Source organism: Bradyrhizobium sp. AUGA SZCCT0105 (assembly GCF_018129565.1).
Classification (GTDB): Bacteria; Pseudomonadota; Alphaproteobacteria; order Rhizobiales; family Xanthobacteraceae; genus Bradyrhizobium.
Window position 1 is genome coordinate 57,520 of sequence record NZ_JAFCMK010000004.1, and the last position, 115,343, is coordinate 172,862.

Below are 115,343 nucleotides of genomic sequence, written 5' to 3' on the forward strand. Positions count from 1 at the left end.
AACTGCACCTTGTCGGTGTCGCCATGGACGATTGAGACCTGGCTGATCGGCACGCCGAGCCGCTCCGCGATGATCTGGCAGAATGTCGTCTCGTGGCCCTGGCCGTGGCTGTGCGAGCCGGTGAGCACCTCGATGGTGCCGACCGGATTGACGCGGATCTCCGCCGATTCCCACAGACCGACGCCGGCCCCGAGACTGCCGACGGCCTTCGACGGCGCGATGCCGCAGGCCTCGATGTAGCAGGAGACGCCGATGCCGCGCAGCTTGCCACTGGCTTTCGCCTTGGCCTTGCGGGCCGGGAAGCCGGCATAGTCGATCGCCTTCATCGCCGCATCGATCGAGGCGTGGAAGTCGCCGACATCATACGCCATGATCACAGGCGTCTGATACGGGAACGCGTTGATGAAGTTCTTTTTGCGCAGCTCGGTCGGATCGACTTTCAATTGCCGCGCCGCGGTCTCCATCATCCGCTCGAGCAGATAGCTCGCCTCGGGACGGCCGGCGCCTCGATAGGCGTCGACCGGTGTGGTGTTGGTGTAGACGCCGATCACCTCGGCGTAGATCGCCGGGATCACATACTGGCCCGACAGCAGGGTCGCGTAGAGATATGTCGGCACCGCCGAGGAGAACAGCGACATATAGGCGCCGAAATTGGCGTGGGTCTTCACCCGCAGGCCAAGGATCTTGTTGTCCTTGTCGAACGCCATCTCCGCCTTCGAGACATGGTCGCGGCCATGCGCGTCGGTCAGGAAGGCCTCCGAACGGTCGCCGGTCCACTTCACCGGGCGATTGACCTTCTTCGACGCCCACAGCGCCACCATCTCTTCCGGATAGATGTAGATCTTGGAGCCGAAGCCGCCGCCGACATCGGGTGCGATCACGCGGAGCTTGTGCTCGGGCGCGATGTTGTAGAACGCCGACAGCACGAGGCGGGCGACGTGCGGATTCTGCGAGGTCGTGTAGAGCGTGTAGTGCTCTTCGGCCTGGTCATATTGTGCGATCGCCGCGCGCGGCTCCATCGCGTTCGGCACCAGGCGGTTGTTGGTGAGCTCGAGCGTCACCACATTGGCGGCCTTGCTGAAGGCGTCGCCGACCGCGGCTTCGTCACCGATGTGCCAGTCATAGACGATGTTGCCGGGGGCTTCGGGATGCAGTTGCGGCGCGCCCGACTTGATCGCGGCCCTGACGTCGGCAACCGCGGGAAGCTCTTCGTAGTCGACGACGACGGCTTCGGCCGCGTCCTTGGCCTGGTTCTTGGTCTCGGCGATCACGACCGCGACCGCCTGTCCGACAAAGCGCACGGTTTCCGGCGCCATCGCCGGCCACGCGCCCATTTTCATAGGCGAGCCGTCTTTCGAGGTGATGGCCCAGCCGCAGATCAGATTGCCGACCTTGTCGTCGACGATCTGCTGTCCGGTCAGCACCGCGATCACGCCGGGCATCTTCATGGCCTCGGCGGAGTTGATGCCCTTGACCTTGGCATGTGCGTGCGGGCTGCGGATGAAGTGAGCGTAGCTCATGCCCACCATTTTGACGTCGTCGACGTAACGTCCCTGGCCGGTAATGAACCGGCGATCTTCCTTGCGCACGACGCGTGCGCCAATTCCTTCAACACCCATAGTCTAGTCCTCCCGACGGAGATTCGATTTGCCGCCGTTTCCATCGAGACCGGCGGTGATGAGCTTGATTCGTGTGTACTGCGTGGGCCGGCTATTCGGCGGCCTGCGCGACCTTCATGCGGCCGGCTGCGTCGAGCACCGCCTTGACGATGTTGTGGTAGCCGGTGCAGCGGCAGATGTTGCCTTCGAGCTCGTGGCGGACCGTTTCCTCGTCGAGCTTGCCGCCATGGCGGTGCACGATATCGACCGCGGACATGATCATGCCGGGGGTGCAATAGCCGCACTGCAGGCCGTGATTGTCGCGGAACGCCGCCTGCATCGGGTGCAGCTCGTCGCCCTTGGCGAGGCCTTCGATCGTGGTGACGTTGGAGCCGGCCGCCTGGCCGGCCAGCATGGTGCAGGATTTGACCGCCCGTCCGTCGACATGGACGACGCAGGCGCCGCACTGGCTGGTATCGCAGCCGACATGGGTGCCGGTGAGGTTGAGGTTTTCGCGCAAGAGATGCACGAGGAGGGTTCGGTCCTCGACGTCGACCGAAACCGCCCTGCCGTTTACCGTCAGTTTGACTGTAGACACGCGTTTCTCCCAATAGCTTCGTTATAGGCCCAGTAGACCACGCTTCATATGGGACGTAACCGCGATCAAAGTCGTAGGTGCGGCCCCGTCATGAAGGCGCCGGGCAGTGCCTGCAATCCTAGCAGGCAGCCGTTCAATGAGCAATTTGCAAGCTGCCGGGAGCATGCTCCGGCGCGGTGAAATCACCCCGCAGTGCAAGCGGTTTTCGGGCGGATCAATGCTGCCTGCGGCGCGCCAAAATCGCCGCCGCGATTGCTACTACCTTCCGCCTATAACGACGCAATAGCGTTGCTGTCATTTTCATCGCCGACGCAGCGACAGAAGATCGCTGGTTCATGAAATTGGGTATCGATCCGCGCACGCGATGCATCCATCGCGGCAACGAAACCATATTGGAGGAAGCCAATGAAGCTGAGGAGCGGGATTTTCTTTGCCGGTGTGTCGCTGGTCGCCATGGTGATGGCAAGCATTGGCGCGTCGAAAGCCAATGATTCCGTGGTGAAGGCGGCGTCCGATCCGAACGGATGGGCAATCGCCGGCCACGACTACGGCAATACACGCTTCAGCCCCCTGAAGCAGATCAATTCCGAGAACGCCGGCAAGCTGCAGCTGGTCTACTCGCTGTCGCTGGCCTCGCTGCGCTCCAATGAGTCGTCGCCGGTCGTGATCGGCAAGACGATGTATGTGTCGACGTCGTGGGGTCCGAAATACGTCTATGCCATCGATGCCGCGACCGGCGCGCGCAAATGGACCTGGCAGCCCGATATTCCGGATGATGTGCTTCAATACGCCTGCTGCGACGTCAACAGCCGCGGCGTGTCCTACGCCGACGGCAAGATCTTCGTCGGCCGGCTCGACGGCAAGCTGACCGCGCTCGACGCCGAGACCGGCAAGGAGCTCTGGACCTCGAAGGTGGTCGACTACAAGCAGGGCTCGGTCATCACCTCCCCGCCGCTCATCGTCCGCGACAAGGTCATCACCGGCTTCGGTGGCGGCGAATATGGCGTCCGCGGCTCGTTGCAGGCCTTCTCGGTCAATGACGGCAAGCTGCTCTGGCAGACCTACACGGTGCCGGCGCCCGGCGAACCCGGCAGCGACACCTGGAAGGGCGACACCGGGCTGCATGGCGGCGGCGCCGCCTGGCTGGTCGGCTCCTACGACGCCAAGTCCGACACGGTCTATTGGGGTACCAGCAATCCGGGACCGTGGAATACCGGCGTGCGCTCCACCGGCGACGGCAATTTCGGCAAGCTGACCAACCTCTACACGGCCTCGACGCTGGCGATCGATCCCAACACCGGCAAGATCAAGTGGCACATCCAGGGCACGCCGGCCGACGCCTGGGATTATGACGGCGTCAACGAACTGTTGCTCACCGACCTCAAGATCAAGGGCACCGAGACGCCGGTTCTGATGAAGGCGGATCGCAACGGCTTCTTCTTCGTGGCAAACCGCGAGACCGGCAAGATGATCTCGGCCGAGAAGTATGTCTTCGCCAACTGGGCCAAGAAGTGGGACATCAACACGATGCGGGCGGAGGAGGATCCGGACAAGCGCCCGGGCCCCGGCCACCCCGCCAAGGACATCTGCCCGAACCTGATCGGCGGCAAGAACTGGCAGCCGATGTCGTTCAACCCGCAGACCGGCCTCGTCTACATCCCGAGCAACAACGTCTGCATGGACTGGTCGGTCTCTGACGTGAACTACAAGCGCGGCGTGTTCTATCTCGGCGCCGAATTCCCGACCAAGGCGGGCCCCGGCGGCTTCCTCGGCGAGCTCGTGGCCTGGGATCCGATCGCCAACAAGAAGGTGTGGAGCATCAAGGAAGACCTGCCCTTCAACGGCGGCACGCTGACGACGGGCGGCAATTTGGTGTTCTCCGGCAATCTGCACGGCGACTTCCGCGCCATCGATGCCAAGAACGGCAAGGTGCTGTGGAGTAAGAACCTCGGCAGTGGCATCGGCGCCGGTCCGGTGACCTACTCGGTCGACGGCAAGCAGTATGTCGCGATCGTGGTCGGACGTACCGCGGCGCTGCCGGCCTTCCTCGGCGATATCGGCAAGAAGATGGTCGCCGCAGCGCCCGAAGGCGGCTCGCTGTTCGTGTTCGCCCTGCAGTAAACGATCGTCTAGGAGGCAGCATTGTCCATGTCCTGCATCGCCCGAAACGAACTGCGCACCCCCTCGCGCAACACGCGGTTGGAACATGCAATCCGGACCGTGCTGCTCTCCGCCCTGCTGATGGTGCCGGCCCTGGCGGCCGGCGCCGACGAGACAAAACCGCCGCTGCGGCTCTGCGCCGACCCGACCAACCTGCCGTTCTCGAGCGACGACGCGGGCAAGCCCGGCCTCTATCTCGAGATCGGCCAGGCGGTGGCGCAAAAGCTCGGCCGTACGGTGAGCACCAATTGGTACAAGTCCTATTTCGGCAAGCGCACCGTGCGGGAGACGCTGCTCAGCAAGCAGTGCGACGCCATGGTCGGCCTGCCGCTGATCGACGATTTCATGGGCCCGGCGGTGATCTTCTCGAAGCCGATCGCCCACGAAGGCTACGCGATGGTCGGCGCCAGGGATCGCAAACTGGCCGGCATCGACGACCTCAAGGGATTGCGGGTTGCGGTGCAGTATCAATCGACGCCGCAGAATCTGCTGGCGCTGCGTGACGACATCGTGAAGGTCACCGTGCTCAGCCCGGAGGAGGGCATGGCGGCCCTCGAACAGGGCAAAGTTGATATCGCCTTCATCTGGGCGCCGGTGGCGGGTTGGCTCAACAAGACCAGCTACGGCGACAAGTACCAGATCGTGTCGACCGAGGGTGACGGCCTGCTCTGGCCGACCGCGATCGGCTTCGCCAAGGCGTCCGGCGCGTTGCGCGATGAAGTCGACGGCGTGCTGCCGTCGCTGCAGCCGGAGATTTCCGCCCTGTTTGCCAAGTATGGCGTGCCCAACGGCGCGCCGGTGAAGTTCGGCCAGGCAACCCCGGCGGCGACGTCGTCCATTGGGGCCAGCGAACCCGTCACGGTCGGGCAGGCGGCTGCGGCCGAGAAACCGGTCCAGACCGCCGCGACCGCCGGAGATGCCAAAGGCGACGCCACCGCGGGGCGGGAGGTCTTCAACGGCACCTGCGCCCATTGCCATGGTCCGGACGCGGTGCAGGCCGAGCGAAAGATCGATCTCAGGCTGCTGAAGCAGCGCTATGCTGACGACATGGAATCGACATTCTGGAAGACGGTCCATGACGGGCGGCCAGCCAAGGGCATGCCGTCCTGGAAGGACGTCTTCAGCGACGACGAGCTCAGAAACGTGTATGTCTATCTGCAGAGTGTGCAGGATACCGGCGGGTCGAACTAGCCGCCGCCATTGGCGAATAGCAGTGCGAGGGTCCTCATGATGGGGTTCCTGATCATCGACGATCACCCCCTGTTTGGCGAGGCGCTTGGCAACGCCATCCGCATCTCGCATCCCGATGCCCGGATCTACGAGGCCACCTCGATCAAGGGGGCCCTCGGCATCCTCGCCAGCGAACCGAATATCGATCTCGCGCTGCTCGATCTGCTGCTGCCCGACGTGGTCGGCTTCTCCGGCTTCCAGAAGATCAGAGATCGCTATCCCAGGCTGCCGATCGCCATCGTTTCCAGTGAAGAGGACAAGCATACGATCCGCGAGGCGCTGGAGATGGGTGCGGTCGGCTATCTGCCGAAATCGACCTCGCTCGGCGAGCTGTCGCAGGCGATCGCGCGCGTGCTGAGCGGATCGGTCTCGGCGCCGCGAGATTTCGTCGCGGTCGGCGCGCTGGAGCAGTCCGAGACGGCGCGGACGCTGCGCGAGCGGATCCAGAAGCTGACGCCGCAGCAGATCCGCGTGCTTCACCTGATCATCCGCGGTCTGCAGAACCGCGAAATTGCCACTGAGCTCAAGCTCGCGGAATCCACCGTGAAGGCGCATGTGACCGAGATCCTGCGCAAGCTGAAGCTGTTCAGCCGCAACAAGGCGATCATCGAGCTCGGCAAGATTCCGCTTCCCGTCCTCGAAGCCAGCTCGGGTGCGAAGGCAGAGAAGGCGCCCTAGGTTTGCTGCGCTGCAAGGCGAGGGCATCCGGGGTGCTACCTATAGGCTGCCGGTCGGCTTTGAGATAATGTCCTGCGCACAATGGCTGTCATGAGCGATCCGAGGGAGGACGGCGCAGCATTGACCACGACCGCGCCCCTGGCGGACGAGCCGCCGGTCGATCGAGCGGGTGCGCCTCGACTGCTGATCGTCGAGGACCACCCGCTGTTCCGTGCTGCCCTGATCGGTGTGATCAGGGCAGAGTTTCCCGACGCCGAGGTGCTGCAGGCGACCTCGATCGATGGCGCGCTCGACGTGATCGCCGCGCGCGACGGCCTCGATCTGATCCTGCTCGATCTGTCGATGCCGGGAACCACGGGCCTGCTCGGTGCCTACCGGGTGCGGGCCGCCGCGCCGCGCAGCGCGCTCGTGATCGTGTCGGCGCATGACGATTCCCGGATCATCGGCGGCGCGATCGCGCTCGGCATTTCCGGATTCATTCCGAAGTCGACGCCGAAGCTCGAGCTGGCGCGCCTGCTGCGCGGCATTCTCGAAGGCGAGGTGTGCCTGCCGACGCGCTTTCGCGATTCGGCTGCCGCACGGAAGGGCCAGGCGGACACCAAGCAACTGGTGCAGCAGCTCGGCCAGTTCACCGCGCAGCAGCTTCGCGTGCTCGACATGATCTGCCACGGCCTGCAGAACAAGCACATCGCCTATCAGCTCGATATCTCGGTCACCACCGTCAAGGTGCATGTCTCCGAGATCCTGCGGAAGCTCGGTGTGCGCAGCCGGACCGAGGCCATCATCGCGCTGTCGAAACTGGATTTCGGCAAGCACGACCATGCGCCGGTGACGGCCTCGCCGCCGTCGCACGGCGCCTAGAGCCCCGTTCCGATGGAATCGGAACGGGGCTCTAGGTTCTTATCTTGACGCGTTTTCTTCACGCGAACCGGTATCCACTTCGCTCGAAAACGCTCTGGTCATAACCGCGCATTCGATTCGGCCGCCAAGAGGAACGACAGCAGCGAGCGCATCTCGGCGGGCTTGATCGGCTTCTTCAGCAATTCGTGGCCAAAGGCCGAGACGTCGGAGGCGGCCTTGGCCGAGTAGTCGGCGGTCACGATGATCGCCGGAACCTTGGCATTGATTTCGCCGCGGATCACGTCGACGGCCTGGATGCCGGTCTCGCCATTGTCGAGGTGCAGGTCGGCGATGATGGCGTCGGGGATGCCGTCCAGCGCGTGGATGCGCTCGAGCGCCTCGGTCTTGGAGATCGTCACTGCGACGTCGCAGCCCCATTTCTCCAGCAGATGGGCAAGGCCCTCGGCGCTCGAGAGGTCGTTCTCGATCAGCAGGATCTTGGCGCCCTCCATGCCGCCATAGCGGTAGTCGACGCTGGCCTGCTCGCGTACTGGGATCGCAACCGGATCGAAGGTGCGGGGTACGGTGACCGAGAACACCGAGCCCTTGCCGGCGCGCGAACTCAGTCTGATGTTATGGCCGAGCAAATCGGCAAACCGGCGCACGATCGAAAGGCCGAGCCCGATGCCCGCCTTGTCGCCGGCGCCCGCGTCGCCGCGCTGAAACTCGACGAAGATGGCCTCGCGCTGGGCTTCGGGGATGCCCGGCCCGGTGTCATGCACCTCGATGCAGATGTCGTCGCCCTTGAGACGGCATCCCATCAGCACGGTGCCGCGCTGGGTGTAGCGCAGCGCATTGGCCACGAGGTTTTGCAGAATCCGGCGCAGCATCAGCGGATCGGAGCGGACCACCGCCGACGACGGCATGATCTTGAAGCTGAGGTTGCGCTTGGCCGCGGTCGCCACAAATTCCTGCTCGAGCTGCTCGAACAGCGAGGCGATTGCGACCGGACCGAATTCCGGCCTGAGCACGCCGGCATCGAGCTTCGAGATGTCGAGCAGCGTCCGCAGCATGTCTTCCAGCGTGGCCAGCGAACGGTCGATCTGGTCGGTCAGCGCGCCGTTCTTCGGCTCGCTGGCCATCTCGGTCAGCGCGGACAGCGTCAGCCGCGCCGCATTGAGCGGCTGCAACAGGTCGTGCGTCACCGAAACCAGCACCGATGATTTCAGCGAGCTTGCCGCCTCGGCCTGCTGCTTGGCCTGCAGCAGGCGTCCGTTGGTCTTTTCCAGCGATTGCAGCGCCTGCTTGAGCTGCTGGGTGCGGTCGCGCACCTGCTGATCGAGCGCGATCGCGGTCTCGAACAGGGAAAAGGCATTGAGCTGCTGGTCGGTCGAACGTTCGACGCGCGACATCAGCGCCGCGTTGATCTTGCGCAGCTTCTCGGCTTCGCGTTCGAGGGCCGCAATGCGCGTGGTCTTGCTGTCGGTCATTGCGGCGCGACAGCCCGCTTGCCGATGGCGATGCCGGTCAGCGTCTGGTTGACATGCATGGAGCGATACTGCTCGCCATAGGTCTGAAAGCCAATCACTTTGTTGCGGCGATAGAGCTCCGACATCTCCCGCGACAGCTGGCGTTGCTCGACATCGAGCCGGCGCAGCACGCATTCGAAGCCGATGAACATCGAAACCTCGCCGAGCTCCTCGGTCAACTCCTGGAGCAGGCGGCTCGTCACGTCGATCGGGTCGCGCTCGCGCGCCACTGTCAGCACCATGCCCTCGTCGATCGCGCAGAAGAACTGCAGCGACCCGTCGGGATTGGTTCGCTGGATCGACCGCGCGTAATAGGCGCCGCCGACGCGGACCAGGACCGGATGCGCGGCAAAGGAGAACAGTTCGAGCTTGCTGTCGCTGAGGCCGACGGCGCGCGAATATTCGAGCGCGGCGGGCTCGGCATTCAATTCCTTGACGATACGGTGCTCGATGTCGGCCTCGGTCACCACCATCTTGGTCGAGGTCGGCTCGAAATGGTCGCATTTGAAGGTGCGGAACGGCAGCCGGGTCCGGATCAGGATCAGGACGGCAGCGTCGGTAAAGGCTTCGCCGCCGTAGAAGATCCACGACTTCTCGAAGCGCAGGCCGTCGCCGGCGGAGCCGCCGACCACCGGAATGTCGCCGAGCGATGCGTAGATCGCCGACATGATGGTTTCCTCACGCTGGCACATGCCATCGATGAAGAGCAGCCCGAAGGAATCGTCGGTGTGATCGCAATGCTCGGTGCGTTGCGCGAATTCGCTCTGCAACTCGGTGCACATCGAGCGGCCATGATCGACCCGGAACGTCGCGAGATCGAACAGCGGCCGGGCCGCGATGACGAAATCGGCCGCGTTGAAGCCCATCGCGACGACGCTGTCCTCATCCCAGCCGCCGGGCGACAATTCGCCCGCGGTGGTGCAGCCGAAGATCGGAACGTCGCCCACCTGCCTCGACAGCTCGGCAATGAATTCCTTCGGGTCATAGAACGGCGACACGAACACCACGAGCATGGCGAGATCAGCCGCCGCCAACTGGCGCGCGATCTCGTCGGCGGCTTCCTGCGGTCCGCCGGTCTTTGCCTGCACCACGACAATACTGTCGGTGGCGCTGCCGTTCTGCTTCGCCAAAGGCGTTCTCCCTGACCAGAATTTTTTGTTTTTCTTGGCGCGGCCCGTCGTGACAGCGCGGGTCGTAAGGGCATACGGGCCATGCCGCGATTGGTTGCGGTCAGGCCCGGCGGCATCTTCTAGGTCGTGAGGGGAAATGTCATTGGCCGGGCCACTTCGCCGGCAGCTGCGCCCGCCGCAAGCGCCAACGGCGCCGCTCGACGCGATGACATGGGACACCTCCCGATGTGTTCTCCCGGCCCGGGCAGGGACAGGTTTGACCGGTTCTAAAGTATCTAGCCGGACCCGCGCGTCAATCGCCTTGCCCACCCCCCGAGCCCGACCAAGGTAGTAGCGCGCCGAATTGGCTGACCTGTTGCCCATTTACCGGGCCTTATTGATTCTGCCTTAGTTTTGCCCTCCGGGGGCTGGGGCGGGTTGCTGCCGGACCCCGCGTGGTTTTCAGAATGAAGACGGGGGTTGGAATGCCGGGACTCAAGCGATCGCTGTCGATCAGGTTCCCAACCCTCAGATTTCAAGCCAAGATCATGCTCGGCTTTGCCGTGACGCTGGCGCTGTCGGCAGCCACCATGGGCTTTGCCTATATGGGCTTCGAGCGGGTCTCCGCCGGAGTCGGCTCCTACCGCCAGAGCGTCGCGGAAGCCGACCTTGCCCGCAACATCGATCGCGAATTGATCTCCTACCGTTCGCAGGCGCGCTACTACGTCGCCACCGGCAAGGAGGACGACGCCAAGGCCGCGCTCGCCGCCGAGGCCAGCCTGAAGGACGCCATCGTGGCGTCGATGAAGGGCACCAGCAATCCGGCCCGGCTCGAGCAGGTCACCAAGCTGGAGCGTGAATTCCGCGCCTTCACCAAGATCTTTGCCGAGATCGTCCGCATCAAGGACGAGAGCGCCCAGACCGCGCAGAACAAGCTGGTCCGCAGTGCGACCTCGATGCGCTACAAGCTTGACGATCTGCCGAGTAATGCCGACGATTCCGAGCTGCAGTCGATTCAGTTCGGTGCCAAGAAGGTCGCCGACCAGCTGCAGTCGATCACCGGCGCCGTCAACACGTTCGTCGTCAACGGCGACAAGACCGTTGCCACCAGCGCGCTCGCCCGGCTGAAATTCGCCGACAATCTCGTGAAGGGGATCACCTCGAAGAACGAGCGGATCGCCCAGGGCGTGAAGGACATCACCGGGCTGCTTGAAGAGTACCGCGAGGCGCTGGCCAAGCTGATCGCGAATGCGAAGTCGATCGACGAATTGACAGTCGAGATGACGGAATCCGCAGCCGCTATCAGCCAGGGTGCGGCGGCGATGAAGTCCGACCTGCTCGCCGACCAGAAGCGGCTCGAGAACGAATCGCACTCCATGATCGGCGACACCGAGCAGCTGATCCTGATGCTTGCCGCGGGCAGCTTCGTGCTCGGGCTGGTGTGGGCCTTCCTGCTCGGCAAGGGCATTTCGCGCCCGATCGCGGCGATGTGTGCGGCGATGCGCGAGCTTGCGGCCGGCAATTTCGACGTGGTGCTGCCGGGCCTCGGCCGTCGCGACGAACTCGGCGAGATGGCGGGCGCCGTTGAGGAGTTCAAGGTCCAGGCGGTCGCCAAGGCCGAGCGCGATGCCGCGACCCAGGAAGCGCAGAACAAGGCGAGCGCGGCCGCGCGGCGCACCGAGTTGATTCGCTTCGCCGACGAATTCGAATCCGCCGTCGGCTCGATCGTCTCCAATGTGTCGGCTTCCGCCGTGCAGCTCGAATCCGCGGCAGGCACGCTGACCCGCACTGCGGAGACCACGCAGAACCTGTCGAGCCAGGTCGCCGGCGCCTCCGAGGAAGCCTCCAGCAACATGCAGTCGGTTGCTTCCGCGACCGAGGAGCTGTCGGCGTCGGTCGACGAGATCGGCCGCCGCGCCAAGGAATCCAGCCAGATCGCCGATTCTGCCGTGCGTCAGGCCGAGCAGACCGATGCCCGGATCGGCAAGCTCTCGCGCGCCGCGCAGGAGATTGGCGACGTGGTCAAGCTGATCACGGCGATCGCCGAGCAGACCAATCTCTTGGCGCTGAATGCCACCATCGAGGCTGCGCGCGCCGGCGATGCGGGCCGCGGCTTCGCGGTGGTCGCCGCCGAGGTGAAGTCGCTGGCGAGCCAGACCGCGAGAGCCACCGACGAGATCTCCACCCACATCTCGGGCATGCAGGCCGCGACGCAGGAATCGGTCGCCGCGATCAAGGAGATCGGCGGCACGATCGGGCAGATCTCCGGGATCGCGACCAACATTGCTAGCTCGGTCGAGCAACAGAGCGCGGCGACGCAGGAGATCGCGCGCAGCGTGCAGAACGTCGCGCAGGGCACCCAGGAAGCCGCTTCCAGCGTTACCCAAGTCAACCGCGGCGCCACCGAGACGGGAGTCGCCTCCGAAGAGGTGCTGAACTCGGCCCGCTCGCTGTCGGTCGAGAGCTCGCGGTTGCGCGAGGAGCTCGATCGCTTCATGGCGAACATCCGCGCGGCGTAAGCGCGCTGGTCTATCCATCATCGTCCTGGCGAACGCCAGGACCCATTACCACCAATCGTTATTGTTATACGTGCAATTCGCCGCGCGCCCATTGCCATGGCCGCGGCGTATGGGTCCTGGCTTTCGCCGGGACGACGGAACGAATTGCTTTCGCCGGGACGACAAAATCAACCCCGCTCGGATTGCTTTCAGCAATAAGGCGATTTTCCTCGCTCTCCCGCATTGCGGGAACCCTTGCCGGGCTGCGGCGTTGACATCGCGTGGCGGGCACTCCGTTTGCCGCAATCCTGGGAAAGAGAGCCTTGGAACACACCGTTCCGGGGCGTTTCTCATTGGTCCATTCTGATGACACTGCAGCGGACACAGTTGAGCTCTGCGACGACGCACGAGGCGGCGGCTCCAGTCATGCCAAATGACGACCGCATCATCGAGACCTCGATCCCGGTTCGGCTCGACAATCTCAGCTGGAGCGGCTTCCACACCCGCGTCGTGCTGGCACTCGGCATCACCTGGATTCTCGACGGGCTCGAAGTGACGCTCGCCGGTGCGCTGTCGGGCGCGCTGAAGGAGAGCCCGACGATGAGCTTTTCCAACGCCGATGTCGGGCTTGCCAGCAGCGCCTACCTCGCCGGCGCGGTGCTCGGTGCGCTCGGCTTCGGCTGGCTCACCGACCGGATCGGCCGGAAGAAGCTGTTCTTCATCACGCTCGCGCTCTATCTCTCGGCGACCGCCGCGACTGCGCTGTCGTGGAATGTCGCAAGCTACGCGCTGTTTCGCTTCCTCACCGGCGCCGGCATCGGCGGCGAATACACCGCGATCAATTCGACCATCCAGGAACTGGTCCCGGCGCGCTATCGCGGCTGGACCGATCTCGTCATCAACGGCAGCTTCTGGATCGGCGCCGCGATCGGTGCGGTGAGCGCGATCGTCCTGCTCGATCCTGCGTTGCTCGCGCCCGACCACGGCTGGCGGATCGCCTACTTCACCGGCGCGGTGCTCGGCCTCGTCGTGCTGTTGATGCGGATGTGGATTCCGGAAAGCCCGCGCTGGCTGATGATCCACGGACGCCCCGAAGAGGCCCACAGGATCGTCGCCGAGATTGAAACCTCCGTGCTCGGTCACGAACAGCCGAGCGAAGGCTTCGAGAAGATCAGGCTCCGGATGCGCGATCACACGCCGCTGCGCGAGGTCGCGGTGACGCTGTTCTCCACCTATCGGCAGCGCTCGCTGGTCGGGCTGACGCTGATGGCCGCGCAGGCATTCTTCTACAATGCGATCTTCTTCACCTTCGCGCTGATCCTGACCGATTTCTTCGGTATCGCCGCCAGCAATGTCGGCTGGTACATCCTGCCATTCGCCGCCGGCAACTTCCTCGGGCCGCTGCTGCTGGGCCACCTGTTCGACACGCTTGGCCGCCGCACCATGATCGCGCTGACCTATGGCATCTCGGGCGTGCTGCTGGCGCTGTCCGGCTATCTGTTCTCGATCGGCGTGCTCAGCGCGCAGACCCAGACCATCGCCTGGATGGTGATCTTCTTCTTCGCCTCGCCGGCGGCGAGCGCCGCCTATCTCACCGTCAGCGAGACGTTTCCGCTGGAGGTCCGCGCGCTCGCGATCGCCGTCTTCTATGCTGTCGGCACCGGCATCGGTGGCGTGATTGGGCCGGCGCTGTTCGGCGTACTGATCGATACCGGATCGCGCAACAGCGTGTTCGCCGGCTACCTGCTGGGGTCGGCACTCATGTTGGTCGCCGCAGCCGTCGCATGGCGCTATGCCGTCGCGGCCGAGCGAAAACCGCTCGAATCTGTCGCGCGACCGTTGGCATTTGTGGAGTAGACTATGACGAAGCATGAATTGGCCGGAATGCCCCTGGATGATGACATCCCCCCCAATGCGACGACCGGCAGCATGCCGGCGCCGGCATCGCTGATTCCGCCGCTGGATCGTACCGCGGTGCTCCTCGACATCGACGGCACCTTGCTCGATTTTGCGCCGACGCCGCGCGAGGTCTGGGTGCCGCCGGAACTCGCGACCACGCTGAAGCAATTGCATGATCGCACCGGCGGCGCGCTGGCGCTGGTCAGCGGCCGTTCGCTCAACGACATCGACCTGATCTTCGCGCCCGACCAGTTTCCCGCGGTCGGCGGCCATGGCGCCGAGATGCGGCTGCAGCCGGACAGCGAAGCGGTCGCCGCGCACGCGCCGCCGCTCGACAAGGAATTGAAGCGCCGCCTCGCCGCGATCGCCAAGCTCAGCCACGGCATTCTGCTCGAGGACAAGGGCTATTCGCTGGCGCTGCACTATCGGCTGGCGCCGCAGGCGGAGCGGGCGATCTATGAGGCGGTCTCGCTGATCCGCGCCGAGCTGCCGACTGCGCCGATCGAGGTGCTGCCGGGCAAGAGCGTCTGCGAGATCAAGCATTCCGGCTTCACCAAGGCGACCGGCGTGCAAGAGCTGATGATGCATGAGCCCTTCAAGGGACGCCGCCCGTTCTTCATCGGCGACGACGTCACCGACGAGACCGTGTTCGCGATCATGCCCGATTTCAACGGTCTCGCATTCTCAGTCGGCCGCCGCGCCACCGGCGTCGCCGGACATTTCGACGCGCCGAGTGATGTGCGCGAGTTTCTCGCGCAACTGCTCGACGATGATAGGGGCGTCAGCCTGTCCTAACGAGTCACATTCATCGCAGCCGAGTCGAATGCGGTGCTTTTGCGTCGTTGCGTCAACCTCGCATGAAATTTTCTTTTCGCGAGTTCCCGCGAGTTCCTTCGCGCTTCGTCAGAATTTGGTTTCATTTGGGAGATTCCTTGGTCAGGAACCATCTTGATGAATGGTTGTTAATACGCGAGTTGACCAACAGGAGGGGACCGGGTGAACCTCGTCGTCGTATCGAACCGCGTCTCGCGCGGAAAACCCAATGAACCCATGACGGGGGGGCTGGCTGCGGCATTGTTGCCGGTGGTGGAAAAGACAGGGGCAATATGGGTTGGTTCCAGCGGACGTGTTCGCGACGGGAACCACAAGGAACCTTTTGCAGAGGTCGAAGCTCTCGGCGCCGGTGCGCTGGCAATGCTCGATCTGCCGGCCGCGCACTATGGCGGCTACTACGAAGGCTTTGCCAATTCGGCGCTGTGGCCCGCGATGCATTCGCGCGCGGATCTGATCCGTGCTTCGCACGAAGACTACAAGAGCTATCGCGAAGTGAACGCGTTCATGGCGCGCGCGTTGTTGCGCTTCCGCAAGCCTGATTCCGTGTTCTGGATCCAGGACTATCATTTCCTCGCGCTCGGCGCCGAGCTGCGCGATCTCGGCGTCACGCAGCCGATCGGCTTCTTCCTGCACACGCCGTGGCCGGCGCGCGCGGTGATCGCGGGCGTGCCCAATCATCGCGAGCTGATCGAGGCGATGCTGTCCTATGATCTGATCGGTTTCCAGACCGATGAGGACTGCGAGAACTTCCTGAGCTACGTGCAGAACGATCTCGATTTGGCGGTGCGCGACGGCGTGATCAGTTCGCCGTTCGGGCACACCCGCGCTGCGGTGTTTCCGATCGGGATCGACCCCGGGAAGTTCGCGCAGCAGGCCACCAAGGCGATGATGCATCCCGACGTGACGCGGCTGCGGCGCAGCCTCAACGGCGAGAAGCTCGCGATCGGCGTCGACCGGCTCGACTATTCCAAGGGCCTCGTCAACCGCATCAAGGCGTTCGACCGTATGTGGTCGGTGCATCCGAACCTGAAGCGCTCGGTGTCGCTGCTGCAGATCGCAACGCCGTCGCGCGGTGCGATCGAGGCCTATGGCAATCTCGCGAGCGAGGTGGCGAAGCTCGTCACCGACGTCAACGGCGTGCATGGCGAGGTCGACTGGACGCCGATCCGCTATCTCAACAAGGGTTTCGGCCAGGGCGTGCTTGCAGGGCTCTACCGCACCGCGCAGGTCGGCGTGGTGACGCCGCTGCAGGACGGCATGAACCTTGTCGCCAAGGAATATGTTGCGGCCCAGAATCCGGCCGACCCCGGCGTGCTGGTGCTGTCGAAATTCGCCGGTGCCGCGAACGAGCTCGACGCCGCGTTGCTGGTCAATCCGCATGACATCGACGGCATGGCACGCACCTTGGCGACGGCGCTCGCGATGCCGCTGACCGAGCGGCGGATGCGCTGGGAAGCCATGATGGAGAAGCTCAACAGCGGCACCATCCAGCAATGGTTCGCCGATTTCATCAAGGCGCTGCAGGATACGCACAGTGCGGGTGCCGCGGCGCTGCCGGAGCCACCAAGCCTGTGGCCGCGCCGCATGGCGGATCTTGCCGCGCGATATCACTGAGCGAGCACGAGTTCGCCAGCGCACAGCGACGATGGACGCGCCAGGGCTTGCCCATCGTCGTGCATCGTTGTCTTCCGATTCAAAATGTCAAACGGCCACTCGGTGTCGTCACCCGCGCATGCGAAAGCGGGTGATCCAGTAATCCAGAGTGCTTGAGCCGAGATGTCGCGGTTTCTTCTGGGCGTCGTCCCTGCGAAAGCAGGGACCCATACTCCGCGGCCTGTGTCGTGAACGGGACTCGTCGTTCCACCGTCTTTCAACGATAACCGTCTGTGGTTATGGGTCCCTGCTTTCGCGGGGACGACGGTGAATGCGTGGCACGGCCTGTGAGATACTTCCGCGTTCTCGCGACATGATTGTCCGAGTCTTGCATCTCGTTCCGTCCTCTCTCTTGAACAGAGGGCGCAGGGAAAGCCGGGTGCCGATCGCACCCATAGGCCCCCAAGCAAAGGTCGAAAGCCGGGGGTGAAGCCGCATGCCCCCCGTGCGCAATTGCGCACCTCGGCGTGACGAGGATCGGCCGATCGATTGTGTGGCCTGATTTGCGCCGGTCTTTGACCGGCCAGCGGCCAAAATCGCGCGCCGCGGCAAGCAAGGCCGCCGGCTGCGGTTGATGTCGCCGCCAATTTACCCAATATTTTCAATCCATTGGGGAAATTTCGCGGTCCGGCCCCGCGCTCCCTTGCAAAATCCGCCTCAGCCCTTCAAGAGAGGCCGCCCGGAGAGATGGCCGAGTGGCTTAAGGCGCACGCTTGGAAAGCGTGTGTGCGGGAAACCGTACCGTGGGTTCGAATCCCACTCTCTCCGCCACTTTGCCCCCAATTTTCGTACCTCGAAACGGAGACAGGCTCGAAAACTCGGCCGTTTTCGTGAATCTTTTTGCTCTGGAGAATGCCAGCCGTATTAAAAACGAGCGGCGAATGGGGCTGGAGAACGCGTTTTTCTCCGAATCCTAGAACGTCGGGAGTTGGCACGGTACGGGATTTCGCGGAAGACAAAGCCCTCATAAGGGGCCGGTTTTGAATCTCTCTCGCTCAACCGAGAAGGAGGCGCGGCAGCTTCGGCGGCTGACGAACGCCACTCCGCTAGCCCGAATTCAAGGGCGCGATCGGCGTTCCACACGGCAGGCCACCTTAAAGACCTGTATCTGCTGATTCATAAATACATACGAAAAGACGAAGACATTGAGCGGGCAGGAAAGGGTGTTTACTCTCCGACTTTGCGCGACGATGCGCAGAATGCCCGTAATGCACTCTTAGAGTTGCTGAATAGATTGACAGGAAAAGACGCATTTTTCGCTTTGCGAGAGATCTCGGATAACCCTCCCAATGAAGAGGCGCGCGGTTGGCTGATGCGCCTCGGACGGCGGAAGGCGGAGCAGGATGCAGACTACAAGCCGTGGATCGCAAGGCAAGTTCGTGAGTTTAACGATCGCCTGGACCGAACGCCGAGAGACCATCGCGAACTGGCGGACGTCGCGGTTCTTAGGCTGCTCGATCTCAAAGATGACTTGGAGAACGGTGACACGAGCATCGCCGCGGTGTTGCAAAAGGTCGAGCGTGAGACCGAGATGAGAAATTTCATCGCCAATGATCTGCGCGGAAAGGCATTCGGTCGATATAATATCCCGCAAGAAGACGAACTCGCGGACGCGAAGCGACCTGACCTTCGATTTTATGGACCGGCTATCGCGGGCGCGGTCCCTGCCGAGCTAAAGCTTGCGGACGCTGGGTGGAGCGGGCCTGATTTCTTCGAACGTCTCGAAAATCAACTTGCCGGCGATTATCTCCGCGACGCTCATTCTAGCCGAGGTATCTTCGTCCTCGTTCATCGAGGTCATAAACAAACTTGGCAGCATCCGGAGACGCTGGAGGCGTTGAATTTTCATAAATTGGTTATGTCTTTGCAGACGCATTGGACAAAGATCGCGCCAAAGTACCCTAGCGTGGATGATATCACAGTCATCGGCATCGATTTGACCAAGCGATTCAAACCGACGATGGGAGATAATGCGGTGGAGGTCTAGCGGCGTTGCGAAATGCGTAGCGGCCCTTGGCGGAATATTCCATAACATCCGATGGGCGAACGCTCGTATCGATTCAAAGTTGTGAATGCGGCTTTCACTCAGACGCCAAATCTGACCCACGATGGTGTGAGCACTCGCCTCTAGGCCGCCAAAGCAAATCGACGACAGTGCTCAAGATAAGCTGCTTCGTGAGACGCAACCAAGGAGACGACGCTGCTCCAGAGCCAGCTTGGCGCGTCCAGCGACTTGCTCTTGGATCCAGCGAGCGTTCGAAGCCATTGCTTTCGCTCTGCACCGTCCATCTGGCGTCCATGTGCCTTGCCCACGACTGTCGCTAGATACTTAGCAACATCCTCCGCTTCGTCTTGAGCCATAGAATCGAAATCGAATTTCAAATCTTGCGGCAGTAGCTCTCGAATGAATACCGAGCGGTTGCCGATACTGCCGGCCACCATCCGTTCTCCCAGGTTTGGCGAAAGATTTCTTGCTCCCTCGACGACTCGGTCGCCATTCGACTTGGGCATTCGAACCTTCTTGTACCGCGGAGCCGATGCCGTCACCGCTTCCTTGATATCCATCAACGCGTATTCGGCTGACCGGCCTGATCCGACTTTGACCAAAACGGCGTAGCGCAAAAGCCCAAGCGAGCTGCAGCCCTTTATCCAGTAAGCAGCATCGGCGACTTTGAGTCGGCAATCATCCTTGCGCGATTTGAGCGCTGTGATCAGATGCTGAAGGGGGCTAGTTGCAAACAGCTTCTTGATTCGTTGGCGTTCCAAGTCCGATATCGAAAGAAACTTTTTGCCTAGCGGGATCGTGGGTTTTGTGTTTCGGATCCGCTCTTCAGCGAGATGCTTCCAAGTGCGCCGGGCTGACTGCCGCACCACCAGGCGAATTGTTTTCGGCATGTCGCGCAAATCGTCTTCTGTACGAAGCGCCTCCTCATAGCCTGCGATCATTGCCTCCATCATCTTGGCCGCGGTGACGCCGGGTAGGTTGGAGCCCCGCGAGGCTGTCGTGAGCGACAAAGCTAGGCGGATCAGGTCGTGAGACGGATTGCCAATCACGGTCTGGTCAAGATCACGTATCTGTACTCGGATCTTTCCATCTGCGTCCGCCAGCGGCCCCAAATTGCCTGCGTGACAATCGCCGCAGATCCAGACCGGCGGCCCCTCTGGCAAAGTGCCTGGTCGTTGAGCGTCTAGCCACTCATAGAACTTGACGGTGCTTCCGCGAACATAAGCGTGCGCTGAGCGTGCCATCTTCAGCGTTTGTTGTGTTTTTAGAATGCCTTGCCGCGTTGAATCCAGATTGCTCACCAGACCTCCCGCACAGTCCGAAATCGGGTTCCGGCAAGTGGAACCTCATGAGCGCCCTAAAGTTCCGCGGGTTTAAAGATACCGCAGGCGTTATCTCGGCCTACGGCCCCGCGGGGCGGTGGCAAACGTTAGCCCAAGAACTTTAGCTCGGAGCCGCACCGCGGCTTCACTTCGGTTCATCTCCACGGCAACCTCGGCGGCATAACGACCTTCAGCGATGAGTTTTGCAGAGTGCCGTCTTCAGCGGGATCCCAGGGTCGGTTCTTCGGCATCGTGATGCAAGTCAGTCTTTGAGGCCAATTCGTACTGGTGAGCCTTCTCCAGCAGAGCGTCTCTGATCGGACCGGGCGGAAGAAGAGCGGCCTGTCTTCGTGCTTCGCGTGCACATTCAGAGGTGACTTCTTGCTCTTTCGTCATGGCTCGCCTCCAGCTCCTTGCGGACGGCCGCAGCAGAATTCCCGACTTTGTCGACCGCCTTGCGAAGCTCTTCCTTTGAGACACCGAGCGCACGAGCCCAGCATTTCATTTGATCAGGCGTATGCAGATCGATTTTTGAGCGCTCGAATTGATCTTTCTTTGTAAGGCGGTCCATTTTCGAATAACTCGGGCTCGGGCGCTACGTTCCTAACTAGGAACTGGCCGCCTTTCCTGTGTTTACCGTTCAAGATTTCCACATGGCAAAAGCCGCATGGAAATACCCGGGGTCCGCGCAAAGCTAACCCCAAGTATAATGCCGTACGCGGCAGTCCTTGACCGATAGGGCAAGCAGCGTCGGTCGCTCGCGACCGCAGACACTCTGACAGGCGTCATCAGCCTCAAGATAAAAAGACCGAAGGCGTCGATCGCGAGCAAAACGTAGCCGGGGATCATCCCGCCGCGGCTGGTCAAACGGCTTACCTTGCAACCGCCGCAAGAAGACCGCGCGGCGCTAGTTCTTGCTGCGCGGGGCCTGCTCGAACACCCCGCTCACATCCGGCTCCTCAATGCCTGAATCAATGTCGTCCGAGCTGTTGCATGCGCACCTCATGCCCGCGCCACACTTGCTCCCACGCGGATCTTTCGTCCACGCCAAATGCGGATGGTTTTCGCAATCCCAGCCCAGACCCTCGCAGATCGGACAATTGGGATTGATCATGCCGCGAGTAGGCGCTTGTAGCGCCGATATGCGTCGATGGTATGGTTCGCTAGCATCAGTGGCCGATGCTCACCAGTCCGCGCCAGGTCCTCGATGTTTCGAAGAAGAAAGCGGCTCGCGTCGCCAGGATCTGTGATTTCGCCGGAGCGCTCAAGGTAGTCCCATGCGATCTGAATCGACTCCTCCACGAGGATTGGCAACGGCTCACTCATAGCAGCCAAGAACAGACGTCGATCTCGATGGTTCCTCTTGCAAATTTCGTCGGCTCGCGGGCGCATTATCTACCCCTGCCGGAAAACTTAGCGTGCCATCGGGCAACGCCGCGAATGGCGCCCCGGGGAATTGACCCGCCTATGCCTGTATTGTCCTATTCCTGACTGTTGCCGAACGTGCAATATCGGATCATGAAAGCAAGAAACCGAAGTCTGCTCATTTTTCTTGTAACCGTTGTGGGTGTTGGTTGGCTGATCGGCGCAACGAACTTGCCGGGCGCATGGTACGCTGCGCTGGAGAAGCCGTCATTCAATCCTCCAAATTGGGTGTTCGCGCCAGCCTGGACCATTCTGTATGTGATGATCGCAATCTCTGGATGGAGCACCTACTCACAGGAGACTAATGGCCTCGCCTCGCAGGTTTGGCTCGGACAGATGGCACTTAATTTTCTTTGGTCTCCCATCGTCTTCCGATTGCACAATCTGGCTATGGGACTTTCGGTCATCGTTCTGCTGCTGGGTCTGATACTGCTTTTTATAGTCCTGCAATGGCAGGCCAATCGGCTCGCTGCGCGTTTATTTATCCCCTACGCGGCCTGGGTGGCGTTTGCGTCGCTCTTAAACTTCTCTCTGTACCGCCTAAACTGATCGTGGCAACTTTGTCGCACGCGAGTCTGAAAAAGCCAGCACGTGACGCCGACCAGCGCACGCCTCAGACAGGTGGCGATCATCGGAAACAGTGCACGATTGCATCGCATAATGAGGTTCGGGGTTTCCAAAGGAGCCGACGGATGTAAGTTAGCAGCGTGCTCACACGCCCGGGACCGGCGGCATGCGGCGGACACTACTGATCAACCCCTTTAATCTGCTCGCAGAAACACCTAGCCAGCGCGCGGATCCGGCTCATAGATACACGCCCGTGTGCGGAGGTTGCGGTTCAGATGACATTGTTTGTCACGCGACCATCCAATGGAGCAATGAGTCCCAAGATTGGCAATTGACGAGCACTTTTGGTCAACCTGCGCATTGCAATCGCTGCAAATCGTCGTGCAGCATAGAATGGCTCTCGTCTAGCTAGCCACTCGCCGTCATTTGTTGCAAGAGAGCTTCTTGCCGATCCCACTCGACTGGAAGCGACTTGAGCAAAGTTGCCAGGTCAAGCCCAACGGGTTGTTGGCCGTTGAGAATCGCTTCTGTGAGCGTTGGCGAGAGTAGCGTCAGCCGGAGCACACGGCAGAGGTAGGATTCGTTGATTTTCTCAGCCTTTGCCAAGTCGCGGACTGAAGTAAATAGATTTGACTCGAGCATGCCGCGCCATCGATGGGCGCGAACGAGCGCCTTGACCATGGTGCTGTCGACGCGCGCTGGGGTCGGCGACCACGGCGATGAGTCGGCCGGGGTAACGACGCACTTGCGGCCTCCCTGTCGGCGCAGCGAAATCGGTATGCTCACCACAATGGTGCGGCCATCACGGCTCAATTTGGGGCGGCTGGGCGCGCCGATGGTAATGGGAGTTGGGCGGGTCATTCGGCAGCTTGAAGGACTGGCTGTGTGCTGAGTTGGTTAGTTAGTGAGGTTAGGCCGTCAACCTTGAGCGTGATGTCTAGCTTGTCCGCCCCAAGATCGGCGCGCTCTACGAGCAGCTCAACGATGCGAGCTTGCTCTGCTGGAAACAGCTCGTTCCATAGCTCGTCAAACCCGAGGAGCGCGTCGCGGACATCGTTCTCAGTAACGTCCTTGTGCTGCTTTCGCGCCGCACGCCAAGTCTGAACGATGACTTCAGGGGATTGGAGCAGAAGGCGAACCTGATCGACGACGATTCGTTCGATCTCGGCAGCCGGCCCCATTCTGACCGGGCAGTCGGACCTGCCCTGCTTCAGAGCTGTCTGGCTGATGTAGTAGCGGTAGAGCCGGCCGGATTTCCGTGTGTTGGTTGGCGTCATGGCTGCCCCGTCAGGAGCAAAGAGGAGGCCTCTCAGCAGTGCTGGCGATCGCGCACGAGCGTTGTTTGCTCGCTTGCGGGGGCTCTCCTTTAAGATGCCGTGGACCTGGTCCCACAGCTTGCGATCGATAATCGCTTCGTGCTCGCCGGGATACGACGTACCCTTATGCACCGCTTCCCCGATATAAACCCGGTTGTGGAGGATCTTGTATAGGACCCCTTTGTCGAGCACGTGTCCATATCGGTTCTTCGCGCCGGCGGCGACGAGTTCGCGAGCCAGCAGCGTTGCCGACTTAAGTTGGACAAATCGTCGAAAGATCGACCGCACGCGTTCAGCATCTTGCTGGTGGATGAGTAGCTTGCGATCGTGGACCTCGTAGCCGAGGGATGTCCAGCCTCCCATCCATTTGCCACGCTTACGGGACGCCGCAACCTTGTCGCGGATGCGCTCGCCGATCACTTCTCGCTCGAACTGCGCAAACGTGATCAGGATGTTCAGCGCCATCACGACCAACTTCTCGATGAACTCGGATCTCACGAATCTGAACTCGAAAATCTCAAAGCGGACCTTCCAACACCTGATGGGAATGCGCGTATCGCGCAGCTAGAGGCTGAACTCCCGAGCCTTCGGAAGAGAGTCGTGGATGCTTATCTCGCTCTAAGCCATAGCAATTTCAGGTCAAAGGCCTAGGCAATCTACCTCCGCTGCTTCTAGGCAGTCTGGAGCCTGACTTAAGTGCGGAGCATTTGTACCGCTCCTGAGCGCTCTCTATTGAGCGTTCATTCGCGCTGGTCGGTTAACGGCGGCGGCACGTGTGATTTGCCTACCGTGGGATGCAGCCAAGGCGAAGCCCGGCCTTAAGCGTGAGGGTGGCTGCCGGCGAGATGGACTTCGCCGCAAGTAGACGCGACCTGTGCAGCGCCATCGTATGCGTGGGGTCCGAAAGCGACGGCCTGGCTCCGCCGAGCAAGATCGCTGAGGATGTGGGAAGCATCTCGACGCGCGAGTGTCGGGATTTCTCTCCTATGTCCTCTGCTCTAACCTCCACCACCAAACAGGAAGAAGATTTGAGATTAGAGGATGATTTGACCCGCTAAGTCGGGCAGGGCGTCAACAGAAACTCGAGGAGGGGGGGTGGCAAAACTCTAGGGCGCTCCAGCGCAAACCGGTCTCCATCATTCACACGCAAAAAGTTCGGAAATAAAAACAAAAAGCCCACTTGGGCGAATGTCTTAGAAGTCTGCTCGGCACTCCGTTGCTGGGGCGCCTCGCATTTCTTCGACAGCAAATTCCAGCTCGGTCCGCACATCCGCAGCGCAATCGCACTAAGTGACACCTGGTGTTGTCATGCAAACGTTTAGTCATCCTTTTCGATGCCAGGGTCCGATCGTTGCGCCAGCTTCGCAACCGGAAGCCGCCAACCGCGCTTAATCGCCATTACGCGAAGAATGAAGCACGAAATCAACGCCACCACGGTCACCGGAGCGACCGGAAGTTCAAATACATGGCCGACGACAACGATAGCCGCCGCCGCGAGTGCCGCAACCGCATAAAAATCTGCGCGCAGGACGGTCGGGATCTCGGCGAGCAGCACGTCGCGGACCATGCCGCCGCCGATCCCGGTGACCATGCCAAGAACAATCGCCATTACTGGATTGAGACCAAACGACAGCGCTTTAGACGAGCCTGCGACGGCAAATAGCGCCAGTCCCGCCGCATCGAACACCAGCACTGAATTCGACATCCGCACAATCAGGGACGAAAAGTAAAAGGTGACGAGGCCGGCGACCAGCGAGACGCCGAGATAGCGCCAGTCGCCGACGGCTCCGGGAGGCACTGCGCCAATCAAAAGGTCGCGGGTGATGCCTCCGGAATTTCCCGCAGCGAAGGACAAGACCATGACGCCAAACAAGTCCAGGCCGCGCTTGGTCCCCGCCAGTGCGCCGCTAAGCGCAAAGACAAAAGTCCCCGTCAGATCAAGCACGATAGGAAGCTTGTCCACGGCGTTGGCTCTCCTCGACTCACGAGAGAACAAACATGCTTCACTGGCCAGAATGCATGCCTAGGCTGGCAACCAGGCACAGGCCGCGACGACGAGCGCTTCGACACCGGTTTGTAGCGTCGGGTGGAGAACGGGCGCGAACTTCGGGCTGTGGTTCACTGGAAGCTCGTTGAGCTTGTTCGCTTCCTTGGCTTTCTCGTAGATCTGTGGATCGGTACCGCCGACAAACCAGAAAACCGAAGGTACGTGCCATTGGGACCCAAACGATCCAAAGTCCTCGCTCGCCGGAGCCGGCCCCGTCGCCCGGACACGATCGGCGCCGAAATGTCCCCGGAATGCATCAACCACCCGGTCAGTGGCTCTTTGATGGTTCACGTTCAAAGGGTACTGATCGATAGTCGTGATCTCCGGCGGCCGCGGCGCCCCCGAAGCGGCCGCTTCGGCATTGGCAATCCGCTCGATTGCAGCCAGCACCCGCGCGCGAACGCCAACGTCGAAGGTGCGGACATTGAGCTTGATGATGGCCTCGTCCGGGATCACGTTTTCCTTAGTGCCTGCCTGGAGGACGCCAACGGTCAGCACGGCGGCCTCGGCAGCGGCTACTTCGCGTGAGACGATGGTTTGGAGCCTCAGAACGGTCGAAGCGGCCATGACGACGGGATCGATGCTGGCCTGGGGCATGGAGCCGTGCGCTCCTCGGCCGAACAGACGGATCTGCAGGCTATCCGCCGCCGACGTGATCGCGCCAGCACGACCTGCAACTGTGCCAGACGGACCTACCATCACATGCTGGCCCAGGATTACGTCCGGTTTCGGAAAGCGCTCGAACAGACCGGCGTCGATCATGGCCTGTGCGCCCTCGCCCGTTTCCTCAGCCGGCTGAAAGACGGCCATAAGCGTGCCACGCCAAGAAGCCTTAGCTTCCGCCATCAGTTTGGCGGCGCCTGCGAGCCAGGTGACGTGCATGTCATGGCCGCACATATGTGAGACAGGAACGGTCTTGCCCTCTTTGTCCGTCGTCGTGGCTTTGCTGGCATAAGGAAGACCGGTAGCTTCCTGGATGGGCAGCGCGTCCATGTCGGCCCGCAGCATGACCGTCGGGCCATCGCCATTCCTAAGCAGGCCGACGACGCCGGTTTTTCCGATCGCTGTCGTCACCTCGTAGCCAGCAGCGCGAAGTCGATCGGCCGCCAGACCCGCCGTGCGCGTCTCCTGCATCGACAGTTCCGGGTGCGAATGTATATCCTTATATAGGTCGGAGAGGTCGGGAAGCATTGCATGGAGGTTGCGCAATGCCGGGTCTGAAGCGAGCGACTGAGCTTGGGCCATGCCTAAACCTTTCGAGCTTGCAGTGCACGATTTTGTCCCCATTCGGCGGCGCCGCAATCGATTTTTTTGCCATCAAGCGAAGTTGACAGCTTGTCGCTGGTTGGCCAGCGGGCTGGTATCGGTTTCGATCCATCATCCGCATGGATCGCTGTTGCAAGCGAGGGGGGTGGTCAAATCCTCTGGGACTTGTGGCTCGCGGACCGGCCTCACTCTCACCCGCAGATTTTTTTTCGATCCATCGTCCTTTTCCGCCTCGGATCGGTACAAGGAAGGATATGTTGAAGAAAGAAGTTAGAGTTTTCAGATATTTAGAGAGCCGAGACTCGCCGACTAGGAACTCCAGGTTGGATTTATTTTCAGAACGTGGACCAAGCTGCGGGGGTCGTGAGGCGATGACACTCAATCTGTGTGGTTGGGTGGACGGCTTACGATTCTTGGTGGAATGTGTTCGGCGCAATAGCACGTTGGCGACGGGAGTGAATCATGCCGTCGATTATCAAAACGCCTATTCGGCTGTACCTGGATAGCAGCGATATCAGTAATCTGGCAAAGCGCGACGACACTTTCGCTGACACTCGCAATGCACTGCTGGCACTCATCGAGCAAGGTGTCCTCGAAACCCGCTTTTCGTTCTTTCACGTGATCGAACTTGCCCACACGGTCATGGCGGCGAAGCCAGACGCACTGGACCGCGCTAAGCTTCTTCAGAAACTGTGCAAAGCCAGAGCGCTTCTTTATCCAGATAAGCTCTATCTGTGCGAGGCTCGGTCGCTCATCGAGGATGGGTATCCCGAACACCAAAAAGGCAGCCAGGCTCGCGTTTATGTCGAGGATGCAACATGGCTGCCGGACTGGATCACCGCCATGGCGCCGCGCCTGGCGGTCGCGCTAACGCGTCGGCTTGAAAGCGAGATCGCTGGCTTCACGAGAAAGATCATTGACGAGATGCGGCTCGGTCCCATGGCGCGAACTCGAACGGGGTTGAACTTCTTGCCCGATGGCAAACCCAACGCCAAGATTCTCGCCATTGCAAAGGATCAGATCGATTCCCTATTGCTAAAGTGGCGCGCAAAATTGCCTTTCAGGCCGCAATTTTGGTCGGAGAAACTACTGATCCGCTACCTGCAAGGGGAGGTGGGTGAGCGCAAGTTGCATGAGGAGTGCCTCGCAGCTTTCTCCGATCCAAGAACCTTTATCGAATGGTGTGTCGACGAAATCCCTGAGGTCCACGATCTTCCTGGTGACGTCAGGCAGTCTGGCCAGGAGAATGCGAAGCTCATCACGGAGCTGCGCGAGAGAATGACGGAGGATCAAGCGTTTATCCGAGAGATTGTGCGGCTGGATGAACCGCAGCTTAGCGAAAGCGATTTAACCAAGAAGATCCGGTCGTTCCGGGACGAGCAGATGCGAGTGATCCCGCCAGATCTCGGCAAATATCGCGACGACGAATTGAGAAACTTGTTTCAAGCCAATGTCGAGAAGCTTGAAAGGTTGGGTATCGACCAATCGCGTTGGGATAGCTGCGTTCCGTCATCGAGCATCGGCTCGTTGCCCGCTTTCGATGTTCTCCTCGAGGCCGCCAATTCGCGCTTTGTCGATGACGCCAAGAGCACCCGGCAAATGAGCCACAGCGATGCGGGCGATCTGCTGCATTCGCTCTATGTCCCCTATGTCGATATTTTTCGTGCCGACCGCTCGTTTCGCGCGCGGATTGGCGGAATTGCGCAGCGTTTCCAGACCGTGCTGGCACCCGACCTTAGGGGACTGCCCGAGCTAGTCAAGCAAATGGCGGATGCGCGGCATTGATTTGAAGGGGCGATCGCGAGACGACGGTGGCCTGACAGGCCCATTGGCCGGCTTCTTCCATAACATCTCATTCGCGAAGGGCTCGCAAATGGTTAATCGCCAGGGCGCTGCGCTGGGCGAGACCTGCAGCAACGGCGCACAGGACGGCTGGCGAAGGAAAGGCCGACCACCAGCGGCGCAGCGCATGAGTAGGGCGCAGGATCGCTAGCAGGCTAACTTGACGAGGGGTGGGCAGCGGTCGATCTCTATATCAAGCCGGATGCCGCTGGCTCGGAACGCACTACAGGAGAACCTTTTCGGAGCGATCTCAGCTTCTGAGCGGGAAAAGCTCGCCGGGCTCGTTCGTAATCGCAATAACGGCGGCTCGCACATGGACCGTTTCAGTGAGGCTCACATGGATAGCCTATCATCGCCACGCGATACCTCGACCTATTTTGGAAGTCTGGCGCGAGCTGGTCAACAAATTAGGGCGGCGGCATGGTGGGCGGCGTTCGCGCTCGTCGCTGCAAGTTTGAACGCCGCGCTTGCAGAGACGCCGGCCGCACAGAGATTTTCGCAACCAGGCCTTCAGCGGATCGGTGACTATCTGCGTCATGAGATCGCGATCAGCAAAATTCCGGGCGCCATCCTGTTGATCCAGCAGCACGGAAAGCCCGTCTATTATGAGAAATTTGGCCTGCGCGACGTCGCGACCAAGGTGCCGATGACGGATGACACCATCTTTCGGTACTATTCGATGTCGAAGCCGATCACATCGGTTGCCGCACTGATGCTGGTCGACGACGGCAAGCTGTCGCTCGATGATCCCCTCTCCAAATACATTCCGGCCTTCGCCGATGTAAAGGTCGGCGTGGAAAAGCCTGATGAGACCGGAAAGTCGGTGTTTGCGCTGGAGCCGCTCAAGCGTCCGATCACCATACTCGATCTGATGCGACAGACCTCCGGCATCACCTACGGGTTTTACGGCGACGGCCCTGTGCAAAAGCTCTACCGGCAGGCCGACCTTTACAGCGGCGATTTTGACAACGCCGAGTTCGCTGCGCGGCTGGCTAAGCTGCCGCTCGCCGAGCAGCCCGGCACGACGTGGACTTACAGCCATTCCGTCGATGTGCTCGGGAGAGTGATCGAGGTGGCTTCGGGACAATCGCTGTTTCAGTTCGAGAAGGAGCGGCTGCTGGATCCCCTTGGCATGAGCCATACCGCGTTTTTTGTCGCTGACGAGGCGAAGCGCCCGCTGGTTGCCCAGTTCCTGCCGGATGATCTGATCGAGCCGCCTATCGCCGGAATCAGGGACCCGACGGTGCGTAGGCGCTGGGAATCCGGTGGCGCCGGCATGGTCGGGACGGCCGGCGACTATGCGCGCTTTGTGCAGATGCTGCTGAATGGCGGCGCGCTTGACGGGCGACGCTATCTGAAGCCGGAGACGGCGGCCCTGATGACGTCGGACCAAATCGGCCCCGGGAGCGGAATCGAACCCTCCAGTATCTATTTTCTGGCGGTCCACGCCGGGTTCGGTTTGGGCGTCGCCGTGCTCACATCGCCGCAGCCGAAGAGGCCTTGGCCGCCGGGCGTCTATGGATGGGATGGCGTGGCCGGCGCCTTTTTCTTTGTTGACCCGAACGACGACCTATTCGTGCTCTGCATGATGCAGTCACCGTCGCAGCGCGGGCGGATCGAGACGGAGTTGGCGCCGCTGATTTTCGATGCGATGGTTAGGTAGGCTGTCAAAGCTTGATCCACTCAAAGACCAATCGCGATTGTCGTTAGCCCGCAATACACTCGGCTCCTACCATGATTGCTCCGGTCGCGCTGGGATCTCTGGGACTTGGTTTTGCTTTCATGGGAGAGTGGGACAAGGGTTCTGCCCTTGCCGAAAAGGCCATTCGATTGGCCGGTCCTAACGCTTCCTACAACTGGTGGTACGCCCCAGCAAAACGCCATTGGTGGAGGGGCGAGTACCAACAAGCACTTGAGGACTTCCGGCACGCCTACATCGACGGCTTCTGGCTCAGCCACCTAGATCAACCATATACGCTGCCGCTTCTGAATCGGCTCGACGACGCGAAGGCGCAGATCGCGAAGCTTCTAAAGTTGCGCCCGGATTTTACGATCCGCGAGGCAAATGCGTATTATCGGATGTACTGTTTCTCGCCCGAATACATAGAAAAGATGAACCTGGCTTTGCGGCAGGCCGGGCTACCGGAATAAGTTTCATAGGGTTAAAAGTCCGAGGACGGCTTGTGGCCCTTCACGGACCTCCCGAGGGGGCGGCGTTGATGTCTGGTTCCTAATTTAGATCGATGCGGACGTCGCGTACCGAAGACGATCGGTTGTCTCTCCGAGGCCCGGCCTTGCTCGTCTAAAGGCCGAGTTATTCCATAACAACGAATACGCGAACGGTAACCGCCGGAAGCCTTGCCATTGCGGTCTGGCATTCAGATATTTTCGAGACGTTCGCTCGCGACCAAGTTGAGTGCTCGCGCGTCCCCGATCGCCCATCGCGGATTTGCGAGGGCGCCGGTGGTTCTGCCGACGATCAAGATCCTGCTTGTTTCGGACATTGTGCCCGGCAATCCGTGCGACTCGAGCAAATATCATTCAGACCTTCGCGAAACGCGCCTCCAACGATGCGAGCAACTAAGCTTACGCAAAATTACGAGTGACGTCGTTCGAGCAGCATGCGTGGCAAAATCAGCCCGAAAGTCATGGCTAGAATGACAAGAATCGCCGTGACGCCGTTTACGGCGATGTCGGTCAGCAGAGTTATCGGTGCCTGCGGGCCCGCCGAGATCAACGCGACGACGGCGCTCGCTGCCGTAAAGAGAAAGAAGCCCGGTATCATAGAAACAACTGCGGAGAAGCCGAGCGCGGCGAAAGGCAAATGTAGGCGGTCTACGACCGGAGTGACGATGATGCTGATCAGGATGCAGGCGGCAAGCGCTCCAGTCGCGACATTCGTCCCCGCGAGCGAGATCAGTGCCCAGCGAGCTGCATGCCCCACCATGCCGGCTACGATGGGGAATGGCAACGTGCGCCACGGCATCGAGAAGAGAGTGCCGAAGGAGGCGACGGCGCATCCTGCCGCAATCACGTCGGCCAAGAATGGAACCGGCGCCGAAGATCCAGCCGCCGGCGGAACGCCGCCGCCGGCTGTGAAGCCCAGAAGCAGACCAACGCAGATCATCAGCAAGACGACGCCGGCATAGGCCAGGCGTGCGATGCCAAGTGCGATTCGCGTGCGCACCAGATCGATTGCGCCGTTGAGCAAATGTGGACCAGGCACCAGCACCATGCAGGGACAGAATGCGACAAGAGCTGAGCTCGACAGATGCAGGCTGGTGGAAGATATGACGGCCACGCTCCCGGCGATGAGCGCGGCACAAAGCGGCTGAGTGAAAGGGTTGGTGCCGAGGCCTGACAGCCAGCAGCGGCGGACGAGCGCACCGAGGGCGGCGCTCGCGGCGATCAGGATCAAGCTCGTCATATCGAGCGCGCCAAATATCACCCCGAGCGATGCCGCGCCGGTGGCTGCAAATGAGGTGAAACGCAGCGTGGATACCGGCGGCAGATTTCCTGCCGACAACAGTGCTGGTCGTGCCTCTTCCAAGCGTAGCGAGCCGTCGCACAGTCGATCAATGACCTTGCTGACAGCAAGTACCCTGTTCATGTCGACGCCCAGCGGTTTTGTGGGAACGGTCTGCGACAGGGATGTGCCGTCGATCTCGATAGTGAGTTTGTCCCAATCTGGCAGAACTCGCACGGGCAGGCCCAACCGCTGTCCGAGGCGTTCGACTGTGACCGCCATCCGTTCCGTGGTCTGCCCGTTCTTGAAAAGGAGGGCGGCCGCCAGCGCGACGATGCCAAGTGATGTCTCGTTCGCTGGCGGTCCGAAATCGAATGCGAGGCCGGGCGCAGATGGGCATCCGGAAGAAGCGGCCAAAGCGCGCTCTCGAGTGGTGACCGGCATGACAATGCTCCTGCCCTAGAGCCCGGCGCTCTGTCCACCGTCGACATGCAGGATCTCTCCGGTGGTGAAATTGGCGCCTTCGAGATACATCACCGCGTCGACGACGTCGCGCACTTCACCCATCCGTCCGACAGGATGCAGCTTGGCAAGGAAGTCGTACGTTTCTGGCGCATGCATTGGCGTCTTGACCGCGCCAGGTGCCACAGCATTGACGCGGATACCGCGGCTCGCATATTCGACTGCGAGTGACTTCGTTGCGGCGTTCAAACCACCCTTCGTTAAGGCCGCCAGCGCCGACGGCGCCTGGCTATTTGCGTTCTCGTCGAGGCTGCTGGTGATCTGCACGATGTGCCCGGATTGCCGCTTCAGCATCTCTGCGACGGCGCGATGAGTGATATGGAAGAAGCCGGTGAGATTGATCGCCAGCATGTTGGAATGATCTTCAGCCGTATATTGGGTGAATGGCTTTCCAATGAAGATTCCGACGTTGTTGATTAGCGTGTCCACGCGACCGAAGCGCTCGAGCGCTTGCGAGACGATACGTTCCGCAGTCCTCGGATCGACGATATCGCCGGCAACGGCCAGGATATCCGGATCAGACGACGGCCTGATCGAGCGTGAATTCGCAACCACACAAAAATTGCGATCGCGATATGCCCCGACCAGGGCCTCGCCGATACCCTGCGACGCGCCTGTGATGATAGCGACTTTGTGTTCTGCAGCCACGATGGCCTCCATGTTTTAATATTAAGGCGGCAGGCGCCGGTTGCGGCGCTCGCCGTGTCATCGTGCGGTCCAGCCGCCGTCGACAGAGATCGACGTGCCCGTGACGCTCACGCAGCCGTCGCCGGCTTCGCCTTGGCGGGCGGCACCGCACGGAAAGCGATCGAGAGCCGGTTCCATGCGTTGATGGTGCCGATCAGTATAGTCAGGTTGGTGGCCTCGGCCTCGGAGAAATGCCTGCGGAGCTCCTCGTACACATCGTCGGGCGCATGCGTCTCAGTGATCAATGTCACAGCCTCGGTCCAGGCCAGCCCGGCGCGTTCGCGCTCGGTATAGATCGGCGCCTCGCGCCAGGCATCAAGAAGATAGAGGCGTTGTTCGGTTTCGCCGTGCTTGCGCGCATCCTGCGTGTGCATGTTGATGCAGAAAGCACAGCCGTTGATCTGGGAGGCTCGGGTTCGGACAAGCTCAATCAGAGACAGTTCGAGCCCGGATGATTGGATCTGCATCTCGACCGCGGCGAGTGCCTTGATGGTCTCGGGGGCGGCCTGGTAGAAATTTATGCGAGGCTTCATGGTCGTTCTCCTTTCGAGGTTGAAGACGGTCGTCAGTGAGCGCCCCCGCCGTCGAGGCGGTCGGGTTTGGTGAGCATGAGCGCCGCGCTCAGGGCGATGAGCTGCGAGACGCCGAGCAGATAGAAGGTGTCGCTGAAGCCGAGAATGAAGGCCTGCTTCTGGATGATCTTCCCAATCGCGACATAGGCGCGGTGGATGGCGTCGACGCGATCGATCACGCCATGGCTTATGAAATACTGCGTCAGTTGATCGAGCCGCGTACGGGTCGCCTGCTCGAATATGGTGACCTGCTGCGAAAGCAGATTGGAGTGGTATTGCTCGCGTTTGGTGAGTAGTGTCTGCAGCGCGGCGATCCCGATCGCGCCACCGAGGTTGCGCATCATGTTGAACAGGGCGGACGCGGAGGCGGCGTTCTCCTGCTCGATCCCGGAGGTCGCGACCGCTGAGAGGGGCGCAAAGCAAAGGGCTTGCCCGATCGCGCGGACGACGTTCGGCCAGAACAACTGGTCGGCCGCGTAGTCATTGGTCATGTAGATGTTCATGAAGTTAGAGGCTGCGAACAGCGCAAAGCCGACGCTGATCACGAGCCGCGGGTCGACGCGCTTCATGAGGCGCGGCACTAGCGGGATCAGGACGAGTTGCGGAAGGCCGGTCCAAGCCAATACCATGCCGATCTGCTCCGAATTGTAGCCCTGGATACGGGATAGATAGACAGGCAGGACATAGACCGAGCCATAAAGCGCGACGCCGAGCAGGAAGTTCGCGAGCACGCCGAAGCCGAAATTGCGACGCAGTAGGATGCGCAGGTTCAGCAGCGGCTTGTTTGTGGTCAGCTCAACCACGAGGAACAGCGTCAGCGCGACGGCGGCGATCACCGCCAGCCGCACGATGAAAGGTGAGCCGAACCAGTCGTCCTTGTTGCCTTCTTCCAATACAGTCTGGAGGGCGGCGAGGCCAATCGTCATCGTGATGACGCCGGACCAGTCGCCTTCGCGCAGCAGCGAGAGCTTCATCGGCTTCGCTTCCAGCGAGACATAGAGCATCGCGATCATCACGGCGCCCGGAATGATGTTGACATAGAAGACATACTCCCAGCCGAAATTCTCGGTGAGGTAGCCACCGATGGTCGGACCGATCGCCGGCGCGAACGTCGCCGAGATGGCGAACATCGCCAATCCGATCGGCTGTTTAGCTCTCGGCAAGAGCGTGATGATCAGCGTGAACGCCATCGGAATCAGCACACCGCCGGTGAAACCCTGCACGGCACGCAGCGCGATCATCTGCGGCAGATCCTGCGCCATCGCGCAGGCCGCTGAGAACACGAGGAACAGGAATGCGTTGACGAGCAGATAGATGCGAACAGAGAAGACCTGGGAAAGCCAGCCGCTGAGCGGGATCACTACGATCTCGGCAATCAGGTATGAGGTCGAGATCCAGCCCCCGTCATCGAGGCCCGCACCGATGCCACCTTGGATGTCGGCAAGCGAGGCGTTGACGATCTGGATGTTGAGCACGGCCATGAACGCGCCCAGCGTGGCCCCGGTTACCGCAAGCCAGGTCTTTGCGGAGACGACGGGAGACGCCGGCGCTGCGGAGGACGATAGATGTTGGCCAGTCGGAATGCCGTCGATGCGGGCTTGCAGTGCGGTCATGGTTGTCTCCTCGAGTGCGCCGGAGAATCGATCAGCTGCGGGGCTCGCCGTCGCGCAACGCCAGTTGTTTCGCGGCCTTGCGCTCGGCCACGACGGTCGATTTGGTGTTGACGGTCGGCACCGCCGACATGCCGGGACGCAGCAGACCGCTCAGGCTCCGGTCGTCGAGCACGATCTTGACGGGGACGCGTTGCACGATCTTGGTGAAGTTGCCGGTGGCGTTGTCGGGCGGCAGCAACGCGAACTCCAGGCCGCTCGCCGGCGACAGGCTGTCGACGTGCCCTTTCAGCCTGGTCGAATGGAAGCTGTCGACACGCAGATCGACGGGCTGGCCATTGCGCACATAGGTGAGCTGGGTCTCCTTGAAATTGGCAACCACGTAGACCTGATCGAGAGGGACGACGGCCATCAGCTGCGTACCGGCCTGCACATATTGCCCGACCCTCAGCGTGCGTGCGCCGACGGTTCCGTCGACGGGCGCGGTAATCCGTGTGTAGGACAGGTTCAATGCAGCCTGCTGCTCAAGCGCTCGTTCATGTTCAAGTCGCGCGACGGCTTGGGCGCGTTGGGTCGAGAGCACCTCGACGGTCTTATTGGCCGCGGACAATCCCGCCTTGCCCTGCTGCAGCTGCGCCGTCTGCGCGCGCAACGCCGCGTCGGTTTGCTGGGCGCGTTGAATAGTTCCGGCGCCCGTCTTCATGAGGTCGTCGTAGCGGGCGCGCTCCTGCTGCGCGAATTTCAGGTTGGCTTCGGTCGCGTCGACCTGGGCGGCCTGCTGCTGGATTACCGGCTGTTGTAGCTCGATCTGGGCATCGAGGTTGCGGATCGCGGCTTCGGAAGCGGCGACGTCGGCCCTGGCCTGCTCCGCCGCGGTCTTGAAATCGCGATCGTCGATCCGGGCCAGGAGCTGGCCGGCCTTCACCGGCTGGTTATCGGCAACCAGCACATCGGAGATGTAGCCGGAAACCTTCGGCGCGATGATCGTGGAGTCTGCCTTCACATAGGCGTCGTCGGTGGTCTGCAAATAGCGGCCGGTCGTGACGTAGTAACGGGCGAAAGCGGTCGCGCCGGCGACGCCGAGCATTGCGGCGAATGCGATCGCCGATCGTTTGATGGCCTGCCTGGATGAGCGAAGGCCGGTCTTGACGGATTGCTCGGGAGCGTAGGTGAGAGTGGACATGGGGTTCTCCGGTGTCTGCAGGCAGCGCGGAAGGTCAATCGGGGCGATGAACAACATGGGTGATGGGCGAGTGCAGGAGGTCGACACGGCGCGTGCCGACCGGCGTGGCGGCGCAGTGCCAGGGCGCGGGCTCTTGATGGCAAAGAAGCCCGCGCCCGTTCAGTCCGTCAGTAGTCCCAGAAGGCCGGCACGAAGCGGAAGGCGTCGCCATCGACTGCGACCCGGCCTATGGACGGGAACGGCATGTGAGTGGCCACCAGCAATTCGCCGGTCTTGGCAAGCTCCCGTAGCAGTTGGACGCGAACCCGCGTCGCTTCCTCGGGGTCGTGCTCGAAACCGTTGTGCCAGTCGGGGTGGTCGAACCCGACCGAAAACACGGCGTCGCCGGCGAACATCAGCCGCTCTCCGCCGGAGGCCACGCGAACCACGCTGTGACCGGGTGTGTGGCCGCCCGTACGAGACACCACAACTCCTGGCGCCACCTCGTGCTCGTTGTCGAATTGCCGGAGCTGGTCGCGGTATTCCTGCGCGAAGCGCCTGGCAGTGGCGCGAAGCGCGTCCGGGAATCCCTGCGGCATGGCGGTGCGGGAGAAATCGGGCGCCTCCCAGAACCTAACCTCAGCGGCCGCCACGTGGATCTGCAAGTCCGGACGCAGCCGCTCCTTGATGCCGTCGGCAAGCAAGCCGCCGATATGGTCCATGTGCATGTGGGTCAGCACCACGTCGGTCACGGACGTGAGATCGATGCCCATGGCCTCAAGGCGCCGGATCAACTGACCGGCCCGTGGCAGGTGCAGATCCGGGTCGGATCCGAGGCCGGCGTCGATGAGGATGGTCTTGCCGCCGCTGCGCACGACGACCGCATTGAGCGCCCAGTCGAAAGCGTCTGACGGCAGGAACATATCATCCAGCCAGGCATTTCGAACCGATGAGGCGACGTTATGTGCCAGCATCGTGGCCGGGAGTGGGAGCACCCCATCGCTGACGACGAGTACCTCGATCTCGCCGACCTTCAGTGCGTAACGCGACGGCACCAGTTCTTCAGGCTCAGTCGTGCCAGAATGTGAGGGGTTGCCCGGGACGGGTTTGGTCATCTGTTTCACAGTCATTGTGGTCTCCTGTTTCGTGGTGAAGTTTCACGTCGGGTGGTGCTTGAGCAGACCGCGCACGTCGAGGAGCGCGGCCGTCTTCGCTTGAGGCAACTAGAGATTCACTACCTGTTCCGGATCTGCTGAAGCGAGAGCTGCAGCGCGATCGGCTTTCGGCGGATAGATCCAGACGGTGTTGATCTCGCGCTTGGTCTTCTTGGCGTCATCGCCGACGATTTCGAGCTTGCGCTCCCATCCGCGCGTGAACAGCGCGCCAGCCTCGCCAAGGTCGAGACAGGTGACGTAGACTTTCTGGTGATAAGGTTTGGTCGGCTTGCCCAGCAGCTCGGCGGCGGCGTTGTGGCCGGCAAAGGCGCCCATGCGGGTCGCATGCTGGCACGACATCAGTGCGTAGTTGCCGGCATCGTCGCATGCCGCACGTGCGGCGTCGCCGGTGGCAAAGACGCCAGCCACCCCCGGAACGCGCAAGTCACGATCGACCAGCAGTCGGCCGAACCTGTCACGCTCGCCCGGAATCTCCGCGGCTAGCGGAGCGGCACGGATGCCCGCCGCCCAAACCACGGTCGCCGCTTCAATGCGCTCACCGTCGGACAGCGTGACACCGCCTTCATCGAGCGATGCGACGCCGGTAGCGACCCGCGTTTCGATCCCCAGCTTGCGCAGTGCGTCCTCAATGACCGGACGAGAATCCGAGCCCATGTTCGGTGCGACCGCGGCGTTCCTTTCGACGATGATGATGCGCGGCTTGGCATCCTTGCCGAGGATCGCACGTAGTCGCGCCGGCATCTCGGTAGCAGCCTCGATGCCGGTGAAACCGCCGCCGGCAACGACCACGGTATCGCGTCCGCTGCTTGCCGGCCGGCCTGCCAGGCCATGCAGATGCTTGTCGAGCGCAATGGCATCGTCGAGCTGGTCAACGCTGAAACCGTGCGCGGAAAGGCCGGGAATGTCCGGTCGGAACAGCCGGCTGCCGGTGGCCACGACCAGACGGTCGTAGGAGAGCTCATTAGTGCCCGTTGCGGTCGCAATGGTTACGGTGCGGGACTTCGTGGCGACCGTCCCCGCGCTGCCCCGCATATAGGTGACGTCGATGGCGTTCAGCACATCCGAGAGCGGCGCTGTCAGGGTCTCTGGCTTCGATTCATAGAGCCGCGGACGAATCACGAGTGCGGGCTCCGGCGCGACCAGCACGATCTCAAACGTATCGGACGAAACGCCGTGGATATCGCGCAGGCGGGCGGCGGAAAGTGCGGCATACATGCCGGCGAAGCCGGCGCCGATGATGACGAGTCTCATGTGACTACTCCTGTGGTTTGGTTCTTCCGGGCATGCGCGCGCCATCGTCGCCGCTTTTGCGGCAAGCGTTCTGCAGACAATGTTGGCGCGAAGACGTGAGACGAAATCGGTAGTCTAGGGCGAGAGACAGCCTGCGACCGGTGGTGTTCGCCGTGGATATTCGCTGCGCAGCAAGATTGGCCGAGGGGCGCTCGGGATCCATTCAGCGTAGGGGAGTTGGGCGCTGTCCCTTGTCACGACAGACATCCCTGGATTGGGGTACTGCAGGGATTGCGGTGGAATTTCCACCTCATCACCGGTTGCCGATGTGAAGCGAACTGCCAGTGAAAGCCCGTACACGATTGTGGTCGCGACGATCCTTCGTCGTGGTTCGAAAGAGGGGAGGCTCACGAAGCGCTTCCAGATCATTGTCGGTCTCCGTCTAATGGATCGTGGGCACCCTGTTTATCTAGCGGATCAAACCTGCAGCCGCGCCAGAGAGATTGACGTCTTTGAAGAGAGATTGCGGTTAGCGCATGCGTCGTCGCCAATCGCTCGGTGTTTCTCCGGTCAGATTCCTGAACGCTGCGGTGAAGGCCGTTTGAGAAGCATAGCCAAGCTCCGCGGCCACCGTCGCGATAGCCGCGTCGGTATCGCGGAGCAAGTTCATCGCCCGCTCGAGCCGCTGTTGACGTAGCCAGGCATGGGGCGAAAGCCCAGTACTTTCCTTGAAGGCGCGACAAAAATGAAAACGGGACAGGCCGGCGTCGGTGGCAAGAGCCGCAAGAGAGACGTCAGCATCACTGTCCGAACCCAAGCGCTCGATCGCTCGTCGCAGCGCATGTGGAGAAAGTCCGCCAGTGATCGGCCCGAATGCGGTTGACGCGTCGGCGTGCTCAGCGAGAATACGCGTCGCCACAGTGTCGGTCAGTTGCTGTCTCAACAGCGCGTCTATTGCCGCATTGCCCTCCAGCAAATCCGCAGCGCTTATCAGCAACGAGGATGTGAGGGCGTCTGGATGTCCCGTGCGCTCCCGGAGATCGCCGGGCGCAGGAACTTCGGCTTCGCGAGCAACGCGTTCGAGTGTTGCATGAGGGAGATAGAGTTGGATGACATCCACAAAGCCAGGAATATCCCATCTGGCTCGCGAACCCGCCGGAATGATCGTCACTACACCCGATCGCGCCGTCCCAACAGCAACCGATTTTCCGGACCGTCGCTCGAGGCGCTGAACGCCCGTTGGGTAGGTCATGATAACGTGGTCGGCCATGGGCTCAACCACGTCGTGCAGGGCTCCATGCTTCCAATGCGCGATGGAGCCATTGGAAGGGTCGGAAGCTATTTGGAGTGGCGATGTCTTCAGTACACGCGCCATCTCCGCGTCGGCAGGATGCAGATCGCTGACGGGCAAATTGTTCGATCCTGCGCCGGACGGACGAGGTTGAGATGCCTGCAAATGATCGTGCACGACCGGAGTGTTCATGGAGCGGTCCTCGGGGTCAGAAGACACTTCGTTGCTCTCAAGCGATTGTATTAGCGCACGTGACGCCGCCAATCGGCGGGCGTCTCGCCGGTCAGGCGTCTAAAGGCTGCGGCGAAGGCTGTCTGCGAGGCATAGCCGAGCTCCGCCGCCACCAAAGCGATCGATTCGTCAGTACCCCGAAGGATATTCATCGCCCGCTCGAGACGGTGCTGCCGCAGCCAAGCATGAGGGGAAAGCCCGGTGCTTTCTTTGAAGGCGCGGCAAAAGTGGAAGCGGGATATGCCCGCATCTGACGCAAGCGCATCGAGGGAGACATCCTCATCGCTCTCCGAGCGCAGGCGCTCGATGGCGCGAGCCAGGACCTTCGGCGAAAGTCCGCCGATGGTCGCCTGCAATTTGGTTTTCGATCCGGTATGTGTAGCCAAAAGCCGCAGGGCCAACAGGTCCGTCAATTGATGCCTGAATAGCCGATCCAGAGCCCCATGGCCCTCGAGAGCACCATGGCCGTCCAGCACACCCGCCGCGCCCAAGAGTAATCGGGAAGTGACGGGATCCGGATGTCCCGTTCGCTCCAGGAGATCGTTCGGTGTGCCTGTGGCAACTTCTTCGGCAACGCGCTTGAGTGTTGCGTGAGGAAGATAGAGTTGAACGACATCGACGGGTTTCGGAATGTCCCATCGCGAGCTCGATCCTTCCGGAATGATGATCACAGCGCCGCGACGGAACGTTCCAATCTCGACCGATTTTCCTGACTGCCGCTCCACGCGCTGTGTCAAGCCGTTATAGGCCATGATGACATGGTGGCTCATAGGTTCGACGACGTCGTGCAACGGGTCGTGCTTCCAATGCGCAATCCCAGCGCCAGAAGAATCCAAAGCCATGCGGAATGGTGTCGTCCCGAGCACGCGCGCCATTTCCGCATCGGCGGCGCGATACTCGTGGCTGAGCGACTCTCGTTGATGTAGCTCGGACGAGGCTGGTGAGTACTCTGGGGCATCGTGTTGGATCGGGTGGCTCATTGGCTTTTGCTCGTATCGGAGGCCATGCGCACGCGCTACCGGCTCGACTCCACGTGCTCACGCGAAGTCGCCGCCTTGTGTCTGCTCGTAGGAGATGCCGGTGAATGCTGCGAGCGTTCGCTGCGCGTTCTAGGCGCGGAGAACTACGGTTTCTTTCCTAAAACGGAGGTGTTTTGCCAAATTCTGCTTGAGGCTTCGCTTGCTTAACGTCCTTGTGATCGGTGGCCGTAGACTTTAGGTCAGCCTCGCTGATAGGTTTTGTCCTCGATCGCGCCGTGAGTGTTGAAATCCCTGCGGAAAATGTCGCGTCGTAAAGCGGTCATAATGGCCGTTCGTGTCGCTCCAAATCTAGACCGCAGCGTGCCGATCCCTGATAATTGCGGGCGCGGCGATTGAAGAACCGCTTGCCCCGACCCCTTGCGATGAGAACCGACATCCATGACCCAGGCAGGCACCTTCGGACAGAGGGTCAGGCAGTACCTGCACCTGAAAGACGTGCCAAGCTCGCTGGTAACCCGCTCAACGCGCGGAATTGATCTTGCCGCCAGCGAAACGCAGAATGACAATCCTGTGCCAGGTCTCTCGGGGTCGATGGCAGACGAGGCTTATATCGTCAGCCTGAAACTTCACGACTATCCGGAGTGCGAACTCTGGAAGCACGGTAAGTGTGTCACGAAGGCGGATGTCAAGGCCGGTACGACGTGGCTGTATGATCTCAGGCAAGATCCTCGCTATGTGATCGACAAGCCGTTCCATTCAATCCAGTTTTATCTGCCACGTTCGGCGCTCGATCGTGTTGCTGAAGAAGCGGGCGCGCCACACGCCGATGATCTTGCCTGTCAATTTGGTACTGGTCATGACGACGACGTGATGCGCCATGTCGGGGCGTCGCTGCTGCAAGCGCTGCGTCGACCGGACGAAGCGAACCAACTTTTCATTGATCACATGATGCTCGCGTTCGGCGCGCATATCGCACAGGCCTATGGTGGACTGCAGCGCGTCACCAGGTCGGCTCGTGGCAGCCTCGCGCCTTGGCAGGTAAGGCGAGCTTGTGAAAGGCTAGATTCCGATCTGGGCGGTAAACTTTCGCTGCAACAGATCGCGGCTGAATTTGGCCTTTCGGTCGGCCATTTCTCACGTGCCTTTCGCGGTTCCACCGGTCTGCCGCCTCATCAATGGCTGCTTCGCCAGCGCCTGAAGGCTGCGAAGCAGTTGATGACAGTGCGTGAGTTGCCATTGGCCGAGATCGCGATATCTGCCGGCTTTGCCAACCAAAGTCACTTTACGCGGGTGTTTACGGCCACGCTCGGGATCAGCCCGGGCGTGTGGCGCCGCGAAAAGCTCGGCATGTCCGGAGGGGATACGTGATGCCGGCCAATGCGAGAATTGCGGGTTGTGTTCCAGAACGGCTGTGTTTTGCCTGAACCCGGCTTCAATCTCTGCTTGCCTGACGTCGTGTGATGAGTGGCCCGTAGGCGCTAGGTCAGCATCGTTGATCGATGTCTTTCGCGTAATAGGGTAATGAACGCAGCCCGCAGGCGAGCGAGAACCGCCTGGCCCAGCTACCAGCGATGAGACCGGCCACATGACAGAGAGGGGTTTCTACGGCGAGAATGCCAAGCAGTTCTGTCGCCTTGAGCAGCAACCGTCCTCGTTGATTACGCGTTCGCTGCGCAACACCGAAATCGCCGTCACTGAGACCCGCGATGATGCCCCCGCGCGAAGCCTTTCCGGCGCGATGCCCCTTGAGGACTCCTTTGTTGTTAGCCTGAAACTTAACGACTACCCGAGCTGCGAGCTCTGGGCACACGGCAAATGTGTTACCAAGGCCGATATCCGAGCGGGCGCAACGTATCTGTATGACATGAAGACGGATCTGCGCTTCGTTATCAACAAGCCGTTCCACTCTCTCCATTTCTATCTTCCGCGCTCAGCGCTCGACGGCATCGCCGAGCAATTCCGTGCACCGCGCGTTGGTCAGCTGCCTTGTCAGCTTGGCGTCGGCCATGACGACGCAGTCGTCCGTCATATCGGTGGGGCGCTCCTGCCAGCGCTACGCCGGCCGACCGAGACCAGCCGGCTCTTCATCGATTACACGATGCTCGCACTTACGGCGCACGTCGCGCAGACCTATGGCAGAATGCGCGTCACTAAGTCGGTCCACGGCGGTCTCGCGCCTTGGCAGTTGAAACGGGCCTGCGAAAGGCTGGATGCCGATCTGGGCGGAGAACTTTCGCTACAACAAATTGCAGCTGAGTTCGACCTTTCGGTGAGCTATTTTTCACGGGCTTTTCGTAGCTCCGCCGGCTTGCCGCCGCATCAGTGGCTGCTTCGCCAGCGCGTGAAGGCCGCAAAGCAGCTGATGACGGTGCGCGAGTTGCCCTTGGCCGAGATTGCGATATCGGCCGGCTTTGCCAACCAGAGTCACTTCACGCGGGTGTTTACGGCCACGGTCGGGATCAGCCCGGGAGTATGGCGCCGCGAAAAGCTCGGCCTGTCCGAAGGGATGCGTGATTCTGGGTAAATGCGCGGCAGCGCGTCCGATCAGCGGCGCATCTTCAGCGAGATGGCGTAGGCCACGGCCCGCGCAGCAAAGATCTCGTCGTGCGGGTGGCCAATGCCTTCGGCAAGTTTTGCTGGATCGAACATGGAGCCATCGCAAGCTTCGTTTGGCTCGATGCCGGTGATCACTATCGTACCAAGGCGCACTGCCTCGCGATTATCCTCATCGGGCCATCGAACAGTCAGGTCCATGATAGGGTCATTGGGCCGGTCAAGCAGCGCCATTACGCTGAAGCGCATATTGCCTTTCTTGACACGCCGTTTGAGTTCGGTGTGCAGGAAGTCAGTTGACCTCGTGTTCGCGGGCGATTCGGTCAGCGCCACTTCGCCGCCGACCGGCGCGATCTTGAATTTGATGAACCGTGTCTCGTCCATCGCATTGGTGGCAGGAAAGCAATGCACACCCCAATAGGTCGTGCTGGCAAAGCTCGCCGGCGGCGGCCGCGCGGCGATGTAGTTGACTTGATGCAGTGTTTCGGGATTAGCAGCAGAGAACGCTCGGATTTTTTCCGAATCCAGCTTTCCATCGGGGCCCGGAACGCGTACCTCGAGGAACGCTATCATCTGCTCAAGCGTCCGTGCATAATGAACGGGACAGTCTTGTGCAAGGATGTCTGAGCGATGGTTGCTGTTGCCGAGTCTGAAGCTGAAGCCGCGCGGCACGAGATTTTCGCTATCCGCCACATTGGGATCGCCGTCGCCCACCGAGAAGCGCGCCAACACGCGTGATGGTCTTGTGAAGCTTCGCGATCTAGTAATTTCTTCCGCCTGATTTGACGGAATGTAGGTGCCGTGGACGCATTGGCCTTTGGCAAAGCTGGCGCGCGCTTTTGGCGGATCGCCAGCCACCGCTTTCAGCGCGTCAACAATCGAGGCGGGCGAAGGAGCGCCCTTCGGGAACTCGGACATGGCGACCTTGGTTCGAAAGCCGGTAATCGTAAAGGTCTACCTGGCCGAACGTGCCGTCGCCCCCGAGCGATTGACCTGATTGCAGAGCGATTGCTGCTAATGGATAAGTCTCGGCAATAATTCAAGAATTGTCCGTATGAATAGGTAAATTCGTAGGCTGGGGCGCCTGCTTGGCGCAGGCGCACAATCGCCGCCGTCGCCGCCGTCCGCCCACGGGGTGTCGCGAAACTTCTGGATGTTTCAGGTTCAGCTCATTTCTTTGGCCACGGATGAAAGCTTTTCGCGCAGCCACTTATGTCCTGGGTCGGTAGTATGGCGGGGGTGCCAGTACATGGCCTCATGAATATCCGGGAGGGCGTGCGGAGGCGCGAGCAATCTAATCTTCAATGTCGCGGCTAGCTTCTTGGCGGCCCGCTCCAGGACGAGACTCACCAATCGAGTCCCCTGAATTAGAAACGGATTGAGCAGAAAGCTTTCAACCGTCACCTGGATGCGGCGGGCTATGCCCGCGTTTGCAAGGTGCTGGTCGGCGAGGTTCAGTTGCCTATCAGTGCCGATCCCGTAAACGAGGTGGGGCAATTGAAGAAATTGTTCCTCGGTAAGCACATCACCGGCGATATCAGGGTGATCGGCATCGACGGCGCAAAGCCAGCGATCGCTCAGCAGCGCGCAGCTCGGGTAATCACTTGAACCGAACAGTTCGGTGGGCTCGATAACGATGTCGGCCTGATTGGTCTGCAAAACGCGCGCGGCGTCTCGCGCTCGGGGCAGCAGATGTATGGTCACATTCGGAGCCTCGTTTGCAATCATTCGGACGAGCGGAGTCAAAAGGACCAATCCCGCATAATCGGATGCGCTAATAGAAAATGTTCTGGCATCACTTGCGGGATCGAAACTCGGACGCCGCAGCAGAGTCTGTTCGATCCTATTCAGCGCGTCTTTTAGCGGAACGATCAGCTCTTCTGCATTTCGCGTCAGGACCAAATCCCGGCCGGCGCGCACGAGCAACGGATCACCGAAGATGTCGCGAAGCCGAGCGAGTGCGGCGCTCATCGCCGACTGACTGAGCCCGATACGTTCCCCAGCTCGACTGACGTTTCGTTCGGTGAGGAGAGCATCAAGGATCACAAGGAGATTTAGATCGATGTTTCGCAGGTTCATCGCGGTCCCCCAATGAAAGGCGCGAGCCTAGCAAACTGAACGATAACGCACCACGCAAATGCGAAGCCGACGATCGCGACCTGACGGAGCGGCAATCACCCGAGCTGAAGGGCTATGTGCAGCGTCCGCTTATTCGTTCATCGATTGACGCGTTTGCGGGCATCCGATCCTGTCGCTGCATCGCAGCAGCCAAGTGATCCATGCCACGGATAGTTGGGATTTCAAATATCGATTAGATTTTGACGCCGACGCCACCTAGCCTCTTCGACAGAAGAATTGTCGCAACGAGGCGCGCGATGAAGAGAGCGAAAAAAGTCGGAGGAATAGCAGCCAGATGTTCGTCTTCGCAAACCGAAGTGGATGCGAATGCGTTTCGGGCGGCGATGCGTCACTTTGTCGGAAGTGTGAGTGTCGTAACTACCTGGCACGACGGTAGACCATGGGGAATGACGATTAATTCGTTCACCTCGATCTGCATGGATCCCCCCACGATTCTGGTCTGTCTGAACAGCAAGACCGTTACTGCAGCGGACGTTCGCGATTTCGGGCGGTTCGCCGTCAATCTTCTCAGTCAGGACCAACGTCATCTTTCGGAGGTTTGTTCGCGTCCGAATGGCGACAAGTACGTCGATGAACATGTCTTGCCGGCAGAGAGAGTGTTGGGAGCGAACGGGATACCGAAGGTGCGAGATGCGTCGGTGGTTTTCACATGCCGGACGGTCGAGCAATTGATCGTCGGCAGCCATCTCGTTGCGATCGCTGCAATCGAGAGCATCGATGCTCCGGGCCCTCGCCCGCCATTGCTCTACGGGCATGGTCGCTACATGCACGGTATCGATTTGGAGGCGCGAGCATGAGGTTGTCGGTCGAACTAACCCCGATCGGGATCGCAAAGAAGCTCTACGCCGCTTACGACAATCATGATCCCGATACGATCCGTGAATTGTATCGCGATGACGCGACGCACGATGAAGTGTCTCAAATGCGCACGAAGCGCGGGGTCGACGAAATCGTGTCCGGAATGCAGAAGCTGTTTTCGTGGCTGCCCGATGTTCGCTGGGAAGTAAAGGCGATGGTTGGTAGGGAAGATGGGGCAGTCGCGATCTTCTATACCATGCACGCGACAGCGCCGCGCAAAGACAGCATTCAGCTGGCCAAGGCCATTTCCCTGCGAGGTGTCCAACTCGTCAAGATCGAGGGCGGCTTGATACGCTGCAGCGAAGACTACTGGGACGCTGCAACGCTTCAGCGACAACTTTCCTGACAACCCCCAAGGAGGACTGACAATGAGATCCGGTGCTGAATATCTTGCGTCGCTTCGCGACGGGCGGCGCGTGTACGTTGGAGGCGAATTGATTGAGGACGTAACGTCCCATCCGATGACCAAGGGCTACGCCAACGCGATCGCCGAGTACTACGATCTTCATCTTGATCCAAAATATCAAGATATCGCGACGTTCGCCGACGATGCGGGCAATCGGCAGTCCATGCATTGGTTCCTTCCTCGGTCCAAGGAGGACGTTATCAAGCGTCGCGAGTACTGCGATTTTCTGTGCCGTCACTTCAAGGGTGGGATCTTCACGCGGCCGCCGGCCGGAATGAACGTCGTTATGTTTACCCAGGTTGACGACCAGAAGCCCTGGTCGGACAATTCGCGGTTCTCTGGAAAGAAGCGAGATCTCTCCGGCAATATCCAGCGTCAGTGGGAAGAGGTGACATCGAAGGACTTTGCCATTTCCCCGATGTTCCTCGACGTGCAATTCGACCGCGGTCGCGACAATGCAATGGCCGAGACGCCAATGCTCAAAATTATCGAGGAGCGCGACGACGGCATTCTCGTTCGGGGGTGGAAGGCAATCGGCACGTCTGTCCCGTTCGTCAATCATCTCCTGATCGGGAACCTGTGGCGTCCTGGCCAGACTCCGGAGCAGACCGTTTACGCGTTGATCCCGATCGCGACGAAGGGGATCTCAGTCGTCGCGCGCAAGTCCAACGCTCAGCCAGATGCCGACCCGTATGACCGCCCCCTGGCCACGATCGGCGACGAGCTGGATGCGATGGTCTACTTCGACGATGCCGTTATTCCGTGGGATTGCGTCCAACATGTTGGCAATCCGGAACATGCCAAGTGGTATCCGCAACGTCAGTTTGACTGGGTACACCTCGAGACCCAAATCCGACATTGCGTCCACGCCGAACTGATGGTCGGTCTTGCGCTGCTTCTCACCCAGTCTCTGGGCACCAGCAACAATCCCGTCGTCCAAGCTCAGCTGGCCGAACTCATTCGCTTCCGCGAGACGTGCCGCGCATTCATGATTGCGGCCGAGGAGACAGGCTTCGCTACTCCTGGCGGTCTGTTCAAACCGAACAACATCTACATTGACTTCGGCCGAGCCTACTATCTTGAGAACCAGAACAAGATGGTCAACATGCTCATCGATTTCTGCGGCCGCGGAGTCGTCATCCAGCCGTCGAAGCGGGAGCTCGAGGATCCCTACATCGGCCCGAAACTCGCCGAAGCGTTACGCGGCGCCGAGATAAGTGCCCACGACCGTATCAAGATCTTCCGTCAGATCAGCGAGCGATTCCTGACCGAATGGGGAAACCGGCACGAGATGTTCGAGAAGTTCAACGGGACGCCGCTCTATCTGATCAATCTGCTGACGATGCAGCGCACGGAATATCAGGTCGACGGCCCGTTAACAGAGCTAGCTCGCCAAGTTCTCGGTTTTGGCGATACGGCGGAGCTCGGCAAGCGAGCCCAGGAGGAGCAGAAGAGTTCGCACTATGCCAACGTTCGCTTCCAGCCCGACTACGCCAAGGCGCAGGACGTCCAGAAGCGCTACATGAGCACCGCGGCCGAATAACAGCAGGCTAGATCGGCAACAGAAAGGGGTCGCGATTGTCCATCGGACATTCGCGATCCCACTCGTGGACTTTCAGGGCGCGACATCGCCGCACTTCAAACGCTGGTGACGCACGTATTCGCAGAGGGCGACGAATATCTCGATTCCGACGTGGTATTCGGCGTCAAGGATAGCCTGGTTGCGAGTTTGTGCTGATGCCGGCCGGAGTCGCGCCCGATGGCGTTTTCCGCGACTCCCCTTTCTCTCATTTGCACTACGACTTTGGTGTCAAACAGTCTTAATGCCGCAGGCGATACGAACATCGCCCAGGATAGCCGCCGGCAGGGATCCCCTGAGGCTCGCCGAATTGCGCGGCCTCGGGCAGACGGCTCCGAGGCCGTTCACAGAAACGATGTAAGCGGACCAGTCTGATTTCTGATTTGAAATCAATTAGATGGCTATGGCGTCACGATGTGCGGCTGGTGAGCAAGTTTGGCTCTAGCTTCTCTCTCTCCGCCACCGCTCGATTTTGCACGCCAGATTACGATCTCGCGCGATTTCCTACGACCCGCGAAAATGGCCAGGCGGCGGACTCTGGCATTGTTGACGAGGTGTCGGGATCCGGCGGGTGGTCAGCATGGCGTCGCGGCCATCCTTCGAGGGCACATCGGCCGCTAGAGACCGGCCGTATTGTGATCAAGCGCGCGCGAAGTCTCGATGCTCATGCTGCCGTCAAACCTCGGCTGAGGCCTAGCGTCGTATTGCGGCTCGGCCGATCGATCGATGCGTCGGGAGCTTGAATGAGACGACTTGATCTGAACGGGCTGGTTCGAGTCGATCGGAAGCACCGTCTTGTGAGAAATCCGCTTCAATGCCAGATTTGAACGGATGCTGGTCACGCCGGCTATGCGCGAGAGCTTGTTTACGATGAGGTCTTCGAGAGCCGCGATGTCAGACACCATCACGCGGAGCAGGTAATCGCTGTCTCCCGTCATTAGGTAACACTCCATCACCTGGCTCAGGCGATCGATTGAGCGCGTGAAGTTCTCGAGCGATAGCTGAACCTGCTTCTCAAGCTTAACCTGGATGAAGGCGGTGACGCCGATGCCGAGGACTGCCGGATCGAGTACGGCGATCCGTCGATCGATCACGCCGAGCTTCTCGAGCGTACGAACTCGGACAAGGCACGGCGACGGCGAAAGGTTGACGCGGGAAGCAAGCTCGACATTGGTCAGACTGGCGTTCTGCTGGAGCTCATTCAAAATCTTGATGTCGATCCTGTCGAGAGCCGTCGTTGTCATGTCGTTCTCCCATGGGCGAATGGTCGTTGTATCGAGGCCCGGTGCCGCGCGTTATCCCGCGTGGTGACATCTCGATGACACGAATGCTAACCGCAGCCGCGGTTGTAGAATTTCGACGAAATGACGACTTATATCGAAAAACGGTCAATCTCCTTCGGGCTGGCCGCCTATCCGGCGCCGCAGAGTTGGCAGGGACGTCGTGGTCGGCTTCGGGTATCCGGAGCACGCGATCGCCGACCCGCGGCCGCTGAGGAATGACGTCAAAGGCCGGATGCGGCAGCATAAGATGCCGATTGATCATGCGGGAGGTGAACTGTTTGAGCATTCATGCCGGGGCCGCTGCGCCACGATCGCAGGACAGCCGAAGTCTGCGGAGAAATCGCAGATCGACGGGGCGCTCGGAATCGGGAGTGACACATGAAGCTCAAGCAGGCTTACCTCACCGCCGCGAAGCCCGAAGCGCTGGCCGGGTTTTACGAGGCGCTCGGATTGCCGATCCGCTTCGCTGACGGCGGAAAGTGGATTCAATTCGCAGGCGAGAAAGCCGCCCTTTGCATCGCAAGCCCGGCCGAATCCGTCTCCGTGCCGTCTCGGAATGCCGTCCTCGTGTTCGAGGTGGATGATCTGGAGGGGGCTCTGAAGCGCGCGCAGGCGCAGGGCGCGCAGGCGCTTGGCGAGGTTCGTGACATGGGCGCGCACGGCCGGGTCGCTGATTTCAGGGACCCGGAAAACAATACGATCCAGCTCTTTCAAGCCGCACCCAGATAGGCGGGCGAATCAGCCCTCTGGACAGCTTGGTCTCTATGTATCGGAGCAATCCATCATGATGAACTTCCGAGTGTCGCCCATGCCCGGTCAAGAAATCCCGATGTTCAGCAGCACGGAATTCCGCAGCGCCATGCGCAACGTCCCGGGCGCCGTGTCGATCGTCACGACAGGCGCGCGGCCGTGCAGGCACGGTTTGACACTGACGGCCGGTTGCTCGGTGTCGACAGAGCCATCGAGCGTGCTGGTCTGCGTCAACAAGTCGGCCGGCGCCCATGATACGATCAAGCAGAGCGGATCATTCTGCTGGAACATCCTCACGGCGGATCACGCTGCGTTGGCGCAGAAATTCGCAGGGCAGGACGGCAGCAAGGGCGACATACGGTTCAGCGAAGGCTTGTGGCGCGAGCTCGCGACGGGGGCGCCGAGTCTCGTCGAGGCGATCTGCAGCTTTGATTGCCGAGTGTCCGGTTCGCACGATGCCGGCAGTCATACGATCTTCGTCGGCGAGGTGGTCGCGCAGGCGACAAACGCCGATCGCGAACCCCTTGTCTATGTGAAGGGTGAATTCACCGTGCCCAAGCGCCAGTAACCACCGATGCTGTCACTCTGGCTCAATGTTCTCGCGAGCGGCATTCTGCTCGGTCTCGTCTACGGGCTCGTAGCGCTCGGCCTGACGATCATTTTTGGCGTCATGCGCGTCGTCAACTTCGCGCACGGTGAGATGGTCGTGTTTGGCGTCTACATCGGCTATTGGGCCGTCCACCTTTGGGACGTGCCGATCATCGTCGCGGCAGCGATCGCAGCGGTCGTGATGTTCATTTTTGGATATTTTCTGGAGGCCCTGCTCGTCAAACGGTTCGTCAACCGGCCGCATCACTATCAATTCATCGTCTTCATCGGTCTGTCGCTGCTCTTCAGCGGCGCCCTGCTGGTGGCATTCGGGCCGGATCCGCGCCCGACCGCATCCCAGCTCTCGTTTCACACCGTGTCGCTCGGCTTCGTGACGCTGGATCTGGCGCGACTTCAGGCGGCGGCAACCGCAGGCCTGCTCATCACGCTGCTGGGGGCGTATCTGAAGTTTTCATCGTTCGGCCGGTCCTTGCGGGCGGCCGCGGACAACCGCTTGGGCGGCCTTGTCGTCGGACTGAACATTCCTCGGATCTATGCGGTGACGTTTGGTATCGGAGCGGCCTGCGCGGGCGTTGCCGGCGCATTGATATCTCCCTTGTTCGACGCCCAGCCATATCTCGCGGTCGACTTTACCCTGCTGGCCTTCGTGACAGTCATCGTCGGTGGTCTCGGTAGTTTCAGTGGAGCGCTGCTGGGTGGCCTGATGATTGGCGTCGCCGAAGCGATTGCTGCGTTGATGTTCGCTCCGTCGATGAAGACGGCGCTTCCATATGCGTTCCTGATCCTCGTCCTGATTTTCCGTCCGAGAGGGTTTTTTGGTGCAAGAGAGATTTGATGGCGGGACCGAAGTGAAGCGGTGGCTCGCCGGGGGATCGGTCCTTGTTGTCCTTGCCTTGGTCGGCGCGCTGGCAAGCCCGTACCTCATCTCGTTGCTGACGATCGTGCTGCTGTTCACGTTCCTTGGGCAATCCTGGAATTTGATGCTGGGGATAGGCGGGCAACTGTCGATCGGTCATGCCCTCTTTGTCGGTCTGGGCGCCTATTCGGTGGCCGTCCTCGACGTCAAGTACGGCGTCTCTCCATGGATAGGCCTTTTGCTCGGAATGGTCATTGCCGGGTCTGCCGGCGCGGTGCTGGCGTGGTTGAGCTTCCGGTTTGAAGTGCGTGGAATCTATTTCGCCCTGCTGACGATTGCCGCTGCCGAATTCGCCCGGATCATGTTCGGTGGCTGGGAGTTTGTTGGCGCCATGCAGGGGCTGTTCTTTCCCGCGCCGACGGGCGCAATCGACATCTCGATGCTCCGGGGAGACGCGCGCTTCTACTACTTCATGGCTCTTGCTCTGGCGGCATTGGGGATCGTTGGAACCGAAATGATATCGCGATCGTACTTCGGATATGTCTGGCGAGCGATGAGGGACGATGAACAGGCCGCGCGCTCTCTCGGTGTCCGCGCATTCCGGCACAAGATCCTTGTGATTGCGATCTCGGCGGCGACCGCGGCCGCGGGTGGTGGAATTCTGGCGCTGGTGCAGGGATCGATATTCCCGGATTCGATCATGGGCATGGGGCTCTCCGTCGACGTCCTGATAGGGCCCGTGGTCGGCGGGTTGGGCACGACGTTTGGTCCGCTGGTCGGGTCGCTCGCAGCTATTCCCCTGAACCATCTGATGAGCGCTCTCGGCGACAGTCTTCGGATCCCGGGACTGAACAGTATCGCGTACGGTGTCGTGCTGGTGCTGGTCGTCTGGTTCCTGCCCGACGGCATCTGGCCGGCGATCGTGCGGATCTGCAAGACAGTCCAGCTGCCGTCCCGGCTGTGGCTGCCGCAACCGAGGAAGGCCGAGGAATGACTGCCTTGCTCGAGGTGAAGAATCTCTCCAAATCGTTCGGCGGATTGGTCGCCGTGAACGATGTCAGCTTCGCGTTGGAAGCCGGACGTATCACCGCACTGATCGGGCCGAACGGGGCCGGAAAAACGACATGCTTCAATCTCGTTGCGGGCGCCATGCGGCCGACCAGTGGGCAGGTGGTCTTCGAGGGACATCCGATCGAGAATGCACCGCCTGAACTTGTTTGCAGGATGGGCATCGCGCGGACATTCCAGATCGTACGGCCGATGCGCGACATGTCGGTGCTCGAGAACGCAATGGTCGGCGCCTTCAGCTGGACCAGGAACGTCAGCGAAGCCAGGTCGACGGCATACGAGTCCCTTGAAAGTGTTGGACTTGCCGGCAAGGCCAATGCGCGGACGGACCAGCTGACGCTGCCGGATCGGAAAATGCTGGAAACCGCCAAGGCGCTATCCACGCGACCTAGGCTACTGCTGCTGGACGAGGTCATGGCGGGCCTCCGCCCCACCGAAGCCGCGGGTGTTGTCCGCGTGCTGCGGAAACTTGCTGAGGGCGGACTGACGATCCTGCTCGTCGAGCACGTCATGCGGATCGTGATGGAGGTCGCGTCGCGTGTCGTCGTCCTTCATCACGGCGCCAAGATCGCCGAAGGACGTCCTGAAGAGGTGGTCGCAGATCCGATGGTCCTCGAGAGCTATCTGGGGGCGGGCTTCCATGCCTGACGAGGCGCTCTTATCGATCGACGGCCTTTCCGTTGCGTATGACGGATCGAACGCGCTGAACGGTGTTTCCTTGCAGATCCGCAAGGGCGAGCTGATCTGCGTCGTCGGTGCGAACGGTGCGGGAAAGACCTCGCTGATCAGATCGATCTCGGGCATCGTGCCATCTTCGAGCGGCGTCGTGAAAATGAATGGCGTCGATATCACCGGGATGCCGCCATGGGAGGTCTGCGAACGCGGCATTGCGCAGGTCGCCGAAGGCCGGCAGATTTTCGGGAGCCTTTCCGTCGAGGAAAATCTGCTCCTGGGTGGTTCCCTGAAGCGTGCGAAAGCCGGCCGACTTGAAGCGCTTGAACGCGTCTATCAATTGTTTGAGCGGCTTCGAGAGCGCAGGCGGCAATTGGCCGGGACGCTATCCGGTGGCGAGCAGCAGATGCTGGCCATCGGGCGCGCGATCATGTCGAAGCCTGAAATCGTCATGTTCGACGAGCCGTCCATCGGGCTGTCGCCGGCCTTGACGGACGTGATGTTTGGCGTAGTGAAATCGCTGCACGAGCAAGGGATCACGGTGTTGCTGATCGAGCAGAACGTCGCGAAATCCCTTGCGTTGAGCAATCGCGGCTACGTCCTCGAGAACGGCTCGATCGTGCTGCACGGACCGAGCGACGAACTGCTGAGCAATTCCGAGATTCAGCGCGCTTATCTTGGAATGTAGTGGCGTTTCGCGGCTGCGGCATTGGTCCGGCCGGCGAGGAGCACGGAGCGTATGAAGCAGAAAATGCTGCGATCCAGCGCTGCGGTAGCGATTTGTGTCGACGCTCGCTGATGCGGATGCGTTGTATGGCAACCGATTCCGGGGTGCGTCGCATAGGTTGACCCTATGCAGAACGGCGGCACCCTTCGCGTCGAGCGCGACCTCGACATGGTTACGATGACCTTGAACCGGCCGCCGGCCAATGCCTTGAACAACGGACTGGTCAAGCGTTTGCTGGACACGATTCGTGCGGTGTCCGCTGAAGCGTCACCGCCAGGTATCGTCTTGACCGGCGGAGGTGATCGCTTCTTCAGTGCGGGTGGCGATATCAAGGAAGTCGCCGGCATCGAGATTTCCAGACCCCGCATGCGGGACTTCCACGCGCTCTTGTGCGAGATGGAGCGATATCCGGGCCCGCTCGTCTGCGCCGTCCGTGGCTATGCGGTCGGAGGCGCCCTGGAATTCCTGCTTCACGCCGATTACGTCGTCGCAGATCATGCCTGCATGATCGGGTTTCCCGAGATAAACCACGGTCTCCTACCAGCGGCCAAGGGAATGCGGCAAGCTGTGCGGAAACTGGGGCTTCGGGAAGCACAGGCATTGCTTTACCGGGGCGACTTGGTCGACGCCCGGAAGGCGCTCGAAATCGGAGCGATCAGCGAGGTCACAACCACCGCTGATGTGACGGGTCGTGCCCTGGAGGTATGCAGGCATCTTCGCGGGAAGGAACCGAAACTATTCGCCGCCATCAAGCGCTCGTTGAACTTGACGGGACAAATGGATGACGCTTCGCTTGAGGCGATGACGATCGAAGATCTCGGCGCCTATTTGACCGGGGATAGCTCGGCAGACGCCCGCGCCCGCTTCCTGTCGAAGAACGCAAAGAGGGCTTGAATGGCCGTACTGGCATCCCCTGAAGAAATCCGCCTGGAGCTCATGAGCTTCGAGGAGGTGTCGGCTGCCCTGGCGCAAGGATATTCGACGGCCTTGATACCGTGCGGCGCTGTCGAGCAGCATGGGCCGCACCTTCCGCTGTGTATGGATGCCGATCACGCGGAGGCGCTCGCGGCAAGACTGGCGCAGCATCTCGGCTCGGCTCTGATAGCTCCGACGATCAAGGTCGGCTGTTCGGCCCACCATCTTGTCTTCCCCGGTACGATCTCGCTTCGACCGGAAACCTTCGAATCGATCTGCCTGGATTACTGCACAAGTCTTGCCCAGCACGGCTTCAAGCGGATCCTGCTGTTCTCCGGGCACATCGGAAACTTTCCCGTCCTGCGCGACATGCTTCCTCGGCTGCGGCGTGCGGTTGCGTCCGACGTTGAGATCGATGCGTTCTGCGATGCAATTGCCTGGGTCGACAGGTGGCGGAGCGCGGTCGGAGACGCCGGCGGTGACCCCAACGCAGTCGGCGGGCACGCCGATATCGCGGAGACGTCGCTCATGATGTGGCTCCGCCCCGATAGCGTGCGGCCGGACCGGTTCGAGGTGGGGTACCTGGGCGCGCTGTCTGAACAGCAGCTTCAGTCCATGTGGAAGAATGGGATCAAGTCGATCACGCACAACGGGATCATTGGCGATCCGCATGGATCGACCGTCGAGATCGGTGCGCAATGCCTCGAGGCGATCGCGGATCTACTGGCGACCTCGTTTGCCAGATGAGGCGACGCCGGCCTCTTACGCGCCGCCTGGCGCGGGAAACTGCCAGCGGTGGTGTTGATTGCGGACAGGATGTGATCCGCCTGCCTGCAGCACAAAATTTGGAAAGCTGCGGGGCCACCACCAGCATTCGGACGAAAATGTTGCCGTGCCTATGAAATCCTCTGCCATCTCGAATTTCCCAGGGGACTTTAGAAGATGGCACTTTCGTTCGGGTTCTGGTCGGAGCAGGAAACCCAGGTCGGGCAGAGCTATGCGCGGCGACTGCACGAACTGGTTGACGAGGTGCGCCTCGCGGAAAAGATGGGGTTCGACTGCGTCGCGCTGTCCGAGCAGCACGTCGCGCTCGGCGGCATCTCGAGCTCCGCTCCGGAAGTGGTCTACGGCTATCTCGCCGCGGTGACGTCGCGCGTGAAGCTGAGGTCTGCGGTGACCCTGATGCCGCAGAAGATCAATCATGCCTTGCGCTCGGCGGAGCGGCTGGCCGTCACCGATATTCTGTCGCATGGCCGCATGGAGTTCTACGCCGGCCGCGCCAACACGACCATCGCAATGCGTGCCTTCAACGTCGATCCCAGCGAAACGCTTGCCCAGATGGAAGAGGGGATCGCGCTTCTGAAGAAATCGATGCGCGAGGATATCTTCACCTTCGAGGGGAAGTACTACCAGATTCCGCCGCGGATGCTCGTGCCAAAGCCCCTGCAGAAGCCGCATCCGGTCATCGGCATCGCCGCGACGAGCGAGCGGAGTCACGCCTGGGCGGGATCCGAGGGCCTCGCCGTGATGAGCGCTTCGATTTACCAGGGGTGGGACGTCCAGCGAAGGCTTCTCGATACCTATCGACGCGCCTGGAAGCGCGACGAGCAGGGTCCGCTCGAGCGTCCGCGCGTCGGCCTTCCGCTGTTCTTCGGCATTGGTCCGACGGATCAGAAGGCGAAGGACGACTACGCCGAGCCGCTGATGCACTACGCGAGGATCTCGACCGACGCGTATCCCCGCCTGGCGAAGCTCGCGGATGACTATGCGTATATGAGCGAGAGCGTTCCGGCCATGGAGCGCGCCGGAAGAGACTGGGACTATCTGCTCAACCATTCAGCGACAACGGTTTGCGGGAGTCCCGACACCGTTATTCGCCAGATCGAGAAGTTCCAGGAGCTGGGCATCGACGAAGTGCTGCTGCATCTCGACTCGGTCAGCCACGAGAAGATCATGGAAGCGATCGAAATGTGCGGCCGCTACATCATTCCGCACTTCAACGACAAGAACAACGTCGTGCGGCCCACGGAAGACATTCTCGCGCAAATCCGGGCCATGCGGCCTCAAAAGTGAATTCACAGAGAAACGGAACGGAACCAGCGATGTCACAGCACAGCTGCAAGTACCTGCTCGTCGAGAAGCGCTCCAGCGGCGTTGCCGTTGTGACGATGAACCGGCCCGAAATCCTGAACGCCATCAACTGGGATATGCACGAGGAGCTGGAGCGGGTGTTCGTCGACCTTGACCATGACAAGGACGTCCGCGCGATCGTGCTGACCGGCGCGGGGCGCGGCTTCTGTTCCGGCGGTGATCAGAAGTCGCTCGACAAGGGGCCGCTGCCGTCGCCGACAAGGAGCGGACGTCACCTGATCCGCAACATGCTCGAGGTCGAGGTACCGATCGTGGCAGCCGTCAACGGCGTTGCCGTCGGGCTCGGGGCGACACTTGCGCTGTTTTGCGATGTCATCTTCGCGAGTCCGACCGCGCGATTTGCCGATACGCATGTGACGGCGGGCGTGGTTGCGGGTGATGGCGGTGCGGTGATCTGGCCGCTGCTGATGGGGCCGGTACGCGCCAAGCACTACCTGATGACGGGAGAGTTCATCTCCGCCGAGAAGGCCGCCGCCATGGGCATGATCAACGAGGTCATTTCGGGCAGGGACGTCAAGGACGCGGCGATCGAATACGGCGAGATGCTTGCAAGCGGCCCTCGGGAGTCGATCATCTGGACGAAGTACAGCGTCAACAAGATCATCAAGCAGTATGCGCATCTGGTGCTCGACACCTCGGCCGCGCTGGAGATGCTGACGTTCGCGCTGCCCGAGCGCCGCGAGGCCGTCGCCGCTTTCGCCGAGAAGCGGAAGCGGTTCGCGGAGCGGTGAGATGGACGTCGAATCCATCACCTCGGGCGCTCAACTCGTCGACGTGACCATTCCGCAGCTTCTGAACGCGCGACGGGCGGAGCGGCCCGAGACGGTCGCCTACAAGCAAAAGCGTCGCGGCGCATGGATCGCCGCGACCTGGCGGCAGTATTCGGGTCAGGTGGCGAATCTGGCGGCCGCTCTGCAGCAAGCCGGATTCGCGCGCGGTGATCGCGCAGCCATCATGGGGGATGTATCCCAGGAATGGCTGCTCGCCGACATGGCGACGATCTGCGCCGGCGGTGTCATGGTCGGCGTGTATTTTACCTCGTCGCCGGAGGAAGTTGGCTACTACCTGAGTGATTCCGGCGCCTCCTTCATCTTTGTCGGCAGCGAGCTTCAGCTTGGCATCGTCCTGGCGTCCGGCCAGGCCGAAGAGTTGCGGAAGATCATCGTGCTCGATCCGGAATGGAATGGGATCGATGCGGCGGCGAACGTCGTGTCGCTCAGCGCCTTTTGCGAAGGGATCTCGGTCGACGCCGATGGATTCCTTCGCGAGCAGGTCGCGCAAGCCAAGGCGAGCGACCTGGTCAGCATCGGATACACATCCGGCACCACCGGCTTTCCGAAGGGCGCGATGCTGACCCATTTGTCGCTGCTCGCCGGCGCGCACAGCGTGACGACGTTCAGCCCGAGGATGCGTTCCGACGCGCACCGCGTCGTCGTGCATCTGCCGATGTCGCATACGGTTGCGCGCGCGCAGGCAACGACGTTGCCGTTGCTCGCCCGGATGGTGCCGCATTTCGGCGAGACCAGCATGGAGTTCGCCCAGACCATCAAGGATGTGAAGCCGACGTATTTCATGGCGCCGCCCCGCTTCTATCAGCGGTTTGCCACCCAGATCCTCAGCAAGGTCCATTCCGGATCGGCGAAGCAGAAGCAGGACTATCAGTTTGCGATGACGATCGCGCGCAAGGCGCTCGACGACCGCCAGGCTGGAGGCGCGCCGGATCCCCTGATATCGGCACTGTTCGCCGTGTGCCAGGACCAGATATTCCGTCCGCTGCTTGCTGAAGTCGGGTTCGAGGAGCTCGCGATCACCTACACATCTTCGGCGGCGATGCCTTCCGAACTGATGTCGCTCTGGCAGCTATGGGGATTGCAACTGAAGGAATGCTACGGCCAGACTGAGCTGGTCGGCGCCAATCTGGTCCAGATGGCGGAATGGCCGGAAGCCGGCACCGTTGGTGTGCCCGTGCATGATGCGGCCTGGGAGACGGCGGTTCTCGAGGACGGGGAGATGATTGTCCGGGGGCCAGGGCTCTTCGTCGGCTACTGGAACAAGCCGGAGGAAACGAAATCGGCGCTGCGCGATGGTTGGCTTTACACCGGAGACATCGTGGATATCGGCCCGACAGGCCTCTTCAAGCTGGTCGATCGCAAAAAAGAGATCATCAACACGTCCAACGGCAAATCCATCAGCCCGACGCAGATCGAGAATGAAATCCGGCACAGTCCGTTCATTTCCGAAGCCGCGGTGATCGGAGAAGGAAAGAAGTATCTCACCGCGCTGATCGAAGTCGACGCGATCGCGACGATGGAGTGGGCCCGATCGCGGGATATTCGGATCGCGCAGTACGCGGATCTGGCAAATTCCGAAATCGTCGTCCGGATGATCGAAGGCGAGATCGGCAAGGCCAACAGCAGATTGGCCAGGGCCGAACAGATCAAGGCCTTCCGGATCTTGCCGGAAGAGCTGTCTCCCGAGAATGGCGTGATGACTCCGACCAGGAAGAAGCGCCGGAGGCAGATCATCGAGAGATATCGCTCGTTGATCGATACGCTTTACGACGAAAGTGAAGACGATCTGGTCAAGGCCGAGATGAGAAGGTGATCTGAGCGGACGCATCTGCCGCTTGCGTCGCCAGTCATCGAGATTGGATCGCCTCAATATTCATGCAGCCGACTGAGGGGGAACGTCACATGATGAATCGCAACGAAAGTGGTCTGACGCGCCGTGCGCTGCTCGGCAGCAGCGTTGGCGCCGCCGCCGGGCTCGTATCGTGGCCGGCGAAGGCAAACGCTCCCGGCAACGTGCGGGTAGGCGCGATCAATCCGAGCAGCGGCGTTTTGGCATTTCCCGGCCAGGCCTGTGTGCGCGGGATCGATGCCGGTGCGAAGTTCGCCAAGGAGAAGTTTGGAATAGACATGGAAATCATCCATGCCGATACCCAGAGCAGGCCGGAGAACGGGCGAATTGCGGCCGAGAACCTGATCCGGCAGGGCTGCACGGTGCTCATCGGAGCCTGGGACTCCGGCGCAACCATATCCGCGCTGCAGGCCGCGGAAGCCGCAAAGGTCCCGATGGTGGTGCATATCGCGAGTGCGACCCAGGTGACTTCGCAGGGTTTCACCCAGGTCTTTCGTTACTATCCGACGTCGCTGACGGTCGTCAGGAAGTCGCTGATCGAACTGAAGTCGCTGTTGTCGTCGCTCAAGGATGTGCCGACGAGTGCAGCCATCATGCATCTCAACAACACGATGGGGCAATCGACGGCGGCCAGCATCGATCAGGCCTGGAAGGAGGTCGATGTCCCTCTGAAGATTGCCCAGTACATCCCGTACGACGAGAAGGCGCGGGATCTCTCCGTTGAGGTGGCGAAGGCGAAAGCCTCGGGCGCCGACGCGCTGGTATCGGTGACGCGCGTCAACGATGCCATCATGATCATCCGGGAATGCGTCAAGCAGGGATGGAATCCCAGATTGATCTTCTCGCCGAACTCGAACGGAGTCCAAGACAAGGCATACTACGACGCATTGGGCAAATACGGTGACGGCGCGATACTGTCGACACTGTGGTACAACCCGAAGGCTCCCGACGCCGCAGCGATCCTCAAGCGGTTTGCGTCCGACTATCCAAACGACTGGCTTGACGCAAATTCAGGATGCGCGTTCGAGGCCGTGCAGATCGTTGCGGACGCCGTGAGCCGCGCCGGCTCTTCTGAATCGGCCGCTATCCATGCCGCGCTCAAGGCAACCGATATGACGCCGATCCTGATGTCCAGCGGCAGGATCAAGTTCGATGCCAGCGGTCAAAACATGGGGGGCGACGTGACTCTGCTGCAGGGGCAGAACGGCAGGCCGCGCGTGGTGGCGCCGCAAGCCGTGGCCGAGGCAACCCTCCAGTACCCGCTGGTGCCGTTCAATTCGAGATAGAGCATTCCCGGCCGCGGCTCAGGATACGAAGTCGCAAGCTGCTTATTCGACCGGTTCGCGGCTGACGAAGCTGGATCGCTCGGCGAGGAAGCGACGAGGGCTCTTGCCCATTGCCTTCTTGAACATGGTGATGAAAGCGCTGGGCGTCTCGTAGCCCAGATCGAGTGATACGGCTTGTACGGAAGATCCGTCCGATAGTCGCTGCAACGCGACCAGGATGTGAAGCCGCTGTCGCCAGCGCCCGAACGTCATCCCGGTTTCCTTGAATACCAGACGGGCGAATGTGCGCTCGCTCATCGCGTATCGTGCAGCCAGTTCCTCGACCGTGCTCCGATCGGCAGGATCATTGAGAAGGGATGTGGCCAGATGCTGGAGCCGGCTATCAGCGGAGATCGGCAGGTAGAGCTGCTCGGTGGACATCTGCACCAGTTCGTCGAGCAATACGCGCCCAAGTCGACTTGTCGGCCCCTCGATCGGATACAGGGGCGGAAATACCGACAATCGATGAATTAACTCGCGGACGAGCGACGATATCGTGAATGTGCAGCAGGTCGTCGGAAGCATGCTCGCCTGCGGATCGATGAAGACGACGTAGACCTTTCTGGAACCTGACATGCAGTTGCTGTGCAGAACGCCGGCGGGTATCCATACCGCACCCTGCGGCGGAACGATCCATAGTCCTCCTGGTGCACGACACATGACCGATCCATGAGAGGCGACCACCAATTGCCCCTTCTTGTGCGAATGAAGTGGGAGCTCATCGTTCCCCTGGCCTGTCTCGATGCAGAGAGAGATAATCGGTCGGTCGAACTGGTCCGGATCGATCGGATCGTAATTGATCCGAAGGTCCGGCAAATTCATTCGGGCAAAGCCGTCATTCGTTTCAACAGCGGGTGACTTCTGCATGGAATTCTCGCGTGAAGACCGCAGTTCCGGTCTGTTGGGCGGCTGTGAGGCCGGCGGAGGATTCCTTCAGAGGATAGCCCTCGGACACATGATCGTCACGGGAAAGTAGGGCGGTCGAGAGAAAATGCCGCGGCAGGCTGAATGCGGGTCGCCTGACGCCGGCAAGCGCGAACGGCAGCGTCACGCCGCTCTGCCGCTACCGGATTAACGCGCGTCAATTGCGCTCGCTCTGGCCGTGCAACAACGCGCGAGCCTACTGGACCGAGGCTCTCTCAACGATCCGCGAGATTCTATTCCTGCTCGGAGAGCGGGATCTTCCCGCACCCATCGAACCGCGCGACAATTTGCTGAAATAGGCGGAACATCTGATCCAGGCAAGTTGGCGCGAGATCCCCTTCGATCGCGCAACGCCTCGACCTTCTCATGATAGTTGCCATCAGCATATACTGAACTGGCGTATCCGAGTGGGACTGGGGTCCAGGAGGTGCCGTATGACGATGAATGAACTCGCTGACGCGCTCGAAAAGATCGACGAGGATGCATTTGCCTCTTTCCTCCTGGAGTATGAGATCACTCACGATGATGGACCCGAGGCCATGAAGACGATGATCGTCGAGGCGCTTCGGTTCGCGGATGCGCACGGCTTTCAGGCGCCCCGGCCGCCTCTCGACGAGGCCGATTAGGCTCGGGAAAAATTCATCCGCGCCGGAGATGCCGAGCGCGTGCATGCATCGCCGATGGACAGCCTGTCCTCGACGGCGCGGACAAAATGTCCAAAATGTCCGTCGTCGCCATGCGTCTCGCTACCAAGCTATTGACATTGTTTCTGTACCCGAGTTGGCGCATTCTTTGCCATCAGGACTTTCGATGCTTTGGCGGATCGGAAACACCTGTTCATTCGAACAATCCGGCAGAGCGCGACGTTGAATGTCATTGATAGCGACATAGGAGGAACCTCAATGTCCAAGGATCATGACAAAGCCTCCCACGGATCACAGGACGCGCGGCGGCATAAGATCGACCATCAGACCCGAAACGAATGGCTGCACAGGGACGCCGGCCTTCAGGCCTTGTGGCAGGCCTCCGGCATGTCGCGGGACGAGTTCATCCAGCACAATGAAGGGGTGATCGACAAGGTTATAAGCGATAACCTTGATGCGAACCGGTAACTGGAAACAGCGCATTGGAGCAGGCTGCATGGCAGCGTAGGTTTCGCTGAATCGAGCCAGCTGCCGGGCCGTCCAACTGCCGTGTGTGAGGACACGCCATGACTGCTGGCAGCCGCACTTCCGATTTCTGGCCGGCGCTTTCCAGCCCGGCCTTCGAGCCCACGCGAAATCTTCTCCACATGGCGTTGCAGGCGGTCGGCAAGCTCAAGCTGGCCGAACCGTTTCAAGCGCAATGGGCCGAGGTGCCGTTGTGGCTCAGCGCGAGAGGGCTGACCACCGGCCCGATCCGTTGTGCGAGCGGCGCTTACGAGGTCCGCGCAGACTTCATCTCGCACGAGCTGCAGTGGCTCACGAGTTCGGGCGCATCGGGACAATTGCCGCTGGGGCCAACATCCGTTGCCGCGCTCGTCGAGGCTCTGCTCGGTCAGCTGCGTGGCGCCGGCATTGACGCTTCAATCACTCTATTGCCGCAGGAACGACCCCGTCCGATCCCCTTCAACGAGGACAAGGAGCAGCGCCCGTACGATCGCGACCTGGTCAACGCGTGGTGGCGCATCCTCCTCAGCACGCAACGCGTTCTCCAGATCTTTCAGGGCCGGTTCACGGGCAAGACGCAACCCATCGGCCTGATGTGGGGGACGTTGGACATTCGCGTGGTGTTCTACAACGGCAAGCCCGTCACACCCGCGCAAGATATCGGCTTCATCAGGCGCAATGCGATGAATGCGGAGTTGATCGAGATGGGGTGGTGGTCGGGCGATGCCTCCTATCCAAGGCCCGCGTTCTATTCCTTCACGTACCCGCAGCCGAAAGGCATCGAGAACGCCAAGGTCGCTCCGGCCGCCGCCCGCTGGGACGCCGGCATGGGCGAGTTCCTCCTCGACTACGATGACCTTCGCCAGTCCGGTGATCCCGAACGAGACCTGTTGAGCTTCCTCGAATCCACCTATCACGCTGGCGCAACCGCTGCAGGGTGGGAGTCCGGGCTGTTGGGTGGCGGCCGGCCGGAGTGACACGCGACCTTGCACTCACAACCGCTTGTGTATCACGACGGCGTGTTGGAGGCGAAACGCCAGACTTCGGCAGTAGCTCAATTGGTAGGTTTTTCTGTTCAGGTGGCCGCATCAGTCCGCGGCCTTATCGAAGTCGCACGCCATGAATGCGGTTTCGGCCAGGCTGACGATGTCCACCCGCAGATCCGTGGTGGTCCCCTGACCGATAATGCCTTGTAGCGTCAGTTCTCCTGTGAGCGCTCCGATCATCCGTTTCATGCGTCGCTGGTACTTGACGCTCGAGCATTCGTTGTCGTGACTGAACATGTCGCAGGCTGCAATCTGCTCTTGATCGATGAATCGACGGGGATCCAAAAATGACATGTCCAATGGACGTCGATTCCCGAAAAGGTGCTGTCGGACCAAATTGGGAGTGATTTTGGGACATGGCCGATCGGGATTTCTGGCTGGCGCCGTCGGCCGGTCGGGGCAAGTTCGCTGCAGCGTCAGTCCTTGAGCAACCGCCGCAACAGCTTGCCGGCCGGTGAGCGCGGCAACTCGGTAACGAAGCTGACATCGCGCGGTACCTTGTAAGGCGCCATGTTCTGGCGCGCCCATGCCACGAGCTGGGCGGTGTCCAGTTCGGCACGCGGGGCCAGCACGATGAAGGCCTTGACCACCTCGCCCTTGGTTGCGTCGGGCGCGCCGATCACGGCTGACGCCGCCACGTCGGGGTGCTTGTTCAGAATCGATTCGACCTCTTCCGGGAAGACGCTGTAGCCGGAGACCTTGATCATCTCCTTGAAGCGTCCCATGAAGGTCAGATAGCCCTCGGCATCGAGGCGGCCCATGTCGCCGGTGTGCAGCCAGCCATCGCGCAGCGCCTCCGCGGTCGCATCAGGACGATTGCGGTAGCCCTTGAATACGCCCGGGCCGCGGATCACGATTTCGCCCGGGACGCCGGCTGGCTGGTCTGCGCCGGAGTCGGGATCGACGATCCGGATCTCGTTGCCGGGCACCGGCCTGCCGTGGGTACCCCAGCGTATTGCGTTGCGCGGCATGAAGGTGTCGACCGTGTGGGTCTCGGTCAGCCCATACGCCGCCTCGAAGCTCTCGCAGTTCGACGCGACGGCCTGCCACTGCCTGGCAAGCGCTTCGGTCCAGTCGATACCGAAACTGGTCACAGGATTGACGCGGAGGCTCCTCAATTCGAAGTCGGAAATGTTCGAGCGCTGCGTGATCGCGACGTTCATCGGCGCCACGCTGTACCACCAGCTTACCTGATAGCGGTCGATCGCCTCTGCCGTCACGAGCGGATCGAACCGGTACAGCAGCACGGACGTCGCGCCGGCGTAGACCGGTGCATTCACGCCCATCACCATGCCGGCGATGTGATACAGCGGCGCAATCGAGAGCAGCACGTCATCGCTGCCGATCCCGTTGCAGTTCACGGTCGCGGCCGTCTTGAAAATAACGTTGCGATAGGACAGCATCGCTCCCTTGGGCCGGCCCGTGCTGCCCGACGTGTAGATCATCAGCGCCGTATCGTTCATGTCGATCGCGACATCGCGGGGCGCCGCGCCGCTTGCAGCGACGGAGAGGAAGTCCTCAATTTCGCCGGCCGTATCCGCCGGCTCGGAGCCGGATGCGAGCAGTTCATCCGGAACGCCGATCGGTGGCCGCTCGGGCAGCAGGTCCGGGTAGCGGACCACGAAGACATGCTCGAGCTTCGTCTTGTCGCGGACCTGACCTACGATCGGCAATAGCGGTTCAGCCGCGACGATCACGCGCGCGCCGAGATCGTCGAGCTGGTAGGCGAGCTCGTGCTCCTTGTTCAGGGCCCCGCAGGGCGAGGCAATGGCGCCGATCTTCTGGATGCCGTATTGCGCCATCAGATATTGCGGGCAGTTGTTCATGAACAATGCGACCGGCTCGCCTTTGGCGACGCCGAGCTGTTGCAGGCGCGCCGCGAATGCATCACTCGCGCGGTCGAGCTCGAGGAACGTGATGGCGCGGCCATACCAGATGCAGGCCGGTTTCTCCGGCCGCTCACGGGCATGGCTTCGCAGTATTTCGTGCAGCGGTCGTTCGAGGTTGTCGTTGGAAGCGCTCATGATCATTGTCGCCAGGCTTATGTGCTCATATCGAGACGGAAAGGTGCAAACGGGCCGTTTCGGGAGTTATATTAGGACATCGGTACACCCGGCTTGCCTGATCCGGCTCCTGCGCGCAGGACAGGCAGAAAAAGCGCTACGATCCCCACGAGGTGGTTGTGGCGAAGTCTGGATTTCGGATTGAGTGAACGATCTGCATGAGGAACACCAAGATGCGATCCTATCCGCGTCGCGTCAACTTCGAGAGCGGGGACGTCGAGTTTCGGTTGATGGGGCCTGCCGACGAGGCCGCCGTCCTGAAGTTTGCCAACGCGCTTGCCGTGCACGACATGCTGTTCCTGCCGCGGAATATCCGTGAGCCGAAGGTGCTCTCGGCATGGATCAAGGAGATCGAGCGCGGCTCGATCGTCAGCCTGCTGGTGGTCAAGGACGACATCGTTGTGGGGTGCGGCACGATCGTGCGGGACCCCATGTCGTGGTCGGCCCATGTCGGCGAGATCAGGACCGTGATCGCCTCGCATGTGCGCGGCACCGGCATCGGACGGGCTCTTTCCAATGAGGCGTTTGACCTCGCGCTGTCGATGGGCCTGGAACGCCTGACCGTGCAGATGACGTCCGACCAGACCCGCGCGATCGCGATTTTCGAAGCACTCGGCTTCCGCGCCGAAGCTCTGTTGCGCGACCAGGTGAAAGACCTTCAGGGCAAGACGCACGACATCGTGGTGCTTGGCGTCAGCGTGGCGGATGTGCAGAAGCTCGAACCGGGCGGCTCGTCCGGAGCGATCGACTAGCACGGGGGACTAGCCGAGGAATGGCTTCGCCGTCCTCGCGCCGTTCGCATCGATAACGGTAACGTCGCGGTCATGCCGGCTTTCGCGGGCTGGATCTTCGGCCCGCCAGTGTTGCAAAAAATGCAACAGAAAAGGGACGGCACGATCATTGATGCAAGATGCTTTCTCCCCGATGCTGCGCGCGCAAGTTGGTTCACCGTTCACCGCATTGCCTCGCAATCATTTTCCGGAGGTGTCCAGCATCATGACGTCGACCTCTTCGCCTTCCGCAGACCTGGCCGCCCCGGCGGTCAATCCCGCAAGCACCGGCAAGCTCACGCTGTTCGTTGCCGTTCTGATCATCGTTGCCGTCGCCGAGACGGTCGGGATCGTCCAGTTCCAGATCGGACCGGGCAAGGTGCTGCTTCAACCGATGGTGTGGGCGCTGCTGATTGCGGCCGCATGGGGCCTCTCAGCGCGTTATCTGCCTGCCGCCGCGCGGATCGGGCCCGGCCTGCAGACCTATGCGGGACAATTGCTCAACGCAGGCCTGCTGCTCTTCGTGATCAAGATGGCATTCACGGTCGGCGGCGCGCTGCCGGAGGTGCAGAAGGCCGGCTGGGCGTTGATCTTCCAGGAGCTCGGGCACACCTTCGGCACGCTCGTCCTCGGCCTGCCGATTGCGCTCCTGCTCGGGGTCAAGCGCGAAGCGGTCGGCGCGACCTTCTCGATCAGCCGTGAAGGCAACATGGTGATCATCGGCGAGAAATACGGCATGAACTCCGCCGAAGGGCGCGGCGTGCTGGCCGAGTACATCAGCGGCACCGTGCTTGGTGCGCTGTTCATCGCGCTATTGGCCGGCTTTGTCGCCAGTTTGCACATCTTCGATCCGCGGTCGCTCGCGATGGGCGCTGGCGTCGGCTCGGGCAGCATGATGGCGGCCGCGATCGGCACCATCAACGGCCACAATCCACCCGAGATGGCGAAGGAGCTGATTGCGATCGCCTCGGCGGCGAACCTTATGACCGCCGTTCTCGGCTTCTATTTCGCCTTGTTCTTCTCGCTGCCGGTGTGCTCCTGGCTGTATGACAGGCTGGAGCCCGTGCTCGGCCGGTTCTCGAACTTCTCGTCGGGAAACCTCGGGCCCTCGATCGCCAGCGCCGGCGAGACAAAGCACGCAACGTTCGGCTTCTCCGACTCGCTGCTCGCCTGGATCACCGTCGCGGGCGGCGTCCTGATCGGCAATTCGCTCACCTACAAGGTTCCGCTGCTGGAATCGGGCGCAGGCCTCCTGGTCGTGCTCGCGGTGGTGCTGCTGGTGGACGTCCTTGCCCGTCTGCTGTCGAAAGTGCCGCACATCCTGATCCTGGTCGCGGTCACCACCGTGCTCGGTATTCCCGGCCTGCTGCCGTTCTCCAACGCGATGATCGGCTCGGTCGACAAGCTGAACTTCCTGGCTTTCACGACCCCCGTGCTGACGCTCGCCGGCTTCTCGGTCGCCAAGGATCTTCCGATCTTCAGGAAGCTGAGCTGGCGTATCGTGGTGGTCTCGCTGACGGCGGCCGCGGGCACGTTCCTCGGTGCGACATTGATCGCCGAATTCTTCCATCGCTAGCCAAGGACAGGTGGACCAACGCATGTCAAAGAAGTTTGGAATCGCCGATGATATCTGTGCCCGGATGCTGGATTGGCGTCATGATATCCATGCCAACCCGGAAACCGCGTTCCAGGAGCACCGCACCGCCCAGCTCGTGGCCGATGCGCTGATGGAGATGCAGATCCCGGTCCATCGCGGCCTCGGCGGAACCGGCGTGGTCGGAACGCTGAAGAATGGCGAAGGCCCGACGATCGCGCTGCGCGCCGACATGGACGCGCTTGATCTCCAGGAACTCGGGGACCGCGTCCACAAGTCAACCCGCGCCGGCAAGATGCACGGGTGTGGCCATGATGGCCACACCACAATGCTGCTCGGAGCTGCCGTGCAGCTCGCCCGTCACCGGCCGTTCCGCGGCACCGTCCATTTCGTTTTCCAGCCCGCCGAGGAGAATGAAGGCGGCGGCAAGAAAATGGTCGAGGAGGGGTTGTTCAAGATGTTTCCCGCCGACGCGGTCTACGGGATGCATAACATTCCGAATATCCCGCGCGGAAAATTCGCGATCCGGACCGGCATCGCGACGGCCTTCCTCGATACCTTCGAGATCGTCGTGACCGGGAGCGGTTGTCATGCCGCGACGCCGGAGAAGGGCATCGACTCGATCCTGGTGTCGGCCGATCTCGTCTCCGCTCTACAGGGCATCGTGAGCCGCCGCATCGGCGCAATGGACGCCGCTGTCGTGAGCGTCACCCAGATCCATGGCGGCGACACCTGGAACGTGGTGCCCGAAACCGTTACACTACGTGGCACGGTGAGAACGCTGGACGCCGAGATACAGGATCAGGTCGAGGCCGCCATGAAGCAGGTCTGCGCCGGCGTGGCGCAAACCCATGGCGCAAAGATCGATCTGAGCTACATGCGAGGTTATCCGGGGGTGATCAACACGCCCGCGGAAACCGATGCCGCGGCGTCGGCAGCCGCAAACCTCGTCGGCGTCGAACAGGTGCAAACCGACATCAAGCCGGCGATGGGATCGGAGGATTTCGCCTTCATGCTGCAAGAGCGCCCGGGAGCTTACATCTGCATCGGTGCGGGCGAGACCGCCAATGATCCGCCGTTGCACAATCCATACTACGATTTCAATGACGCCATCCTGCCGCTCGGCGCCGCCTATTGGGTCGAGTTGGTGAAGCAACAACTGCCTGCTGCCTGATGCTTTCGGTCTTCGACATATTCAAGATCGGTATCGGCCCCTCGAGTTCGCATACGGTGGGGCCGATGCGCGCGGCCGGGCAATTCGTCCGCGCGCTCGAGCGGGATGGCCTTCTTTCGAGGACGGCGCAGGTCCGCGCCGACCTCTATGGCTCGCTGGGCGCGACCGGGCGCGGGCATGCGACCGATCTCGGCGTGATCCTCGGCCTGCTCGGCGAAAAGCCCGATACGGTCGATCCGGCCCAGGTGGCGCCGCAGCTTGCCGAGATCCGGCGCTCCGGCGAGTTGCGGCTGCTCAATGTTCATCCGGTCCCGTTCCGGCGCGGGCGCGATATCATCTTCCAGCCCGACAGCGCGTTGCCGGAACACCCCAACGGAATTCGTCTTGTGGCGTTCACGGCCGACGGCAGTCTGCTAGCGGAGCGCTATTACTTCTCGATCGGCGGCGGGTTCGTGATCGAACGTGGCTTGGGCGACGTGGCTGGCGGCGCAGGCGGCGAGCTTCCGGTTTGGCCGTATCCGTTCGGAACCGGCGCCGAGCTGGTCGCACGCGCGCGGTCGAGCGGCCGCTCGATCGCCGACATGGTGCTGGCCAATGAGTGCGTGCATCGCACCGACGCTGACGTCCGTTCCGGCCTCCTGAAGATCTGGGAGACGATGAAGCAATGCGTCGACCGCGGCTTCGGGATCGACAATGCTAGCGCGGCTGAACCGCTGCCTGGGCCGCTGAACATTCGGCGTCGCGCGCCGGCTCTCTATCGCGAACTGTCAGCCCGCAACAGCGACACCGAGAGCGTCGATCCGCTGGCGGCGATGGACTGGGTCAACGCCTTCGCGATGGCGGTGAACGAGGAGAACGCAGCGCGCGGACGGATCGTGACCGCGCCGACCAACGGCGCCGCCGGCGTGATCCCGGCGGTGCTGCATTACTACGTCAAGTTCTGTCCGGGCGCGACCGACGACGGCGTCGTTACCTTCCTGCTCACGGCGGCTGCGATCGGCATGCTTTACAAGGCGAATGCCTCGATCTCCGGCGCGGAAGTCGGGTGTCAGGGCGAGGTCGGCGTCGCCTGCTCGATGGCCGCAGGCGGCCTGACGGCCGTGCTCGGCGGTGCGCCGGCCCAGGTCGAGAACGCCGCCGAGATCGGGATGGAGCACAATCTCGGTCTCACTTGCGATCCGGTCGGTGGTTTGGTGCAAATCCCTTGCATCGAGCGCAATGCGATGGGGGCGGTCAAGGCCATCAACGCCGCCCGAATGGCGCTGCGTGGCGACGGCAAGCACTATGTCTCGCTTGATGCCGTCATCAAGACGATGCTGCAGACCGGCGAAGACATGAAATCCAAATACAAGGAGACGTCGCTGGGCGGGCTCGCGGTGAACGTCGTGGAATGCTGACCAGACGCACGGCGGCGCCGACGAAATACCTCGCGACCGAATTCGGCATCGCTGGATACGATCCGCTGCGCGCTGCCCGTTGCTGGGGATAGGGGGAGCCGGCCAGCTGCCGCCAGCATTGCGAATGATTTCGATTTAAGCAAGACTCCAAGCCTAGGGAGGAATACGACCATGAGCGCTGGAAGGCGTCTGCGAGACGCCGTGCCGGAATGTCAATTGCCGCCGGATTTCGACCAGCATGTGTATTCGGCGCAGTTGATTGCTGCCATCATCGCTGAGCTCGGCAGGCAACAGGTTCGATCGTCAGTGGCACTGGCGGGCACCGGCTTGACCGAGGATCAGCTCGAAGCTCACACGACGCGTATCTCGTACCGGCAGATCGACATCGTGGTTCGCAATGCATTGCGGCTGTCGAACGAACCGACCGTTGCACTCCATGCCGGACAGCGCATGCGGGTGACGGCGCACGGAATGTACGGATATGCGTTGCTGAGCAGCGCGACCTATGACGATGCGCGCGCCTTCGCCAATCGATACCTTCGGGTCGTTGGCCCGCTGTGCGATGCGAAATACTCGTATGACGGCGCGGCGGTCGTCTGTGCGTTCGAGCCGTTGCATTGGCCGAATCCGACGCAGGACGTGCATCGCTTTGCGGCCGAGTTCGCCCTTTCGTCGCATTTGACAACGATGAAGGACCTGGCGGGCGAGTCATTCCGCTTCTCGCAGATTTCCCTCGCCTATGGCGAACCGGCGCATGCCCGCGCCTACCAGGTGATCTTTGACTGCCCGGTCTTGTTTCGCCAGCGCGGCAACGAGTACAGGTACCAGCTGTCGCAGGCCGACGGGCCGGTGGCGTTGGCGGATTCTCGCACCCACGGAATGGCGCGCGAGATGTGCGAGCAGGTGTTGTCCGAGGTCAATCATGCGGGCGGGATCGCTGCCGATGTCAGGCGGGTGCTGATCGAGCAGCCCGGCAGGTATCCGAACATCGAGGCGATTGCCGAGAGGCTTTCGATGCATCCTCGCGCGCTGCGGCGGAGGCTCGAAGCGGAAGATACATCCTATCGTGAGCTGCTCGCCGAGGTGCGGACGCGGCTTGCGATCGAATATCTGCGCAAGACCGCGATGACCAACGAGGAGATCGCGAACCGGCTGGGCTATAGCGACGCCGCCAACTTCCGGCATGCCTTCATCCGCTGGACCGGAAAGAGCCCATCCGACTTCCGGGTCTCTTCGCCGATGTGAAGGCCGTGCGGGCAGGACGGTGCCGCGTCCGGCCGTTCGTTACGCCGCGCCGTCCATAAGTCACCTCCGAACCGGCCTCGTCGAACCTCCTCGCGGTCGGACTCCATGCATAGATTGGCCTTCGACAGTAAGCGCGATGGCTGATCAAGGAGTAGGGGACACGTCGGGCGCTGATCGTTTCTGCTCGGGGGCGTCCTCCGAACCTCAGCTGCGCCGCATCGCCGCTGTGGTGCCCCCCGGTTCGGGCGCCTCGAGACTGGCCGCGCTCCTCACCCGAGGGCGCGGCCTTTCTCGTGCGCGCGATGAAGGCGGCAGGCGTCGTCTCGTGGTCAGCGTATCATGCCAGGATCTTGCTTTCGCGCATCCCGGCGATGGCTGCGTCATCGTAGCCGGCCTCGCGCAAGATCTGTGTGCTGTGCTCGCCGACCGCGGGCGCCTTGCGCGGCTTCACCTTGGTCGCACCGTCGACGAAGAACGGGCTGTCGATGGTCAGCATCTCGTCGTTCTCGAACGGCACCAGCACGCCGGCTGCCAGCATTTGCCGGTCGGCGCACAGGTCGCTCATCTCGGCAACGCATTCGAAGACGACGCCTGCTTCATCGAGGCGCGCCCGCCATTCGTCCCGGTCCCGCGTCGCGAATGTCGCGTCGAACAGAGCGATCAGTTCCGCGGAACGGGCGAAGCGATCGGCCTGCTTGGCAAAGCGCGGATCAGTGAGCAGGTTGTCGAGGCCCAGGCATTTCGCCACGGTCGGAAAGTCGCGCTGTTCATTGACGATCGCGAGCAGCAGCCAGCGGCCGTCGCGGCAGCGGTAGTAGCAGCCGAGCGCATTGAACAGATTCTCGCGCGGTGGCCGCGGCGTGAACGTCGCCCCGCACAGCGCCGCCTGCGCCATGATGCCGTTCGACCAGACGCCGTTGGCGAGCAGCGAGGAGCCGACCTGGGTGCCGCGGCCGGTCCGCTCGCGCTGATACAGCGCCACCGCTACGGCCGCGAACAGCGAAACGCCCGACGGGTGATCGCCCATGCCGGCGAGCGCCCGCGCCGGCGGCGTGCTGGCGTCGCTTCGCACCATGTCCATCAGGCCTGAACGCGCCCAGTAGGCAGTGACATCGAAGCCCGGCTTTCCCGCCTCGTCGCCGGTTTCGCCATAGCCGGTGAAGGATGCGTAGATCAGCCGATCATTCGCCGCGGCAAGCCGCTCGTAGCTGATCGCCAGCTTCCTGCGGACGGCGAGCGGATAATTGGTGATGAACACATCCGCGGTGGAGGCCAGGCGATGCAGCACCGCCTGGCCTTCGGGCTTCGATAGATCGAGCGCAAGGCCGCGCTTGTTGCGGTTGTCGAGCAGCCAGCCATAGGGTTGGTCAGATCTCGGCATGCCCGGCAGCTTCGGGACCTGACGGAACGCGTCGCCTGCGCCGGGCGGCTCGATCTTGATCACGTCGGCGCCGAAGTCTCCCAGCAGTGTCGCGGCGGTTGGCGCGGCGATGAAACTGCCGCAGTCGATGACCTTCAATCCCTCGAAGATGCTCATGAGCTTCCGTCTCCGCTTGATGCCCGAGGATCACCCCAGGCGCGTCTGGATTCCGAAAGATCTCGATCGCCTGTGTCTGCGAGCGCGCGCAGCCCTGAGGGCGAGCCGACTACGTGCGATCCCTGCCGTTGCGTGCCGCCAGCACGTGCAACAGCGCCACCTGCGTGTCGTCGCGTTCGCGTTCCATCCGCGGGATCGGTGTCCGGCCGAACGATGCCGCAGCCTGATCGATGATCCTGCGCTGTAGCGCATCGTCGAGATCGACCTGCGGAATCACCTTGAACGACGCGGCCATGTTCTTGCCGAGGTGCTGGAAGAACGATTCGAGTCCCTTCGGTCCGCCGCCCATGTGGAACGAGCTGAACGGCCCGTTCACGGCCCAGCGCAACCCGATCGAGCTGGTGACGATGTCGTCCAGCTCGTCGACCGTCACGACACCTTCCTGCACGAGATAGCAGGCCTCGCGCATGATCGCGCGCTGCAGCCGGTTGGCGACAAAGCCCTGAATCTCCTTTTTGAGCACGCGCGGTACCTTGCCGAGCGCCTCGTAGAACGCCACGGCGTCGGCGGTCGCCTGCGGATCGGTTTGCTCGCCGGGAACGACCTCGACCAGCGGGATCAGATGCGGCGGATTGAAGGGATGGCCGACGAGCAGCCGGCTGGCATCCTTCATCTCCCGCGCCTGCTCGGTGGCCGGCCGCGCCGAGCTCGAGGACAGCAGCAACGCATGCCTCGGCACCGCTGCCTCGATCCGTGCCCAGAGCTGCTGTTTCCATTCGGTTTTCTCCGGGCCGTTCTCCTGAACGAGGTCGGCGCCGGCGACCGCGCGCGCGAGATCCGGCTCGAAGCGCAGGTTGCGCTCCAACCCCTCGTGCGGCAGGCCGAGCTTCAGCAGTGTCGGCGCGATCTTGATCAGGGCGTCCTTGGTTGTGGCCTCGATGCCGGGCTGCGGATCGTTGATCACGACATTGAGCCCGTGCGCGAGAAACAGCGCTGCCCAGGAGGAGCCGACGATTCCGGCCCCGATGACGCACACATTGCGATAGCGGTTGAGCGCCGCGGCGGGATCTGCGGATGATGGCATGGCTTGCTCCGACGTGTCCGCTTACCGCGGCTGATCGAGATAGTTGTGGCAGCGCTTGGCGCGGGACAGCGTCAAGTCGGTCATAATGTGGCTGCACGCGACGATCTTGCGCACCGGAAAATCGGCCATCGGGGCTAACGCGTGGGCGAACAGCTCCAGCCGGGCCGGGCCGGTCCAGGCGCCCTTGACGGTGATGTCGGTGATCTCGGAGCGCAGCAGCTCGCAGATGCGCGGCTCGCCCGCCGGCTTCGGACTGTCATAGGTCCACAGGATCTTCAGCATGAAGGTCGGTACGCAGATCTCGGCCTTTGCCTTTTCGAGATCCAGCGCGCGGTGCTTGTAACCCATCGTCGCAGTGGCCACGCGCAGGCTGCCATAATCCATTGTGCCGACCAGTGTATCGGAATCGACATAGAGCTTTGGCTTGCCGATCACCTTGGGATAGCCGCTGATTTCGCGGCCGGACGCCAGCGCCGGCAGGCTATCGAGGTACATCGCGTGCAGGTACTCACCCTTTTCGTCGCCAAAGCGCACCTGGACGGCCTGGCCGCATTCGGTGTAGTCGCCGAGACCGGAGGTGTCGGGCATCCGCATGATCTCCCAGCGGACCAGCGGATCGTCGATCTCCAGCGGCTCGGGAACGACAGCGCGCAACGCCTCGATGTCGGTGCGATACAGGATGTTGAGGTATTCGCGGTTGGTGAAGCGAAACGGTCCGCGGGGAAATGCCGGGGCGCCGATTGGCGTCGTCAGCTGCTTGAGAATGTCCTCCCGTCGCATCCGCTCCTCCCTTGATCGCGCTTGCCGCGGTCCGTGTGGGCCCTCCGGCTGGGTGCCGGTTGTCGAGCAAGGCATCGTGAGCCTAGCGATCTCGCGAGGCGGAGAAAGGTGCGATTGGACCGCCGACCGGGTGACTTCCGGACGCGGAATGCGGCGCGTGCAGCGCGCGGGTACCCGATCATTGCGTCGCCTGCGTGATCGGGCTTACGTTTGGAGCGGTAGATCAATCGTGGAGCGGAAACGCGCGGAATGCGAGGGACATGCGATCGGAATGACTAGGCAAGATTCGCACGCAAGCCAATCGCCGAGCCGAATGCTGCCCAGCTTCGCGCAGCGAATATTCCCGCCGCATTCGATCGCGGCCATCGCGGCCGAGCTTCGCGAGCAGGGCATTGATCCATCTGAGGTTCTCGATGGCACCGGGCTTGTGATCGGCCAGCTCGAGTCCCACACGACGCGAATATCCTATCGGCAGCTCGACACGGTGATCCGCAATGCGCTGCGGCTGGCAAGGGACCCCGCCATCGCGCTGCGCTCCGGAGCGCGAATGCATGTTACCGCCTATGGCATGTACGGATACGCGCTGCTGAGCAGTGCAACGCATGCGGAGGCCCGCGACTTCGCAGCGCGATACATCCGCGTGGTGGGCCCGTTCTGCGATTTCGGCCTCTCTTATGATGGTGAGACGGTGGTGGCGACATTCCAGCCCATGCACTGGCCGAATCCGACCGAGAGTGTGCATCGCTTCGCGGTGGAGTTCGCACTGGCCGCGCATCTGACGACCATTCGCGACCGCTCCGGTCAGGGCTTCGGGTTCTCGCGCGTGCTGCTCGACTATGCACCGCCGCCATCCACAGCGGCGTATCGTGACCTTTTCGGATGCCCGGTGCTGTTCAATCAGCATCATTGTGGATACGAATACGTACGCAATGACGGCCCGCGGGCGCTGGCAAATCCGCGTACCCACGCCATGGCGCGGGAGATGTGCGAGGAGATCCTCGGCGAGGTGAACCGCGCCGGCGGCGTTGCTGCCGATATCCGCCGGATACTGATCGAGCAGCCCGGCAGTTATCCAAGTATCGAGGCGATCGCCGAGCAGCTCGACATCTATCCCCGCGCGCTGCGGCGCAGGCTCGAGGCGGAGGGAACCTCATATCGCGGCCTGCTTGCGGAGGTGCGCATGCGGCTCGCGATCGAGTATCTGCGCAAGACGCGCATGACCAATGAGGAGATCGCGAGCCGCCTCGGCTACAGCGACGCGGCCAACTTCCGTCACGCCTTTTCGCGCTGGACCGGCAGGAATCCATCCGAGTTCCGGGGCGACGAGGGTCTTTAGACCCCGAGATATCCAAGCGGCGCTTCGCCGGCTCTGTCCGTAGTTCACCGGCAAATTGGTTCAATCGAACCTTTTGCGCGGCCGAAGCGTGCGTAAGCTCGGCGCCGTGGTTGCGCTCGCGATCGCGTTCTCCCAACCTGGACCGCCCTCCCTCGGCGGTCTTTCTTTTGGCCGGTCTTGTCCGGAACTCACCCCCAAACGCGACCAATCGAACCTTCCGCTGCCTGGTCCGGCTTACTACCCTCCCGGATTGCGGGACCGGAAACGGGCGCGCAAGGCGGACGAGGAAGCTCGTGTATCACCCGTCACCAAATCTCCTGCAGTGTCTCTATTCGCCGCAGCGAATCGCTGCGGTGGTGGACGTCCTGGCCGAGGACGGGATCTCCGCGTCACGCGCGCTCGGCGGGACCAATTTGACGAGTGCCGACCTGAGGGATTCGTCGGTACGCGTCTCCTATCGGCAGGTCGCGACGGTCTTTCGCAATGCGATGCGGCTGTCGCGGGATCCGTCGGTCGCGTTTCGCGCCGGAGAACGAATGCATGTCATGGCTTACGGCATGTATGGCTATGCCATGTTGAGCAGCCGGACCCGAGCCGAAGTCATCGACTTCGCGGCCAAATATGGTCGCATCCTCGGAACGGTCGCCGACATCGACCTTGCCCGCAAGGACGATACGGTGAGCTGTCTGCTCGAGCCTCTGCTCTCACGCGATCCGGCCGATGACGTCTATCGGTTCGCGCTTGAATTCGCCTTTGCGACCTATCAGACGCTGAGCCGTGACGTCTATGGCGGCTCGTTCCGTTTCTCGAAGCTGAGCGCGGCCTATGCGCCGCCGCCGCATGCCGGGACCTACGATCGCATCTTCCAGTGTCCGGTCGAGTTCGATCAGTGCAAGAACGCGCTGGAATTCGACGCAGCCTGGATCGACCGTCCGGCGGTCTGCCCCGACGAGATGACCAGGGCGATGGCAGGCCGATTCTATGATCAGCTTTTCGATCATGTCGCGCGGGACGATGGCCTCGCCGCCGACATCCGGCGACGGCTCGTCGAGCATCCCGGCCGCTTCCCGAGCATCGAGACAATGGCGGCGGAGCTTGCGATTCATCCGCGGACGTTCCGCCGCAGGCTACAGCTGCAGCGGAAAACCTACCGGCAGATCGTCTCCGAGGTCCGTATGCAGCTCGCCGTCGGCTATCTGCGCAACACGCAAATGACCAATGACGAGATCGCCGCGCGGCTCGACTACAGCGACGCGGCCAACTTCCGCCACGCTTTTGTCCGCTGGACCGGCAAGAGCCCTTCGGACTTTCGAGATCGCCGGGCATCGCGCATGGTAGCAGGGGCGCAAGATTTATTGGCGGATGTCCCAAACTAACCGGTCAAGCGGGCCAATTGCACCTTTTACGGGTCTGACCTGCTCGATAGCGTTTTGAGACCAAGAGGATGCGCGGTTGCGCGACCGGGTCCGCACGGAGCCGGTCGCGAAGCGAGGCAGCCATCATACAATGTCGGGTCGTGCGGGACGCGCTGCGTGATCCGGGAGGGGACATTCTGACATGAAAACGGTCGTCGACCGCTCTGCGCCGCCGTCGCAATTGCTGCTCGCGCTCGAGGTGCGTGGGATATGGGAGCTGCAGGCGTTCTTCGCAAGCTACCCGCTGCTTCGCCGCGCGCCGCGCGGCGACGGACATCCGGTCCTCGTATTGCCGGGGCTCTCGGCCAGCGATATCTCGACGCGACCGTTGCGCGCCTACCTGAAGGCGCAAGGCTACGCGGTACATGGCTGGAAGCTTGGACCCAATCGCGGACCGCGTCCCGGTGTCGAGGCCGCCATGGACGCAAGGCTGGCCGAGCTCGCCGAGCGATACAAGCGCAAGGTCAGCCTGATCGGCTGGAGCCTTGGCGGCGTCTTTGCCCGCGAGATTGCACGGCGCGCACCCGATCTGGTCCGCCAGGTGATCACGCTCGGCAGCCCGTTCGCCAACGAGCCGAAGGCAAGCAATGCCTGGCGTCTCTACGAGATCCTGAGCGAGCGCCAGGTCGATGACTGGCCCGACAGGGACATGATGAAGTTGCCGCCGCCGGTACCGAGCACGGCGATCTACTCACGCACCGACGGCATCGTCTCGTGGTGGGGTTGCCGCGAGCAGCATGCCGACCGGACGCAGAACATCGAGGTCGAAGGCAGTCATTGCGGGCTCGGACACAATCCGGCCGCGCTCTATGCGATCGCGGACCGCCTCGCGCTCGGGGAGGAAGAATGGTCGCCATTCGACCGCAGCGGTCTCCGCGGCATGGTCTACCCCGATCCGGATCGGGCCGATGACAGCGTCGCCCTGTTTCGGTCGCGCTGGCCGACGGCCTGACGCGCAGCCCACGGGTCGGCGTTTCGCCGCCGCTAGCCAAACACCAGAAGGAGGACGTCGATGGGGACCGATGACAGGCAATCCGACGCAGGTGGCACGGGCGCGATGCCGTGGCTCGGGGATCTGAAGAAAATGGCCGAGAAGTTCGCGCTGCCCGGGTTCGATATGGCCGCGTTGGTCGAGTGGCAGCGCAAGGACATGGAAGCGTTGGTGGAGGCGAACCGGCAGGCCTACGAAGGCATCCAGGCGCTGGTCAGCCGGCGCAACGAGATCCTGCAGGAGACGCTCGCGCAGTGGCAGGCGGCGATGAAGGGCTTCGCAAGCGGTGAAGCCATGACGAAGCAGACGGAGACCGCCAGGCAGCAGGTCGAGAAGGCGGTCGCGGATTTCCGCGAGCTGTCGCAGCTGGAGGCGCAGGCGCGCAACAACGCCTGGATGGTCATGCAGGAGCGCATGCAGGAGAACCTTACGAACCTTCAGAAGCTGTTGCAGCCGAAGTAGTGCTGCGCGTGTGAGGCGCCAACCATCGGGGGAAAGCCATGAGTCTGGCCAAGTTGCAGGACTTGACGGGTCGCGTCGCGCTCGTCACGGGCGGATCGCGAGGTCTCGGTCTTCAGATCGCCGAGGTGTTGGGCGAACTCGGCGCCAAGGTCGCGATCACGGCGCGCAAGCGGGATGAGCTTGATGCCGCAGCTGCTCACCTCAAAGGGCTTGGCATCGAGGCGCTTCCGGTGGTTTGCGACATGGGCAGGCTGGAGACAATCGCGCCGATGATCGAGCAGGTCGTGGCCGCGCTGGGCCCGATCGACATCCTCGTCAACAATGCCGGGACTTCCTGGGGTGCCGCCACGATCGAGCATACGCTCGACGGCTGGAACAAGGTGATCAACCTGAATGTAACCGCGATCTTCATCGCCACCCAGGAGGTCGGCCGCCGCTGCATGGTGCCGCGGCGGAGCGGCAAGGTGATCAACATCGCGTCGATCCAGGGCCTCACCGGCTGCTATCCGGAAGGCACGCCGACGCTGGCCTACAACACGAGCAAAGGCGCGGTCGTCAACCTGACCCGCACGCTCGCCAATGAATGGGCGCCGCTCGGCATCAACGTCAACGCGATCGCGCCGGGTTATTTCCCGACCAAGATGACCGCGCAGCTCGACCAGAGCGCGACCGCGCATATGGCGCCGATGAATCGCGAGGGCGGCCCCGAAGACCTCAAGGGCGTCGCCGCGCTCCTCGCCTCCGATGCCTGTGCATTCATCACCGGCCAGACCGTTGCGGTCGACGGCGGCGTGACCGCCGTCTGATCCGAGAGACCATAGAAGGGAGAGAGATCTCATGAACGACATGCCCTGGATCCGATCCTATCCCGACGGCGTGCGCTGGGACATCGAGATCGCTGCCGGACCCGTGCAGAAGATATTGGGCGATGCCGTCGCCAAATGGCCGGATCGTCCCGCGATCGATTTCATGGGCAAGCGGATCAGCTATGCCGAGCTCGGGCGGCTCACCGATCGCGTGGCCAAGGGCCTGCAGCTCCTCGGCGTGAAGCCGGGCGTTCATGTCGGTCTCTATCTGCCCAACACGCCGCACTACATCATCTCGTTTTTCGGCATCCTCAAGGCAGGCGGCACGGCGGTCAATTACTCGCCGCTGGACGCCGCCATGGTGCTCGAACACAAGATCGAGGACAGCAAGACCGATATCCTGATCACGCTCGACATGGTTTCGCTCTATCCGCAGATGGCGGCGATGCTGGGCAAGACGAGATTGAAGAAGCTGGTGGTCGGCTCGCTTGGCGAGATCACGGCCGACCCCGACACCGTCGTCAACGAGATGAAGGCGGCCAAGCAGCTGAGCGAAGTCGCCTGGGATGACCATCACATCAGCTTCGGCCAGCTGACCCATAATGATGGAGCCTACCGGGCCTATCCGATCGATGATCCGCGCGAGACGATCGCCGTGCTGCAATACACCGGCGGCACGACAGGGTTGCCCAAGGGGGCGATGCTCACCCACGCCAACCTGACCAGCGCGTGCCAGCAGTACCGGGCGACCACGGCCGGCTCGCCGCCGGTGCTGGTCGATGGGCAAGAGCGCTTCCTGGCCGTCTTGCCACCGTTCCACATCTACGCGCTTTCCGTGAATGTACTGTTCGGCGTCTTGATGGGCGCGGAGATCATCCAGCACGTCCGTTTCGATCCGAAAGCGGCACTCGAGGAAATCTCGACGAAGTCGGTCAGCGTGTTCTGCGGGGTCCCGACCATGTTCACCGCGCTGATCAACCATCCGGAGACGCCGAAGCACAGCCTACGCGCGTTGAAATACTGCGGATCCGGCGGCGCGCCGTTGCCGCTCGAGGTGGCGCAGCAATTCGCCTCGATCACGGGCTGCAATTTGAGTGAAGGCTGGGGCATGACCGAGACCTCGCCGAGCGGCACCTACACGCCGGCGCAGCATGGCGCCATGCGCAAGGCCGGCTCCTGCGGCATGCCGATGCCCGGCATCGTCATCAAGTTCCTCAACGTCGACGACAGCAGCGGATACGTTCCGCTCGGCGAGCGCGGCGAGATCTGCATCAAGGGCCCGAATGTCATGAAGGGCTACTGGAACAAGCCGGACGCCACTGCCGAGGTGACGACCGCAGACGGCTACCTGCGCACGGGCGACGTTGGCTACATGGATGAGGATGGCTTCATCTTCATCGTGGACCGCACCAAGGACATGCTCCTGTGCAGCGGATTCAACGTGTATCCGCGTGTCCTCGAAGAGGCGATCTACAAATATCCGGCGGTCGAGGAGGTCGCCGTGATCGGCATCCGCGACGAGTATCGCGGCCAGTCGCCGAAGGCGTTCATCAAGCTGAAGGCGGATGCCAAGCCGTTCAAGCTCGAGGAGCTGCAGGCGTTCCTGAAGGACAAGCTCGGCAAGCACGAGATGGTGCAGGCGCTCGATATTCGCGCCGAACTGCCGAAGACCGCGGTCGGCAAGCTTTCGAAGAAGGAGCTGTACGACGAGGAAGAGCGCGCGGCCCGGGCGCGGGCCTGAGAGCGCCTGCGCGAACCGGATCGGCAGCGGCGGAGAGGTATCAAGCCCGACCGCAATGCAATGACCGTGACGCGCGAGATATCGGCGTACGGTCATCAAGACGGCGGTCGCCGTCACAACGTCATGGGAGGGAAGAATGGATCAACTCAGCAGCATGGATGCGTCGTTCCTGCATCTCGAAACGCCGGAGACGCCGATGCATGTCGGCAGCCTGATGATCTTCGATCTCCCCGAGGGCTATCAGGGCGACTACTACGAGGATGTCAAGGAGATGCTCGGCAAGCGTCTCCATCTCTCGGGATTGCTGAACCGCAAGCTGGCGCAGATGCCGTTCCAGCTCGCAGAGCCGGTCTGGATCGAGGATGATGACATCGAGCTCGATTATCATGTGCGGACCGTCACCTTGCGGCGGCCGGGCACCATGGCGCAGCTCGAGCAACTCGTTGCGCGGTTGCACGCCTCGCTGCTCGACCGCAGCCGTCCGCTGTGGGAGATGTATGTCATCGATGGCCTCGAGAACGGCCAGGTCGCGTTCTACACCAAGGCGCATCACAGCGGCGTCGACGGCAAGGCCGGTGTCGAACTCGCCAAGGTGCTCTATGACGTCTCGCCCAAGATGCGCGAGGTGCCGCCGCCACGGCGCAAGCGCGCCGCCGTGCAATACCAGCTCGGCGTGACCGAGCTATTGCAGGCGGCGGCCAACAACGCGGCCCAGCAATATCGCAAGCTCGCGGAGCTCCTGCCGACGGCGGCCAAGGCGCTCGGCACGGCCGCGAGCGTGGTGGCCAGCCAGCGGTCGCAAAAGGGGGAGCGTTCGCTCAGCCTCGGGTTGGCCCCGAAGACGGTGTTCAACGACTCCATCACCAATCAGCGCTCCTACAGCACGATGTCGTTGCCGCTTGCCGACATCAAGGTTCTGGGCAGGCGTGTCGGCGGCACCGTCAACACCATCGTCATGGCGATGTGCAGCATCGCGCTGCAACGCTTCCTCGCCGAGCGTGGCCTGCTGCCCAAGGAGGCCCTGATCGCGATGGTGCCGGTTAGCCTGCGTGCCGAAGGCGACAAGGCGATGAACAACCAGGTTTCGGCGGTACGCGTCGACCTGGCGACCGATATCGATGACCTGCCGACCCGCTTTAAGGCGATCCATGCGTCATCCGAGGCGGCGAAGGCGGTCGTGCGCGAACTCAAGCCGGTGCTCGGTGTCGATGTGCCGATCACGGGTTCGCCGTGGCTGATGACCGGGCTCGCCTCGCTGCTTGGGCGCTCCAACCTCGCCAGCCGCATGCCGGCAGCGGGCAACGTGCTGATCTCCAATGTGCCGGGACCCGGGCAGAATCTCTACATGGCCGGCGCACGGATGGTGCATTATTTCCCGGTCTCGATCCCCTATCACGGCAGCGCGCTGAACATCACGGTGCACAGCTATGCGGGCCTGCTTGAGTTCGGTCTGACCGCATGCCGGCGTGTCCTCACGCAGGACGAGTCCTACGAGATGATCGAGCATCTCCGGGCGGCCTTGCGCGCGATCGAAGCCCTGCCGCCGGTCGAGGCCGAGATTGTCGAGTTGACGACGCAGGCTACGGCTCAACCGAAGGCGGCATCGGCGGCCGCGGCGTCGGTGACGGTCATCCAGACCGACGAGGTGCCGCCCGCTGCCGCAAACGACAAGGCGAGCCGGGCCAGCTAGGCGCCCGGGGCGTCAACGCGTCACACCGCCGGAACTGGGGACGCCACCGCGGTCTCCCGCTCGGCGTCGGAATCAAAAGAACATTTGGAGGACACCAGGATGCACCCACCCGCAAAGGGATCTCTGTCGGTACTGGAAAGTCCGGCGCACAAATCCCTGTTCTCGAAGATCGATTGGCGCCTGATTCCGCTTTTGTTGATCGCCTATATGATCGCCTATCTCGACCGCATCAATATCGGCTACGCGCAGCTGCAGATGAAGCAGACGCTGCCATTCGACGATGCGGTCTACGGTCTCGGCGCAGGCATCTTCTTCATCGGATATTTCCTGTTCGAGGTGCCGAGCAACCTGCTCCTGGAGCGGATCGGCGCGCGCAAGACCCTGCTGCGCATCATGGTGCTGTGGGGGCTCGCGGCCGCCGCCATGATGTTTGTGTCAACACCGTTCCAGTTCTATCTCGTCCGGTTCCTGCTCGGTGTGTTCGAAGCCGGCTTCTTTCCCGGCGTGATCCTGTACTTCACCTATTGGTATCCGTCGGCGCGGCGCGGGCAGGTGATCGCCACCTTCATGTCGGCGACGACGATCGTGTCTGTGATCGCCGGTCCGCTGTGCGGCTCGATCCTGAAGTACCTCGACGGTGCCGGCGGCCTTCATGGCTGGCAGTGGCTGTTCCTCGTCCAGGGTCTGCCGGCGTTGATTCTTGGCATCCTGGTTTACGTCTTGCTCGAGGACAAGCCCGCGCAGGCCGCGTGGCTCTCGAAGGACGAGAAAGCCCTGCTCGAAGACACCTTCCAGCACGATGAGAAGGACATCGAGAGCGAGCCCTCGGGAACGTTCGGGCAGATGCTGAAGGATCCCAAGGTCTACGTGCTATCGTTCGTCTATCTGCTCCTGCTCGGCGCGACCTACACGATGGTGTTCTGGATGCCGACCCTGATCCAGAGTTGGGGTGTCAAGGATCTGTTCCTTGTCGGCGTCTATGCCGCGATCCCGAATGCCGCCGGCGTCATTGGCATGATCCTGATCGGCCGTCACTCCGACAAGTGGCACGAGCGTCGCTGGCACTATGCCGCCTGCGTCGCGATCGCCGCTTTCGGCCTGTTCATCACCACGATGCTGCAAGGCAACCTCGTCGGATCAATCCTTGCGCTGTCCTTTGCGGTGATCGGAATTGCGTCGGCAACGCCGCTGTTCTTCGCGCTGACCAGCGAATATCTTTCCACCGGCGCCGCCGCCGGAGGGCTTGCGCTGATCAGCAGTCTCGGCAACCTCGGCCCGGCGATCAGCCCTTCGATCAATGGACTGATCGTGCGAGGCACCGGCGACAACATCTACAGCATGTACTTCGTGATGGCGCTCTACGTGTTGTCGGGATTGCTGTTGCTGCTGTCGATGCGGCCTGCTCCCAGTGCGCGGCTGGCGATGGCGTGAGGACAATTCGAGCGGCCCGGCCCGTACGGAGCCGGGTCGCCCGACGGTCCGTCGGAAAGCTGCCGGTGATCAAGCGAATATCGGGACACATGCGATGAGGATCGTTCTGCTGGGGCCGCCTGGTGCGGGCAAGGGAACGCAGGCGAGGCGCCTGGTCGAGGCGTACGACATACCGCACCTTTCGACAGGCGACATGCTGCGTGCTGCGGTCGACGCGGACACCGGCATCGGACGGAAGGTCAGGGATATCATGGTGAGTGGTGGGCTGGTTCCGGATCAGCTCGTGATCGCCGCGGTGATCGAACGCATCTCGCAAGCGGATGCCGAGCGTGGCTTTGTGCTCGACGGCTTCCCGCGGACGATGGCGCAGGCGGTCAGATTCGATGATCTGCTCGATACCGAAGGTCTTGCGATCGACCATGTCGTTGAGCTCCAGGCCGACGAGGCGGTGTTGCTGGACCGGATCGAGGCGCGGGCCCGTGAAGCGCGAGAGCAGGGCGGCGCGGTGCGCGCCGACGACAATCACGAAACGCTCAAGCTGCGTATCGACGCCTACAACGAGCAGACCGCGCCGCTGGTCGACTACTATCGATCGCGGAACATCCTCAGAACCGTCGACGGACTGCAGCCGGTCGAGGCCGTCGCCCTCGACGTCGTCAGGGCGATCGGCCAAGATCGTTCGGTGACGTGATGCCGGCGACGCAAAATCGCGATCCGCAGGCCCGGCTGTCGGGCCATGTCGACCGGATCGAGGTGCTGGAGCCGTTGCGCAAATCGCTTGGCGAGGTGAAGGAAACGGCCGGTCAATTCGAGCAGGCCCAGGCGTTGCTGCGCGCGATCGAACGGTTCTCCCGCACACATGCTGCCGACCGGAAGTGCGCCGGCACGCCTGCCGAGCTGGCGCGGCGCGACGAACGTCGTCTGGCGCGGCGGCGGCTTGTTGCGCGCGCCGTCCGTGGATTGCGCAGAACCGTTCTGGCAGCGAAGGGAGGCGCCTCATGTCGGTGAGCGGAAATGAAGGTCAATGCGCGCTGGTGACCGGCGCATCGGGCGGCATTGGGCTCGAGCTCGCACGCGTGCTCGCGGCCAATCGCTTCAGCCTCGTGCTATTGGCGCGCAGCCGCGACAAGCTGCAGGAGCTTGCCCGCGAGCTCAAGGCCGATCATGGCACCAAGGTGACCATCGTTGCCGCCGATCTGAGCGAACCGGCGGCGCCGCAGGCGGTGTACGATTCGCTGAAGGATGCCGGCGTCCGGGTCGACCTCTTGGTGAACAATGCCGGCCTTCTGCTCGAAGGACGCGTCGCCGCAATCGGCCTCGATGACCAGTTGCGGCTGCTGCAGGTCAATGTCGTCGCCATGACGGCACTGACTCGTCTCTTCCTCGCGCCGATGCTCGAGGGCAACAGTGGACGGATCCTGAATGTTGCGTCAGTCGCGGCGTTCATGCCGGTGCCAAACCTTGCGGTCTACGCCGCGTCAAAGGCCTATGTGCTGTCGTTCGGCGAGGCATTGTCCCAGGAATTGAGCGGCAGCAAGATCACGCTGACGACGTTGTGTCCCGGCGTGACGGACACCGGGATGGTCCACGGCACCAATCTCGGAAATATGCCGAGCATGATGATCATGGATGCGAAGACCGTCGCACAGGAGGGCTACCGCGCCTGCATGGCGGGAAAGCCGGTGCATGTCGCAGGACTTGCCAACGAGCTGGCGGTCCAATGGATCAAGTACCAGCCGAGTTGGCTGTTGCGGGCCATCGGCGGGGTGTTCGGAAAGGCCGCGCCGCCGAACTGACGTCTCGTGCTCGCCGGGCGATGCACGGTTGCGGGGCTGTTCTTGAGCATCAACAAGGGACGTTACTCATGGGACGTGACGAGCAGACCGTCGAACCACCCTCGCTCGCGCTGCTTGCCGCGGAAGGGCGCGGCATTCTCGACATCCCGGCGCTGCTTGCCGTGGCGGCGCCGCTTCTGGCGACTGCGCCGCGGGGACAGCGGCATCCGGTCATGGTTCTGCCCGGGTTGGGCGCCGATGACCGGTCGACATTGGCGATACGCTCGTTTCTCGAGTTCCTCGGTTATCAGGTTCATGGATGGGGCCGCGGCCGCAATGTGCGCGCGCCGGACGCGGACCTCTCCGCCGTGGTGGCTCGGGTCATCGAACTCGAAAAGCAGGGCGGCTCGAAGGTCAGCCTGGTCGGCTGGAGCCGCGGCGGCATCATCGCGCGCGAGGTTGCGCGGCAGATCCCCGCGGCGGTGCGGATGGTCATCACGCTCGGCAGTCCGTTCGCGGCTCCGGGTGCGAGCAATGTCCGCGCGATCTGGCGGCTGCTGACCGGCCAGAAATATGAGCCGCCGACCGCCGAGCGGATCAGTCGCCTCGCGCAACCGATTCCGGTGCCGACAACATCGATCTATACCCGCACCGATGGTGTGGTGGCGTGGCGCGCCTGCCTGGAGCAGGAGGGTGGGGAGCGCGAAAACGTCGAAGTGAACACGACGCATATCGGGCTTGGCTTTCACGCGCCGGCGCTGTGGGTGATTGCCGATCGCCTCGCCCAGCCGACGGGCAGCTGGAAGCCGTTTCGACCGCCTCCGCAGGTCGCGATCTGGTTTCCGGCAGCGGCGCGTCGCGATTGAGGTCGCAAAGGCGCGGCCTGTCTCAGTCTACCGCGCACTGCTTCCCGGTGTTCGCATCTCGCCGACCATCATCCGCAGCAGCTGCATCGCGGCGGGCGGCAACATACGTCCCTGACGCGACACCACATGGGTGCGGCCACGATGCAGCAGCGCGTTCTTCATCGGCAGCGCCACCACCTTGGCGGCGTCGGCCTCCGTCATCGCAAGGCGCGATGCCAACGCATAGCCAAGTCCGGCGGTCACGTAATGGGCGAGCGCATCGAACGAGGCAGTCGTAAACGCGAAATTGAGGCGGACGCCTTCGCTGATCTCAGCGGCCTGGACATGCTGGCGCAGGCCGAAATTCGGATGCATTGCGGCTCCCGGGTAGGGTGCGAGGTCGGCGAGCTTGAGCGGCCGACCGAGCTGGGTCAGCGGATGCCCGTGCGGCACTACGGCCCTGATCGGATGCGGCTGCGAATGATGCGAGCGCAGTCGATCGTCGCGAGGCGGATTGAACAGGACACCGATATGTGCGCGTTCTCCCACGACTTGCTGCACGATCTCGTCGGTGCTCCCGATGTCGAGGCTGATCGTGATCTTCGGGTGGGTTTGCATGAAGCGGCACAGGCAGCTCCTGGCCAGCCAGTCGACATAACCTTCGCCCGTCACGAGATCGATATGACCCGACTCGACCTTGCGGATGCTGTCCATCTGCGCGAGCAGCGCCTGTCGTTCGCCCTGCTGGCGATGCAGGTAGGCGGCCAGCAGCTGGCCGGCGTCGGTCGGCGCAACGCCGCGGCCTCGCCGTTCGAGCAGGCGCGCGCCATACTCCTTCTCGAGCAGGCCGAGCGCCCGGCTGACCGCCGAGGCATCCATGCCAAGCGCACCGGCGGCGCCGCGCACGGAGCCGCTATTGAGCACCTCCATGAAATAGTGCAGTCGACGCGGCTCCAGCTTGGCGCTCATCGGCATGGTCCTGATCGTTGCAAACAGTGCAGCGAATATTCAATCGTGCGGCCATTTATGCAAGCACGTCGGGGTGGGGGCGCGATAACGGCCAGGCATCGGGAGTTGGGTTCGCGATGCGGTCGCGCATCACGGCATGCTCCCTGTTCGGCGCAGCCACCGCGCTGCAATTCCAGCTGTCGGCGTTCGGCATCGGCATTCCGAATGCCTTGCTGATCATGCTGCCGTACCTGCTGGCGCTGCTCGCCGTCGGCGGTCTGGTCGGCCGGCAGATGGCGCCGGCGATGATCGGCTCGCGCAGCGAGCCGTTGCGGGCGCGACTTCGGCCGGACGGGCAGGCATCAGGCCGAAGTTGTCTTGGCGAGCCAGAGTCTGGAGTTGGACTAGTGTCCGGCCGGAGCCGAATAGCCCCCGGTGTAATAAGAGGAAACGGGGCTGTTTACCCTGGGTTGCTGCCAGGCCGCATAGGCGTCGGTCGGACGGGACTGCGATTGCTGAACCGGTGCAACCTGTGGCTTGCGATGGCGCTCTGAGGCCGTGGCGCTTTGCAAGGTCGATCCGAGCAGCAGACCGGCCGTCACGACGTAAACAACGCGAGTTTTTTTCTTCATTGGGTTCTCCCTTGGGCTCCTGGCCGGAGGAATCGCTCGGCCTGGTTTTCCGCAAATAGTGCTTGCAACAACGTTGCTTAGCCCGACGGCGATCACGAAGTGGTGCGCAAAATAATTGGGCGCGACTAAACTTTTGGCAGGGTCTATCGTTGGCAGACTCCAATCGCACGCGCGCAAACCATCCGAGAACACACAGCCGATGAAGACGAAAATCTTGTTAGTCATGCTGTTGGCCGCTTCGCCAGCGGCGGCCGAGACGCGAACGGCGCCCAAAGCCGTTCCGAAAGCTGCGGCCGTACCAGCAGACATTTGCGCCCCGATCGGCCGGACTGCGAAAGGCGAGCTGGTCTATTCGATGAAATGCCAGGACGTGCCGGTCGCTGCAGCGCCAGCGGTCGAGTCCAAGGAAGCTGCGCCGCCGCCCGAACCGGAAACGCAGCGCACCGGATTATTCGGTTTGTCCTACGACCGGCGGAAACAGGGAGACTAGTGCATTGCAGCGTGCGGTGCATCGCGCGGAATGACCCTGCGCGCCGCATGTCGAAGAGCCATCCATCGAATGGACCAGCGGACGAATTCATGACGACGTTGATCGATCTCAACAATGCGAGCCGAGATGACTTTGTCGCGGCTCTCGCCAATGTCTTCGAGCATTCGCCGTGGGTTGCCGAACAGGTTGCGATGAAGCGGCCGTATGCCGGGATCGCTCAATTGTTCATGGCGATGAAGGCGGCGGTCGAGCAGGCACCGTCCGAACTGCGACTGGCACTGATCAAGATGCATCCCGACCTCGCTGACAAGACGCAGCGTGCAGCGGGTCTCACCGATGATTCCTTTGCCGAGCAAAATAGCGCGGGGCTCGATCGGCTGTCGGGTGCGGAATACGATGCGTTTCAGCGCGTCAACAATGCCTACCGCGCCAAGTTCGGATTTCCTTACATCGTCTGCGTGCGCCGCCACACCAAGGATTCCATTCTACGTGATTTCGAGCGGCGCCTGCCGAATGACATCGCGGTCGAAATGCAGACCTCGGTGGAGGAGATCTGTCGCATCGCGGCCCTGAGGCTCGACCAGATCGTGATGGCTGACGACCGGCTTGCCGTTCACGGGCGTCTCTCGACCCACGTGCTGGATACCCACAGCGGCAAGCCCGCTGCCGGGGTTGCGGTCGAGCTGATCGAACTCGCGGGGCTGGGCACGAGCCGCGTGGTGACGCGCGCCTTGACCAACGCCGACGGACGGACGGACCAGCCCTTGATTGGCGGCCGTCCCGTTCCGGCCGGGACGTACGAGCTGCTGTTCAGCGTCGGCGATTATTTCGCCAGGCGCGGCGTGCCATTGTCTGATCCACCGTTCCTTGACCGGATACCCCTGCGCTTTTCCGTCAGCGAACCCGAAGGCCATCTCCATGTGCCGCTGCTCGTGACACCATGGAGCTACGCGACCTATCGCGGAAGTTAGGTACGGAATCGCAACCCGCTGATGACTGCTGAAAGGTGTGGCAGGGATGGTGAAGATTCCGGCAGCGAGGCCATGCCGTGGGTGCCACTTCCGGTGATCGAACCTGGTCTATCCATGACGCGGTGCGTGGCGCGAGCTTGCCGATGGCACAAACGTTGCTCAATACTGGCCACGACGGGCGGCGGGCCATGCCAGCCCCGGGGGCCATAGCTGGAGGCTTTGACGTGCCGCTGATCAAGAACCGATATGGCAAGGGCCGGGTCCGCGTGATGCGGATTCACCGTGATGGAGAGCGGCAGGAGGTCAGTCAGCTCAATATCAAGGCGATGGTCGAAGGCGAGTTCGCGCGCACCTATACCCATGCCGACAATATCATGACGGTCTCGACCGACACCATCAAGAACATCGTCAATGTGGTCGCTCGCGAGAACACCGGTCTCTGTGCCGAGGAATTCTGCCAGGTCCTGGCGAGAAAATATCTCGACACCTATCAGCAGATTTCATCCGTCGCGATTACCTCGCACGAGACCAAATGGAGCCGGCTGAGTTTCGACGGCAAGCCACATCCGCACAGTTTCGTGCTCGATGCCAACGGCCGCCCGACGGTCGAGGCCACGATGACGCGCGATGGCTCCTCGACGCTGAGTTCGGGCGTCGATGGGTTCGCATTTCTGAAGTCGACCCAGTCGGGCTGGGAGAACTACCTCAAGGATCGCTACACCACGATCCCGGAGACCGCGGATCGCATCTGCGCGACCAGCATGGTCGCGTCGTGGGCATGGTCCGCAAAGCCCGCGAACTATCCGGCGACGAACGCGAAGATCCTTGACACCATGCTAAGGGTCTTCTCGACGACCTACAGCAGGAGCGTGCAGGACAGTCTTTACCGCATGGGCGAGGCGGCGCTTGCCGCGGTCCCTGAGATATCCGAGATCAGCATGGCCTGCCCAAACATGCACTTCATCCCGATCAATCTCTCTGCCTTCGGGCTGGATAACAACAACGACGTCTTCCTGCCCACCGACGAGCCTCATGGACAGATCGAGTGTACGGTGGGGCGGAAGTAGGCCTGTGCTCCTGCCCCGCGTTGCGAGCCGCGTCGACGGCGGCCACCCCGCAGCAGGCGCGCTGCCAAAATATCGAAAACAACCCCATGCAAAGTAGCTGGCGGCTGCCGGCGTTCGACGAGGCAACTTGACACGTCGGGCAACTCAGGAATATTCTTCCAATATTCCGAAATCGTGTACCCTCCTCGCCCGCACCGGAGCTATTTCCGTTCCGATGGAATCGGAACGGAGCTCTAGATTCTGGCTTTGACGCGTTTTCTTCACGCGAACCGGCAGCCACTTCGATCGGAAACGCTCTAAATTAGGCTGCGGGCTCATTGGGGCGCAGCCAGAGCCTGATTGACGCAAGCTGAATGAAGGCAAGGTAGTTGGCGGCGAGCCTGTCGTAGCGCGTCGCTATTCGACGACATTGATTGGTCTTGTTGAAGAACCGTTCGACCCGATTGCGCAGTCCACTTGCAGGGCCGTAGTGCACAAGCGGGGGAAGACCAAAGCTCAAATTTTATGAGTTTGAGCAATCGAAACGTGACCGACGCCAAGCCAGGTCCCGGCCGTTAAAGTCGCTTTAATCACCTGCGCGGCAGCCTCCGGCAGCAGTCCTGAAGTAAGACTACAGGCGAGCTTCCCGAACGATCGGAAATTGCATTCGTGCGACATTCCCAGGGTGCTTGCCTCGAAGGACCAGGCGGACAAACGCCCGAACTCTAGGCGGGTCCGACCGGAAGCAGAGGTATGAGCATGACATGGGTCGAGCGCCAGATACGCAACACGAGCTTGCGTCAGCTCGGCGCATGCCTTCTGCTGTTCGCGTTTGCGGCTGTCTTGGTGCTAGAAAACGTACAGTTTCTCGGCAACTACGCCAGAGGCGTGGTTGCGATGTCGCAAGACCAAGTGCGCGCGGTGACGAGTCTTCCGCAACTGTCGCGCAACTGGGTCGCGCTACAGGCCGATAAAGTCGTTTCGACCGGCGTCTACTCGCGGCACAAATATGACCACGCGATATTCTCTGTTGCTCAGTTCGGGGATCGCTTGCTCTTGATCAAGGCGGCTCCGGATCGCGTTCTCGACGCGAGAGCGCTGAGCGGCGGTCTGCTTGCCGCCGACATTGAGACAATCGACCGGATCAGTCGCCTCGTTAAGCGGAGTGGCGATGCCAGCGCGGCGTTCCTCCCTGTCATGCTCGACACGGAGAAATACACCTCCGCGGCCGTTGCGGCCGTGCTGATCTTGATTGCGGTACCATTGGCGCTCGTTGCCTTGATCGGCGGGCGAGCACTATCGCGATTTAACGAGCCATCATCGCATCCCGATTTGCGTGCGGTCTGCAGGCAGTCCGCCAATGCGTTGGAAATGCTCAGCGCGGGACTGGAGCACGACATTGCGACAGCCAGATCTGCCTTGAAGCTTCGCGGCCACGTGCGGATTACTGACACGCACGTGTTGCAAAGGGGCTGGTTCAGGTTCCGACTGATGCCGCTGTCGGACATGCTCTATACCTATATCATGACGACTACGACACTGATGTACGGCGTGATACCGACCAGCCGCTCGCATTCGCTGATGCTTTACTTCTCCAACCAGAAGATGCGGGCTTCTGTCCGGAAGGCGCAAACTGCTGAGGTCATGGAGCACTTGGGGAGAGTGGCGCCATGGGTGTTGCTCGGCCACGCTCGGGAGCTCGACAAGGCGTACAAGAAAAACAGGTCCAGGCTCATTGACCTCGTCGCGGCGCGGCGCAAGCTGGTCGCAGCCGGTTCGCCATAAACGAGGCTGCATTTCCGGGCGGCTATTTGTTTCCAACTTACCGCTTTTGGCCATCGCGACATATTGCGCTGCCGCACTAACCTGGTCGCTATATGGGGAAAGCGACGTAGTCACCGGTCACGCCGCGCGGCGTTCATAGGTGCACGGCCTAGCCGAATTTCTTCAGCAACTCCGGAAACAGCCGGTCAGGCTTGAAGGGAACGTCGGTAAAGCGGATGCCGGTGGCGTCGGCGATGGCGTTGCCGAGCGCGGCGGCGACGGGGTTGTAGGGGCTCTCGCTCATCGATTTCGCTCCCATCGGGCCGACGCTGTCGGAAGTGTCGGCAAAATAGACGTCGGTGCGCGGCACGTCTGCGAAAGCTGGCAAGTGATAGTCCCGGAAACTCGGATTGATCACGCGGCCGCCGCTGTCGATCACCAACTCCTCAAAGAGTGCCGCGCCCAGCGATTGCGCCACGCCGCCCTCGACCTGACCGCGGCACTGCATCGGGTTGGCGACACGGCCGGCATCGGCGGCCTGCACGCTCCTCAGGATCTTCAGCGCGCCGGTACCCTTGTTCACTGCGACACGGAACCCCTGCACGTTGAATGCGACCGAACGCGGCGTTCCCTCCGACGTACCGCTGGCTTGCAGGACCTGGCCGCTGCCGCGCGCCGAGCGCGCAAGCTCGATATAGGGCAGTCGCTGCCTGCCGCAGACCGCGTGATCGGCCTCGAGCACGCAGGTGCCAGGATCACCTCCAGCCAGACGGCAGGCCAGCGCCTTCAGGTCGCCCGCCAGATTCTCGGCCGCTGCCTGAGTCGCGCTTCCGGCGACGAAAATCCCCGCGCTGCCATAGGCGCCGGTGTCGTGGCCGCCATGCGCGGTGTCGGATTGTCTCAGGCGGATGCGATCGACCGAAGTGGCGAGTGCGGTGGCCGCGATCTGGCGATGCACCGTGCTGGTGCCGTTACCGAATTCCGCGGTGCCGACGGTCAGCTCGAAATGCCCGTCGTCGCAGAGCCTGATCCTGCAATCCGCGAGGTGGCCGGCGGGTGGTACGGTATCGATCATGGTCAGCGCGATGCCGTCGCCGACCAGCCAGTCGGCGGAGAGCTGCGGTGTGGGGGGTTCCGCTGACATCGCGCGCTCAACCAGGTCGAGACACTGGTCGAGGCCGTAGGAGCCGTAGGTCACGTCGTGATATTGGGAGCCGGGTGGCGCGAGCATCGGGTCGCCTGGCCTGACGACATTGCGACGGCGCATATCGAACGGCGAGATGCCGAGCTGTTTGGCGAGTTCGTCGATGGCCGCCTCGACGGCGATTAGCGTCTGCGGCAGACCATAGCCGCGGAAGGCGCCGGCCGGCAGCGTGTTCGTGTAGCAGGCAATCGCATCAACCTTCTTGTTCGGGCAGTTGTAGACGCTGATGGATTCGCTGACCGCGTGGAAGAGCACAGGACCTGCGTGATTGCCATAGGCACCCGTGTTCGAGAGCACATCGAGCTGCAGGGCTGTCAGATTGCCGTCCTTGTCGGCCCCCGCCTTGACTGTCACCCGCATTGGATGCCGCGTCGAGGTCGCCGTGAATTGCTCTTCGCGTGTGAGTTCGAGCTTGACCGGCCGCCCCGTGCGGAGCGCGGCGAGCGCCAGGATGTCCTCGACGAGCATCTCCTGCTTGCCGCCGAAGCCGCCGCCGACGCGCTCGCAGAACACCCGGACCTTGTCGGTCGGCAGCTTGAAGAGGCTGGCCAGCGTGCGGCGGGTCAGGAATGGGACCTGCGTGCTGGAACGGACGTTGAGCACGCCCGAGGAGTCAAGCCATGCCAGCCCGCCATGGGTCTCCAGTGCGGCGTGCTGGACGCGCTGGGTGGTGAAGGTCCCCTCATAGGTGACAGCCGCCTCGGCGAATCCGCGTGTGACGTCGCCAAATTCGCCATGCGTTTCGGCGACAATATTGCACGCGGCATTGGCGACGCGATGCGCGGTCGTCTTGTCGGCATGAATCGCCGGAGCGCCCGCGGCGATAGATTCGGCCGGATCGAACACGGCGGGAAGGATCTCATACGCGACCTTGATCAGCCGGCAGGCATTTTCCGCGGCGGCTTCGCTGTCCGCCACGACAGCTGCGACCTTCTGACCGATGAAGCGGACGGTCGTGTCGAGCACCCTGGTGTCATCGGGATCCATCCAGTCGCGCTCGTGGCGCGCGGTCGAGAACAGGCAATCGGGCGCGTCCTCATGCGTCAGCACCGCGTGGACGCCGGCGGCCTTCAGCGCATCCGTCTTGTCGATCGCGACTATTCTCGCGTGGGCGTGAGGAGAACGCAGCAGCTTGATGTGCAGCAGGCCGTCGATCGTCGTGTCGAAGGTGTAGTGCGCTGCACCGTGCACGATCAGGGGGCCCGCGGGGGCGGGCAGGCTGCGGCCAAAGGCCGTGCCGGCCGTGGCATCCTCTATGTTGATCTTGCCGTCGAGCGCGTCCTGGATCGAACGATAGCCGGTGCAGCGGCAGATATTGCCCTTCAACGCCGCGTCGAGGTCCTGCCGTTGTGCCTGGTTCAGCGAGGCACAGGTCAGGATCATGCCGGCAGTGCAGAAGCCGCACTGAAATCCCTGCGCATCGAGAAACGCCTGCTGCAGCGGATGCATGCCGGTGACGCCGGCAAAACCCTCGATGGTGGTTATCGCATGGCCGTCAGCGCGGAATGCCGGGATCAGGCAGCTATGGACCGACTCGCCGTCGAGGAGCACCGTGCAGGCGCCGCAGTCGCCGGCGTCGCAACCCTTCTTGACGCCGAAATGGCCGAGCTCGCGCAGGAACGTACGCAGGCATTGTCCGGCACGCGGGTGGGTCGAGAACGTCTTGCCGTTGATCTCGAACGTCATGGGTGCGCCTGCAATTCGTCGCAGATTTCCTCGGCAAGCCGCAACGTCATGTGCTTGCGCCACAGCGGCCTGCCGTGGACGTCGGCGTGGTAGAGGCCATCCGCAATGCGCCGCTGGATCGTGTCGCGGAGTTGGTCGGCACGAGGCATGGCAGGAAACGACAATTGCACCGGCCGCACCGTCGAGGCGGTGACGGTCAGTGTGAAGCTGCCGTTGTTGTCGACGCTGCCGATCAGCAGCGCGGCTGAGCGGCCGACCGGCGTCAGCGAAATCTGGCGGAATGCCGAACGCCGCTTCAGGGCTGCGATCGGGATATCGATTTGCCGCAGCAGGTCACCGGGGGCCAGCACGTTTGCATGATCGCCGGTCACGAAGTCCATGACCGGGATGGTTCGCTCGCCGCCGCGGGCTGGCCAGATCGTGCACACGCCATCGAGCGCCGAGGTCAGCGAAATCATCGGTCCCGCCGGGAGCGACATGCAGATGTTGCCGCCGACGGTCGCGGTCTTCCAGATCTTGAACGAAGCGAGAAAAGCACGGCAGCACTGGTTGATCAGCGGTGCGGCCATCCAGTCCGGCGGGCAGGCCAAGGCATCGAGCTGCGCGACCGTACAGGTCGCCGCAATGCTCAGATGCGTGTCACCAATCGTAAGCGCCGGCCAATTCAGCTCAGCGAGATCGACCAGGCGGGTGAGATGTACCTGAGGTTCCGAGAACAGCCAGGTCCCGCCCGCGAGCCAGGCATCGCCTGCCGTCCAAACGGGCAGTTGCGCCCGCGAGAGCGGATGGACAACCTCGGTGATGGTGTTCAAATCCATGGATACGCCAGCGCTTTCAACGAGATGCATCATTGACTATGAAGTCCTGCAAGAGCAACGCCAAGTCTCGCGGGACGTGGGACGGTCCTTGCAGGTCAGGAATGGCGTTCGCCGGCTCGAGAGACGAAAATGATGGATCAAATGCAGGCAATCTGGATCAAGGATCCCCTGTCGATTCTGGCCAACGGAGCCGAACGCGGCGTTGTGGTCCATGGCGGCAAGATCGTCGAGTGCGTGGGCGCCGGGCATCAGCCGACGACGGCGAATGTTGCGGTCTACGACGCGAGCGCCCATGTCGTGCTGCCCGGGCTGATCAATACCCACCATCATTTCTATCAGACGCTGACGCGGGCGCTGCCGGCTGCGATGGATCGCGAGCTGTTTCCCTGGCTGCAGGCGCTGTATCCGGTGTGGGCGCGACTCACGCCGGAATCACTCGAACTCGGCGTCAGCGTTGCGATGTCCGAGCTGCTGCTGTCCGGTTGCACCACGACCACCGATCACCACTACGTGTTTCCGGCGGGGCTCGAGGAGGGGATCGACATCGAGGTCGCGGTGGCTAGGCGGCTGGGTGTCCGTGTGCTGCTCACGCGCGGCTCGATGAACCTCTCGCAGCGTGACGGTGGATTGCCGCCAGACAGTGTGGTGCAGGACGAGGATGCGATCCTTGCCGACAGCGCACGGCTGGTATCGAAGCATCATGAGCGCGGCGAGGACGCGATGGTGCAAATCGCCCTGGCGCCGTGCTCGCCGTTTTCGGTGACGACGTCGTTGATGCGTGCAACTGCCGATCTCGCCGATAGGCTGGATGTCCGGCTGCACACGCATCTTGCCGAGACCGAGGACGAGAACAGGTTTTGCCAGCAGATATATGGCTGTCGCCCGCTCGATTACCTCGAGCAGTGCGGATGGCTGAATGCCCGGACCTGGCTGGCTCACGGCATCTTCTTCGATGCACAGGAGATGAAACGGCTGGCCGGGGCCGGAACGACCATCAGCCATTGCGCTTGCAGCAACCAGCTCCTGGCGTCCGGTTGCTGTCCGGTCTGCGAGATGGAGGAGGCCGGCGTGGTGATCGGGCTGGGTGTCGACGGCTCGGCGTCGAACGACGGATCCAACCTGATGCAGGAAGTCCGCGCCGCGTTCCTGCTGCAGCGCGCCCGTTACGGCGTCACGAAGGTCAGCCACAAGGATGCGTTGCGATGGGCGACCAGGGGCTCGGCCGCCTGCGTCGGCCGTCCGGAACTGGGCGAGATCGCCGTCGGCAAGGCGGCTGATCTCGCGCTGTTCAAGCTTGATGAGCTACGCTTCTCCGGCTCTGGCGACCCACTTGCCGCGTTGGTGCTTTGCGGCGCACATCGTGCTGATCGGGTGATGGTCGGAGGGAGGTGGGTCGTGATCGACGGAGCCATTCCCGGGCTCGATGTCCCGGACCTCATCCGACGTCACAGCGCAGCGGCGAACGCAATGCACGCGGGATAGCGCGCAAGGAGACTCGGGCCGGATCACCCGAGCCCGAGCCTGATCGTGATCGGGTCTATTTCCCGGGGAGCTTGTCGTCGATCCCTTTGACGTAGAAATTCATGCCCAGGATCTGAGTGTCCTCGAGGTGATCGCCGCCCTTGCATTCGACGTCCTTGCCGTCCTGCGTGACGACGGGGCACTTGAATGGATGCAGCTTGCCGGAGGCGATAGCGGCCTGAGTGTCCTCCGCCATCTTCTTCACGTCGTCGGGCATGTTGGTGTAGGGAGCCATCTCGAACATCTTGCTTTCGAGGCCGCCCCAGGTGTCTTCGGATTTCCAGGTGCCGGCGAGCTCGGCCTTGACGCGCTCAATGTAGTAGGGCGCCCAGGTGTCGAGGATCGAGGTCAGCTGCGCCTTGGGACCGAACTTGATCATTTCAGAGTCCTGGCCGAATGCGAGCTTGCCGCGTTCGCTTGATACCTGCATTGCAGCCGGGCTGTCGGTGTGCTGCATGATCATATCGGCGCCCTGGTCGAGCAGGGCCTTGGCGGCGTCGGCTTCCTTGCCGGGATCGAACCAGGAGTTCACCCAGATGATCTTGACCTTGATGTTCGGGTTGATGGTCTGGGCGCCCAGCATCGTCGCGTTGATACCCGACACGACCTCCGGAATCGGGAACGAGCCGATGTAGCCGAGCACGCCGGCCTTCGACATCTTGGCCGCGATCTGACCCTGAATGTAGCGGCCCTGGTACCAGCGCGCCGAATAGGTCGACATGTTCTTGTCGCGCTTGTATCCCGAGCAATGTTCGAAGTGCACATTGGGATATTTCTTCGCGACCTTCAGCGTCGGATCCATGTAGCCGAAGGATGTGGTGAAGATCAGTTTGTTGCCGGCACGCACGAGCTGTTCGATCGCACGTTCGGCGTCCGGTCCTTCCGGCACGTTCTCGAGGAATGTCGTTTCGATCTTGTCGCCAAGTTCCTTCACAAGAGCCTGGCGCGCCAGTTCGTGCTGATAGGTCCAGCCGAGGTCGCCGACCGGTCCGAGATAGATAAAGCCGACCTTCAGCTTGTCGGCGGCCCAGGCGCCACTGTTGATGCAGCCGGCCAGGAGAATCGCTGCCGCCGCAAATAATGTTCTCTTCATCTCAATCTCCAAACGGGGAAACCATAGTTCGGAACGTGGGCGCCCCATCGCGGCACGTACCGACATCAAGCTAGCGGTCCGGCACGAATACGGTTCCGAGCGCAGCGGGCGCCGTCGAGCCGCCGGTGCGCGCGCGAGAGAGCAGAACCAGAACGATGATGGTCGCGAGATAGGGCAGCGACGACATGAACTGCGATGGAATTCCGATGCCGGCGCCTTGCGCGTGGAGCTGAAGAATGGTGACGGCGCCAAACAGGTAGGCTCCGACGACCAGCCGGGCCGGCCGCCAGCTCGCGAAAACCGTCAAGGCCAGCGCGATCCAGCCGCGGCCTGCCGTCATGCCGGGAATGAAGAAGGGCGTGTAGGCGAGCGGCAGATAGGCGCCGGCAAGCCCGGCGCAGGCGCCGCCGAACATCACCGCATAGAGCCGGATCCGGAGCACCGGATAGCCCAACGCATGGGCGGAGACGTGGTTGTCGCCGCAGGCGCGCAAGATCAGCCCGGCCCGCGTCCGATACAGGAACCACCAGACGCCGACCACCAGGGCGATCGAGAGATAGACAAATCCGTCTTCTCCAAACAGGATTCGCCCCGCCAGCGGAATGTCGCTGAGGCCCGGAATGTGGAGATGCGGCGCCGGCGTGATGCGTTCGCCGACGAAGCCGGCGCCGATCAGGCCGGACAATCCGATTCCGAGGATGGTCAGCGCGAGGCCCGTCGCGACCTGGTTGACCGCGAGCCCGAGCGCCATCAGCGCAAAGATCAGCGACATCAGGATGCCGGCGACCATGCCGCAGAGCGCGCCGACGATGATCGAACCGGAGAGCCACGCGCCGCCGAAGCCGCAGGCGGCGCCGACGATCATCATGCCTTCGACGCCGAGGTTGAGCACACCCGAGCGCTCGGTCACGAGTTCGCCGGTAGCTGCGAGCAACAGCGGCGTGGAAGCCGCCAGCACCGACAGGATGATGGCCTCAATGAGCCCCACTTTGCACCTTTGGCGGTGAGGAAATAAGCCGAAAGCGGTAGAGGATCAGGGAATCGCAGGCGAGCACGTAGAACAGCAGAATGCCCTGGAACACCTTGGTGACTTCCAACGGGATTTTCATCGCGATCTGGGCCTGCTCGCCGCCGATAAAGGTCAATGCGAGGAACAATCCTGCAATTAATATTCCAATTGGGTTCAGTCGCCCGAGGAAGGCGACGATGATCGCAGTGAAGCCATAACCCGGCGAAATGCCCGGCTGCAGATGGCCGACCGGGCCGGCCACCTCGATGATGCCGGCGAGCCCGGCCAGCGCGCCGGAGATTGCAAAGGTCAGCAGCACCAGCTGATTGGCGTTGAACCCGCCGAACCGCGCTGCCCGCGGCGCGGCGCCGACGACCCGGATCTCGAAGCCCTTGATGGTCCTGCCGAGCAGCACCGCGCCGGCGGCCACCACGAACAGTGCGATGATCGAGCCAAGATGCAGCCGACCGCCTTCGATCAGCGTCGGCACGGTCGCCACCGGATCGAACTCGGCCGTGGTCGGAAAGTTGAAGCCTTGCGGATCACGCCAGGGACCGCGCACGAGATAGTCCAGCAGGAGGTCGGCGACATAGACCAGCATCAGCGAGGTCAGGATCTCGCTGGCGCCGAACCGCACCTTGCAGATCGCCGGAATCAGTGCGTAGAGCGCGCCCGCGGCCGCGCCGAGCACGAGCATCGCCGGCAACACCCAGTGGCCGGCATCGGTGCCCTGGGTCTTCACCGCGAGCCAACTCCCGGCCACTGCGCCGATCAGGAATTGGCCTTCGGCACCGATATTCCAGGCGTTGGCGAGATAGCACAACGACAGGCCGATCGCGATCATGACCAGCGGTGTCGCCTTGACCGCGATTTCCTGCAGGGAGTAGCCGTCGGTCAGAGGGTCGATGAAGTAGACGGCGAGCGCGGCAATCGGATTCTTGCCGAGCACTGCGAACACGATGCACAAGGTGGCGATCGTCAGCCCGATTGCGATCAGCGGCGAGATGAGCGCGATCGTGGCCGAACGCTCGGCGCGCTTCTCAAGCACGAGTTGCATGAGGTGTCTCCGGAGCTTCGATGCTGCTGCCGCCCATCAGCAGGCCAAGCGTCTCGCGGCTGGCTTCGGCGGTTGGCACGGGGACCGACAAGCGGCCATGGAACATCACGGCGATGCGGTCGGTGATTTCGGCAAGTTCATCGAGATCCTGGCTCGTCACCAGCACCGCGGCGCCGCCTGCGGCAAGATCGAGCAGGGCCTGCCGGATCACGGCGGCCGCACCCGCGTCGACGCCCCAGGTCGGCTGGTTCACGATCAGCACGACGGGATCGCGCAGGATTTCGCGGCCGACGATGAATTTTTGCAGGTTGCCGCCCGACAGGCTCGCCGCCTCCGGGTCGCGCTTGGCCTTGCGCACGTCGAAGGTCTCGGTGGTGCGGTCGACGGTCTTCAGGGTTGCGGCCGTGTTCACGAAGCCATGAAGCACCATATTGCCGATGGCGTGGCCGGTCAGGAGGGCGTTTTCCGAGAGCCGCATGCGCGGCGCCGTGCCGTGGCCGAGCCGTTCCTCCGGGATGAAGGCCGCACCCAGCTTGCGGCGCCTGGTGATTGACAGGTGACCGGCCGCGTGTCCGTCGATCACGATCGTGCCCGGGTCTTTCGCCAACCGCTCGCCGGAAAGGGCTGCGAACAGTTCGTCCTGTCCGTTACCGGCAACACCGGCGATGCCTAGAATTTCACCACCGCGGAGCTCGAACGAGATGTGCTCGAGCCGTATGCCGTGCGGATCGTCGGGTACGAGGTTGAGATCGTTGACCAGCAGGCGAGGCACGGTGATCTGGCGGCTCGCCGCAGCCTTCACTTCCATGATCTCGCCGCCGACCATCATGCGCGCAAGTGACGCCGCGGTCTCAGCCCTGGGATTGCAGGTCTCGACCTTGCGTCCGCCGCGCAGGATCGTTGCGGTGTCGCAGAGCCGCTTCACCTCGTCCAGCTTGTGGCTGATGTAGAGAATCGCGCGGCCTTCGGCCTTGAGGCGATTGAGCACGATGAAGAGCTGATCGGCCTCCTGAGGTGTCAGCACGGCTGTCGGCTCGTCGAGGATCAGGAACTGTGGATTCTGCATCAGCGCGCGCACGATCTCGATACGCTGCCGCTCGCCAACCGAAAGCTGCCAGACCTCCCGCTTCGGATCGAGTGGAAGTCCGTATGTACGCGACACCTGCTCCAGGCGCGCCGACATGTCCTTGAACGGCTCCTTGCCGTCGAGGCCGAGCGCAACATTCTCGGCGACCGTCAGATTGTCGAACAGCGAGAAATGCTGGAACACCATGCCGATTCCATGTGCCCGCGCATCTGCTGGCCCGGACAGCACGATCGTCCTGCCCTGCCAGCGGATCTCGCCCTCGCTCGGCTGGATCAGGCCGTAGATCGTCTTGACCAGGGTGGATTTTCCGGCGCCGTTCTCGCCGAGCAACGCATGGATCTCTTGCGGCCGAATATCGAGATCGATCTTGTCGTTGGCGAGAAACGAACCGTAGCGCTTGGTCAAGCCGACCGTCTGCAGAAGCGGCGTGGCACCTGTGTGCTGCGCGGCAGATGTCGTGTCTGGCATCCCGGGATATCGCATGCGTGGAGAGAGGAGCCGCAATAGTGGGCCAGTTTTCACGCACGCGTAAGTAGGGAAAAAGCGCCAGTGCTTGCTCAAGGCTTCGGCACGATTGAATCGCTCCGTAAATTTGCGGGGTCGACGGTCAATCGGCCTTGCTTCCACGTCCGTGGAAGTTGTTGCAGAAATGTGACTGTCGATCCAATTCGAAAGTGGAGCGGTCAACGATGACGCAAAGTTGAGCAGCGTGTCGCTGCTGGATTCCAGCGGATTTCCCGCGTCCCGGCGGTACGTCCCCGCGCTGTGCGCAAATGTCGCGGAAGTCTAGCAATGATGGGCATAATTCGAAAAATCCAGAATTCTGTCGAAGCGAATTTTGCGGCCGTCAACCGCTACAGGACTGGCCCAATCAAACCGATCTCGCGGAGGTTGCTGATCAAACACGCGTCAGCGCGTGGAGAAACTTCGGGCTTCCCGTTCGCCCCGAAGCTGCGCCACGCTCCTGCATCAGCACGAATTCGTCGCGTTCACTCCTGGGGGTCTTTCACAATGTTCAATATCCGCCGAACCTTGTCGGCCGCGGCACTATCATTGGGGTTGATGCCGGTCGCTAACCTTGCAAGCGCCGCAGATCTGCCAGTCAAGGCACCCAAGCCGGCAGCTGATCTGCCATTCTTCCTGGTCATCGACGACCGCGTGACCTACTCCTACATCTTCTCCGGCACTGATCCGGGCGTATTCTCCGTCCGCCCTGACGGCAGCATCAACGGAAAGACCGCCAAGCAGGTCTACTCGTTCACGCATTTCGATATCTGGGCCTATGGCCAGAACTTCTTCACGATCTCGATGTACAAGTCGGATCATAACGACCCGGCGTCACCGTGCTCGAATGTCGGCGTGACCATCACGGGAGCTCCGGCAACCTGCGCCGGCGCGACCGAGATCTACGGCCTGTTCCGCTCGACCTTCGGCTGGAATCAGATCTTCAACACGAAGGCGTTCAGCATGGGGCCGCTGAACAACATCTCGTTCGAAATCGGCATGGACGCCAACACGGAAAACAACTTCCTGGCGCCCGCCAAGCGTGACGTCGTCGCCGGCCTCCAGTTCGAATTCAATCTTCCGTACAAGGGTTACATCAACGTGTCGCCGTTGATGTACTACGAGTTCTCCAATCATAACGCGTTCGACCAGTGCGGTCTGTTCGGCCCGGGTGTGCCCGGCGTGAGCTGCATCAGCGATGGCAATACCAAGTTCAACCCGACCTGGGCCGTCGAAGTGAACTACTACATGGATCTCGGCTTCCTGCCCGAGAACATGCAGTACTTCTCGATCAGTGGTCGCGCAGGCTGGTACGGCAAGAAGGGCACCGAGAACGAACCGATGGCGTTCAATCCGGTCACCAACGTCAGCACGGCGGTCGAGCTCAACTCCGAACCGATCCGTCTGACCTTCGACGCGAGCAAGGCGCTCTGGGGTCCGAAGTATTCACATTTCGTGGACGTCTGGGTGGCCTATCGTTACTGGCAGAACAAGTTCGGCCTCGATCACGCCAAGAGTGTTGTCTGTAACGTAGCCCCAGGCGTCAGCAACCATTCCTGTACCGAAGAATCGCTCTACTCCGGTATCTCTGTGAAGTTCTGATCCACCCGATCCGTTCCACGGGTGGCTCCTGGTGGCGCCGCGACACACCGCGGCGCCACTTTTCACGTTCCTGCACGGCGGGATTCCGGCCGGCAGGGTCGCTGCGCGACTATCGGGTCCAGATGCCCTCGTGCACGACCGCGGCCTCGTCTTCAAGCAACGGGCCGACGACCTCGGTTGTGCGTTGACCGCTATCGAACACATTGCGACAGGGCAGATCGAGCGTCGGATTATCGGGGTGATTGCCGGTCAGTTCGCGCAAGCGGTGTTCGCCCAGTCCGTAGACGACGCGGCCGATGCCGGCCCAGTAGATCGCGCCGGCACACATGGCGCACGGCTCGGCGGATGAATACAGCGTCGCAGTCGCGAGGACCTCCGCGGACAACGTCGTGCATGCCAGGGTCGACAGCAGTCGCTCGGCGTGGGCCGTGCCGTCGCGCGACGGCATGAAGCCGTTCTCGGCCTCGAGCAGGACGCTGCCTTCGCGATTCACGAGAACGGCGCCGAAGGGATGATTGCCATTGCCGATCGCGCGGCGCGCAACCGCGAACGAGTGCCGCAGAAAGCTCTCGTCGTCGAGCAGGTGGTTCGAGTTGTTCGCGTCGCTCATCAACGATCTCCTTGCCATTCACATCTAAGCGGCGGCTGCGAATTGTCAGCCGGCGTCTTCCTTGCCCGAAATCGTGATGACGGCAATCTCGGCTCTCACGGCTGCAATGGCGTCGCTGGCCCGGCCATTCTCTCCCGGTCAAGGCGGCGATGCCATTCGACGATCCGGATGCGTGTGAGGATTTTACACCAGTCCCTTGCCCGCGTCCGATCCATGACGTCTCTGCCGGGCCTGAAGCACAAGAATGACAACCAGCGCCAGAAAGATCACGAGAAAGGAAACGGCGCTCGTCAATGTTCCGAGCGCATAGATATCTGGCTTCGTGACGGTGGTCGTCAGGCCCTGCAGGTCGAGGGGCAGTGTATTGACAGGGCCGATGGTCTGGCTCGAGCGCGCGAGTTCGTCCCAGGACAAGGTGAACCCAAACAGGCCGATACCGACGACCGATGGCAATATGATCGGCAGCACAACATGCCGAAATGTCTGCCACGGCGTGGCGCCCAGGTCGCGCGCCGCTTCTTCAAGCCGGCTATCGAACCTGTTGAAGATCGCAAACATGATCAGGAGACCGAATGGCAAGGTCCAGGTCAGATGCGCACCGAGGCCCGATGTAAAAAGCCCCATTGCCGTTGTCCAATCCGCGGCGCCGCTCTTGATGATGAAGTCGTCAAGCAGCCGGAATTCCAGGGCGATGCCGAGCGAGGTAATGATCGACGGCATGATCAGGCTGGCAATGGCCACATAGAATAGCAAGGTCGCGCCGCGGAACGATCTGCGGAAGGCCAGGCCTGCCGAAACCGAGAGGACGACCGTAAGCACCATGACGACGAGGCCGAGCTGAAGCGATCGCCTGAAAGCCGCAGCGATGTCGACGATGCCTGAGCCGGAGAACACCTTGCCGAACCACACCAGGGACACACCATTCATGGGGAATGTCAGGCCGCCATCCGGCCCCTGAAACGACAGGATGTAGATCGCGAACATCGGTCCGTATAAAAACAGGACGTAAGCGGTGAAGAATGCGGCGAGAAGATAGAAGGATCGCGATCGCTTCTCGTTCATCTCACAGCTCCTTGCGAACATCGACGATTCGGGTCAGCGCCGAAATGATCAGGATCGTGATGCCGAGCAGGATGACCGCATTGGCCGCGGCGGCCGGGAATTGCAGCGCATTCAGGCGCGTCTCGATGATCTTGCCTGCAGATGCAATCTGCTGGCCGCCCATCACGCCTATCGTGACAAAATCGCCCATTACGATCGTGATCACGAAGATCGAACCAATGACGATTCCGGGTTTTGCCAGCGGAATAACGACGTTGACCAGGGTCTGCCATCCGGTGGCGCCGGCGTCATAGGCGGCTTCGATCAAACGCTTGTCGATGCGAATCATCGAGTTGAAGATCGGCACCACCATGAAGAATGTGAAGAGGTGAACGAGGGCAAGTACGACGGAGAACTCCGAGAACAAGAGCCACTCCAGCGGTTGCCGGATCAGTCCCACGCCCTCGAGCCCCCGGTTGACCAAGCCGTTCCGGCCAAGCAGCGGAATCCATGCGATCATGCGGATCACGTTCGACGTCCAGAACGGGATGGTGCAAAGCAAGGTAAGTACGATCTGCCAGGTTTTGGACCGGACGTGGAACGCGAGAAAGTAGGCGACGGTGAAGCCGATCAGAAGGGTCAGGCTCCAGGTCAGCAGGCACAATTTCAACGTCTTCAGATAGGTCTTCAAGATGGTGCAGAGGTTGGGCAGATCGGCGATGCATCCCTCGAACGTGTCGCTGTAGCCACGCAGGCTAAAGGCCGGGATCATTTCATATTCGTTGTAGTCCCAGGCGCTGACAATCATCACAAGAAGCAGCGGCAAGAGGAAGAACACCGAGAAAACGAGCATCATCGGTGCAGCCTGGAGCCAGGCAACGAAGGTCTTGCGGTCTTGCATCATCGAACGGTGAATCGCGGTGATGGCGCAGCAGGACTTGTCAAACGCCTTGTCCTCCTTTGGATTGCATCAGGCGGCGATGAATTCATTCCACTTGCGCACCATGTAATCGTTCTCGTCCATAACGGCGTTCCAGCAGGCGACCGCGCCCATGCGGTCTTCGTAGGATCCCCCGTCGCGCTTGGTGCCGGCCTTCTCGAGAATCGTGCCGTCGGGTGCCTTGATGTCGCTGACGGCGGCCTTGCCTTCCATCCAGTATCCCCACTCGTCCGCCGTCATGTTGGCCTTCGCAGTGGACAGCACAGCCGAATAGTAACCCTGGCGGTTGAGATAGGCGCCGGCCCAACCCGACAAGTACCAGTTCACGAATTCATAGGCCCAATCGAGCTTTGGCCCCGTAACCGCCTTCGATACGCAGAACCCCGACGCCCACGAGCGATAGCCTTCCTTGAGCGGCTGGAACGTGCAGGCGATCCCCATCGAGCGCACCTTGGTGACCGCGGGCGACCACATCGACTGGATGACGGTTTCACCCGAGGCCATCAGGTTGACGGATTCGTTGAAATCCTTCCAGAACGCGCGGAACTGGCCGGCCTTCTTGGCTTCCGTCATGATCTTCATGGTGAGATCAATCTCGGCCTTCGTCATGTTGCCCTTGTCGGCATAGGTGTGCTGACCGCTGGCTTCGACCACCATCGCAGCATCCATGATTCCGATCGACGGAATGTTGAGAATCGAGGCCTTGCCCTTGAATTCGGGATTGAGCAATTCGGTCCACGATGAAATTGGCCGCTTGATCAGATCCGGCCGGATGCCGAGCGTATCGGCATTGTAGACCGTCGGGATCAGCGTCACGAATTCGGTCGGCGTTTTTGAGAACGTCTTGGAGTTTGCACCCTCGAGATAAAGCACCTTCCACGGCGCGGTGCCCTGATCGCCGATCTTCTTGCCGTTCGGCAGCTGACCCTTGGTGAACACCGGGGTGATGTTGTCGAATTCCTTGATCTTCCTGGCGTCCAGCGCAAAAATATTGCCCGACGGCACCAGCTTCCTCAGCGAGAAATATTCCGTATCCAGCACATCGAACGAGTTCGGCTGGGTGATCACGCGTTTGGTCACGTCGTCGGTCGTTGCCGTGATGTATTCGATCTTGATTCCGGTATCTTCCAGACACTTCTTCGAGATCTCGTCACCTTCGTTCACCGCCGTTCCGAGATAACGCAGAACCTTCGGATCGGCTGAATGGACGTAGGGAAATCCGGTAATTGCGCCCGAACCCGCGGCAAGGCCGACCGCTCCGGCCGCGCCCTTCAGCATGGTGCGACGGCTAACGCGACGATCGAATTTCGAGGATTTGCTCATGATTGTCTCCTTGGGTGTCACGCCGCCCTTTCAGGCGATCGGGCGATTACAGAACTCGTGATTTTGAGAAGGCTGGCCTGCGTCGGGTCCCATGTGGCGAGAACACGTTCACCGACAGCGTAGTTGGCCACGTCGAATTGGGTTTCCGTGACCTGGGCCGAGATCTCGGAGCCACCCTCGACGGCAATGACAACGCGGACATAGGTCCCCTGGTATTCGACCTCGCTGATGGTGCCTGCAACGGATGGACCAGCGACAGCTTCGCTCGGTCGCTTCAGCATCAGCCGGTCAACCCGAACGGCGAAGGTCTCGGGACCCACAGCAAGGACATTGTGGCCGCCGATGAATTTCGCCGTGAATTCGGTTCGAGGGTGGTTGAAGATTTCACGCGGCGAACCCTGCTGCTCGATCCGGCCCGCGTTCATGAGAACCACGATATCGGCCAGAGCCATCGCCTCGTCCTGACCATGCGTCACATGGATGAAGGTAAGCCCGAGCTCGCGCTGCAGCTTCTTCAACTCGGCTCTCATCCGCAGCCGCAAGAACGGATCGAGCGCCGACAGCGGTTCGTCGAGGAGCAGGATTTGAGGAGAGGTGATCAGCGCGCGCGCGAGTGCGACTCGCTGCTGCTGGCCTCCGGAAAGCTGGCCTGGCAGCCTTGCCGCATAGGGCTGCATGTCGACGAGCTCCAGCAACTTGTTGGCCTCGGCATGGCGTGCAGCCTTGGCGACGCCTTTCATCTTCAAGGCGAACGCAACGTTGTCGATGACCGAGAGATGAGGGAACAGGGCGTAAGACTGGAACATCATCGCCGTACTTCGATCGGCAGGGGGCAGGCCAGTTACATTCTTCGGCCCGACCAGGATGTCGCCTGAAGTGACCGATTCGTGGCCGGCCACCATGCGCAGCGTCGATGTCTTGCCGCAGCCGGACGGCCCGAGCAGGCAGCAATAGGAGCCGGGGGGAATCTTGAGGTTGATGGCGTCAACGGCGGTGACGCCGCCGTACATCTTGGTCAACTGCACGAGTTCGAGCGCCGCCGTCGTCGTCATCCGCACCATTCCGCGTAGGCTTGCCAGGGATCTTGAACGACATTGCCGCTCCGGCACGCGACCCGGAATTCGATGCAACAGATGTGCCAAATCTTGCGACAGGCCGGACAAAAATTGGGCAGATTCCGCCGGCCGACGAGGTCGACCGCGCCGCTTCGACCGAGATCGGAGGTCAGTTGCCAGGCACGCCGTCTGTGAGGCTTGAGTTCCGGACGTAGGCGATCGAGGCGATGTTGAAGGTCGATCCCTTTGCCCGAGCCAGCTCGATGCGATCAAAACCGGTGCCGTGCCCGCAGGCGCCGGGAGATGCTTTGGCTTGCCATATCTTTTCGCGAGCCCGAAGATGTCCGGGGAAAGAGCATGCGTACAAAATCGGTCGACGTCGTTCGTATTTCCACCAAGGGCCCCGGTGATGTCTCCGGCCTGCTGAGCCTGATCGAGCAAGGCAAGATCGATCCAAAGTCGATCGTCGCGATCTTGGGGAAGACTGAGGGCAATGGTGGCGTCAACGATTTCACGCGTGAGTTCGCCGTTTCAGCTCTCCGTGCGGCCCTGGCGCCTTATCTGGATCTGCCGCCGCATCGCGTTGAGCAGCGGATTGCGTTCGTGATGTCGGGTGGGACGGAAGGTGTGCTCAGTCCACATATCACCGTGTTTACGCGCGACGGTGCCGCCAATCACGATTCAGGTATCTCCGGGAAACGCCTTAGCATCGGGATGGCACAGACGCGGGATTTCCTGCCCGAGGAGATCGGTCGCGATGTGCAGATCAGGGAAACCGCCGGGGCAGTGGCTGCCGCCATGGCCGACGCTGGGATCGTCGATCCGCAAGACGTTCATTTTGTGCAGATCAAGTGCCCGCTTCTGACCAGCGATCGCATCGAGGCAGCGGTGGCGCGGGGGCATGAGACCGTGACCAACAGCGCTTACGGTTCGATGGCGTATTCCCGTGGCGCGTCAGCGCTGGGCGTGGCCGTCGCGCTTGGCGAGGTTGAAAGCGAGATTGACGACGAACACGTTCTCCGGCGGTACGATCTGTTTTCGTCGGTCGCCTCCACGTCGGCGGGCATCGAACTGATGCACAACGTGGTCATCGTGCTCGGCAATACGACGTCGTCGGCGGCTCCATTCGAGATCGGACACGCCGTGATGAACGACGCCATTGATTCGGCAGCGGTGATCGATGCGTTGAAAAGCGTGGGGCTGCACATCGACGACGCCTCCAGGCCGCCGCCGGCGTCGCGGCAGCTCGTCAATATCTTTGCCAAGGCGGAAGCCGCGCCGAACGGGAGCATCCGCGGATTTCGTCACATCATGCTTGAGGATACTGACATCAGCTCAACCCGGCACGCTCGCGCTGCCGTCGGCGGATTGATCAGCGGCTTGTCGGGGACCAGCGCGGTGTATGTTTCCGGCGGAGCCGAACATCAGGGACCCCCAGGTGGCGGGCCGGTTGCCGTCATCGCTCGACTGTTGGCAAACGGGTCCGACTGAGCATCGGTCGTGTGCCGTTACAAACGGCATCTGTTCACGCTTCAGCACGAACGCGCTGCCGTCGGCTCACCTGGTGCCGAACATTCTGTCTCCTGCATCGCCCAAGCCTGGCACGATATACCCGTGATCATTCAGTCTTTCGTCGATGGCAGCGGTCCAGATCGGAACGTCCGGACACTCGTCCTGGAATCGGGCAATTCCTTCGGGGGCTGCGAGCAGGCAGACGAACCGAATGTCTTGCGCGCCTCGCGATTTGAGCAGGCGGGCCGCCGCGCTGGCGGAATTTCCCGTAGCAAGCATTGGATCCAGCAAGATCACGATGCGCTCCGAAACATCCTGCGGCGCCTTGAAGAAGTACTCCACGGCTTGAAGTGTTTCCGGATTCCGGTAAAGGCCGATGTGCGCGACGCGTGCTGATGGGACGAGCGCCAACATTCCGTCGAGAAACCCGACACCCGCCCGCAAGATCGGAGCGAATGTGAGTTTCTTGCCCGCAATTTTGGGCGTCCTCATTGCAGCGAGTGGCGTATCGATGTCGACCATCTCCAGGGGCAGATCCCGGGTGACCTCATAACAGAGCAGCATTCCGATCTCGTTCAGTAGCTCGCGAAACCCCTTGGTGGAACGATCCTTGTCGCGCATCAGCGAGAGCTTGTGCTGGACGAGGGGATGGCTGACGAGGTTCACGTTCTTGGTCATGATATCGCTTTCTCAACAAAGGGGGCGCGTGCGAGTTCGTCCAAGTCGTCGCGTGTGCAAGTAGCGTGCCCCGCTTCTTCTGACTGTCGAGCGCGGCCTCATTCGTTGGGCGGAAGGGCCATTCTTCAGGGCGATCCACCCGGCTCCTTCATCGCTTGACTCGTTGTTCGTGTTTTGCGGAACACGATCATGGCCCATTCGGAGGATAGGGAATCTGCTCGCCGAAACCAATGCATTACTGCGCGAAGTCCAGCGGCCGGTGTCATTTGCGGGGTTGGCGGTCGCCGGCCTGATGCTGACGACGTTCTGGCGTCCGGGCATGGCCCCGATCGAGACCGCGCGCAGCTTCTTCGGGGTCCATACCGTAGTCGACCTCGCGGACGGCCGCGCGCGGCTGCTGTTCCACGGCAACACGATGCATGGCGCAGAGCGGTTGCGGAACGACGACGGTACGCCAGTCGTGGGAACGCCTCAGCCTCAGAGCTACTACTATCCAGGCAGCCCGCTGGCCGAGGGGGTTGCGGCGGCACGCAGTGCCCGCAGCAGCTTCGAACGGGTTGCGGTCGTCGGTCTCGGTACCGGCACGCTCGCCTGCCTCCGTCGCGGCGCGGAGAACTGGAGTTTCTTCGAGATCGATCCCGAGGTGATCCGGATCGCGAGCAATCCAACCTTCTTCACGTTCCTGTCGCGCTGCGCGCCGAAGGCCAGCCTCGTGCTCGGCGATGCGCGTCTCACACTGCAGGCCTCGCTTGATCGCTACGACCTGATCGTCCTGGACGCCTTCTCGTCCGACAGCATTCCGGTCCACCTGCTGACGCGTGAAGCGATCGCCGGCTATGTGTCGAAGCTGGCGCCGCACGGGGTCATTCTCGTGCATATCTCCAACCGCCATCTCGATCTCGCGCCGATCATGGCGAATATCGCGCAGTCCCAGGGGTTGATCGCACTCTTCAAGGAAGGGCATCCGGTCGGCGATGTCATGACCACGCTGAGGACGGCGTCCCGGGTGGTGATGCTTGCGCGCACGCCTGACGATGTCGGCGAGGCGGCTCGGCATTGGGCCGCCATGTCGCCGGATCCGGCCAGCGCACTCTGGACGGACGATTACTCGAATCTCCTTGGCCCCATGCTGCGGGCGAAGTTCGGCTCCTGACGCGCTCATGGCAAATAGAATCGGCGCCCCGCGATAGGGGCGCCGATATGGAAGGCCAGGCCGCTCGGCTTGCCCGGTCACGGTGTGCCGGCGCAAGCCGTTTGGTGCGTTGTGCCGCTGGAGGGAATGCCCCTCTGCGGCTTTATTTTATCTTCAGGGCCTCGACACCCTCGTCACGAACCGCCTGGAGGCTGCGCGGATTGAGGTCGAGTGCATGGAGGATCGTCGGCGCGATCTGGGTAGTGAAAGCCGTCTCCTCGACGACCCTCGCATGCTTGATGTGCGGCGAAGAAAGCAGCAGCAGCACGTTGCGATCGTCGTTGGAGAAGCCGCCATGTTCGGCGAGCTTGCTGCCGCCGGTGCAGATGACGCCATGATCGGTGATGGCGATGAAGTCCGGCACCCGGCTGTTGTGGAACGGATCCTCGTAGAGCCTGGTCAGTTCGTCGCGGTCGAGCAGCTTCTGGATATG

At 61.9% G+C, this 115,343-nt stretch carries 101 protein-coding genes, 1 tRNA gene and 1 pseudogene (2 of these 103 only partly in view); 59 read left to right on the forward strand and 44 right to left on the reverse strand.

Features of this window, described 5'->3' with window-relative positions; genetic code table 11:
* Positions 1-1,619, reverse strand: the 5' portion of a protein-coding gene (locus tag JQ573_RS19920) for a xanthine dehydrogenase family protein molybdopterin-binding subunit (protein WP_212316591.1). The gene continues 721 nt to the left of window position 1, outside the view; only the first 1,619 of its 2,340 coding nucleotides appear in the window; it begins with the start codon at positions 1,617-1,619; its stop codon lies beyond the left edge, outside the window.
* A gap of 91 nt (positions 1,620-1,710) precedes the next feature.
* A complete protein-coding gene (locus tag JQ573_RS19925; protein WP_097675807.1) occupies positions 1,711-2,196 on the reverse strand; it encodes a (2Fe-2S)-binding protein in 486 nt (161 codons plus the stop codon).
* Positions 2,197-2,601: 405 nt separating this feature from the next.
* Here JQ573_RS19925 and JQ573_RS19930 point away from each other — a divergent pair, with 405 nt between their 5' ends.
* The 4 genes from JQ573_RS19930 to JQ573_RS19945 all read left to right on the forward strand — a co-directional run bounded on the left by JQ573_RS19930 (position 2,602) and on the right by JQ573_RS19945 (position 7,125).
* Entirely contained in the window at positions 2,602-4,317 is a 1,716-nt protein-coding gene (locus JQ573_RS19930) for a PQQ-dependent dehydrogenase, methanol/ethanol family (protein ID WP_249132024.1), read from the forward strand.
* Between the two features lie 27 nt (positions 4,318-4,344).
* Positions 4,345-5,547: a c-type cytochrome gene (locus tag JQ573_RS19935; protein ID WP_312011595.1), complete on the forward strand. Its 1,203-nt coding sequence runs from the start codon at positions 4,345-4,347 to the stop codon at positions 5,545-5,547.
* A 36-nt stretch (positions 5,548-5,583) separates the two neighbouring features.
* Positions 5,584-6,264, forward strand: coding sequence for a response regulator transcription factor (locus JQ573_RS19940; protein WP_212316593.1), 681 nt, complete (start codon positions 5,584-5,586; stop codon positions 6,262-6,264).
* Positions 6,265-6,354: 90 nt separating this feature from the next.
* Entirely contained in the window at positions 6,355-7,125 is a 771-nt protein-coding gene (locus tag JQ573_RS19945; protein WP_249132025.1) for a response regulator transcription factor, read from the forward strand.
* Between the two features lie 98 nt (positions 7,126-7,223).
* On the opposite strand, the gene JQ573_RS19950 is transcribed toward JQ573_RS19945, so the two are convergent.
* Entirely contained in the window at positions 7,224-8,594 is a 1,371-nt protein-coding gene (locus tag JQ573_RS19950) for a hybrid sensor histidine kinase/response regulator (protein ID WP_212316594.1), read from the reverse strand.
* The gene (locus tag JQ573_RS19955) at positions 8,591-9,763 is read right to left on the reverse strand and encodes an FIST N-terminal domain-containing protein (protein WP_212316595.1); all 1,173 of its coding nucleotides are present in this window, start codon (positions 9,761-9,763) and stop codon (positions 8,591-8,593) included. The genes JQ573_RS19950 and JQ573_RS19955 overlap by 4 nt, the downstream gene beginning before the upstream one ends.
* A 464-nt stretch (positions 9,764-10,227) precedes the next feature.
* On the opposite strand from JQ573_RS19955, the gene JQ573_RS19960 reads away from it, so the two are divergent.
* The 6 genes from JQ573_RS19960 to JQ573_RS19985 all read left to right on the forward strand — a co-directional run bounded on the left by JQ573_RS19960 (position 10,228) and on the right by JQ573_RS19985 (position 18,613).
* Entirely contained in the window at positions 10,228-12,261 is a 2,034-nt protein-coding gene (locus tag JQ573_RS19960; protein WP_212316596.1) for a methyl-accepting chemotaxis protein, read from the forward strand.
* 405 nt (positions 12,262-12,666) lie between these two features.
* Positions 12,667-14,097: an MFS transporter gene (locus JQ573_RS19965; RefSeq protein WP_212316597.1), complete on the forward strand. Its 1,431-nt coding sequence runs from the start codon at positions 12,667-12,669 to the stop codon at positions 14,095-14,097.
* Positions 14,098-14,100: 3 nt separating this feature from the next.
* Positions 14,101-14,934: a trehalose-phosphatase gene (gene otsB / locus JQ573_RS19970; RefSeq protein ID WP_212316598.1), complete on the forward strand. Its 834-nt coding sequence runs from the start codon at positions 14,101-14,103 to the stop codon at positions 14,932-14,934.
* 201 nt (positions 14,935-15,135) lie between these two features.
* The gene (locus JQ573_RS19975; RefSeq protein WP_212316601.1) at positions 15,136-16,587 is read left to right on the forward strand and encodes a trehalose-6-phosphate synthase; all 1,452 of its coding nucleotides are present in this window, start codon (positions 15,136-15,138) and stop codon (positions 16,585-16,587) included.
* A 720-nt stretch (positions 16,588-17,307) separates the two neighbouring features.
* Positions 17,308-17,397: transfer RNA gene (locus tag JQ573_RS19980), tRNA-Ser, on the forward strand.
* A 409-nt stretch (positions 17,398-17,806) separates the two neighbouring features.
* Positions 17,807-18,613 (forward strand): hypothetical protein, encoded by an 807-nt coding sequence (locus JQ573_RS19985; RefSeq protein ID WP_212316602.1) that lies wholly within the window; start codon positions 17,807-17,809, stop codon positions 18,611-18,613.
* A gap of 140 nt (positions 18,614-18,753) precedes the next feature.
* Here the strand turns inward: JQ573_RS19985 and JQ573_RS19990 are convergent, their stop codons facing one another.
* Both JQ573_RS19990 and JQ573_RS19995 read right to left on the reverse strand, forming a co-directional pair.
* Positions 18,754-19,932, reverse strand: a complete 1,179-nt coding sequence (locus JQ573_RS19990; RefSeq protein WP_312011544.1) for a DUF2252 family protein — start codon at positions 19,930-19,932, stop codon at positions 18,754-18,756.
* A gap of 388 nt (positions 19,933-20,320) precedes the next feature.
* Positions 20,321-20,524, reverse strand: a complete 204-nt coding sequence (locus tag JQ573_RS19995; RefSeq protein WP_212316603.1) for a DUF3606 domain-containing protein — start codon at positions 20,522-20,524, stop codon at positions 20,321-20,323.
* 947 nt (positions 20,525-21,471) lie between these two features.
* Between JQ573_RS19995 and JQ573_RS20000 the strand changes: the two genes are divergently transcribed.
* Positions 21,472-21,927, forward strand: coding sequence for a TspO/MBR family protein (locus JQ573_RS20000; protein WP_212316604.1), 456 nt, complete (start codon positions 21,472-21,474; stop codon positions 21,925-21,927).
* A gap of 426 nt (positions 21,928-22,353) precedes the next feature.
* Here the strand turns inward: JQ573_RS20000 and JQ573_RS20005 are convergent, their stop codons facing one another.
* From JQ573_RS20005 to JQ573_RS20020, 4 genes are all read right to left on the reverse strand, one after another.
* Positions 22,354-22,806: a hypothetical protein gene (locus tag JQ573_RS20005; RefSeq protein WP_212316605.1), complete on the reverse strand. Its 453-nt coding sequence runs from the start codon at positions 22,804-22,806 to the stop codon at positions 22,354-22,356.
* On the reverse strand, positions 22,803-23,726 hold the full coding sequence (locus tag JQ573_RS20010; RefSeq protein ID WP_249132029.1) for a recombinase family protein: 924 nt from the start codon (positions 23,724-23,726) through the stop codon (positions 22,803-22,805). Before JQ573_RS20010 ends, JQ573_RS20005 begins: the two co-directional genes overlap by 4 nt.
* 853 nt (positions 23,727-24,579) lie before the next feature.
* Positions 24,580-25,224, reverse strand: coding sequence for a trimeric intracellular cation channel family protein (locus JQ573_RS20015; protein WP_212316606.1), 645 nt, complete (start codon positions 25,222-25,224; stop codon positions 24,580-24,582).
* A gap of 60 nt (positions 25,225-25,284) precedes the next feature.
* Positions 25,285-26,553, reverse strand: coding sequence for a M20 family metallopeptidase (locus tag JQ573_RS20020; RefSeq protein ID WP_212316607.1), 1,269 nt, complete (start codon positions 26,551-26,553; stop codon positions 25,285-25,287).
* Between the two features lie 483 nt (positions 26,554-27,036).
* Between JQ573_RS20020 and JQ573_RS20025 the strand changes: the two genes are divergently transcribed.
* From JQ573_RS20025 to JQ573_RS20035, 3 genes are all read left to right on the forward strand, one after another.
* Positions 27,037-28,359, forward strand: coding sequence for a hypothetical protein (locus tag JQ573_RS20025; RefSeq protein WP_212316609.1), 1,323 nt, complete (start codon positions 27,037-27,039; stop codon positions 28,357-28,359).
* A gap of 394 nt (positions 28,360-28,753) precedes the next feature.
* Positions 28,754-30,079, forward strand: coding sequence for a serine hydrolase (locus tag JQ573_RS20030; RefSeq protein WP_212317224.1), 1,326 nt, complete (start codon positions 28,754-28,756; stop codon positions 30,077-30,079).
* A gap of 71 nt (positions 30,080-30,150) precedes the next feature.
* Positions 30,151-30,567 (forward strand): hypothetical protein, encoded by a 417-nt coding sequence (locus JQ573_RS20035; protein WP_212316611.1) that lies wholly within the window; start codon positions 30,151-30,153, stop codon positions 30,565-30,567.
* Between the two features lie 445 nt (positions 30,568-31,012).
* Here the strand turns inward: JQ573_RS20035 and JQ573_RS20040 are convergent, their stop codons facing one another.
* From JQ573_RS20040 to JQ573_RS20080, 9 genes are all read right to left on the reverse strand, one after another.
* A complete protein-coding gene (locus JQ573_RS20040) occupies positions 31,013-32,326 on the reverse strand; it encodes a threonine/serine exporter ThrE family protein (protein WP_212316613.1) in 1,314 nt (437 codons plus the stop codon).
* Between the two features lie 15 nt (positions 32,327-32,341).
* On the reverse strand, positions 32,342-33,052 hold the full coding sequence (locus JQ573_RS20045) for an SDR family NAD(P)-dependent oxidoreductase (RefSeq protein ID WP_212316614.1): 711 nt from the start codon (positions 33,050-33,052) through the stop codon (positions 32,342-32,344).
* Positions 33,053-33,159: 107 nt separating this feature from the next.
* On the reverse strand, positions 33,160-33,624 hold the full coding sequence (locus JQ573_RS20050; protein ID WP_212316615.1) for a carboxymuconolactone decarboxylase family protein: 465 nt from the start codon (positions 33,622-33,624) through the stop codon (positions 33,160-33,162).
* 32 nt (positions 33,625-33,656) lie between these two features.
* Entirely contained in the window at positions 33,657-35,276 is a 1,620-nt protein-coding gene (locus JQ573_RS20055; protein WP_212316616.1) for an MDR family MFS transporter, read from the reverse strand.
* A gap of 31 nt (positions 35,277-35,307) precedes the next feature.
* Complete coding sequence (locus JQ573_RS20060; RefSeq protein ID WP_212316617.1) at positions 35,308-36,456, reverse strand: HlyD family secretion protein; 1,149 nt, start codon at positions 36,454-36,456, stop codon at positions 35,308-35,310.
* A 167-nt stretch (positions 36,457-36,623) separates the two neighbouring features.
* Positions 36,624-37,550, reverse strand: coding sequence for an MBL fold metallo-hydrolase (locus JQ573_RS20065; RefSeq protein WP_212317226.1), 927 nt, complete (start codon positions 37,548-37,550; stop codon positions 36,624-36,626).
* A gap of 108 nt (positions 37,551-37,658) precedes the next feature.
* Positions 37,659-38,861 (reverse strand): NAD(P)/FAD-dependent oxidoreductase, encoded by a 1,203-nt coding sequence (locus JQ573_RS20070; protein ID WP_212316618.1) that lies wholly within the window; start codon positions 38,859-38,861, stop codon positions 37,659-37,661.
* A gap of 508 nt (positions 38,862-39,369) precedes the next feature.
* Positions 39,370-40,323 carry an AraC family transcriptional regulator gene (locus JQ573_RS20075; protein ID WP_212316619.1) on the reverse strand — a complete coding sequence of 318 codons (954 nt, stop codon included), beginning with the start codon at positions 40,321-40,323 and terminating at the stop codon, positions 39,370-39,372.
* A gap of 50 nt (positions 40,324-40,373) precedes the next feature.
* Positions 40,374-41,342: an AraC family transcriptional regulator gene (locus JQ573_RS20080; protein WP_212316620.1), complete on the reverse strand. Its 969-nt coding sequence runs from the start codon at positions 41,340-41,342 to the stop codon at positions 40,374-40,376.
* A 438-nt stretch (positions 41,343-41,780) separates the two neighbouring features.
* On the opposite strand from JQ573_RS20080, the gene JQ573_RS20085 reads away from it, so the two are divergent.
* Positions 41,781-42,710, forward strand: a complete 930-nt coding sequence (locus tag JQ573_RS20085) for a helix-turn-helix domain-containing protein (RefSeq protein ID WP_212316621.1) — start codon at positions 41,781-41,783, stop codon at positions 42,708-42,710.
* A 217-nt stretch (positions 42,711-42,927) separates the two neighbouring features.
* The gene (locus JQ573_RS20090) at positions 42,928-43,866 is read left to right on the forward strand and encodes an AraC family transcriptional regulator (protein ID WP_212316623.1); all 939 of its coding nucleotides are present in this window, start codon (positions 42,928-42,930) and stop codon (positions 43,864-43,866) included.
* Positions 43,867-43,886: 20 nt separating this feature from the next.
* On the opposite strand, the gene JQ573_RS20095 is transcribed toward JQ573_RS20090, so the two are convergent.
* Together JQ573_RS20095 and JQ573_RS20100 are read right to left on the reverse strand one after the other, a co-directional pair.
* Positions 43,887-44,813 (reverse strand): catalase, encoded by a 927-nt coding sequence (locus tag JQ573_RS20095; protein ID WP_212316625.1) that lies wholly within the window; start codon positions 44,811-44,813, stop codon positions 43,887-43,889.
* Between the two features lie 246 nt (positions 44,814-45,059).
* A complete protein-coding gene (locus tag JQ573_RS20100; RefSeq protein WP_212316627.1) occupies positions 45,060-45,974 on the reverse strand; it encodes a LysR family transcriptional regulator in 915 nt (304 codons plus the stop codon).
* A 383-nt stretch (positions 45,975-46,357) separates the two neighbouring features.
* Here JQ573_RS20100 and JQ573_RS20105 point away from each other — a divergent pair, with 383 nt between their 5' ends.
* Genes JQ573_RS20105 through JQ573_RS20115 form a run of 3 tightly spaced genes read left to right on the forward strand, consistent with a single transcriptional unit; the run spans position 46,358 to position 48,841 of the window.
* On the forward strand, positions 46,358-46,831 hold the full coding sequence (locus tag JQ573_RS20105; protein WP_249132119.1) for a flavin reductase family protein: 474 nt from the start codon (positions 46,358-46,360) through the stop codon (positions 46,829-46,831).
* Positions 46,828-47,238, forward strand: a complete 411-nt coding sequence (locus JQ573_RS20110) for a nuclear transport factor 2 family protein (protein ID WP_212316631.1) — start codon at positions 46,828-46,830, stop codon at positions 47,236-47,238. The genes JQ573_RS20105 and JQ573_RS20110 overlap by 4 nt, the downstream gene beginning before the upstream one ends.
* Before the next feature lie 22 nt (positions 47,239-47,260).
* Positions 47,261-48,841: a 4-hydroxyphenylacetate 3-hydroxylase N-terminal domain-containing protein gene (locus JQ573_RS20115; RefSeq protein ID WP_249132034.1), complete on the forward strand. Its 1,581-nt coding sequence runs from the start codon at positions 47,261-47,263 to the stop codon at positions 48,839-48,841.
* Between the two features lie 653 nt (positions 48,842-49,494).
* Here JQ573_RS20115 and JQ573_RS20120 read toward each other — a convergent pair.
* The gene (locus tag JQ573_RS20120) at positions 49,495-50,121 is read right to left on the reverse strand and encodes an Lrp/AsnC family transcriptional regulator (RefSeq protein ID WP_212316633.1); all 627 of its coding nucleotides are present in this window, start codon (positions 50,119-50,121) and stop codon (positions 49,495-49,497) included.
* Between the two features lie 417 nt (positions 50,122-50,538).
* Here JQ573_RS20120 and JQ573_RS20125 point away from each other — a divergent pair, with 417 nt between their 5' ends.
* The 12 genes from JQ573_RS20125 (at position 50,539) to JQ573_RS20180 (ending at position 61,834) form a co-directional block, all read left to right on the forward strand.
* Positions 50,539-50,889 carry a VOC family protein gene (locus JQ573_RS20125; protein WP_212316635.1) on the forward strand — a complete coding sequence of 117 codons (351 nt, stop codon included), beginning with the start codon at positions 50,539-50,541 and terminating at the stop codon, positions 50,887-50,889.
* Between the two features lie 100 nt (positions 50,890-50,989).
* A complete protein-coding gene (locus tag JQ573_RS20130) occupies positions 50,990-51,478 on the forward strand; it encodes a flavin reductase family protein (RefSeq protein ID WP_212316637.1) in 489 nt (162 codons plus the stop codon).
* Between the two features lie 6 nt (positions 51,479-51,484).
* Positions 51,485-52,354: a branched-chain amino acid ABC transporter permease gene (locus JQ573_RS20135; protein WP_212316639.1), complete on the forward strand. Its 870-nt coding sequence runs from the start codon at positions 51,485-51,487 to the stop codon at positions 52,352-52,354.
* A 13-nt stretch (positions 52,355-52,367) separates the two neighbouring features.
* A complete protein-coding gene (locus tag JQ573_RS20140; RefSeq protein ID WP_312011545.1) occupies positions 52,368-53,369 on the forward strand; it encodes a branched-chain amino acid ABC transporter permease in 1,002 nt (333 codons plus the stop codon).
* On the forward strand, positions 53,366-54,091 hold the full coding sequence (locus tag JQ573_RS20145) for an ABC transporter ATP-binding protein (protein ID WP_212316640.1): 726 nt from the start codon (positions 53,366-53,368) through the stop codon (positions 54,089-54,091). The genes JQ573_RS20140 and JQ573_RS20145 overlap by 4 nt, the downstream gene beginning before the upstream one ends.
* Positions 54,084-54,803, forward strand: a complete 720-nt coding sequence (locus JQ573_RS20150; RefSeq protein ID WP_212316642.1) for an ABC transporter ATP-binding protein — start codon at positions 54,084-54,086, stop codon at positions 54,801-54,803. The genes JQ573_RS20145 and JQ573_RS20150 overlap by 8 nt, the downstream gene beginning before the upstream one ends.
* A gap of 165 nt (positions 54,804-54,968) precedes the next feature.
* Entirely contained in the window at positions 54,969-55,736 is a 768-nt protein-coding gene (locus JQ573_RS20155; RefSeq protein ID WP_212316644.1) for an enoyl-CoA hydratase/isomerase family protein, read from the forward strand.
* A complete protein-coding gene (locus JQ573_RS20160; RefSeq protein WP_212316646.1) occupies positions 55,737-56,504 on the forward strand; it encodes a creatininase family protein in 768 nt (255 codons plus the stop codon).
* Between the two features lie 195 nt (positions 56,505-56,699).
* Positions 56,700-57,830 (forward strand): LLM class flavin-dependent oxidoreductase, encoded by a 1,131-nt coding sequence (locus JQ573_RS20165; RefSeq protein WP_212316648.1) that lies wholly within the window; start codon positions 56,700-56,702, stop codon positions 57,828-57,830.
* Positions 57,831-57,859: 29 nt separating this feature from the next.
* A complete protein-coding gene (locus JQ573_RS20170) occupies positions 57,860-58,639 on the forward strand; it encodes an enoyl-CoA hydratase/isomerase family protein (RefSeq protein ID WP_212316650.1) in 780 nt (259 codons plus the stop codon).
* 1 nt (position 58,640) lies between these two features.
* Positions 58,641-60,512 (forward strand): long-chain fatty acid--CoA ligase, encoded by a 1,872-nt coding sequence (locus JQ573_RS20175; protein WP_212316652.1) that lies wholly within the window; start codon positions 58,641-58,643, stop codon positions 60,510-60,512.
* 89 nt (positions 60,513-60,601) lie between these two features.
* Positions 60,602-61,834 (forward strand): ABC transporter substrate-binding protein, encoded by a 1,233-nt coding sequence (locus tag JQ573_RS20180; RefSeq protein WP_212316654.1) that lies wholly within the window; start codon positions 60,602-60,604, stop codon positions 61,832-61,834.
* Between the two features lie 42 nt (positions 61,835-61,876).
* Here the strand turns inward: JQ573_RS20180 and JQ573_RS20185 are convergent, their stop codons facing one another.
* Positions 61,877-62,740 (reverse strand): helix-turn-helix domain-containing protein, encoded by an 864-nt coding sequence (locus JQ573_RS20185; RefSeq protein ID WP_249132036.1) that lies wholly within the window; start codon positions 62,738-62,740, stop codon positions 61,877-61,879.
* Positions 62,741-63,231: 491 nt separating this feature from the next.
* Here JQ573_RS20185 and JQ573_RS20190 point away from each other — a divergent pair, with 491 nt between their 5' ends.
* The 3 genes from JQ573_RS20190 (at position 63,232) to JQ573_RS20200 (ending at position 64,922) form a co-directional block, all read left to right on the forward strand.
* Entirely contained in the window at positions 63,232-63,423 is a 192-nt protein-coding gene (locus JQ573_RS20190) for a hypothetical protein (protein ID WP_212316658.1), read from the forward strand.
* 276 nt (positions 63,424-63,699) lie between these two features.
* The gene (locus JQ573_RS20195; RefSeq protein WP_212316660.1) at positions 63,700-63,909 is read left to right on the forward strand and encodes a hypothetical protein; all 210 of its coding nucleotides are present in this window, start codon (positions 63,700-63,702) and stop codon (positions 63,907-63,909) included.
* A 98-nt stretch (positions 63,910-64,007) separates the two neighbouring features.
* Positions 64,008-64,922, forward strand: a complete 915-nt coding sequence (locus JQ573_RS20200) for a DUF5996 family protein (RefSeq protein WP_212316662.1) — start codon at positions 64,008-64,010, stop codon at positions 64,920-64,922.
* A gap of 111 nt (positions 64,923-65,033) precedes the next feature.
* On the opposite strand, the gene JQ573_RS20205 is transcribed toward JQ573_RS20200, so the two are convergent.
* Together JQ573_RS20205 and JQ573_RS20210 are read right to left on the reverse strand one after the other, a co-directional pair.
* The gene (locus tag JQ573_RS20205; protein WP_212316664.1) at positions 65,034-65,291 is read right to left on the reverse strand and encodes a hypothetical protein; all 258 of its coding nucleotides are present in this window, start codon (positions 65,289-65,291) and stop codon (positions 65,034-65,036) included.
* 116 nt (positions 65,292-65,407) lie between these two features.
* Positions 65,408-67,015: an AMP-binding protein gene (locus tag JQ573_RS20210; protein ID WP_212316666.1), complete on the reverse strand. Its 1,608-nt coding sequence runs from the start codon at positions 67,013-67,015 to the stop codon at positions 65,408-65,410.
* A gap of 212 nt (positions 67,016-67,227) precedes the next feature.
* On the opposite strand from JQ573_RS20210, the gene JQ573_RS20215 reads away from it, so the two are divergent.
* The 5 genes from JQ573_RS20215 to JQ573_RS20235 all read left to right on the forward strand — a co-directional run bounded on the left by JQ573_RS20215 (position 67,228) and on the right by JQ573_RS20235 (position 73,234).
* Entirely contained in the window at positions 67,228-67,806 is a 579-nt protein-coding gene (locus JQ573_RS20215; RefSeq protein ID WP_249132039.1) for a GNAT family N-acetyltransferase, read from the forward strand.
* A 244-nt stretch (positions 67,807-68,050) separates the two neighbouring features.
* Positions 68,051-69,400 (forward strand): DUF3100 domain-containing protein, encoded by a 1,350-nt coding sequence (locus JQ573_RS20220; RefSeq protein WP_212316669.1) that lies wholly within the window; start codon positions 68,051-68,053, stop codon positions 69,398-69,400.
* A 22-nt stretch (positions 69,401-69,422) separates the two neighbouring features.
* Entirely contained in the window at positions 69,423-70,592 is a 1,170-nt protein-coding gene (locus tag JQ573_RS20225; RefSeq protein WP_212316671.1) for a M20 aminoacylase family protein, read from the forward strand.
* The gene (locus JQ573_RS20230; RefSeq protein WP_283815101.1) at positions 70,589-71,989 is read left to right on the forward strand and encodes an L-serine ammonia-lyase; all 1,401 of its coding nucleotides are present in this window, start codon (positions 70,589-70,591) and stop codon (positions 71,987-71,989) included. Before JQ573_RS20225 ends, JQ573_RS20230 begins: the two co-directional genes overlap by 4 nt.
* A 171-nt stretch (positions 71,990-72,160) precedes the next feature.
* On the forward strand, positions 72,161-73,234 hold the full coding sequence (locus tag JQ573_RS20235; protein WP_212316675.1) for an AraC family transcriptional regulator: 1,074 nt from the start codon (positions 72,161-72,163) through the stop codon (positions 73,232-73,234).
* Positions 73,235-73,571: 337 nt separating this feature from the next.
* Here the strand turns inward: JQ573_RS20235 and JQ573_RS20240 are convergent, their stop codons facing one another.
* From JQ573_RS20240 to JQ573_RS20250, 3 genes are all read right to left on the reverse strand, one after another.
* The gene (locus JQ573_RS20240) at positions 73,572-74,771 is read right to left on the reverse strand and encodes a CaiB/BaiF CoA-transferase family protein (protein WP_212316677.1); all 1,200 of its coding nucleotides are present in this window, start codon (positions 74,769-74,771) and stop codon (positions 73,572-73,574) included.
* A 109-nt stretch (positions 74,772-74,880) separates the two neighbouring features.
* Positions 74,881-75,855 carry a 3-hydroxyacyl-CoA dehydrogenase NAD-binding domain-containing protein gene (locus JQ573_RS20245; protein WP_212316679.1) on the reverse strand — a complete coding sequence of 325 codons (975 nt, stop codon included), beginning with the start codon at positions 75,853-75,855 and terminating at the stop codon, positions 74,881-74,883.
* Between the two features lie 21 nt (positions 75,856-75,876).
* Positions 75,877-76,635, reverse strand: coding sequence for an acetoacetate decarboxylase (locus JQ573_RS20250; protein ID WP_212316681.1), 759 nt, complete (start codon positions 76,633-76,635; stop codon positions 75,877-75,879).
* 52 nt (positions 76,636-76,687) lie between these two features.
* On the opposite strand from JQ573_RS20250, the gene JQ573_RS20255 reads away from it, so the two are divergent.
* From JQ573_RS20255 to JQ573_RS20310, 12 genes are all read left to right on the forward strand, one after another.
* Positions 76,688-77,971 (forward strand): AraC family transcriptional regulator, encoded by a 1,284-nt coding sequence (locus tag JQ573_RS20255; protein WP_312011546.1) that lies wholly within the window; start codon positions 76,688-76,690, stop codon positions 77,969-77,971.
* A gap of 293 nt (positions 77,972-78,264) precedes the next feature.
* Positions 78,265-79,347: an AraC family transcriptional regulator gene (locus JQ573_RS20260; protein ID WP_312011547.1), complete on the forward strand. Its 1,083-nt coding sequence runs from the start codon at positions 78,265-78,267 to the stop codon at positions 79,345-79,347.
* Positions 79,348-79,528: 181 nt separating this feature from the next.
* A complete protein-coding gene (locus tag JQ573_RS20265) occupies positions 79,529-80,338 on the forward strand; it encodes a triacylglycerol lipase (protein WP_212316683.1) in 810 nt (269 codons plus the stop codon).
* A 60-nt stretch (positions 80,339-80,398) separates the two neighbouring features.
* Entirely contained in the window at positions 80,399-80,839 is a 441-nt protein-coding gene (phaP, locus tag JQ573_RS20270; RefSeq protein ID WP_229170135.1) for a phasin family protein, read from the forward strand.
* 38 nt (positions 80,840-80,877) lie between these two features.
* Positions 80,878-81,645 (forward strand): SDR family oxidoreductase, encoded by a 768-nt coding sequence (locus JQ573_RS20275; RefSeq protein WP_212316685.1) that lies wholly within the window; start codon positions 80,878-80,880, stop codon positions 81,643-81,645.
* Positions 81,646-81,676: 31 nt separating this feature from the next.
* Positions 81,677-83,386, forward strand: a complete 1,710-nt coding sequence (locus JQ573_RS20280) for a long-chain fatty acid--CoA ligase (RefSeq protein ID WP_212316687.1) — start codon at positions 81,677-81,679, stop codon at positions 83,384-83,386.
* A gap of 136 nt (positions 83,387-83,522) precedes the next feature.
* Complete coding sequence (locus JQ573_RS20285) at positions 83,523-85,076, forward strand: wax ester/triacylglycerol synthase family O-acyltransferase (RefSeq protein ID WP_212316689.1); 1,554 nt, start codon at positions 83,523-83,525, stop codon at positions 85,074-85,076.
* A gap of 99 nt (positions 85,077-85,175) precedes the next feature.
* The gene (locus tag JQ573_RS20290; RefSeq protein WP_212316691.1) at positions 85,176-86,507 is read left to right on the forward strand and encodes an MFS transporter; all 1,332 of its coding nucleotides are present in this window, start codon (positions 85,176-85,178) and stop codon (positions 86,505-86,507) included.
* Positions 86,508-86,601: 94 nt separating this feature from the next.
* Positions 86,602-87,198 (forward strand): adenylate kinase, encoded by a 597-nt coding sequence (locus tag JQ573_RS20295; RefSeq protein WP_212316693.1) that lies wholly within the window; start codon positions 86,602-86,604, stop codon positions 87,196-87,198.
* Positions 87,198-87,515, forward strand: coding sequence for a hypothetical protein (locus tag JQ573_RS20300; protein WP_212316695.1), 318 nt, complete (start codon positions 87,198-87,200; stop codon positions 87,513-87,515). Before JQ573_RS20295 ends, JQ573_RS20300 begins: the two co-directional genes overlap by 1 nt.
* The gene (locus JQ573_RS20305; protein WP_212316697.1) at positions 87,506-88,303 is read left to right on the forward strand and encodes an SDR family oxidoreductase; all 798 of its coding nucleotides are present in this window, start codon (positions 87,506-87,508) and stop codon (positions 88,301-88,303) included. The genes JQ573_RS20300 and JQ573_RS20305 overlap by 10 nt, the downstream gene beginning before the upstream one ends.
* Positions 88,249-89,148, forward strand: a complete 900-nt coding sequence (locus tag JQ573_RS20310) for a triacylglycerol lipase (RefSeq protein WP_249132042.1) — start codon at positions 88,249-88,251, stop codon at positions 89,146-89,148. The genes JQ573_RS20305 and JQ573_RS20310 overlap by 55 nt, the downstream gene beginning before the upstream one ends.
* Before the next feature lie 27 nt (positions 89,149-89,175).
* Here the strand turns inward: JQ573_RS20310 and JQ573_RS20315 are convergent, their stop codons facing one another.
* Both JQ573_RS20315 and JQ573_RS20320 read right to left on the reverse strand, forming a co-directional pair.
* Positions 89,176-90,096: a LysR family transcriptional regulator gene (locus JQ573_RS20315; protein ID WP_212408725.1), complete on the reverse strand. Its 921-nt coding sequence runs from the start codon at positions 90,094-90,096 to the stop codon at positions 89,176-89,178.
* Positions 90,097-90,479: 383 nt separating this feature from the next.
* Complete coding sequence (locus JQ573_RS20320; RefSeq protein ID WP_212316704.1) at positions 90,480-90,707, reverse strand: hypothetical protein; 228 nt, start codon at positions 90,705-90,707, stop codon at positions 90,480-90,482.
* A gap of 199 nt (positions 90,708-90,906) precedes the next feature.
* On the opposite strand from JQ573_RS20320, the gene JQ573_RS20325 reads away from it, so the two are divergent.
* The 3 genes from JQ573_RS20325 to pucL all read left to right on the forward strand — a co-directional run bounded on the left by JQ573_RS20325 (position 90,907) and on the right by pucL (position 93,235).
* A complete protein-coding gene (locus JQ573_RS20325; protein ID WP_212316706.1) occupies positions 90,907-91,197 on the forward strand; it encodes a hypothetical protein in 291 nt (96 codons plus the stop codon).
* 89 nt (positions 91,198-91,286) lie between these two features.
* Positions 91,287-92,168 carry a 2-oxo-4-hydroxy-4-carboxy-5-ureidoimidazoline decarboxylase gene (gene uraD, locus JQ573_RS20330; protein WP_212316708.1) on the forward strand — a complete coding sequence of 294 codons (882 nt, stop codon included), beginning with the start codon at positions 91,287-91,289 and terminating at the stop codon, positions 92,166-92,168.
* 77 nt (positions 92,169-92,245) lie between these two features.
* Positions 92,246-93,235 (forward strand): factor-independent urate hydroxylase, encoded by a 990-nt coding sequence (gene pucL, locus JQ573_RS20335; RefSeq protein ID WP_409334688.1) that lies wholly within the window; start codon positions 92,246-92,248, stop codon positions 93,233-93,235.
* A 301-nt stretch (positions 93,236-93,536) separates the two neighbouring features.
* On the opposite strand, the pseudogene JQ573_RS20340 reads toward pucL, so the two are convergent.
* Positions 93,537-93,683: pseudogene (locus JQ573_RS20340) on the reverse strand (IS5/IS1182 family transposase); the annotation flags it as partial.
* A 284-nt stretch (positions 93,684-93,967) separates the two neighbouring features.
* On the opposite strand from JQ573_RS20340, the gene JQ573_RS20345 reads away from it, so the two are divergent.
* Positions 93,968-94,999 (forward strand): DUF6709 family protein, encoded by a 1,032-nt coding sequence (locus JQ573_RS20345; protein ID WP_212316710.1) that lies wholly within the window; start codon positions 93,968-93,970, stop codon positions 94,997-94,999.
* A 148-nt stretch (positions 95,000-95,147) separates the two neighbouring features.
* Here the strand turns inward: JQ573_RS20345 and JQ573_RS20350 are convergent, their stop codons facing one another.
* Positions 95,148-97,868, reverse strand: coding sequence for a molybdopterin-dependent oxidoreductase (locus JQ573_RS20350; protein WP_212316711.1), 2,721 nt, complete (start codon positions 97,866-97,868; stop codon positions 95,148-95,150).
* Entirely contained in the window at positions 97,865-98,686 is an 822-nt protein-coding gene (locus tag JQ573_RS20355) for an FAD binding domain-containing protein (RefSeq protein ID WP_212316712.1), read from the reverse strand. The genes JQ573_RS20350 and JQ573_RS20355 overlap by 4 nt, the downstream gene beginning before the upstream one ends.
* A 132-nt stretch (positions 98,687-98,818) precedes the next feature.
* Here JQ573_RS20355 and JQ573_RS20360 point away from each other — a divergent pair, with 132 nt between their 5' ends.
* Positions 98,819-100,168: an 8-oxoguanine deaminase gene (locus tag JQ573_RS20360; protein ID WP_212317238.1), complete on the forward strand. Its 1,350-nt coding sequence runs from the start codon at positions 98,819-98,821 to the stop codon at positions 100,166-100,168.
* A 55-nt stretch (positions 100,169-100,223) separates the two neighbouring features.
* On the opposite strand, the gene JQ573_RS20365 is transcribed toward JQ573_RS20360, so the two are convergent.
* From JQ573_RS20365 to JQ573_RS20380, 4 genes are all read right to left on the reverse strand, one after another.
* Positions 100,224-101,300, reverse strand: a complete 1,077-nt coding sequence (locus JQ573_RS20365; protein WP_212316713.1) for a BMP family ABC transporter substrate-binding protein — start codon at positions 101,298-101,300, stop codon at positions 100,224-100,226.
* 70 nt (positions 101,301-101,370) lie between these two features.
* Positions 101,371-102,288, reverse strand: coding sequence for an ABC transporter permease (locus JQ573_RS20370; RefSeq protein WP_212316714.1), 918 nt, complete (start codon positions 102,286-102,288; stop codon positions 101,371-101,373).
* Entirely contained in the window at positions 102,275-103,366 is a 1,092-nt protein-coding gene (locus JQ573_RS20375) for an ABC transporter permease (protein WP_212316715.1), read from the reverse strand. The genes JQ573_RS20370 and JQ573_RS20375 overlap by 14 nt, the downstream gene beginning before the upstream one ends.
* Complete coding sequence (locus JQ573_RS20380) at positions 103,350-104,921, reverse strand: ABC transporter ATP-binding protein (RefSeq protein WP_212317240.1); 1,572 nt, start codon at positions 104,919-104,921, stop codon at positions 103,350-103,352. Before JQ573_RS20380 ends, JQ573_RS20375 begins: the two co-directional genes overlap by 17 nt.
* A 543-nt stretch (positions 104,922-105,464) precedes the next feature.
* Here JQ573_RS20380 and JQ573_RS20385 point away from each other — a divergent pair.
* Positions 105,465-106,559: a hypothetical protein gene (locus JQ573_RS20385; RefSeq protein ID WP_212316716.1), complete on the forward strand. Its 1,095-nt coding sequence runs from the start codon at positions 105,465-105,467 to the stop codon at positions 106,557-106,559.
* Positions 106,560-106,668: 109 nt separating this feature from the next.
* Here the strand turns inward: JQ573_RS20385 and JQ573_RS20390 are convergent, their stop codons facing one another.
* The 5 genes from JQ573_RS20390 to JQ573_RS20410 all read right to left on the reverse strand — a co-directional run bounded on the left by JQ573_RS20390 (position 106,669) and on the right by JQ573_RS20410 (position 111,525).
* On the reverse strand, positions 106,669-107,169 hold the full coding sequence (locus tag JQ573_RS20390) for a nucleoside deaminase (protein ID WP_212316718.1): 501 nt from the start codon (positions 107,167-107,169) through the stop codon (positions 106,669-106,671).
* 183 nt (positions 107,170-107,352) lie between these two features.
* Positions 107,353-108,231, reverse strand: a complete 879-nt coding sequence (locus JQ573_RS20395; RefSeq protein ID WP_212316720.1) for an ABC transporter permease — start codon at positions 108,229-108,231, stop codon at positions 107,353-107,355.
* Position 108,232: 1 nt separating this feature from the next.
* Positions 108,233-109,114 (reverse strand): ABC transporter permease, encoded by an 882-nt coding sequence (locus JQ573_RS20400; protein ID WP_249132046.1) that lies wholly within the window; start codon positions 109,112-109,114, stop codon positions 108,233-108,235.
* Positions 109,115-109,180: 66 nt separating this feature from the next.
* On the reverse strand, positions 109,181-110,473 hold the full coding sequence (locus tag JQ573_RS20405; RefSeq protein ID WP_212316722.1) for a PotD/PotF family extracellular solute-binding protein: 1,293 nt from the start codon (positions 110,471-110,473) through the stop codon (positions 109,181-109,183).
* 17 nt (positions 110,474-110,490) lie between these two features.
* The gene (locus JQ573_RS20410; protein ID WP_212316724.1) at positions 110,491-111,525 is read right to left on the reverse strand and encodes an ABC transporter ATP-binding protein; all 1,035 of its coding nucleotides are present in this window, start codon (positions 111,523-111,525) and stop codon (positions 110,491-110,493) included.
* A gap of 360 nt (positions 111,526-111,885) precedes the next feature.
* On the opposite strand from JQ573_RS20410, the gene JQ573_RS20415 reads away from it, so the two are divergent.
* The gene (locus JQ573_RS20415) at positions 111,886-113,019 is read left to right on the forward strand and encodes a ring-opening amidohydrolase (RefSeq protein ID WP_212316726.1); all 1,134 of its coding nucleotides are present in this window, start codon (positions 111,886-111,888) and stop codon (positions 113,017-113,019) included.
* A 66-nt stretch (positions 113,020-113,085) separates the two neighbouring features.
* On the opposite strand, the gene upp is transcribed toward JQ573_RS20415, so the two are convergent.
* Positions 113,086-113,718 (reverse strand): uracil phosphoribosyltransferase, encoded by a 633-nt coding sequence (gene upp / locus JQ573_RS20420; RefSeq protein WP_249132048.1) that lies wholly within the window; start codon positions 113,716-113,718, stop codon positions 113,086-113,088.
* Positions 113,719-113,977: 259 nt separating this feature from the next.
* Between upp and JQ573_RS20425 the strand changes: the two genes are divergently transcribed.
* A complete protein-coding gene (locus tag JQ573_RS20425; RefSeq protein WP_212408727.1) occupies positions 113,978-114,871 on the forward strand; it encodes a spermidine synthase in 894 nt (297 codons plus the stop codon).
* Between the two features lie 142 nt (positions 114,872-115,013).
* Here JQ573_RS20425 and JQ573_RS20430 read toward each other — a convergent pair whose 3' ends face one another.
* Positions 115,014-115,343 carry the end of an alkaline phosphatase family protein gene (locus tag JQ573_RS20430; RefSeq protein ID WP_249132050.1) on the reverse strand. It continues 1,329 nt past the right edge of the window, so only the last 330 of its 1,659 coding nucleotides appear in the window; the start codon falls outside the window, past its right edge; its stop codon occupies positions 115,014-115,016.

Coding starts and splice junctions, on each gene's coding strand:
- JQ573_RS19930 (WP_249132024.1), top strand. CDS start 2,602: ATGAAGCTGAGGAGCGGGATTTTCTTTGCCGGTGTGTCGCTGGTCGCC.
- JQ573_RS19935 (WP_312011595.1), top strand. CDS start 4,345: ATGTCCTGCATCGCCCGAAACGAACTGCGCACCCCCTCGCGCAACACG.
- JQ573_RS19940 (WP_212316593.1), top strand. CDS start 5,584: ATGATGGGGTTCCTGATCATCGACGATCACCCCCTGTTTGGCGAGGCG.
- JQ573_RS19945 (WP_249132025.1), top strand. CDS start 6,355: ATGAGCGATCCGAGGGAGGACGGCGCAGCATTGACCACGACCGCGCCC.
- JQ573_RS19950 (WP_212316594.1), bottom strand. CDS start 8,594: ATGACCGACAGCAAGACCACGCGCATTGCGGCCCTCGAACGCGAAGCC.
- JQ573_RS19960 (WP_212316596.1), top strand. CDS start 10,228: ATGCCGGGACTCAAGCGATCGCTGTCGATCAGGTTCCCAACCCTCAGA.
- JQ573_RS19965 (WP_212316597.1), top strand. CDS start 12,667: ATGCCAAATGACGACCGCATCATCGAGACCTCGATCCCGGTTCGGCTC.
- otsB (WP_212316598.1), top strand. CDS start 14,101: ATGACGAAGCATGAATTGGCCGGAATGCCCCTGGATGATGACATCCCC.
- JQ573_RS19995 (WP_212316603.1), bottom strand. CDS start 20,524: ATGGACCGCCTTACAAAGAAAGATCAATTCGAGCGCTCAAAAATCGAT.
- JQ573_RS20000 (WP_212316604.1), top strand. CDS start 21,472: ATGAAAGCAAGAAACCGAAGTCTGCTCATTTTTCTTGTAACCGTTGTG.
- JQ573_RS20005 (WP_212316605.1), bottom strand. CDS start 22,806: ATGACCCGCCCAACTCCCATTACCATCGGCGCGCCCAGCCGCCCCAAA.
- JQ573_RS20010 (WP_249132029.1), bottom strand. CDS start 23,726: ATGGCGCTGAACATCCTGATCACGTTTGCGCAGTTCGAGCGAGAAGTG.
- JQ573_RS20020 (WP_212316607.1), bottom strand. CDS start 26,553: ATGGCCCAAGCTCAGTCGCTCGCTTCAGACCCGGCATTGCGCAACCTC.
- JQ573_RS20025 (WP_212316609.1), top strand. CDS start 27,037: ATGCCGTCGATTATCAAAACGCCTATTCGGCTGTACCTGGATAGCAGC.
- JQ573_RS20030 (WP_212317224.1), top strand. CDS start 28,754: ATGGATAGCCTATCATCGCCACGCGATACCTCGACCTATTTTGGAAGT.
- JQ573_RS20035 (WP_212316611.1), top strand. CDS start 30,151: ATGATTGCTCCGGTCGCGCTGGGATCTCTGGGACTTGGTTTTGCTTTC.
- JQ573_RS20040 (WP_212316613.1), bottom strand. CDS start 32,326: ATGCCGGTCACCACTCGAGAGCGCGCTTTGGCCGCTTCTTCCGGATGC.
- JQ573_RS20050 (WP_212316615.1), bottom strand. CDS start 33,624: ATGAAGCCTCGCATAAATTTCTACCAGGCCGCCCCCGAGACCATCAAG.
- JQ573_RS20055 (WP_212316616.1), bottom strand. CDS start 35,276: ATGACCGCACTGCAAGCCCGCATCGACGGCATTCCGACTGGCCAACAT.
- JQ573_RS20060 (WP_212316617.1), bottom strand. CDS start 36,456: ATGTCCACTCTCACCTACGCTCCCGAGCAATCCGTCAAGACCGGCCTT.
- JQ573_RS20065 (WP_212317226.1), bottom strand. CDS start 37,550: ATGACCAAACCCGTCCCGGGCAACCCCTCACATTCTGGCACGACTGAG.
- JQ573_RS20070 (WP_212316618.1), bottom strand. CDS start 38,861: ATGAGACTCGTCATCATCGGCGCCGGCTTCGCCGGCATGTATGCCGCA.
- JQ573_RS20075 (WP_212316619.1), bottom strand. CDS start 40,323: ATGAACACTCCGGTCGTGCACGATCATTTGCAGGCATCTCAACCTCGT.
- JQ573_RS20080 (WP_212316620.1), bottom strand. CDS start 41,342: ATGAGCCACCCGATCCAACACGATGCCCCAGAGTACTCACCAGCCTCG.
- JQ573_RS20085 (WP_212316621.1), top strand. CDS start 41,781: ATGACCCAGGCAGGCACCTTCGGACAGAGGGTCAGGCAGTACCTGCAC.
- JQ573_RS20090 (WP_212316623.1), top strand. CDS start 42,928: ATGACAGAGAGGGGTTTCTACGGCGAGAATGCCAAGCAGTTCTGTCGC.
- JQ573_RS20095 (WP_212316625.1), bottom strand. CDS start 44,813: ATGTCCGAGTTCCCGAAGGGCGCTCCTTCGCCCGCCTCGATTGTTGAC.
- JQ573_RS20100 (WP_212316627.1), bottom strand. CDS start 45,974: ATGAACCTGCGAAACATCGATCTAAATCTCCTTGTGATCCTTGATGCT.
- JQ573_RS20105 (WP_249132119.1), top strand. CDS start 46,358: ATGCGTCACTTTGTCGGAAGTGTGAGTGTCGTAACTACCTGGCACGAC.
- JQ573_RS20110 (WP_212316631.1), top strand. CDS start 46,828: ATGAGGTTGTCGGTCGAACTAACCCCGATCGGGATCGCAAAGAAGCTC.
- JQ573_RS20115 (WP_249132034.1), top strand. CDS start 47,261: ATGAGATCCGGTGCTGAATATCTTGCGTCGCTTCGCGACGGGCGGCGC.
- JQ573_RS20120 (WP_212316633.1), bottom strand. CDS start 50,121: ATGACAACGACGGCTCTCGACAGGATCGACATCAAGATTTTGAATGAG.
- JQ573_RS20125 (WP_212316635.1), top strand. CDS start 50,539: ATGAAGCTCAAGCAGGCTTACCTCACCGCCGCGAAGCCCGAAGCGCTG.
- JQ573_RS20130 (WP_212316637.1), top strand. CDS start 50,990: ATGTTCAGCAGCACGGAATTCCGCAGCGCCATGCGCAACGTCCCGGGC.
- JQ573_RS20135 (WP_212316639.1), top strand. CDS start 51,485: ATGCTGTCACTCTGGCTCAATGTTCTCGCGAGCGGCATTCTGCTCGGT.
- JQ573_RS20145 (WP_212316640.1), top strand. CDS start 53,366: ATGACTGCCTTGCTCGAGGTGAAGAATCTCTCCAAATCGTTCGGCGGA.
- JQ573_RS20150 (WP_212316642.1), top strand. CDS start 54,084: ATGCCTGACGAGGCGCTCTTATCGATCGACGGCCTTTCCGTTGCGTAT.
- JQ573_RS20155 (WP_212316644.1), top strand. CDS start 54,969: ATGCAGAACGGCGGCACCCTTCGCGTCGAGCGCGACCTCGACATGGTT.
- JQ573_RS20160 (WP_212316646.1), top strand. CDS start 55,737: ATGGCCGTACTGGCATCCCCTGAAGAAATCCGCCTGGAGCTCATGAGC.
- JQ573_RS20165 (WP_212316648.1), top strand. CDS start 56,700: ATGGCACTTTCGTTCGGGTTCTGGTCGGAGCAGGAAACCCAGGTCGGG.
- JQ573_RS20170 (WP_212316650.1), top strand. CDS start 57,860: ATGTCACAGCACAGCTGCAAGTACCTGCTCGTCGAGAAGCGCTCCAGC.
- JQ573_RS20175 (WP_212316652.1), top strand. CDS start 58,641: ATGGACGTCGAATCCATCACCTCGGGCGCTCAACTCGTCGACGTGACC.
- JQ573_RS20180 (WP_212316654.1), top strand. CDS start 60,602: ATGATGAATCGCAACGAAAGTGGTCTGACGCGCCGTGCGCTGCTCGGC.
- JQ573_RS20185 (WP_249132036.1), bottom strand. CDS start 62,740: ATGCAGAAGTCACCCGCTGTTGAAACGAATGACGGCTTTGCCCGAATG.
- JQ573_RS20190 (WP_212316658.1), top strand. CDS start 63,232: ATGACGATGAATGAACTCGCTGACGCGCTCGAAAAGATCGACGAGGAT.
- JQ573_RS20195 (WP_212316660.1), top strand. CDS start 63,700: ATGTCCAAGGATCATGACAAAGCCTCCCACGGATCACAGGACGCGCGG.
- JQ573_RS20200 (WP_212316662.1), top strand. CDS start 64,008: ATGACTGCTGGCAGCCGCACTTCCGATTTCTGGCCGGCGCTTTCCAGC.
- JQ573_RS20210 (WP_212316666.1), bottom strand. CDS start 67,015: ATGAGCGCTTCCAACGACAACCTCGAACGACCGCTGCACGAAATACTG.
- JQ573_RS20215 (WP_249132039.1), top strand. CDS start 67,228: ATGCGATCCTATCCGCGTCGCGTCAACTTCGAGAGCGGGGACGTCGAG.
- JQ573_RS20220 (WP_212316669.1), top strand. CDS start 68,051: ATGACGTCGACCTCTTCGCCTTCCGCAGACCTGGCCGCCCCGGCGGTC.
- JQ573_RS20225 (WP_212316671.1), top strand. CDS start 69,423: ATGTCAAAGAAGTTTGGAATCGCCGATGATATCTGTGCCCGGATGCTG.
- JQ573_RS20235 (WP_212316675.1), top strand. CDS start 72,161: ATGAGCGCTGGAAGGCGTCTGCGAGACGCCGTGCCGGAATGTCAATTG.
- JQ573_RS20240 (WP_212316677.1), bottom strand. CDS start 74,771: ATGAGCATCTTCGAGGGATTGAAGGTCATCGACTGCGGCAGTTTCATC.
- JQ573_RS20245 (WP_212316679.1), bottom strand. CDS start 75,855: ATGCCATCATCCGCAGATCCCGCCGCGGCGCTCAACCGCTATCGCAAT.
- JQ573_RS20250 (WP_212316681.1), bottom strand. CDS start 76,635: ATGCGACGGGAGGACATTCTCAAGCAGCTGACGACGCCAATCGGCGCC.
- JQ573_RS20265 (WP_212316683.1), top strand. CDS start 79,529: ATGAAAACGGTCGTCGACCGCTCTGCGCCGCCGTCGCAATTGCTGCTC.
- phaP (WP_229170135.1), top strand. CDS start 80,399: ATGGGGACCGATGACAGGCAATCCGACGCAGGTGGCACGGGCGCGATG.
- JQ573_RS20275 (WP_212316685.1), top strand. CDS start 80,878: ATGAGTCTGGCCAAGTTGCAGGACTTGACGGGTCGCGTCGCGCTCGTC.
- JQ573_RS20280 (WP_212316687.1), top strand. CDS start 81,677: ATGAACGACATGCCCTGGATCCGATCCTATCCCGACGGCGTGCGCTGG.
- JQ573_RS20285 (WP_212316689.1), top strand. CDS start 83,523: ATGGATCAACTCAGCAGCATGGATGCGTCGTTCCTGCATCTCGAAACG.
- JQ573_RS20290 (WP_212316691.1), top strand. CDS start 85,176: ATGCACCCACCCGCAAAGGGATCTCTGTCGGTACTGGAAAGTCCGGCG.
- JQ573_RS20295 (WP_212316693.1), top strand. CDS start 86,602: ATGAGGATCGTTCTGCTGGGGCCGCCTGGTGCGGGCAAGGGAACGCAG.
- JQ573_RS20300 (WP_212316695.1), top strand. CDS start 87,198: ATGCCGGCGACGCAAAATCGCGATCCGCAGGCCCGGCTGTCGGGCCAT.
- JQ573_RS20305 (WP_212316697.1), top strand. CDS start 87,506: ATGTCGGTGAGCGGAAATGAAGGTCAATGCGCGCTGGTGACCGGCGCA.
- JQ573_RS20315 (WP_212408725.1), bottom strand. CDS start 90,096: ATGAGCGCCAAGCTGGAGCCGCGTCGACTGCACTATTTCATGGAGGTG.
- JQ573_RS20320 (WP_212316704.1), bottom strand. CDS start 90,707: ATGAAGAAAAAAACTCGCGTTGTTTACGTCGTGACGGCCGGTCTGCTG.
- JQ573_RS20325 (WP_212316706.1), top strand. CDS start 90,907: ATGAAGACGAAAATCTTGTTAGTCATGCTGTTGGCCGCTTCGCCAGCG.
- uraD (WP_212316708.1), top strand. CDS start 91,287: ATGACGACGTTGATCGATCTCAACAATGCGAGCCGAGATGACTTTGTC.
- JQ573_RS20345 (WP_212316710.1), top strand. CDS start 93,968: ATGAGCATGACATGGGTCGAGCGCCAGATACGCAACACGAGCTTGCGT.
- JQ573_RS20350 (WP_212316711.1), bottom strand. CDS start 97,868: ATGACGTTCGAGATCAACGGCAAGACGTTCTCGACCCACCCGCGTGCC.
- JQ573_RS20355 (WP_212316712.1), bottom strand. CDS start 98,686: ATGGATTTGAACACCATCACCGAGGTTGTCCATCCGCTCTCGCGGGCG.
- JQ573_RS20360 (WP_212317238.1), top strand. CDS start 98,819: ATGGATCAAATGCAGGCAATCTGGATCAAGGATCCCCTGTCGATTCTG.
- JQ573_RS20365 (WP_212316713.1), bottom strand. CDS start 101,300: ATGAAGAGAACATTATTTGCGGCGGCAGCGATTCTCCTGGCCGGCTGC.
- JQ573_RS20375 (WP_212316715.1), bottom strand. CDS start 103,366: ATGCAACTCGTGCTTGAGAAGCGCGCCGAGCGTTCGGCCACGATCGCG.
- JQ573_RS20380 (WP_212317240.1), bottom strand. CDS start 104,921: ATGCCAGACACGACATCTGCCGCGCAGCACACAGGTGCCACGCCGCTT.
- JQ573_RS20385 (WP_212316716.1), top strand. CDS start 105,465: ATGTTCAATATCCGCCGAACCTTGTCGGCCGCGGCACTATCATTGGGG.
- JQ573_RS20390 (WP_212316718.1), bottom strand. CDS start 107,169: ATGAGCGACGCGAACAACTCGAACCACCTGCTCGACGACGAGAGCTTT.
- JQ573_RS20395 (WP_212316720.1), bottom strand. CDS start 108,231: ATGAACGAGAAGCGATCGCGATCCTTCTATCTTCTCGCCGCATTCTTC.
- JQ573_RS20400 (WP_249132046.1), bottom strand. CDS start 109,114: ATGATGCAAGACCGCAAGACCTTCGTTGCCTGGCTCCAGGCTGCACCG.
- JQ573_RS20405 (WP_212316722.1), bottom strand. CDS start 110,473: ATGAGCAAATCCTCGAAATTCGATCGTCGCGTTAGCCGTCGCACCATG.
- JQ573_RS20410 (WP_212316724.1), bottom strand. CDS start 111,525: ATGACGACGACGGCGGCGCTCGAACTCGTGCAGTTGACCAAGATGTAC.
- JQ573_RS20415 (WP_212316726.1), top strand. CDS start 111,886: ATGCGTACAAAATCGGTCGACGTCGTTCGTATTTCCACCAAGGGCCCC.
- upp (WP_249132048.1), bottom strand. CDS start 113,718: ATGACCAAGAACGTGAACCTCGTCAGCCATCCCCTCGTCCAGCACAAG.